Source organism: Streptococcus oralis, from assembly GCF_026782375.1.
In the GTDB taxonomy this organism is placed as follows: Bacteria; Bacillota; Bacilli; order Lactobacillales; family Streptococcaceae; genus Streptococcus; species Streptococcus oralis_CL.
Window position 1 is genome coordinate 459,119 of sequence record NZ_JAKUWJ010000001.1, and the last position, 115,343, is coordinate 574,461.

The 115,343-nt window shown below is 39.5% G+C and carries 113 protein-coding genes and 5 pseudogenes (2 of these 118 running past the window's edge); 59 read left to right on the forward strand and 59 right to left on the reverse strand.

Features of this window, described 5'->3' with window-relative positions:
* The 9 genes from MK409_RS02300 to MK409_RS02335 form a co-directional block, all read right to left on the reverse strand.
* A protein-coding gene (locus tag MK409_RS02300) for an HNH endonuclease signature motif containing protein (RefSeq protein WP_196755703.1) crosses the window boundary here: on the reverse strand, window positions 1-151 show its beginning. Its footprint begins 200 nt before the window's first position; 151 of the gene's 351 nt are visible here — the first part of the coding sequence; the start codon lies at window positions 149-151; its stop codon lies beyond the left edge, outside the window.
* Complete coding sequence (locus MK409_RS02305) at window positions 114-470, reverse strand: RHS repeat-associated core domain-containing protein (RefSeq protein ID WP_268705193.1); 357 nt, start codon at window positions 468-470, stop codon at window positions 114-116. The genes MK409_RS02300 and MK409_RS02305 overlap by 38 nt, the downstream gene beginning before the upstream one ends.
* A 226-nt stretch (window positions 471-696) precedes the next feature.
* A complete protein-coding gene (locus tag MK409_RS02310) occupies window positions 697-1,113 on the reverse strand; it encodes a CTP synthase (protein ID WP_268705194.1) in 417 nt (138 codons plus the stop codon).
* Window positions 1,114-1,585: 472 nt separating this feature from the next.
* The gene (locus MK409_RS02315; protein ID WP_268705195.1) at window positions 1,586-2,227 is read right to left on the reverse strand and encodes an Imm43 family immunity protein; all 642 of its coding nucleotides are present in this window, start codon (window positions 2,225-2,227) and stop codon (window positions 1,586-1,588) included.
* Window positions 2,228-2,269: 42 nt separating this feature from the next.
* A complete protein-coding gene (locus MK409_RS08990; protein WP_419152991.1) occupies window positions 2,270-2,665 on the reverse strand; it encodes an AHH domain-containing protein in 396 nt (131 codons plus the stop codon).
* Between the two features lie 15 nt (window positions 2,666-2,680).
* On the reverse strand, window positions 2,681-3,250 hold the full coding sequence (locus MK409_RS02320; protein ID WP_326845911.1) for an RHS repeat-associated core domain-containing protein: 570 nt from the start codon (window positions 3,248-3,250) through the stop codon (window positions 2,681-2,683).
* Window positions 3,251-3,299: 49 nt separating this feature from the next.
* Window positions 3,300-4,778: a glucose-6-phosphate dehydrogenase gene (gene zwf / locus MK409_RS02325; RefSeq protein ID WP_268705196.1), complete on the reverse strand. Its 1,479-nt coding sequence runs from the start codon at window positions 4,776-4,778 to the stop codon at window positions 3,300-3,302.
* Between the two features lie 149 nt (window positions 4,779-4,927).
* Window positions 4,928-5,668, reverse strand: coding sequence for an amino acid ABC transporter ATP-binding protein (locus tag MK409_RS02330; RefSeq protein WP_001096337.1), 741 nt, complete (start codon window positions 5,666-5,668; stop codon window positions 4,928-4,930).
* Window positions 5,668-7,116, reverse strand: a complete 1,449-nt coding sequence (locus MK409_RS02335) for an amino acid ABC transporter substrate-binding protein/permease (RefSeq protein WP_268705197.1) — start codon at window positions 7,114-7,116, stop codon at window positions 5,668-5,670. Before MK409_RS02335 ends, MK409_RS02330 begins: the two co-directional genes overlap by 1 nt.
* Before the next feature lie 180 nt (window positions 7,117-7,296).
* On the opposite strand from MK409_RS02335, the gene uvrB reads away from it, so the two are divergent.
* From uvrB to MK409_RS02385, 10 genes and pseudogenes are all read left to right on the forward strand, one after another.
* Window positions 7,297-9,285 carry an excinuclease ABC subunit UvrB gene (gene uvrB / locus MK409_RS02340; RefSeq protein WP_268705198.1) on the forward strand — a complete coding sequence of 663 codons (1,989 nt, stop codon included), beginning with the start codon at window positions 7,297-7,299 and terminating at the stop codon, window positions 9,283-9,285.
* 14 nt (window positions 9,286-9,299) lie between these two features.
* Window positions 9,300-9,926 (forward strand): NAD(P)H-dependent oxidoreductase, encoded by a 627-nt coding sequence (locus tag MK409_RS02345; RefSeq protein ID WP_268705199.1) that lies wholly within the window; start codon window positions 9,300-9,302, stop codon window positions 9,924-9,926.
* Window positions 9,927-9,934: 8 nt separating this feature from the next.
* A complete protein-coding gene (locus MK409_RS02350) occupies window positions 9,935-10,498 on the forward strand; it encodes a GNAT family N-acetyltransferase (RefSeq protein ID WP_268705200.1) in 564 nt (187 codons plus the stop codon).
* Window positions 10,464-10,967: pseudogene (locus MK409_RS02355) on the forward strand (GNAT family N-acetyltransferase). Before MK409_RS02350 ends, MK409_RS02355 begins: the two are co-directional and overlap by 35 nt.
* 89 nt (window positions 10,968-11,056) lie before the next feature.
* Entirely contained in the window at window positions 11,057-11,551 is a 495-nt protein-coding gene (locus MK409_RS02360) for a hypothetical protein (protein WP_268705201.1), read from the forward strand.
* 495 nt (window positions 11,552-12,046) lie between these two features.
* The gene (locus tag MK409_RS02365; protein WP_268705202.1) at window positions 12,047-12,376 is read left to right on the forward strand and encodes a hypothetical protein; all 330 of its coding nucleotides are present in this window, start codon (window positions 12,047-12,049) and stop codon (window positions 12,374-12,376) included.
* 205 nt (window positions 12,377-12,581) lie between these two features.
* Window positions 12,582-13,022: a hypothetical protein gene (locus MK409_RS02370; RefSeq protein ID WP_268705203.1), complete on the forward strand. Its 441-nt coding sequence runs from the start codon at window positions 12,582-12,584 to the stop codon at window positions 13,020-13,022.
* A gap of 23 nt (window positions 13,023-13,045) precedes the next feature.
* Window positions 13,046-13,513: an 8-oxo-dGTP diphosphatase gene (locus MK409_RS02375; protein ID WP_268705204.1), complete on the forward strand. Its 468-nt coding sequence runs from the start codon at window positions 13,046-13,048 to the stop codon at window positions 13,511-13,513.
* 205 nt (window positions 13,514-13,718) lie between these two features.
* Window positions 13,719-14,486 carry a class I SAM-dependent methyltransferase gene (locus MK409_RS02380; RefSeq protein ID WP_268705205.1) on the forward strand — a complete coding sequence of 256 codons (768 nt, stop codon included), beginning with the start codon at window positions 13,719-13,721 and terminating at the stop codon, window positions 14,484-14,486.
* A gap of 120 nt (window positions 14,487-14,606) precedes the next feature.
* A pseudogene (locus MK409_RS02385) lies at window positions 14,607-14,759 on the forward strand (NUDIX hydrolase); the annotation flags it as partial.
* Here MK409_RS02385 and MK409_RS02390 read toward each other — a convergent pair.
* Both MK409_RS02390 and MK409_RS02395 read right to left on the reverse strand, forming a co-directional pair.
* Window positions 14,756-15,271, reverse strand: coding sequence for a transcription repressor NadR (locus MK409_RS02390; protein WP_000159157.1), 516 nt, complete (start codon window positions 15,269-15,271; stop codon window positions 14,756-14,758). The pseudogene MK409_RS02385 and the gene MK409_RS02390 overlap by 4 nt on opposite strands.
* A gap of 11 nt (window positions 15,272-15,282) precedes the next feature.
* Entirely contained in the window at window positions 15,283-15,810 is a 528-nt protein-coding gene (locus MK409_RS02395) for an ECF transporter S component (RefSeq protein ID WP_268705206.1), read from the reverse strand.
* Window positions 15,811-15,943: 133 nt separating this feature from the next.
* On the opposite strand from MK409_RS02395, the gene MK409_RS02400 reads away from it, so the two are divergent.
* On the forward strand, window positions 15,944-16,312 hold the full coding sequence (locus MK409_RS02400; protein ID WP_268705207.1) for a hypothetical protein: 369 nt from the start codon (window positions 15,944-15,946) through the stop codon (window positions 16,310-16,312).
* A 39-nt stretch (window positions 16,313-16,351) separates the two neighbouring features.
* Here MK409_RS02400 and MK409_RS02405 read toward each other — a convergent pair whose 3' ends face one another.
* Genes MK409_RS02405 through coaB form a run of 3 tightly spaced genes read right to left on the reverse strand, consistent with a single transcriptional unit; the run spans window position 16,352 to window position 18,151 of the window.
* Window positions 16,352-16,915: an ECF transporter S component gene (locus tag MK409_RS02405; protein ID WP_268705208.1), complete on the reverse strand. Its 564-nt coding sequence runs from the start codon at window positions 16,913-16,915 to the stop codon at window positions 16,352-16,354.
* The gene (coaC, locus tag MK409_RS02410; RefSeq protein WP_268705209.1) at window positions 16,899-17,450 is read right to left on the reverse strand and encodes a phosphopantothenoylcysteine decarboxylase; all 552 of its coding nucleotides are present in this window, start codon (window positions 17,448-17,450) and stop codon (window positions 16,899-16,901) included. The genes MK409_RS02405 and coaC overlap by 17 nt, the downstream gene beginning before the upstream one ends.
* An 11-nt stretch (window positions 17,451-17,461) precedes the next feature.
* On the reverse strand, window positions 17,462-18,151 hold the full coding sequence (coaB, locus tag MK409_RS02415) for a phosphopantothenate--cysteine ligase (protein WP_268705210.1): 690 nt from the start codon (window positions 18,149-18,151) through the stop codon (window positions 17,462-17,464).
* Between the two features lie 230 nt (window positions 18,152-18,381).
* Here coaB and MK409_RS02420 point away from each other — a divergent pair, with 230 nt between their 5' ends.
* The 3 genes from MK409_RS02420 (at window position 18,382) to radC (ending at window position 23,269) form a co-directional block, all read left to right on the forward strand.
* Window positions 18,382-20,052, forward strand: a complete 1,671-nt coding sequence (locus MK409_RS02420; protein ID WP_268705211.1) for a formate--tetrahydrofolate ligase — start codon at window positions 18,382-18,384, stop codon at window positions 20,050-20,052.
* A 202-nt stretch (window positions 20,053-20,254) separates the two neighbouring features.
* Complete coding sequence (pcrA, locus tag MK409_RS02425; RefSeq protein ID WP_268705212.1) at window positions 20,255-22,546, forward strand: DNA helicase PcrA; 2,292 nt, start codon at window positions 20,255-20,257, stop codon at window positions 22,544-22,546.
* 42 nt (window positions 22,547-22,588) lie between these two features.
* Complete coding sequence (radC, locus tag MK409_RS02430; protein ID WP_049537481.1) at window positions 22,589-23,269, forward strand: RadC family protein; 681 nt, start codon at window positions 22,589-22,591, stop codon at window positions 23,267-23,269.
* On the opposite strand, the gene MK409_RS02435 is transcribed toward radC, so the two are convergent.
* The 7 genes from MK409_RS02435 to MK409_RS02465 all read right to left on the reverse strand — a co-directional run bounded on the left by MK409_RS02435 (window position 23,266) and on the right by MK409_RS02465 (window position 28,033).
* Entirely contained in the window at window positions 23,266-23,955 is a 690-nt protein-coding gene (locus tag MK409_RS02435) for a gamma-glutamyl-gamma-aminobutyrate hydrolase family protein (protein ID WP_268705213.1), read from the reverse strand. The two genes, radC and MK409_RS02435, sit on opposite strands and share 4 nt — an antisense overlap.
* Before the next feature lie 15 nt (window positions 23,956-23,970).
* Window positions 23,971-24,612 (reverse strand): redox-sensing transcriptional repressor Rex, encoded by a 642-nt coding sequence (locus tag MK409_RS02440; RefSeq protein ID WP_000660646.1) that lies wholly within the window; start codon window positions 24,610-24,612, stop codon window positions 23,971-23,973.
* A gap of 82 nt (window positions 24,613-24,694) precedes the next feature.
* Window positions 24,695-24,910 carry a DUF4649 family protein gene (locus MK409_RS02445; RefSeq protein ID WP_268705214.1) on the reverse strand — a complete coding sequence of 72 codons (216 nt, stop codon included), beginning with the start codon at window positions 24,908-24,910 and terminating at the stop codon, window positions 24,695-24,697.
* A 6-nt stretch (window positions 24,911-24,916) separates the two neighbouring features.
* Window positions 24,917-25,264, reverse strand: a complete 348-nt coding sequence (locus MK409_RS02450; protein WP_268705215.1) for a DUF1831 domain-containing protein — start codon at window positions 25,262-25,264, stop codon at window positions 24,917-24,919.
* A 4-nt stretch (window positions 25,265-25,268) separates the two neighbouring features.
* A complete protein-coding gene (locus MK409_RS02455) occupies window positions 25,269-26,384 on the reverse strand; it encodes a cysteine desulfurase family protein (RefSeq protein WP_268705216.1) in 1,116 nt (371 codons plus the stop codon).
* A gap of 9 nt (window positions 26,385-26,393) precedes the next feature.
* The gene (locus MK409_RS02460; RefSeq protein ID WP_001283848.1) at window positions 26,394-27,353 is read right to left on the reverse strand and encodes a ribose-phosphate diphosphokinase; all 960 of its coding nucleotides are present in this window, start codon (window positions 27,351-27,353) and stop codon (window positions 26,394-26,396) included.
* A gap of 110 nt (window positions 27,354-27,463) precedes the next feature.
* Complete coding sequence (locus tag MK409_RS02465) at window positions 27,464-28,033, reverse strand: CYTH domain-containing protein (protein ID WP_033629711.1); 570 nt, start codon at window positions 28,031-28,033, stop codon at window positions 27,464-27,466.
* Between the two features lie 128 nt (window positions 28,034-28,161).
* On the opposite strand from MK409_RS02465, the gene MK409_RS02470 reads away from it, so the two are divergent.
* From MK409_RS02470 to MK409_RS02510, 9 genes are all read left to right on the forward strand, one after another.
* Window positions 28,162-28,833 carry a GTP pyrophosphokinase gene (locus MK409_RS02470; protein WP_216732764.1) on the forward strand — a complete coding sequence of 224 codons (672 nt, stop codon included), beginning with the start codon at window positions 28,162-28,164 and terminating at the stop codon, window positions 28,831-28,833.
* Window positions 28,817-29,635, forward strand: a complete 819-nt coding sequence (locus tag MK409_RS02475; protein ID WP_070567449.1) for an NAD kinase — start codon at window positions 28,817-28,819, stop codon at window positions 29,633-29,635. Before MK409_RS02470 ends, MK409_RS02475 begins: the two co-directional genes overlap by 17 nt.
* The gene (locus MK409_RS02480; RefSeq protein ID WP_268705217.1) at window positions 29,632-30,528 is read left to right on the forward strand and encodes an RluA family pseudouridine synthase; all 897 of its coding nucleotides are present in this window, start codon (window positions 29,632-29,634) and stop codon (window positions 30,526-30,528) included. Before MK409_RS02475 ends, MK409_RS02480 begins: the two co-directional genes overlap by 4 nt.
* 43 nt (window positions 30,529-30,571) lie before the next feature.
* A complete protein-coding gene (gene pta / locus MK409_RS02485; RefSeq protein WP_268705218.1) occupies window positions 30,572-31,546 on the forward strand; it encodes a phosphate acetyltransferase in 975 nt (324 codons plus the stop codon).
* Between the two features lie 82 nt (window positions 31,547-31,628).
* A complete protein-coding gene (gene mutY / locus MK409_RS02490) occupies window positions 31,629-32,807 on the forward strand; it encodes an A/G-specific adenine glycosylase (RefSeq protein ID WP_268705219.1) in 1,179 nt (392 codons plus the stop codon).
* Between the two features lie 57 nt (window positions 32,808-32,864).
* Window positions 32,865-33,572 carry a response regulator YycF gene (gene yycF, locus MK409_RS02495; protein ID WP_000722063.1) on the forward strand — a complete coding sequence of 236 codons (708 nt, stop codon included), beginning with the start codon at window positions 32,865-32,867 and terminating at the stop codon, window positions 33,570-33,572.
* Window positions 33,565-34,914: a cell wall metabolism sensor histidine kinase VicK gene (vicK, locus tag MK409_RS02500; protein WP_268705220.1), complete on the forward strand. Its 1,350-nt coding sequence runs from the start codon at window positions 33,565-33,567 to the stop codon at window positions 34,912-34,914. Before yycF ends, vicK begins: the two co-directional genes overlap by 8 nt.
* A 1-nt stretch (window position 34,915) precedes the next feature.
* Window positions 34,916-35,725: an MBL fold metallo-hydrolase gene (locus tag MK409_RS02505; RefSeq protein WP_001289488.1), complete on the forward strand. Its 810-nt coding sequence runs from the start codon at window positions 34,916-34,918 to the stop codon at window positions 35,723-35,725.
* A gap of 84 nt (window positions 35,726-35,809) precedes the next feature.
* A complete protein-coding gene (locus MK409_RS02510) occupies window positions 35,810-36,583 on the forward strand; it encodes a potassium channel family protein (RefSeq protein ID WP_268705221.1) in 774 nt (257 codons plus the stop codon).
* Between the two features lie 37 nt (window positions 36,584-36,620).
* On the opposite strand, the gene MK409_RS02515 is transcribed toward MK409_RS02510, so the two are convergent.
* Window positions 36,621-36,968, reverse strand: coding sequence for a thioredoxin (locus MK409_RS02515; RefSeq protein WP_268705222.1), 348 nt, complete (start codon window positions 36,966-36,968; stop codon window positions 36,621-36,623).
* 111 nt (window positions 36,969-37,079) lie between these two features.
* A complete protein-coding gene (locus MK409_RS02520) occupies window positions 37,080-38,798 on the reverse strand; it encodes a phospho-sugar mutase (protein WP_268705223.1) in 1,719 nt (572 codons plus the stop codon).
* A 385-nt stretch (window positions 38,799-39,183) separates the two neighbouring features.
* Between MK409_RS02520 and MK409_RS02525 the strand changes: the two genes are divergently transcribed.
* From MK409_RS02525 to MK409_RS02575, 11 genes are all read left to right on the forward strand, one after another.
* Window positions 39,184-40,338 (forward strand): DUF4352 domain-containing protein, encoded by a 1,155-nt coding sequence (locus tag MK409_RS02525; protein ID WP_000722101.1) that lies wholly within the window; start codon window positions 39,184-39,186, stop codon window positions 40,336-40,338.
* 77 nt (window positions 40,339-40,415) lie between these two features.
* Complete coding sequence (locus MK409_RS02530) at window positions 40,416-42,317, forward strand: ABC-F family ATP-binding cassette domain-containing protein (RefSeq protein ID WP_268705224.1); 1,902 nt, start codon at window positions 40,416-40,418, stop codon at window positions 42,315-42,317.
* An 86-nt stretch (window positions 42,318-42,403) separates the two neighbouring features.
* Complete coding sequence (gene ligA, locus MK409_RS02535) at window positions 42,404-44,362, forward strand: NAD-dependent DNA ligase LigA (protein ID WP_268705225.1); 1,959 nt, start codon at window positions 42,404-42,406, stop codon at window positions 44,360-44,362.
* A gap of 154 nt (window positions 44,363-44,516) precedes the next feature.
* Window positions 44,517-46,802, forward strand: a complete 2,286-nt coding sequence (gene pulA, locus MK409_RS02540; RefSeq protein WP_268705226.1) for a type I pullulanase — start codon at window positions 44,517-44,519, stop codon at window positions 46,800-46,802.
* Between the two features lie 194 nt (window positions 46,803-46,996).
* Window positions 46,997-48,421 (forward strand): NADP-dependent glyceraldehyde-3-phosphate dehydrogenase, encoded by a 1,425-nt coding sequence (locus MK409_RS02545; protein WP_268705227.1) that lies wholly within the window; start codon window positions 46,997-46,999, stop codon window positions 48,419-48,421.
* 269 nt (window positions 48,422-48,690) lie between these two features.
* The gene (gene glgB, locus MK409_RS02550; protein WP_268705228.1) at window positions 48,691-50,586 is read left to right on the forward strand and encodes a 1,4-alpha-glucan branching protein GlgB; all 1,896 of its coding nucleotides are present in this window, start codon (window positions 48,691-48,693) and stop codon (window positions 50,584-50,586) included.
* A 161-nt stretch (window positions 50,587-50,747) separates the two neighbouring features.
* Window positions 50,748-51,890, forward strand: a complete 1,143-nt coding sequence (locus MK409_RS02555) for a glucose-1-phosphate adenylyltransferase (RefSeq protein WP_000787262.1) — start codon at window positions 50,748-50,750, stop codon at window positions 51,888-51,890.
* The gene (gene glgD, locus MK409_RS02560) at window positions 51,880-53,019 is read left to right on the forward strand and encodes a glucose-1-phosphate adenylyltransferase subunit GlgD (protein ID WP_070535328.1); all 1,140 of its coding nucleotides are present in this window, start codon (window positions 51,880-51,882) and stop codon (window positions 53,017-53,019) included. The genes MK409_RS02555 and glgD overlap by 11 nt, the downstream gene beginning before the upstream one ends.
* Window positions 53,016-54,449 carry a glycogen synthase GlgA gene (gene glgA, locus MK409_RS02565; RefSeq protein ID WP_268705229.1) on the forward strand — a complete coding sequence of 478 codons (1,434 nt, stop codon included), beginning with the start codon at window positions 53,016-53,018 and terminating at the stop codon, window positions 54,447-54,449. The genes glgD and glgA overlap by 4 nt, the downstream gene beginning before the upstream one ends.
* A 61-nt stretch (window positions 54,450-54,510) precedes the next feature.
* Entirely contained in the window at window positions 54,511-55,155 is a 645-nt protein-coding gene (serB, locus tag MK409_RS02570) for a phosphoserine phosphatase SerB (protein ID WP_268705230.1), read from the forward strand.
* Window positions 55,156-55,164: 9 nt separating this feature from the next.
* Window positions 55,165-56,280: a glycerate kinase gene (locus MK409_RS02575; protein ID WP_268705231.1), complete on the forward strand. Its 1,116-nt coding sequence runs from the start codon at window positions 55,165-55,167 to the stop codon at window positions 56,278-56,280.
* Here the strand turns inward: MK409_RS02575 and MK409_RS02580 are convergent.
* Both MK409_RS02580 and MK409_RS02585 read right to left on the reverse strand, forming a co-directional pair.
* Window positions 56,277-56,723 carry a DUF1694 domain-containing protein gene (locus MK409_RS02580; protein ID WP_268705232.1) on the reverse strand — a complete coding sequence of 149 codons (447 nt, stop codon included), beginning with the start codon at window positions 56,721-56,723 and terminating at the stop codon, window positions 56,277-56,279. The genes MK409_RS02575 and MK409_RS02580 overlap by 4 nt on opposite strands.
* A gap of 76 nt (window positions 56,724-56,799) precedes the next feature.
* Entirely contained in the window at window positions 56,800-57,270 is a 471-nt protein-coding gene (locus tag MK409_RS02585; protein ID WP_268705233.1) for a hypothetical protein, read from the reverse strand.
* Between the two features lie 310 nt (window positions 57,271-57,580).
* Here MK409_RS02585 and eno point away from each other — a divergent pair, with 310 nt between their 5' ends.
* From eno to MK409_RS02690, 21 genes and pseudogenes are all read left to right on the forward strand, one after another.
* The gene (gene eno / locus MK409_RS02590) at window positions 57,581-58,885 is read left to right on the forward strand and encodes a surface-displayed alpha-enolase (RefSeq protein WP_000022813.1); all 1,305 of its coding nucleotides are present in this window, start codon (window positions 57,581-57,583) and stop codon (window positions 58,883-58,885) included.
* Between the two features lie 124 nt (window positions 58,886-59,009).
* Window positions 59,010-59,504 (forward strand): YkgJ family cysteine cluster protein, encoded by a 495-nt coding sequence (locus tag MK409_RS02595; RefSeq protein ID WP_000031471.1) that lies wholly within the window; start codon window positions 59,010-59,012, stop codon window positions 59,502-59,504.
* A gap of 202 nt (window positions 59,505-59,706) precedes the next feature.
* Complete coding sequence (locus tag MK409_RS02600) at window positions 59,707-60,543, forward strand: AraC family transcriptional regulator (RefSeq protein ID WP_268705234.1); 837 nt, start codon at window positions 59,707-59,709, stop codon at window positions 60,541-60,543.
* 183 nt (window positions 60,544-60,726) lie between these two features.
* Window positions 60,727-61,641 carry a peptidase gene (locus tag MK409_RS02605; protein ID WP_268705235.1) on the forward strand — a complete coding sequence of 305 codons (915 nt, stop codon included), beginning with the start codon at window positions 60,727-60,729 and terminating at the stop codon, window positions 61,639-61,641.
* Window positions 61,642-61,768: 127 nt separating this feature from the next.
* On the forward strand, window positions 61,769-62,311 hold the full coding sequence (locus MK409_RS02610; RefSeq protein WP_268705236.1) for a ClbS/DfsB family four-helix bundle protein: 543 nt from the start codon (window positions 61,769-61,771) through the stop codon (window positions 62,309-62,311).
* A 284-nt stretch (window positions 62,312-62,595) separates the two neighbouring features.
* Window positions 62,596-62,872: pseudogene (locus tag MK409_RS02615) on the forward strand (hypothetical protein).
* Between the two features lie 23 nt (window positions 62,873-62,895).
* Window positions 62,896-63,327: a hypothetical protein gene (locus MK409_RS02620; RefSeq protein WP_268705237.1), complete on the forward strand. Its 432-nt coding sequence runs from the start codon at window positions 62,896-62,898 to the stop codon at window positions 63,325-63,327.
* A 196-nt stretch (window positions 63,328-63,523) separates the two neighbouring features.
* Window positions 63,524-63,841: an Imm40 family immunity protein gene (gene imm40 / locus MK409_RS02625; RefSeq protein WP_268705238.1), complete on the forward strand. Its 318-nt coding sequence runs from the start codon at window positions 63,524-63,526 to the stop codon at window positions 63,839-63,841.
* Between the two features lie 615 nt (window positions 63,842-64,456).
* The gene (locus tag MK409_RS02630; RefSeq protein WP_268705239.1) at window positions 64,457-65,149 is read left to right on the forward strand and encodes a YjjG family noncanonical pyrimidine nucleotidase; all 693 of its coding nucleotides are present in this window, start codon (window positions 64,457-64,459) and stop codon (window positions 65,147-65,149) included.
* Window positions 65,150-65,172: 23 nt separating this feature from the next.
* Window positions 65,173-65,466, forward strand: a complete 294-nt coding sequence (locus MK409_RS02635; protein WP_268705240.1) for a hypothetical protein — start codon at window positions 65,173-65,175, stop codon at window positions 65,464-65,466.
* A 131-nt stretch (window positions 65,467-65,597) separates the two neighbouring features.
* Entirely contained in the window at window positions 65,598-66,353 is a 756-nt protein-coding gene (locus tag MK409_RS02640) for a DUF4336 domain-containing protein (RefSeq protein WP_096407149.1), read from the forward strand.
* A gap of 11 nt (window positions 66,354-66,364) precedes the next feature.
* Entirely contained in the window at window positions 66,365-67,018 is a 654-nt protein-coding gene (locus MK409_RS02645; protein ID WP_096407152.1) for a uracil-DNA glycosylase, read from the forward strand.
* A 9-nt stretch (window positions 67,019-67,027) separates the two neighbouring features.
* Complete coding sequence (locus tag MK409_RS02650) at window positions 67,028-67,492, forward strand: NUDIX hydrolase (RefSeq protein WP_001135756.1); 465 nt, start codon at window positions 67,028-67,030, stop codon at window positions 67,490-67,492.
* A gap of 12 nt (window positions 67,493-67,504) precedes the next feature.
* Complete coding sequence (locus MK409_RS02655) at window positions 67,505-68,773, forward strand: dihydroorotase (protein ID WP_268705241.1); 1,269 nt, start codon at window positions 67,505-67,507, stop codon at window positions 68,771-68,773.
* 41 nt (window positions 68,774-68,814) lie between these two features.
* A complete protein-coding gene (locus tag MK409_RS02660; protein WP_268705242.1) occupies window positions 68,815-70,155 on the forward strand; it encodes an MATE family efflux transporter in 1,341 nt (446 codons plus the stop codon).
* Window positions 70,156-70,332: 177 nt separating this feature from the next.
* On the forward strand, window positions 70,333-71,301 hold the full coding sequence (locus MK409_RS02665) for a thiamine pyrophosphate-dependent dehydrogenase E1 component subunit alpha (protein ID WP_268705243.1): 969 nt from the start codon (window positions 70,333-70,335) through the stop codon (window positions 71,299-71,301).
* 16 nt (window positions 71,302-71,317) lie between these two features.
* A complete protein-coding gene (locus MK409_RS02670) occupies window positions 71,318-72,310 on the forward strand; it encodes an alpha-ketoacid dehydrogenase subunit beta (protein ID WP_268705244.1) in 993 nt (330 codons plus the stop codon).
* Window positions 72,311-72,528: 218 nt separating this feature from the next.
* Complete coding sequence (locus tag MK409_RS02675; protein WP_251936137.1) at window positions 72,529-73,572, forward strand: dihydrolipoamide acetyltransferase; 1,044 nt, start codon at window positions 72,529-72,531, stop codon at window positions 73,570-73,572.
* Window positions 73,573-73,611: 39 nt separating this feature from the next.
* On the forward strand, window positions 73,612-75,315 hold the full coding sequence (lpdA, locus tag MK409_RS02680; protein WP_268705245.1) for a dihydrolipoyl dehydrogenase: 1,704 nt from the start codon (window positions 73,612-73,614) through the stop codon (window positions 75,313-75,315).
* Window positions 75,316-75,510: 195 nt separating this feature from the next.
* Window positions 75,511-76,500: a lipoate--protein ligase gene (locus MK409_RS02685; protein ID WP_268705246.1), complete on the forward strand. Its 990-nt coding sequence runs from the start codon at window positions 75,511-75,513 to the stop codon at window positions 76,498-76,500.
* A 104-nt stretch (window positions 76,501-76,604) separates the two neighbouring features.
* Complete coding sequence (locus tag MK409_RS02690; RefSeq protein WP_268705247.1) at window positions 76,605-77,246, forward strand: hypothetical protein; 642 nt, start codon at window positions 76,605-76,607, stop codon at window positions 77,244-77,246.
* A gap of 79 nt (window positions 77,247-77,325) precedes the next feature.
* On the opposite strand, the gene xerS is transcribed toward MK409_RS02690, so the two are convergent.
* The 11 genes from xerS to MK409_RS02745 form a co-directional block, all read right to left on the reverse strand.
* Window positions 77,326-78,396, reverse strand: a complete 1,071-nt coding sequence (xerS, locus tag MK409_RS02695; RefSeq protein ID WP_268705248.1) for a tyrosine recombinase XerS — start codon at window positions 78,394-78,396, stop codon at window positions 77,326-77,328.
* Between the two features lie 178 nt (window positions 78,397-78,574).
* The gene (locus MK409_RS02700; RefSeq protein ID WP_000697143.1) at window positions 78,575-79,012 is read right to left on the reverse strand and encodes a MepB family protein; all 438 of its coding nucleotides are present in this window, start codon (window positions 79,010-79,012) and stop codon (window positions 78,575-78,577) included.
* A gap of 65 nt (window positions 79,013-79,077) precedes the next feature.
* A complete protein-coding gene (locus MK409_RS02705) occupies window positions 79,078-79,818 on the reverse strand; it encodes a CPBP family intramembrane glutamic endopeptidase (protein WP_042768105.1) in 741 nt (246 codons plus the stop codon).
* 51 nt (window positions 79,819-79,869) lie between these two features.
* Window positions 79,870-81,420, reverse strand: coding sequence for a ClC family H(+)/Cl(-) exchange transporter (locus tag MK409_RS02710; RefSeq protein WP_000392577.1), 1,551 nt, complete (start codon window positions 81,418-81,420; stop codon window positions 79,870-79,872).
* 12 nt (window positions 81,421-81,432) lie between these two features.
* Window positions 81,433-82,212 carry a ribonuclease HII gene (locus MK409_RS02715; RefSeq protein ID WP_268705249.1) on the reverse strand — a complete coding sequence of 260 codons (780 nt, stop codon included), beginning with the start codon at window positions 82,210-82,212 and terminating at the stop codon, window positions 81,433-81,435.
* The gene (gene ylqF / locus MK409_RS02720) at window positions 82,199-83,050 is read right to left on the reverse strand and encodes a ribosome biogenesis GTPase YlqF (RefSeq protein ID WP_268705250.1); all 852 of its coding nucleotides are present in this window, start codon (window positions 83,048-83,050) and stop codon (window positions 82,199-82,201) included. The genes MK409_RS02715 and ylqF overlap by 14 nt, the downstream gene beginning before the upstream one ends.
* A gap of 204 nt (window positions 83,051-83,254) precedes the next feature.
* The gene (locus tag MK409_RS02725; RefSeq protein WP_268705251.1) at window positions 83,255-84,433 is read right to left on the reverse strand and encodes a hypothetical protein; all 1,179 of its coding nucleotides are present in this window, start codon (window positions 84,431-84,433) and stop codon (window positions 83,255-83,257) included.
* A gap of 123 nt (window positions 84,434-84,556) precedes the next feature.
* A complete protein-coding gene (addA, locus tag MK409_RS02730; protein WP_268705252.1) occupies window positions 84,557-88,210 on the reverse strand; it encodes a helicase-exonuclease AddAB subunit AddA in 3,654 nt (1,217 codons plus the stop codon).
* Window positions 88,207-91,482: an ATP-dependent nuclease subunit B gene (gene rexB, locus MK409_RS02735; RefSeq protein WP_268705253.1), complete on the reverse strand. Its 3,276-nt coding sequence runs from the start codon at window positions 91,480-91,482 to the stop codon at window positions 88,207-88,209. The genes addA and rexB overlap by 4 nt, the downstream gene beginning before the upstream one ends.
* A gap of 131 nt (window positions 91,483-91,613) precedes the next feature.
* A complete protein-coding gene (locus MK409_RS02740) occupies window positions 91,614-92,285 on the reverse strand; it encodes a CPBP family intramembrane glutamic endopeptidase (RefSeq protein WP_268705254.1) in 672 nt (223 codons plus the stop codon).
* 53 nt (window positions 92,286-92,338) lie between these two features.
* Entirely contained in the window at window positions 92,339-92,560 is a 222-nt protein-coding gene (locus MK409_RS02745) for an SP_0924 family bacteriocin-like peptide (protein WP_213988535.1), read from the reverse strand.
* A gap of 276 nt (window positions 92,561-92,836) precedes the next feature.
* Between MK409_RS02745 and MK409_RS02750 the strand changes: the two genes are divergently transcribed.
* The 3 genes from MK409_RS02750 (at window position 92,837) to MK409_RS02760 (ending at window position 95,463) form a co-directional block, all read left to right on the forward strand.
* Window positions 92,837-93,646 (forward strand): Cof-type HAD-IIB family hydrolase, encoded by an 810-nt coding sequence (locus MK409_RS02750; protein WP_268705255.1) that lies wholly within the window; start codon window positions 92,837-92,839, stop codon window positions 93,644-93,646.
* 142 nt (window positions 93,647-93,788) lie between these two features.
* Window positions 93,789-94,697: an ATP-binding cassette domain-containing protein gene (locus MK409_RS02755; RefSeq protein ID WP_268705256.1), complete on the forward strand. Its 909-nt coding sequence runs from the start codon at window positions 93,789-93,791 to the stop codon at window positions 94,695-94,697.
* Window positions 94,698-94,707: 10 nt separating this feature from the next.
* Window positions 94,708-95,463 (forward strand): ABC transporter permease, encoded by a 756-nt coding sequence (locus MK409_RS02760; protein WP_268705257.1) that lies wholly within the window; start codon window positions 94,708-94,710, stop codon window positions 95,461-95,463.
* A gap of 38 nt (window positions 95,464-95,501) precedes the next feature.
* On the opposite strand, the gene MK409_RS02765 is transcribed toward MK409_RS02760, so the two are convergent.
* From MK409_RS02765 to aac(6'), 23 genes and pseudogenes are all read right to left on the reverse strand, one after another.
* The gene (locus tag MK409_RS02765) at window positions 95,502-96,380 is read right to left on the reverse strand and encodes a sensor histidine kinase (protein ID WP_268705258.1); all 879 of its coding nucleotides are present in this window, start codon (window positions 96,378-96,380) and stop codon (window positions 95,502-95,504) included.
* The gene (locus tag MK409_RS02770; protein ID WP_268705259.1) at window positions 96,380-97,078 is read right to left on the reverse strand and encodes a response regulator transcription factor; all 699 of its coding nucleotides are present in this window, start codon (window positions 97,076-97,078) and stop codon (window positions 96,380-96,382) included. Before MK409_RS02770 ends, MK409_RS02765 begins: the two co-directional genes overlap by 1 nt.
* Window positions 97,079-97,184: 106 nt before the next feature.
* Entirely contained in the window at window positions 97,185-97,922 is a 738-nt protein-coding gene (locus MK409_RS02775) for a TraX family protein (RefSeq protein WP_268705260.1), read from the reverse strand.
* A gap of 144 nt (window positions 97,923-98,066) precedes the next feature.
* A complete protein-coding gene (gene aguB, locus MK409_RS02780) occupies window positions 98,067-98,942 on the reverse strand; it encodes an N-carbamoylputrescine amidase (protein WP_268705261.1) in 876 nt (291 codons plus the stop codon).
* Between the two features lie 9 nt (window positions 98,943-98,951).
* A complete protein-coding gene (aguA, locus tag MK409_RS02785; protein ID WP_268705262.1) occupies window positions 98,952-100,037 on the reverse strand; it encodes an agmatine deiminase in 1,086 nt (361 codons plus the stop codon).
* Window positions 100,034-101,161, reverse strand: coding sequence for a carboxynorspermidine decarboxylase (gene nspC / locus MK409_RS02790; RefSeq protein ID WP_268705263.1), 1,128 nt, complete (start codon window positions 101,159-101,161; stop codon window positions 100,034-100,036). Before nspC ends, aguA begins: the two co-directional genes overlap by 4 nt.
* A complete protein-coding gene (locus MK409_RS02795) occupies window positions 101,161-102,420 on the reverse strand; it encodes a saccharopine dehydrogenase family protein (protein ID WP_268705264.1) in 1,260 nt (419 codons plus the stop codon). The genes nspC and MK409_RS02795 overlap by 1 nt, the downstream gene beginning before the upstream one ends.
* Complete coding sequence (gene speE / locus MK409_RS02800; RefSeq protein ID WP_268705265.1) at window positions 102,417-103,277, reverse strand: polyamine aminopropyltransferase; 861 nt, start codon at window positions 103,275-103,277, stop codon at window positions 102,417-102,419. Before speE ends, MK409_RS02795 begins: the two co-directional genes overlap by 4 nt.
* Complete coding sequence (locus MK409_RS02805; RefSeq protein WP_268705266.1) at window positions 103,278-104,738, reverse strand: aminotransferase class I/II-fold pyridoxal phosphate-dependent enzyme; 1,461 nt, start codon at window positions 104,736-104,738, stop codon at window positions 103,278-103,280.
* 641 nt (window positions 104,739-105,379) lie between these two features.
* Window positions 105,380-105,934 carry a hypothetical protein gene (locus tag MK409_RS02810; protein ID WP_268705267.1) on the reverse strand — a complete coding sequence of 185 codons (555 nt, stop codon included), beginning with the start codon at window positions 105,932-105,934 and terminating at the stop codon, window positions 105,380-105,382.
* Between the two features lie 100 nt (window positions 105,935-106,034).
* Entirely contained in the window at window positions 106,035-106,541 is a 507-nt protein-coding gene (locus MK409_RS02815) for a YfbM family protein (RefSeq protein WP_268705268.1), read from the reverse strand.
* 72 nt (window positions 106,542-106,613) lie between these two features.
* Window positions 106,614-106,796, reverse strand: coding sequence for a hypothetical protein (locus MK409_RS02820; protein WP_268705269.1), 183 nt, complete (start codon window positions 106,794-106,796; stop codon window positions 106,614-106,616).
* Window positions 106,797-106,817: 21 nt separating this feature from the next.
* On the reverse strand, window positions 106,818-107,693 hold the full coding sequence (locus MK409_RS02825; protein ID WP_268705270.1) for a DUF4300 family protein: 876 nt from the start codon (window positions 107,691-107,693) through the stop codon (window positions 106,818-106,820).
* 155 nt (window positions 107,694-107,848) lie between these two features.
* A complete protein-coding gene (locus tag MK409_RS02830) occupies window positions 107,849-109,588 on the reverse strand; it encodes a glycoside hydrolase family 13 protein (protein WP_268705271.1) in 1,740 nt (579 codons plus the stop codon).
* 176 nt (window positions 109,589-109,764) lie between these two features.
* On the reverse strand, window positions 109,765-110,256 hold the full coding sequence (locus MK409_RS02835; protein ID WP_268705272.1) for a phosphoribosylanthranilate isomerase: 492 nt from the start codon (window positions 110,254-110,256) through the stop codon (window positions 109,765-109,767).
* 62 nt (window positions 110,257-110,318) lie between these two features.
* Complete coding sequence (locus MK409_RS02840) at window positions 110,319-111,200, reverse strand: diacylglycerol/lipid kinase family protein (protein WP_268705273.1); 882 nt, start codon at window positions 111,198-111,200, stop codon at window positions 110,319-110,321.
* Window positions 111,201-111,340: 140 nt separating this feature from the next.
* Window positions 111,341-111,430 (reverse strand): annotated as a pseudogene (locus MK409_RS02845) (hydrolase); the annotation flags it as partial.
* Window positions 111,431-111,447: 17 nt separating this feature from the next.
* Entirely contained in the window at window positions 111,448-112,065 is a 618-nt protein-coding gene (locus MK409_RS02850; protein WP_268705274.1) for an SAP domain-containing protein, read from the reverse strand.
* Window positions 112,066-112,169: 104 nt separating this feature from the next.
* Entirely contained in the window at window positions 112,170-112,298 is a 129-nt protein-coding gene (locus MK409_RS02855) for an ADP-ribosylglycohydrolase (RefSeq protein WP_268703319.1), read from the reverse strand.
* Window positions 112,299-112,309: 11 nt separating this feature from the next.
* A complete protein-coding gene (locus tag MK409_RS02860; RefSeq protein WP_268703320.1) occupies window positions 112,310-113,116 on the reverse strand; it encodes an alpha/beta fold hydrolase in 807 nt (268 codons plus the stop codon).
* A 153-nt stretch (window positions 113,117-113,269) separates the two neighbouring features.
* A complete protein-coding gene (locus tag MK409_RS02865) occupies window positions 113,270-114,013 on the reverse strand; it encodes a CPBP family intramembrane glutamic endopeptidase (protein WP_268705275.1) in 744 nt (247 codons plus the stop codon).
* Window positions 114,014-114,191: 178 nt separating this feature from the next.
* Window positions 114,192-114,800: pseudogene (locus MK409_RS02870) on the reverse strand (Type 1 glutamine amidotransferase-like domain-containing protein).
* A gap of 57 nt (window positions 114,801-114,857) precedes the next feature.
* Entirely contained in the window at window positions 114,858-115,286 is a 429-nt protein-coding gene (aac(6'), locus tag MK409_RS02875; RefSeq protein ID WP_268705276.1) for an aminoglycoside 6'-N-acetyltransferase, read from the reverse strand.
* 29 nt (window positions 115,287-115,315) lie between these two features.
* On the opposite strand from aac(6'), the gene MK409_RS02880 reads away from it, so the two are divergent.
* Window positions 115,316-115,343, forward strand: the beginning of a protein-coding gene (locus tag MK409_RS02880; protein ID WP_268705277.1) for a hypothetical protein. Its footprint extends 209 nt past the window's final position; 28 of the gene's 237 nt are visible here — the first part of the coding sequence; it begins with the start codon at window positions 115,316-115,318; its stop codon lies beyond the right edge, outside the window.

Sequence of the window (115,343 nt, forward strand, 5' to 3'; positions counted from 1 at the left end):
CCTTCGAAAAACCCTCAACTAATTTTGGATCTTTTGCTACTTCTTTCCAAAAGGCAGCTCGGAAATCATCAAAACTATCAAAAGATTTACCACGTAATTTATCTGCTACAGATTTAGGAAATACACCAGCATTTCCATGTATACCCTTCAACCATTTTTTCCAATTGAATTACCATTTCTGATGCAATTTCTGATGCAATTTCTGGTAAATTTCTAGGACTTAATCCTAAAGGATCAAACCAACTATTTATATTTGGTGAGAATTCATAAAGGTTCTCACCACTTTTCAACTCAATCGGGTCCTGATTTACAAACCGCCCGGCCTCAGACTCATAATACCTGAAGAAGTTGTAATGCAGTCCGGTCTCTTCATCGAAGTATTGGTTTTGCAGTCTGAACGGCTGATGCGCATCCTTGTAAACCCTTTCATTCTTTTTCAGACGACCCAGGCGGTGTATTCGCCGAACCACAAGAGCTTGCTGTCCTTATCGGTCATTTCACGCGGGATGCCGATTGGTCGCAGTGGAAGTAGTGGAAGTAGTGGGTTTGTTGTCGGTTTTCTCCGTCTTCGTTGATGTGGTTTTGATAGGCGAAACCGCGTACGTACCGCACGTACCCTACGTCAAGACTGAAGATTTTGTGCGGGCTACGACTTACTTTACATCGTAATTGGAAGTTTCATTGGCTACAGTTCGATTAGACCTCGATAAAACATTCAAAAAAATCAAAGTGATTTTTATCGAATGCAATTAATAACTTGCCTTCAGGAATTTTTTTCCCTGTCATACCTCCTATACAAATTCCGAGATTCTTAAAAAGGATATATTTTTTTCCTTCGATAAATTCTGAATCGATGGCTTTAAGATCTTCGATTGAATTTTTAAAAATATCAATATCTCCTAATATGGGACTAGAATCTTTTAAGCAATATCCATAAACCAATTTATCGTTTTCATAAACTAACTCACAAGCATTTCTATATTCCACCTTATTATTCATAATATTATCTTCAACCATTCTTACTGGTTTTCCATATTTTTCTTGTATTTCCTCAAGAGAAGTACCAAATACAAAATCACCAATTGATTCAAATGGCTTAATCAAGTAGTTCATATTAACCCTTTCTAATATATTTACATTAATAAAATTAGGAACATTTACCAATAATTCTACGCAATCTTGCTGCCTGTTTCCTAGAAATTAATCCCTGCCGTTTGGTTTCCGAAATCATCCTTCCTACATAATTTTATATACGCCTTTTATTCTATTTAAAAGGAAGTAGTATGATATGAAAACCCTTTCGTGCGCATATTTTTGACGAAATAAGATGAAGGTCACCTGAAAGTTTGTTTTCAGACGACCTCTATGTTAATTGCTAATGAGATTGTTAAAGAACAAATGCTTCGGACGACATCAAAGAAGATAGTGAGATCGTCTGAAAAACAGAAACCGCGTGAGTGCCACATACACCCTACGTCAGGATTGAAGATTTTGTGCGGTCTACGGCTTGCTAAGTAAACTTTGACTAAATTAAAAAACGTGTGCATACCCGAAGATAAACATCCCACCTGTGAAATAAGCTTTGCTATGGTAGCTTTTCTCGTTTGGGCTTAATAAAGTCATTTATACTTAAATTATGGTCATTCATGAATGTATCTAATAAATCATCCAAAGAGACGAATTTGTAACCATCGAGGTTAGCATTTTTTAAAACATTCATGAGATTAGCACTTACTATTAATATATTATGCAATATAGTGTCATTTAACTGAAATAAATCATATTCCATATCAGTGAAATTTATTTTAGAAGGTAAAATGGTTCCCATCTCTCCTATTTGGAAAACAGAAGTTCGGTTATCAAAAAATTGATTGTTTTCGAATGCAACAAGCTTATAAGCTTTTTCTTCAGCTACGCTTTGACTAGAAATTGCAACAATTACAGGAATGGAAATATGAGGAGCAATTCTGTATTTATTGAGTAGACTCCAACATTCTTGTGAAAAAAGATGAGCCGATTCAAAGTAATAATCAAAATTTAATTTTCGTTTTTTCCATAAGTTCAGATATATTTTTTCTTGATTAATTTGAAAAATCTCTTTGCTCATATCTACTGAATGAAATGATTCACTTTTAGGATTCATCATGTCAGTAGAAAATAAACCAAGCATCTTTCCCGGGCAACTTTTACTTTCATAATCTACTAGCATTGCATAAAAATTATCCATAAGAAATGACTCCTTTAAATCTTTATTACATAATAACCAAAATTAATTCATTCTATTTTTCTGGCTACTGCATGTAGTAACCTGCGTGACATTTCCTGCCCAAATCCGCCTTCTTAATTCAATTTGAAGCTTGCGAACAGATTTTTTCTTCTCTTTATCAGACATCTGTGATTGCTCTATGGCATCTAACCGCTGTCTTACCATATCGCTATAATTTGGATGACTAGAACTATGATAGACTCTCATACCTTTTCCTACTCCATCCAAATAAGCAGCTCTTCTGCAAGGAATTAATAAACCATTACTAGCCCGATCCCGATGCCCCTGAAGCCTAATTCTATCTAAGAAATCTTTCTTTTCTGCCCAAATTTCTACAGGAATTAGATGGTGTGCAGAAAGCCTATCTCCCTTTTTCCCTCCAAGGGCTCTATCTAAAATACGACTTGGAGATAATCATAAAGTGTCAACCCATCTTTGGGCATTCGGCGCAAACTGATACAAATTCTTCCCGTCCAGCAACACAATCAGGTCCTGATTCACAAACCGCCCGGCCTCAGTCTCGTAATAGCGCTTCAGGTTGTAATGCAACCCAGTTTCACGGTCGGTATATTGGTTTTGCAGTCTGAACGGCTGATGCGCGTTCTGATAGATACGCCCGTCCTTTTTCAGACGACCCCAAGCGGTATATTCGCAGTACCATAACAGATTGCCGTGGATGTCGGTCATCTCTTTCGGGATGCCGATTTGGTCGTTGTGGAAATAGGCGAGGTATTGCGCTTCGTCTTGATTGTTACGGAAGACTTGGGCTAAGGGTTCGTAGCTGTCTTGGTCGGTGTAGAGATAGGTGTAGCTGCCTTTGTAGGTGTACTCCTGAAGTAATCGCGTTCCGTCCCAGACGAAATGGGTGCGTTTGGGGTCGGTACTCGTCCAAGCTAGTTTGTCTTGGCGTTCTTTGGAAAGCCTTCTGCCGAACGGGTCGTAGGCGTAGGTCCAAATCTCGGTGTTGCCGGCGGGCTTTTTGATCTCGGCTTGGACGAGTTAGTTTTCTATATCGTATTGGTAATAATGGTTTTCACTGTCGGTCAGCTGGCTGTAGATCTGGTTGCCAGGTCCATTTGGCTCCATACTTTTCAAGTAAGTCAAAGCTAGCTTGAGGTCCCATACTTCCGGCTTTATAGTCATGAAGTGGGGCGCCATTTTCAGCCCAGAGCTCTTCGATACGGTCAATCAATTTCCAAGAAGCACTTACCTCATCCCAGTGGCTAAAGTTGGTAGAGTTGTTATTCAAGACATCGTAGATTAATTTCTCGTAAGGATCTGGTGAGGCCCCGGTAGCAGTAGCATCTGTACGATAATCCAGAGAGCTTGGTGCCAGGTTAAATTCTTCACCTACTTGCTTACCATTTAGGCTGAGTGAGAAGCCTTCTGTTGGTTGGATATAGATGGTCAAGATATTTGGTGCCAAAGGCTCACCAAAGATAGAGTCCATTTGCTTAAAGACGATATTGACATGAGTGCCTTTTTCTGTCAGGCGTTTACCAGTACGGAAGAAGAAAGGAACACCACGGAAGCGATCGCTATCTACAAAGAAGGCACCAGATGCGAAAGTTTCTGTTGTGGATTCAGGATCGACATTTGGTTCGCTTCGATAGGAAATGTATTTCATGCCATCGATTTTACCAGAGCGATATTGACCACGAATAAACTGTTCTTTCAATTCTTCCTCAGTTGGATGATAGAGGTTTTTAAAGACTTTTATCTTTTCAGCACGAATCTCATCCTTTGTAAAGCTAGCTGGTTTGTCCATGGCTAGAAGAGAGAGGAGTTGGAGTGTATGGTTTTGCACCATATCACGAAGGGCACCAGATTGATCATAGTAGCCACCACGTTCTTCTACACCCAAGCGCTCTGCAAAGGTAATCTGAACATTATCGATGTGTTCGCGATTCCAAACATTCTCAAAAATCATGTTGGCAAAACGAATAGCAAAGATACTCTGAATCATCTCTTTACCTAGGTAATGGTCGATACGGTAGATTTGCTCCTCATCAAAGGCCGCAAGGAGATCTTCATTGAGTTTGCTAGCTGTTTCGTAGTCTGTACCAAATGGTTTCTCAACGATCAAGCGCTCAAAACCTTTGCCATCGACAATGTTTTCAGATTTGAGGTGTTTGGCAATGGTTCCGAAGAACTGTGGTGCCATGGACAAGAAGAAGAGCTTATTGTGTTCAGCTTGGTATTTTTCGTTGAGCTCAGCTTGTAATTGGCGCAAAGCAATATAATGTTCCGTATCATTCACATCATGGCTTTGATAGTAGAAATGGCTAGCAAATTCCTGAGCTTGCTCGGTACTATCTGCCAAATCAAGGATAGACTCGACAACTACAGATTCAAAATATTCCTTACTCCAAGGTCTACGAGCTGTTCCGATAACAGCAAAATGCTCAGAGAGATTGCCTGATTTATAGAGTCTGAAAAGGGAAGGGTAGAGTTTGCGTTTAGCTAAATCTCCACTCGCACCGAAAATTGTAACAATAACCTTTGATGACATCTAGCTACCTAATTTCTATATTTTTTCCTAGTTGGACTAGGGATGAGATTTCCTCATTATCATAGTTTTTATTTTATCATAATTTTCAAAAAAAACAAAAAATCCAATACGCAATTAAAAAAGTGTAAGGAGAACCTCACACTTTCGTTTTATACGTTTAAGACCTTGTCTAAAAATTCTTTTAGACGAGGGTGTTGCGGATTATCAAAGATTTGATCTGGAGTTCCATCTTCCAGGAATTCACCATCAGCCGTAAAGATAACACGGTTGGCTACCTGACGAGCAAATCCCATCTCATGGGTTACGATAATCATAGTCATGCCTTGTTCCGCCAATTCCTTCATAACATTCAGTACATCTCCAACCATCTCAGGATCCAGAGCGGAAGTTGGCTCATCAAAGAGCATGATATCAGGATTCATGGCAAGTCCACGAGCGATAGCTACACGCTGTTTCTGACCACCTGAAAGGCTATCTGGGTTGGCATTAGCTTTATCTGCTAGTCCAACCTTTTCAAGCAACTCCATCCCCAATTTTTCAGCTTCTTCTTTGGTCATCCGTTTGTGTTCAATAGGAGCAAAAGTGATATTTTCTAGGACGGACATGTGAGGGAAGAGGTTGAAATGTTGGAAGACCATTCCCACGTTTTCACGAACATGGTCGACATTGGTTGATTTTTCAGTCAGATCATAACCATTTACTGTGATGTGGCCACTCGTTACCTCTTCGAGGAGGTTAAGGCTACGGAGGAATGTGGATTTACCAGAACCGGAAGGACCGATGATACAAACAACATCTCCTTCATAAAACTTAGTAGTAATACCTTTTAAAACTTCGTTTTTTCCATAGTACTTATGCAAATCATTTACATCAATTTTTAGTTTTGCCATTAACGAATCCTCTTTTCTAAGCGTTTCGCTAGTCTAGTCAAAAGCGTGATAATTACAAGATAGAAGATAGCAAGGATTGCATACATCTTGAAACTTTGGTAGTTACGGGCGATGATGATCTTACCAGTTTGGAAGAGTTCCACCAAACCGATAGCAGAGACGATGGTTGTATCTTTAAGAGCGATAACGAATTGGTTGACAAAGTTTGGCAACATCAATTTAGTCGCTTGTGGCAAGATTATCTTACGCATGGTTTTTCCATAAGAGATACCAAGACTGCGACTGGCTTCCATTTGCCCAACTGGAACAGCTTGAATCCCACCACGAACGATTTCAGCGATATAAGCTGCCGCATTGAGTGAGAGGGCGATAGTACCAGCTACAAAGTCATTGATTGGACTTTGTTGGCCTGTAATCGACTCGATGAAGTTTGGAATACCCCAGAAGATGAAGGCTGCAAGAATCATCAATGGAATACCTCGGATAACGTCAACGAAAATCTCAGAGATTAGACGAAGAGATTTGTATGGGCTAACACTAAACATACCAAAGATAATACCGATGACAATGGCAATTGCAAATGAAATAAGCGCTAGAGCAAGAGTGATTCCAAGTCCACTAAGAAGTTGTTTGTAGTTGTTTTGAAGCAAGCCCCAGATAGTTGTTTCGTCAACCGTACTTGTAGAGTCAGTTGAAGTTTCGCTAGCTAGATACTTGTCAAGAATCTTTTGGAATTCTCCGTTAGCTTTGAGGTTAGCAAGTCCATTATTGAACATCTGGATCAATTCTGGGTTTGTTCCTTTTTTAACCGCAAAGGCTGTTTCACCGATTGGAGTTCCAGCGATTGGAGTTTTCAATTTTTGACCTTGGCTGATAGAATATTTGAGAACTGGCTCATCATCCATCACGGCATCGATAGCCCCAGTGTTCAAACTGTCATACATAGATGCGCCATCTGCAAAAGTTTTAATCTTGTAACCGTATTTGCTTTGGTTTTCCGTAAGGAATGTTTGAGAAGCCGTCCCGTTTTTAACACCAACGGTTTTATCCTTGAGGTCCTCATAAGAAGCGATAGTGCTTGATTCTTTTACACCGAGAATGGTATTAGCTGTGTAGTAGGAATCTGAGAAGTCAAATGTAGCTTTACGAGCATCCGTAACAGACATTCCAGCGATAATACCATCTGCTTGTCCTGCTTGAACAGCGCTAATAGCTGCGTCAAATCCAGGATTAGTAATTTCAATCTCAAATCCTTGATCCTTGGCAATAGCCTTGATCAAGTCCATATCAATACCAGTGTACTCGTTGCTTGAATCTTGAAATACGAAGGGAGCAAAAGATGAATCACTTGCAATAACATACTTAGATTTAACTGTGTCAGCTTTTACTACTCCTAGTGAGAAAATGGGAAATAAAATTAGCAAAAATGCTAGGATTTTTTTCTTCATTTTTAGTCTCCTTTCCGAATATTTTCCCATTATAACAGAAAATATTTCAGAAGGCAAATTTTAAGACTTTTTATGTAAGAAGATATAACATGGATTTATAACCCTGATAAATTCAGAGATAAAGAATCTAGTGGAATTTATGGTAAAATAGAAGGATAGAAAAATGCAGACGAGGCGATCATGATAAATCGAATTACAGATAATAAATTTAAACTAGTATCAAAATACCAACCTTCAGGAGATCAACCCCAAGCGATTGAACAGTTGGTTGATAATATCGAGGGTGGAGAAAAAGCTCAGATTCTGATGGGGGCGACTGGTACTGGGAAGACCTATACCATGAGTCAGGTCATTTCCAAAGTCAATAAACCAACTCTGGTCATTGCTCATAACAAGACTCTTGCTGGTCAGCTCTATGGAGAATTTAAGGAATTTTTCCCTGAAAATGCAGTCGAGTACTTCGTATCTTACTACGATTATTACCAACCAGAGGCCTATGTCCCTTCTAGCGATACCTACATTGAGAAGGATAGTTCCGTCAATGACGAGATTGATAAGCTTCGCCACTCAGCGACTTCAGCCCTTTTGGAGCGTAATGACGTCATTGTCGTGGCTTCAGTCTCTTGTATCTATGGTTTGGGTTCGCCAAAGGAATATGCTGATAGTGTCGTTAGTCTCCGTCCAGGTCTGGAGATTTCTCGTGACAAACTCTTGAATGACTTGGTGGATATTCAGTTTGAACGCAATGATATTGATTTCCAACGGGGAAGATTTCGCGTTCGAGGGGATGTGGTGGAGATTTTCCCAGCTTCCCGTGATGAACACGCTTTTCGAGTAGAGTTTTTCGGAGACGAAATCGACCGTATCCGTGAAGTTGAGGCTTTGACAGGTCAGGTATTGGGAGAAGTCGATCATTTGGCGATTTTCCCTGCCACTCACTTTGTGACCAATGACGACCACATGGAAGTTGCGATTGCCAAGATTCAGGCAGAATTAGAAGAGCAGTTAGCCATATTTGAGAAGGAAGGCAAACTGCTAGAAGCCCAGCGTTTGAAGCAGCGGACAGAGTATGATATTGAAATGTTGCGTGAGATGGGTTATACCAATGGGGTCGAAAACTATTCTCGTCACATGGATGGTCGTAGCGAAGGAGAGCCTCCTTATACGCTTCTTGATTTCTTCCCAGATGATTTCTTGATCATGATTGATGAAAGTCACATGACCATGGGGCAAATCAAAGGTATGTACAATGGAGACCGTTCGCGTAAGGAAATGCTGGTTAATTATGGTTTCCGTTTGCCGTCTGCCTTAGATAATCGTCCTCTCCGTCGGGAGGAGTTTGAAAGCCATGTACACCAGATTGTTTACGTTTCAGCGACACCAGGTGACTATGAAAATGAACAGACGGAGACAGTGATTGAGCAAATCATTCGTCCGACAGGTCTTTTGGACCCTGAAGTGGAAGTCCGTCCGACTATGGGACAGATTGATGACCTCCTAGGTGAAATCAATGCCCGTGTTGAAAAGAATGAACGGACCTTTATCACCACTTTGACTAAGAAAATGGCTGAAGACTTAACCGACTACTTCAAGGAAATGGGCATCAAGGTTAAGTACATGCACTCGGACATTAAGACCTTGGAGCGGACGGAGATTATCCGTGACCTACGTTTGGGTGTTTTTGATGTTTTGGTCGGAATCAACCTGCTCCGCGAAGGGATTGACGTTCCCGAGGTAAGCTTGGTTGCTATTCTAGATGCTGACAAGGAAGGATTCCTCCGTAACGAGCGTGGACTCATCCAGACCATTGGACGTGCCGCCCGTAACAGTGAAGGTCATGTCATCATGTATGCTGATACCATGACTCAGTCTATGCAACGTGCTATCGATGAAACTGCCCGCCGTCGGAAAATCCAGATGGCCTATAATGAAGAACACGGTATTGTGCCTCAGACAATCAAGAAAGAAATCCGTGACCTGATTGCTGTGACCAAGGCAGTTGCTAAGGAAGAGGACAAGGAAGTCGATATCAATAGCCTCAATAAACAAGAGCGCAAGGAACTCGTCAAAAAACTGGAAAAACAAATGCAAGAAGCTGTCGAAGTGCTTGACTTTGAACTGGCAGCTCAGATTCGTGATATGATGTTGGAAGTCAAGGCGTTGGATTAGATAGGAGAAAACGAATGAAAATTTTAGTCATCAATGGACATCCTGACAAGGGAAGTTTCTGTCAAGAAATTTTTCAAACGATTGTAGAAAATATTGACTCAAATCATCATGAGCTTGAATCTATTAACCTAAATGAGATAGATTTTGATCCTGTATTACGTTATGGTTATCGAAAACGGATGGAAGAGGACCCCTTCATACTTCGATCTCAGGAATTAATTCAGTGGGCAGATCATTTCATTTTTGTTTATCCAATTTGGTGGAGTAGTATGCCTAGTTTATTGAAGGGGTGGATTGATCGTGTTTTCACGCCAGGAATTGCATACTCTGCCAATAATCAAGGAAGTTTTATTTGGAACTACTTAAGAGGTCAGCAGTTTAAAAAGTTACTAAAAGGAAAAACAGCCAGTATTTACGCAACATCAATGGCACCAACATGGTGGTACAAAGTATTTTCAGGTCCTATCAATATCCCAGACAGTTATGGAATATCAGTATTAAAGAATGCTGTCCTGAATCATTGTGGAATCAAAACAAAGAAAGTTTCAATTTTAGGCGAGTTAGGACGTGAGGTAAACACAAGTTCAACAAGACAAAAATATCTGCAAAAAGTTGCTGTGGAAGTCAAGGCGTTGGATTAGGAAAAAGTATGGTTTATTTAAGAAAACTAATTGAAGAAGATTTAGTGTCTTTGTGGGAAATTGCTTATTCACAATCTAATCCAATTTGGAAGCAGTATGATGCTCCCTATTATGACGATTATCAGCATTTTCCTAATTTTCAAGAATTTAAACTACAAAAATCAGAATCTACTCTAAACAACTCAAATCGCCTTGGTATTTTTGTTGATGATAAATTAGTTGGGACTGTTTCGCGCTACTGGGTATGTAAACAAACAAGATGGATGGAATTGGGAATTTGTATTTATGATAACAAATTTTGGAACTCTGGAATTGGAAAAGCTGCTATGCTACAGTGGATAGATCGGACATTTCAGGATTACTTGGAGTTGGAGCATCTTGGTTTGACAACTTGGTCAGGAAATTTTGGTATGATGAAATTGGCTGAGAAATTAAGAATGAAAAAAGAAGCTCATATTCCAAAAGTTCGTTATTATCAAGGTGTTTATTATGATAGTATTAAATACGGCATTTTGAGAGAAGAATGGGAGGAAGCAAATGGTCATCACTGTCAAACAGATGGAAACTCCTGAAGAGATAGAAGGTAAGTCCCTCGTTCATTGGCAGACGTGGAGAGAGGCTTATGATGACCTTTTACCTGCAGAATTTCAGGAGACGATGACATTAGAAAGATGTCGATTCTTTAGTCAAAAATATCCAGAAAATACATTGATCGCGATGGATGGCATGAAGGTAGTTGGTTTTATCAGTTATGGAAACTTTCGTGATGAGACTATTCAAGCTGGCGAAATTATTGCCTTATATGTTTTAAAAGACTATTATGGAAAAGGTATTGCTCAGAAGTTAATGAAGGAAGCTCTGACGACTCTTGAACAGTTCTCTGAAATATTTTTATAGGTATTAAAAGAGAATAAGCGTGCGATTGCATTCTATCAAAAAATGGTTTTTTCTTTTGATAGGCAAGAAAAAATACTTGACCTTGGAAATCCTATCACTGAAATTAGAATGGTACGTAAGAAATCCTCAAAATCTGAGAGTTAAATACTGATAGAATTGCGATTTTGTTTTCAGATTACGCAATGAACAAACAATCATGTTTTAGATTATATTTTAAATAGAGGGAAGTTATTATGAATTTGAAAGAGAAGAAGTCATCGAGCTTAGATTCTGTTCGTTTTTGGTTACAAGGGCATCGATTTGTCAAATTTATGCTTGATATTATCTTTTATATCATCTTGTTCCTAGTTATAGAATTCACAACATCACAGAACAAAAGCCTTCCAGCTGATTTTCGGTACAGAGAGCTTTTATTTCCCTTGCAATTAAATCTTTTTATTTTGGGTAATAGGTTCTATGCTCTCTTTTTGTCAGTGAAAACTGAAAAAGAAAGGACTCTTAAAAGATTTTGTGAACCCTTTATTTATATCAATATCCTTAGCTTCATTTTTCAACTGATTGGTGTGAGAAAAAGAGGAAGAGTCGTTCTGTCACCTTTGTTTTCACTGGAGTCATCCTATATCTGGTTTCCTATTGTCATCTACCTTCTAGTCTTGATGTTAACTTTGGCAATCTTCTTTCTCTCTAAAGGTTCAAAAAAAGGAGTAGATGAAGATGAAGATGAGTAGACAAATGAAGTACAAGACAAAAGAAAAGTCTTCTTGGACTAAGAGGATTTTTCTTTGGATGGAAAGGCACAGAAGGATTGGTCAACTTTTGGATACGAGTGTATTATTTGGATCTATGTTTGTATCATTTCTTGCTGCCTCTTACATCAGTTATCCATTACCGAACATGAACTATCTTTCCCCCTTAAGCTTCAATCTTATCCTTCTGATCTTATCAACCTATTTCCTTGTCTTTCGTTTTAGTAGTGATAAACTTCAGAAATGGCGTTACTTTTCATGGGGATTTATTGGGTTCAATGGTCTTCTTTTTCCCTTTCATCTCTTGGTAGGTCTGAATTGGCTAGGACGTCGTAAGTCAACGAATTTCCCCCCTATAATTTCTATGGATCCGGCCTATGTCTGGGCTCCTATTGTAAGTTATCTCTTTTTCTTTTTCTTGGGGCTGGGCATTCTGCTTTTGATTATACGGATAGAAAAGAGAAGAAGGAGGCGTAAATGGAACGAAAGATTAAGAGAAAAAAGAAGGTCAAACAACAGGACAGAAAAATGAGAAAAATCCATAAAAAGTATTCTTTGGTAGCTCACGTCCAATTGTGGCTGGAAAGACATTCAAAGATTGCTTCTTTTATGGATGGTGGTATAATATTATTATCTATTTTTGGTATCATGTATGTGTTGTTCGGGACGTCACTTATCCCGAAACCATATCAAGAAATGTCCTATGTCTTGCCAATTATTATGAATTTTGTCTTTTTGGTTCACACATTCTATCAAGGTATTTTTAGAGATGGTTTTAGCAACAAGGCTTCAGTACAAGGATTTTAAAAAACTTTTCTATTCATAAACGGACCTATTTTTCTCCTCCACTTACTTGTTGGGGTGAAAGGGAGAAATGTTAAAAAAATTCCTTCCCTATTATCGATCGATTATCGCTACATCTGGCTCCCGATTGCTACCTATCTAATCTTTTTCTTCATTCCAGCGATATTAATGGTCATTTTGAAATATAAGGACAAAAAGAGGAAAAATCATGAAAAAAGAAAATCGAATTAAGTTATTTTCATTTAAAACACTCTATTTGGCTTTGCTGACTTTTGTGATCCTTCATTTGATCTTGTTGGTTTTTGGCCTATCCTTTACGCCAATTTTGTGGAATAGTTGGTTTTTCATTCTTTGTTTGACCTTCTTAATCTATCCATGGAGAATCTTTTATAGAACAAGAGATTTTCAATGGTATCACCTTATTTTTCAAGTATTTAGTGGATTAGTGGCACTTTATCTTTGGTTTGCAGCATTTTTTGCTTTGTCTATTATGTCGGATTTAGTCATCCCTATCAATATAGACTATCATATACAAGATAAAGAAATCATCATTTCTAGAGGTTTTTTGGCTCGTACTACTTATGAACATCACGAGTTGATTAATCCATTCATCATGAAATCTGATATCAAGTTCGAAAAAGGCATATAACAACTTAGAAAGCGAGCAAATCTATGTCCCGTGCGCAAGCAACCATTTTAACCAACATCTGTCTAATCGAAGATCTAGAAAATAAGCGAGTAGTCATGCAATATCGCTCTCCTGAAAACAATCGCTGGTCTGGCTATGCCTTTCCAGGAGGACATGTTGAGAACGGCGAGGCCTTTGCCGAGTCTGTCATTCGTGAGATTTATGAAGAAACAGGTCTAACGATTAAGAATCCACAACTGGTCGGTATTAAAAATTGGCCCTTAGATACAGGTGGGCGCTACATCGTTTTTTGTTATAAGGCGACAGAGTTTACTGGAAGTCTCCAATCCTCAGAGGAAGGAGAAGTATCTTGGGTGCAAAAAGACCAGATTCCAAACTTGGAACTGGCCTATGATATGCTGCCTTTGATGGAAATGATGGAAGCACCTGACAAGTCTGAATTTTTCTACCGACATCGTACAGAGGACGGCTGGGAGAAAGAAATTTTTTAGTTCTATGATTAGTTGGTAGGTGTTATTCTTTAAAGGTAGGTACTGAAATATAGGCTAAGTATGCGGTGTAAGTCAACTGAATACTTCTAAGTTTCTTATTATTCTTTTCTATCTATATTTTGAACAATCTCCACCTTCCATTCTGAAATCGGAGATTGTTTTATTTTATGGTATAATCTTAAAATGTGAAAGGAAGTACCAGAAAATGGATGATAAAGTAATTGAACAATATGCAAAACAAGATAATCTTGATATTAGAGTAAACATACATAAGAAGTATTCAAAAAATAAATTAGGATTTAACAATTGGATATTTTCCAACTACCAAATTACTGATGAAGTAAAAATTCTAGAATTGGGATGTGGTACAGGAGAACTGTGGAAAAGTAACAGTGATTCTATAGATAAAATGAAGCAGTTGGTTATTACAGATTTTTCTAAAGATATGGTGAAAACAACGAAGTCAGTGATTGGAAATCGAGACAATGTCAACTATGAAATAATGGATATTCAAAAGATTTCTTTTGAGAATGAAACGTTTGATATTGTTATTGCTAATATGCTTCTACATCATGTAAATGATATTCATAAAGCGCTCTCTGAGGTGAATAGAGTCTTAAAAACAGGTGGAATTTTTTACTGTGCTACATTTGGTGAAAATGGAGTTGTAGATTATTTGGCAGGCTTATTTAAAGATGAGGTTAATCAAGATTTGGAAAATAAAACTTTTACTTTACAAAATGGCAAAAGTTACCTAAGTAGGTACTTTAACTCTGTCGATATATTGCTCTATGATGATGAGTTACAGGTAACTAGTATAGATGACCTAGTTAAATACATCCAATCCTTTAAAGGAATTTCAGAAATAGGTTCGTTAGAAGAAGAAATAATACGTAAAAGATTGGAAAGTGAGTTTAATAATGGTATGTTGATCATTCCTAAAGAATATGGTATGTTTATCGCTCGAAAGTAAAATTAAGGGAACGAAAGTGTGAAAAATTACGGAGAAGATTTTCAATGTAAAATTAAAGGGATAGTGTTTAGAGCATGTTACAGCTAATTCTCCATATATAAACCTCAAATTTTTAGATTTGGAGAAGTATCTTGGGTACAAAAAGACCAGATTCCTAACTTGGAACTGGCCTATGATATGTTGCCTCTGATGGAAATGATGGAAACACCTGACAAGTCTGAGTTCTTCTATCGCCACCGTGCAGATGATGGCTGGGAGAAAGAAACTTTTTAGTCTTTTACTAAATAACCAAGTTTATCCAAGGCCTCCTCGATATAGTGGAGGTCTTGTTGTGTTTCGGCTTCAACAAGGTGGTAATGGGTGCCATCTGTCAATTCTGAAAGTGGTCTAAAGTCAGAGTTCTCGACTTGTTCTAGAAAATGCTGGACATCTCGACGACAGGTGAGTTTGAGTAGGGTCTCAATTTCTCCATAAACTGGATGGTCAATCAAAGTATTCTGAACACGTCCGCCATTATCTACAATAGCTAGAAGTTCTTGACCGATTTCTTCCATCTCATGTTTGACCTTGAATAGTTTGTGAACGTAAGGACTGGTATTATTTTCTTTATAGATATAGCCACGATTTGTGGATAGGATAGGAGCCCCATCAGCTCGAAGAATGGCTATGTCTTGTACAATGATCTGACGAGTGACATGAAAGTGTTCAGCCAAGGTTTGGCCATTGAGGGCTTTTGGTGCCTCTTTTAAGAGTTTGAGAAGAGCTTGTTTGCGATCCTTTGTCATAGTTTTTCCTTTTAGCGACGTTTTCGAAGCACTTTAAAGACAGCTAGTGCTAATGTATAGTCTACCATACTATGGATAATTGTGCCAAAACCAACTAGGACAAAGAGAACATAAAACATATTTTCAACATTTGTCCCTGAAGTAGCATAAAAGATGATACAAGCTATTACTTCAGCGATAGCATGAACAACACCCAAAACAAAGTTAAAAATCCAAGATGCCTTTGGTTTATCCAAGGTTTCAGGGAATTTCTTTAAGTACAAAGCCCCCAAAGTACCAAAAACAATGTGAGAGAAGGCACGGAGTACAATAACAGGCGGATAGCCAGCCATCAGGAAACCAAGACTAGAAGCAATAATAACAAAAGCTGCCATCAAAGGCGAAAGAAACATGGCGATAAAGATGGGGATATGACTTCCCAAGGTGTAAGAAGCCGGTGGGATAACGATTTTAAAAGGCATAATGATTGGAATCAAAATCGCTATTGCAGTGAGTAGGGCAGTCATAGTCATAAACTGCGTTTTTTTCCGTATATCCATAAGAACCTCCATTTATCTGTATATACACAAGTATATTACAATAAAAAGTCAGCCAAGTCAAGGTCCAATATTGATTTTTAAGACATATTTGGTTAAAATGTGGTAAAGAATTTTTGATTTAGGAGAGAATGTGATGATACTTGTTGTTTACCTAGTTGTGGTAATCGTGATGATGTCAAAGCAGAAAAAAGAAGGGAAAGTTGTCTCAGGTTGGACTCGTTTCATAGTTTATAGTTTATTGGTCCTTTCGTTAATCTCTCTATTAGCAGGTGTTTTGGCTCTTTCACTTGTCTTTAATCCCTTAGTAGGATTTTACTATATGGAAGTTATAGGAATCATGTTAGAAATTGTTCATTTTGTCAATATGATGATTACTTTGGGTTTGATTTTATTGTCGGTAAGTATATACTTGGATAGTCAGAGAAACCAAGAACCAACTCCTCTTTCACATCATGTAGTGAGACTCGGTGTTCACATTCTTTTGATTATTCTCATGCATTAAATATGAAAACTCCACTTTCATTACGAAAGTGGAGTTGTTTTATTTTTTCAAGGTTTGTAAACGTGGGACAATTGCTACTGTTAGAACTGCAGAGATGACAAGCTCAGCAATTGAGTTGGTTGAAATAACGGTTGCTAGGAGTTTTTGGATATTTCCATCGAAGACATTTCCAAAAAGGAAGAAGATTCCCCCAAGTACAAAGACTGTATTTGTAAGTGAACCAAGAGCTCCGGAAATGATGAGACCCGTTCTGTTTTTCAATAGTTTATAAACTAGATAAGGTGTCAGACCAATCAAAACGCGAGGGACAATAGCGATAATCGCAGAATAGATGTTTCCGTTTGGTACAAAAGGTGAGAATAGGTAGCTGGTTGGAAGGATTGTAATCGTGTTAACCGTCAAGCTGAGTAGCCCCATCAAGAAACCGAGTGTAACACCAACTCGTGGGCCGTAAATAATACTTGCAATAATAACAGGAATATGAACGATAGTTGGTTTGATTGGAAATGGGAATAGATTAAATAAGAGTGAGCTCAGAAAGTGAATGACCAACATGGTCGCAAAAAAGATAGCAATCGGAGCAATATTAGAGCGTTTTTTCATTGAGTGTTTCCTTTATTCTTTCTAAAATAATATCCAGGTCTGCCAAAGCTCCCCTTCCGTAGTCACCACATGCAAGTAAGGATTCTTTTGGAGAGATGAGCTTGTAACCATATGTTTCTAAAGTTTTAAGGTTTGTCTGAGTTGCCGGATGGTCATACATCTTTGTATTCATGGCCGGAGCTAAGAGTTTAGGGATGTGTCTTGGTAGGGCAAGAGCGGTACTGGTCACCATATTATCCGCAAAACCGTGCGCAAGTTTGGCAATGGTATTAGCAGTAGCAGGGACAACGATAAAAAGGTCTGTTTCTTTTCCTCTTTCGATATGATTGACTTGATTAGGATAGGGTTCCTGCATGACATCAAGGTGAACTGGATTCTGTGAGAGTACCTGTAGTGTCAAAGGCTGGATAAACTCTCTTGCCGCCTCGGTCATTAAGACAGTGACATCATGGCCTTGTTTTTTCAAGGAACTGACGAGGTCAGCTGTTTTATAGGAGGCTATGGAACCTGTCACTGCGATTAGAATGTTTGCCATGGCTTTCCTTTCTATGAATCGTAAGCATGAATTTTCTCAAGGAGAAGTTCTGCAATTTCTTCTTTGGTTTGAACGGTTTGAAGACGATCTTTCTCAACAAAGATTGCCCGATGCTGATATGCTGAGATTTGAGTCAGGTCATTTGCGATGATTAAGTCAGCCTGGTTCTTGACAAGACTCTGTCTAGCAACTTCAATAAGATGATCCTCAGTAACATCAACCAACAGTTTGAAACCAATCAGATGAATAGAAGGATTCCACTCTTTGACTAGGGAGATAATCTTGGGTGTTTTTTTCAAAAATAAAACCTGCACCTCATCAGTTGAAGAAATCTTAGCTTCTTTATTTTTCTTATCTAATAATTCTTCCAGATTAGAACTCGTCTTAACTTCATCTAGTCCAGTCATATAAACAGGAGTGTAGTCAGAAACTGCCATCGAATGAATCAAGACTTGATACTCCTTGACACGTTCTTGCATCACAACAAGAAGGTCGTTGGTATTGTTAATTTCTCGAATGCTTAGGTTGGGATGAGTTTCTGGCTTCAGAGCTCGTTTTGTCGTTATCAAACAAACTTCATGCCCCGCAGCAAGTAAGGTTTCGGTGATGATTTTCCCCAAGCGACCTGTGGAATGGTTCGTAATAGAGCGGACACTATCGATAGCTTCACTGGTACCGCCCGATGTGACTAAAATTTTCATAGCACTATTGTACACAAAAATAAACAGTAAGTAAAATGAAATCGATAATTTTTTGATAAAAACGAAGATACTTGTATAGTCTAAAGCTATAAAAGCATATAAAATTTTAAAAAGCGCTATTATATCCCATAAAATATTGATATTTACGAACATTAACGAGCCTAATGAGTGTTAAAAATCTCATTTTGTGTTATAATGAGTTATCATATTAGATGTTAGAGGAGTTTGCTATGAAAACAGATATTGAAATCGCACAGAGTATTGAGTTGAAGCCAATCGTGGATGTTGTGGAGAAACTTGGGATTTCTTACGATGATTTGGAGTTGTATGGAAAGTACAAGGCTAAGCTCAGCTTTGATAAAATTCGAGCAGTTGAGAGCAATCCAGTTGGGAAATTGATCTTGGTTACTGCCATCAACCCAACACCTGCTGGTGAAGGGAAGTCAACCATTACTATTGGTCTTGCAGATGCCTTAAACAAAATCGGCAAGAAAACCATGATTGCCATTCGCGAACCGTCACTTGGTCCAGTAATGGGGATTAAAGGTGGTGCTGCTGGTGGTGGTTATGCCCAAGTGTTGCCAATGGAAGACATCAACCTCCACTTTACTGGGGATATGCATGCCATTACAACTGCCAACAACGCCCTTTCTGCTTTAATTGACAATCACTTGCACCAAGGAAATGAGCTGGGAATTGACCAACGTCGTATTATTTGGAAGCGTGTTGTGGACTTGAACGATCGCGCTCTGCGCCATGTGACCGTTGGACTTGGTGGCCCTCTAAATGGTATTCCACGGGAGGATGGTTTTGATATTACAGTTGCTTCTGAAATCATGGCGATTTTGTGCTTGGCGACGGACATTGAGGACTTGAAATGCCGTTTGGCTAATATCGTTATCGGCTATCGCTATGATCGTACACCTGTTTCTGTAGGTGATTTGAAGGTTGAAGGTGCCTTAGCTTTGATCTTGAAGGATGCTATTAAACCGAACTTGGTTCAGACAATTTATGGTACACCTGCCTTTGTACATGGTGGTCCATTTGCCAACATTGCTCATGGATGTAACTCTGTTTTAGCAACAAGCACAGCCCTTCGCTTGGCTGATTATACTGTTACTGAAGCTGGTTTTGGTGCAGACCTTGGCGCTGAGAAATTCCTTGATATCAAGACACCAAACTTGCCAACTTCTCCAGATGCGGTAGTCATCGTTGCAACCCTTCGTGCCCTCAAGATGAATGGTGGTGTGGCTAAAGATGCTTTGACAGAGGAAAATGTTGAGGCAGTTCGTGCAGGTTTTGCTAACTTGAAACGCCACGTTGAGAACATCCGTAAATTTGGAGTGCCTGCAGTCGTCGCTATTAACGAATTTGTTTCTGATACAGAAGCTGAAATCGCAGCCTTGAAAGAACTCTGTGCTTCTATTGATGTGCCAGTTGAGTTGGCTAGTGTCTGGGCCAATGGCGCGGAAGGTGGAGTAGCGCTTTCCGAAACGGTTGTTCAGACTATTGCTGAAAATCCATCCAACTATACTCGCCTTTATGACAACAACCTTTCTGTTCAAGAAAAGATCGAAAAGATTGTTACTGAAATCTATCGCGGTAGCAAAGTCAACTTTGAGAAGAAAGCTCAAACGCAAATTGCCCAAATCGTTCAGAATGGTTGGGACAAATTGCCAATCTGTATGGCGAAAACTCAATACAGTTTCTCAGACAATCCAAATGCACTTGGAGCGCCAGAGAACTTTGAAATTACCATTCGTGAATTGGTACCAAAATTAGGGGCTGGCTTTATCGTTGCCCTTACTGGTGATGTCATGACCATGCCAGGACTTCCAAAACGACCTGCAGCTCTCAATATGGATGTTGAAAGCGACGGAACCGTTCTAGGCTTGTTCTAAGATTTAGATGATATTAAAAGAGTTTGGAAATGCTATCCAAGCTCTTTTTCCTGTCAAAGAATAACCTCAACTTCATTTGAAAAATACATGTATTGTAAGCACTGATGAAAATTTGGCTTATCAAAGTGTTCTCTGTAAAGTTTCTATTTTACCTGATTTCTGATATAATAGAAACATTGACTTCAAGAGTAAGGAAGAGAAGATGAACGTATTATTGAATGGAATGAATGACCGTCAGGCTGAGGCGGTGCAAACGACAGAAGGGCCCTTGTTAATCATGGCGGGGGCTGGTTCTGGGAAGACCCGAGTTTTGACCCATCGTATTGCTTATTTGATTGATGAAAAGATGGTCAATCCTTGGAATATCTTGGCCATTACCTTTACCAACAAGGCTGCGCGTGAGATGAAAGAGCGTGCTTATGGTCTTAATCCAGCTACTCAGGACTGTCTGATTGCGACTTTTCACTCCATGTGTGTTCGTATTCTGCGTCGTGATGCAGATCATATCGGCTACAATCGTAATTTCACTATTGTAGATCCTGGTGAACAACGTACACTTATGAAACGCATTCTCAAGCAGTTAAACTTGGATCCGAAAAAATGGAATGAGCGGACAATCTTGGGAAGCATTTCCAATGCTAAGAATGACCTAATTGATGATGTGGCTTATGCTGCTCAAGCTGGTGATATGTATACGCAAATCGTAGCTCAATGTTATACAGCTTATCAAAAGGAGCTTCGTCAGTCTGAGTCCGTTGACTTTGATGATTTGATTATGCTGACCTTGCGTCTCTTTGATCAAAATCCTGACGTCTTGACTTACTATCAGCAGAAGTTCCAGTACATTCATGTTGATGAGTACCAAGACACCAACCATGCCCAGTATCAATTGGTCAAACTCTTGGCTTCACGCTTTAAAAACATCTGTGTGGTCGGTGATGCGGACCAGTCTATCTACGGTTGGCGTGGGGCTGATATGCAGAATATCTTGGATTTTGAGAAAGATTACCCTAACGCCAAGGTCGTTTTGTTAGAGGAAAATTATCGTTCGACAAAAAACATTCTCCAAGCAGCCAATGACGTCATTAAAAATAATAAAAATCGTCGTCCTAAGAATCTCTGGACTCAGAATGCTGATGGGGATCAGATTATTTACTATCGTGCCAATGACGAACAAGATGAGGCTGTTTTTGTAGCCAAAACCATTGATGAACTTGGTCGTAGCCAAAACTTTCTTCACAAAGACTTTGCAGTTCTTTATCGGACTAATGCGCAATCTCGTACTATTGAGGAGGCCCTGCTTAAGTCCAATATTCCTTATACTATGGTTGGTGGGACCAAGTTCTACAGCCGTAAGGAAATCCGTGACATTATCGCCTACCTCAATCTCATTGCTAATCTGAGTGACAATATCAGTTTTGAGCGCATTATCAACGAGCCGAAACGTGGAATTGGGCCAGGAACCGTTGAGAAAATTCGCGACTTTGCTAACCTACAAGAGCTGTCCATGCTAGATGCTTCAGCCAATATCATGTTATCTGGCATCAAAGGGAAAGCAGCCCAGTCTATCTGGGATTTTGCCAATATGATTTTGGATTTGCGAGAGCAACTGGATCAATTAAGCATTACAGAATTGGTTGAGGCAGTTCTTGAAAAAACAGGTTATGTCGAGATTCTTAATACCCAAGCAACCTTAGAAAGCAAGGCTCGGGTTGAGAATATCGAAGAGTTCCTATCTGTTACAAAGAATTTTGACGACAATCCTGATAGTCAAGAAGAAGAAACAGGTTTGGATAAACTCAGTCGTTTCTTGAATGACTTAGCCTTGATTGCGGATACGGATTCAGGCAGTCAGGAGACATCTGAAGTAACCTTGATGACCTTGCATGCTGCTAAGGGGCTTGAGTTTCCAGTCGTCTTTATCATCGGAATGGAGGAAAATGTCTTTCCTCTTAGTCGAGCAGCTGAGGATCCTGATGAGCTGGAAGAAGAGCGCCGTTTGGCCTATGTCGGTATTACGCGTGCTGAAAAAATCCTCTATCTAACCAATGCCAACTCTCGATTACTGTTTGGGAAGACCAACTATAACCGTCCAACACGTTTCATCAATGAAATCAGTTCGGACTTGCTTGAATATCAAGGCTTGGCTCGACCAGCTAACACCAGTTTCAAGGCTTCTTATAGCAGTGGTGGGATTGCTTTCGGTCAGGGTATGAGCCTAGCTCAGGCCCTTCAAGAACGAAAACGCAAGGCTGCACCAAGCTCTATCCAGTCAAGTAGTCTCCCGTTTGGACAATATACAGCTGGAAATAAAACTGATACGAGCGATACCAACTGGTCTATTGGGGATATTGCCCTTCACAAGAAGTGGGGAGAGGGAACAGTCCTTGAAGTTTCGGGTAGTGGTGCTACGCAGGAACTGAAAATCAATTTCCCAGAAGTAGGGCTGAAAAAACTCCTAGCCAGTGTGGCACCAATTGAGAAAAAAATCTAATTTTCCATCCTTCTCACGAATAATAAAGTGAGGAGGATTTTTATGTACAGCATTTCTTTCCAAGAAGATTCACTTTTGCCTAGAGAAAGACTGGTTAAAGAAGGAGTAGAGGCACTGAGCAATCAAGAATTGCTAGCTATACTACTCAGAACCGGAACGCGTCAGGCAAATGTTTTTGAGATTTCCCAGAAAGTCTTGAACAGTTTGACCAGTCTAACTGATTTGAAAAAAATGACCCTGCAGGAACTGCAGAGTCTGTCTGGTATTGGACGCATTAAAGCTATTGAACTACAAGCAGTGATTGAACTAGGAAATCGTATTCACAAGCATGAAACCCTTGAGATGGAAAGTATTCTCAGCAGTCAAAAGCTAGCTAAAAAAATGCAACAGGAACTTGGTGATAAAAAACAAGAGCACCTAGTGGCGCTCTATCTCAATACTCAAAATCAAATCATTCATCAGCAGACCATCTTTATCGGATCCGCGACACGTAGCATTGCTGAACCGAGGGAAATCCTTCACTATGCCATCAAGCATATGGCGACTTCTGTTATTTTAGTCCACAATCATCCTTCAGGTGCAGTAGCACCTAGCCGAAATGATGACCATGTAACCAAGTTAGTCAAGGAAGCCTGTGAACTAATGGGACTGGTGTTTCTGGATCATCTGATTGTCTCTCACTCTGATTACTTTAGTTACCGTGAAAAGACTGATCTGATTTAAAGTTCATTAACAACATAGTCAAATAGTGTTTTATCCTTGGGGCGATTTTCAAATAGAAATTCTGGATGCCATTGGACACCAAGAAATGGGATGTCATCTATTGTTACGACTGCCTCGATAATCTTATCCTTGGGATCATAGGCCACAACCTTTAAATTTGGAGCCAAATCCTTGATACTCTGATGGTGGAAGGAGTTAATATGAGAGATTTCTCCGTAGATTTCTCTGAGGATGGTATCTGGTTCAGTAAGGAGACGCTGGGTAGTGTACTCAGCGGAACAATCCTGCCAATGATCTTCGATATCTTGATGAAGTGTGCCTCCCATGGCAACATTAAAAAGCTGGGTCCCACGACAAACAGAAAAAATCGGTTTTTTCTGCTGGATAGCTTCTTTGATAAGAGCTAGTTCAAAGATATCCCTTTGTAAATGGTAGTCATCGCTGTCAATTATTTTTGGCTCACCATAGAATTTTGGATCGACATTTTGCCCACCAGTTAGGATGAGTTTATCAATCATGCTAATATAGTGATGTGCCATTTCTTGGTCACCAATCGGAAGGATAATGGGAATTCCGCCAGCGTCCTTGACTCCTTCAACAAAGCCTTTTGCTGCATAGCTCATCATGATGTCATCATCTGGATGAGCTTTTTCATTTCCTGTAATCCCAATAACAGGTTTATTCATAAATGATTTCGCTTTCTAATCCTCTTTCCGCATAAAATAGAGGAGGGTTTGGAGTTCACTTGTCAAATCGACGTACTGAACGACCACATCTTTTGGAAGGTGCAAGTGGACAGGAGAAAAACTGAGAATGCCTTTTACACCAGCATCTACCAAGAGGTTGGCTACTTCTTGGGATTTGACACTTGGAACAGTTAGGATAGCAGTTTTAACGTCTGCGTCCTTAATCTTTTCCTTGATTTGAGATATACCATAGATGGGAATCCCGTCAGCAGTCTCAGTACCGACTTCAGGATGGTCATCCAGGTCAAAGGCCATGATAATCTTCATTTTGTTGCGCTCGTGGAAGCGGTAGTGGAGAAGGGCATGCCCCATATTACCAATCCCAACCAACATAACATTGGTGATGGAGTTATCATTTAGGAGGTCAGCAAAAAACGTCATGAGTTTTTTAACATCATAACCAAATCCACGTCTTCCTAGTTCACCAAAGTAGGAAAAATCACGACGGACGGTCGCCGAATCGATACCGATAGCCTCTGCAATTTGTTTAGAGTTGGCACGTTCGATTTTTTCTGCATGAAATCTCTTGAAAATTCGATAGTAAAGTGAGAGTCTTTTTGCTGTTGCTTTTGGAATAGCAGACTGTTTTTCTTTCACAAAATCACAACCTTTCTATTCTTCTATTTTATAGAATCATTGTGAAAAAATCAACAAAAATAAGAAAAAACTAAGAAAATTCTTAGTTTTTATCTAAAAAATGAACTTGTGATAGAAATCGATAGAGATCTCCGACTAATCCTCGGTAGATCACTTTATCATGAAAGGTTAACGAGGTTACCAGGAATGTATCTGGTAGGGTCACGCATCCTGATAGGGATAACATGAGCTCATCGTAGTCGGTATATTCAAGTATGCGCTCAATTTGGTAACTATCTAAATAGGTGAGACGATACATGAGGTCTTATCTTTCCTCTTTAGTGAAAATCCCACGTTCCACAAGACTATCCATGAGGAAGTAGAATTTTTCTTGGTGGATATGGTGATCATCTGATTTAAAGATATTGACCAAACGAAGACCGGACTTATCAGTAATGTTGAGTTTAACACCTGTAAGGTCTTTATTGATGATGATTTTTAGGTTGAAACCTTCACCACTATTAGGTACTTTCTCAAGTAGACGAGTCAGTTCGTAGTTTCCTACTTTTGTTTCAAAGAAAGTATTGTCTTTCAGTGTGAACTTTTTAACAGTTGGACTAAGTGTGTAGTTGTAGCGACAGTTTTGTAGTTTAATGGTTTTTTCGAATGCCATTAGTTTAATCTCCAATAATATTTTTTAAGGTTTGTGCGAGTTGTTTCAGTTCTTCCTCAGTATTGAGAGGAGAGAGACTGATACGGACAGATTCTTTTAAACGAGGCGAATCGGGTCCATAGAAAGCTTCGAGTACATGACTGGTTTGCACAATACCAGCAGTACAAGCGGAACCAGTTGAAATTGAAATTCCCTCAAGGTCTAACCGAAGTAAAAGCAAATCATTTTTCTGACCAGGAAAACCGATATTTAAAACATAAGGCAGTTGGTTGCGACTTTCATTGAGATAGTAGTCTAAATCGGCAATCTCTTCTAGAAAAACTGTTTTAAGGGAACTTAGTTTTTGGTAATAATCAACTTGATAATCCAGATCTTCTTTGAGAGCAGCAACCATACCTACAATGGCTGCAAGGTTTTCTGTTCCAGCCCGTTTTTTTTGCTCTTGGTCCCCACCGTGAAAGTAGGAATCAAAGTCCATAGATGAAGCGTAGAGGAAACCAACTCCTTTTGGACCATGGAACTTGTGAGCAGAAGCACTGAGGAAATCAATTCCTAATTCCTCAGGATGGATAGGAATTTTCCCGATAGCTTGAACAGCGTCTACATGATAAGCAGCAGGATGGTCTTTTAAAATATGTCCAATCTCAGCAATAGGCAAGAGACTCCCTGTTTCATTATTAGCATACATAGTTGAAACGAGGATGGTATCGTCACGTAAAGCTTCTTGAATCTGTTGGGCAGCGATTTCTTGATTTTCTGGTTGGATGATGGTCGCTTCAAAGCCAAAATGTTGAACCAGATAATCAATGGTCTCAAGGACAGAATGGTGTTCAATAGCTGTTGTGATGATATGTTTGCCACGTTCCTGATGACGGAGACAATAGCCGATAATGGCAGTATTGTTACTTTCTGTACCACCAGACGTGAAAAAGATATGTTGAGGTTTGGTTCCAAGTAAGTGAGCCAAGTCTTGACGAGCTTCACGGAGCAGTTTACCAGCATGGCGACCATGACTATGAATACTTGACGGATTACCATGGGTTTCTTGCATGACCTTGGTCATTTCTGCGATAGCTACAGCTGACATAGGTGTAGTTGCAGCATTGTCCAAATAAATCAAAGAATCACCTTATTTCTTTTTGTTGTAGGCAAAGAGTGGGCTGACTGGTTTTCTTTCGTGAATACGGATGATAGCATCACCGAGCAATTCGCTAGCAGTAATGTAACATACATTTTTAGGAGTTCTTTCTTTTGTTGCTACAGAGTCTGTTACAAGGATTTCTTTAATGTTAGTTGCGTCTAGAAGTTCAGCAGCACCTTCTACAAAGAGGCCGTGACTAGAAACCGCATAGATTTCAGTTGCCCCTTCGCGTTCAACGATTTTTGCTGCTTCAGAGAAAGTACGACCAGTGTTTAGGATATCGTCAATCAGGATGGCTTTCTTACCTTCAACATCCCCAATGATATAGCCCTCACTTCGTTCTGAGTCATCTTGAGCATAGTCAATGATAGCGATTGGAGCATCCAAGTATTCAGCTAAGCTACGAGCACGTTTAACACCAGAGTTCTTTGGACTAACCACAACGACATCAGAACCAAGAAGACCTTTGTCGCAGTAGTGTTTAGCAAATAGAGGAATTGTATAAAGATTGTCCACAGGAATGTCGAAGAAACCTTGTACCTGTACAGCATGGAGATCGAGAGTTAGAACACGGTCAACCCCAGCTTTTACTAACATATTTGAAACCAATTTAGCTGTCAGTGGTTCACGTGAAGAAGCGATACGATCCTGACGCGCATAGCCAAAGTAAGGAAGGACGACGTTGATACTATGAGCACTGGCGCGAACACAGGCATCAACCATAATCAATAATTCCATCAAGTGGTTGCTAACTGGGTAGCTTGTTGATTGAATGATATAGACGTCATACCCACGAACACTCTCTTCGATATTGACTTGGATTTCACCATCAGAAAATTGACGTGAAGATAATTTTCCAAGAGGGACACCAACAGTATCAGCAATCTTTTGAGCGATTTCTGGGTTAGAGTTTAGGGTGAAAAGTTTCATGTTGTTTCTATCTGACATTATAGACCGTCCTCTGTAAACTTTGTGAATCTTCTTTGGAAAAGTTTCTTTTCTTAATGAAGATTCTATTATTTTTATCTTTTCTATTTTACCAAAAAAAGGAGATTATTTCAGCTTTTTTTAATGCTTTTAATAAAACGAATTAATTTTGATGGAGCTTTCTGATAAGTTATCTGATTTTCATCTAAAAATTTCTGAAAATCGGCTTTCCCTTTTTCATGGTCAGTGACTTCAAGCTCCAGTTCATAGTCCGTCTGGTCAAAGTAGTGACTTTTATCTAAGGCCATTAAGCCAATTTCTGTTTTCGTTTCATAACGTAGAGTTGAAAGACAGCCTAGGACAAGCCAGTCATGACTTTCGATACCAATCTTAGCGAGCTTCTCTAGAACGAGCCCTTGAGGTAGTTTTTGTTTTTCTAGGTATGATTCAGCTTCTGGAAGAGTTAGTTTCTGGTTGTATTCCATATTTCCTACAGTTTGAGGTACTTTTAAGGTCAACTCCGCCCAATCTGAAAAGGTGCGAATGCGCATGGCAACCTTCTTTTCACGCAATTGGAAATCTGGCGTGTCAATGTAGTAGTTTTTCTGAAGGACGGGTTGGATATGGGAAAACTGTTTTTTTAGATGATCGTATTCCTCTTTTTTCAGAAGTGTTTTCAATTCTATTTCTAAATGTTTCATTTTTTCAACCTTTTCTATATCTTTGAAAGCGATTTATGGTATAATGGACAATGTATTTATTGTATACGAATGTACTGAAAAAATCAAAGATTTTCGACAGAGCAATCAAACATTACAAGGGAGAAAGTATGACCATAGAATGGGAAGAATTTTTAGATCCTTACATTCAGGCTGTTGGTGAATTGAAGATCAAACTTCGGGGGATTCGCAAACAGTATCGAAAGCAAAACAAGCATTCTCCGATTGAGTTTGTAACGGGTCGTGTCAAACCGATTGAAAGTATTAAAGAAAAAATGGCTCGTCGAGGAATTACTTATGCAAGTCTAGAACATGATCTGCAAGATATTGCTGGTTTACGTGTCATGGTTCAGTTTGTTGATGACGTTAAAGAGGTAGTTGAGATTCTACGTAAACGCCAAGATATGAGAGTCGTTCAGGAACGAGACTATATCACTCATCGTAAGGCTTCAGGTTATCGTTCTTATCACGTGGTTGTCGAGTACACGGTTGATACGATCAACGGAGCTAAGACGATTTTGGCGGAAATTCAAATACGGACGTTAGCCATGAATTTCTGGGCTACGATTGAACACTCACTTAATTATAAATACCAGGGCGATTTTCCAGAAGAAATCAGGAAAAGGCTGGAAATCACAGCCAAAATTGCTCATCAGCTAGATGAAGAAATGGGTAAGATTCGAGATGACATTCAGGAAGCGCAGGCACTCTTTGATCCATTGAGCAGAAAATTAAATGACGGTGTAGGAAATAGTGACGATACAGATGAAGAATACAGGTAAACGAGTTGACCTCATAGCAAATAGAAAACCGCAGAGTCAGAAAGTTTTACATAAACTGAGGGAAAAACTCAAAAAACAGCATTTTATAATTAATGATACAAATCCCGATATCGTTATTTCGATTGGTGGAGATGGGATGCTTTTGTCCGCTTTCCACAAGTATGAGAATCAGTTAGACAAGGTTCGATTTGTAGGTGTTCATACAGGGCATTTGGGATTCTACACAGACTATCGTGATTTTGAGTTGGATCAGTTGGTGACCAATCTCCTACTCGATACTGGTGCCAAAGTTTCTTATCCAGTCTTGAATGTTAAGGTAACGCTTGAAAATGGAGAAGTGAAAATCTTCCGAGCCTTAAATGAAGCGAGTATCCGTCGATCAGACCGCACCATGGTGGCGGATATCATCATTAACCATGTTCCATTCGAGCGCTTTCGTGGAGATGGTGTGACTGTCTCAACGCCGACGGGAAGTACTGCCTACAACAAGTCCTTGGGTGGAGCTGTCTTGCATCCGACCATTGAAGCCTTGCAGTTGACGGAGATAGCGAGTCTTAACAACCGAGTCTATCGCACTCTGGGATCATCAATCATTATTCCCAAAAAGGATAAGATTGAACTCTTACCGACACGCAATGATTACCACACGATATCAGTCGATAACAGCGTCTATTCATTCCGTAATATCGAACGGATTGAGTATCAAATCGACCATCATAAAATTCACTTCGTAGCGACACCAAGCCACACTAGTTTCTGGAATCGTGTCAAAGATGCCTTCATCGGCGAGGTGGATGAATGAGGTTCGAATTTACCACAGATGAGCATGTCAAAGTCAAAACTTTCCTCAAGAAACATGAGGTTTCCAAGGGACTTTTGGCTAAGATTAAGTTTCGAGGTGGGGCTATTCTGGTCAATGACCAACCTCAAAATGCGACTTATCTCTTAGATATTGGAGACAGGGTGACTATTGATATCCCTTCAGAGGAAGGGTTTGAGAGTCTTGAAGCAATTGAGCGTCCACTGGATATTATCTATGAGGATGACCATTTTCTGGTTTTGAATAAGCCTTATGGAGTAGCTTCCATCCCCAGTGTTAATCATTCCAATACAATTGCCAATTTTATCAAGGGCTACTATGTTAAGCAAGAATATGAAAACCAGCAAGTTCACATCGTGACTAGGCTTGATAGAGATACATCTGGTTTGATGCTCTTTGCCAAGCACGGCTACGCTCATGCACGTTTAGACAAGCAACTACAACGAAAGTCTATCGAAAAACGTTACTTTGCTTTAGTTAAAGGAGCTGGTGTCTTGGAGCCAGAGGGGGAGATTATCGCACCAATTGCGCGTGATGTGGACTCTATTATCACAAGACGGGTTGCCAAAGGTGGGAAATACGCTCATACGTCTTACAAAGTTGTAGCGTCCTATGGAAATATTCACCTAGTCGATATTCGCCTGCATACTGGACGAACTCATCAGATCCGAGTGCATTTTTCTCACATCGGTTTTCCCTTGTTGGGAGACGATCTCTATGGAGACAGCCTAGATGATGGGATTCAACGACAGGCCTTGCATTGCCATTTCTTATCATTTTATCATCCCTTCTTGGAGCGTCAGCTAGAGCTGGAAAGCTCCTTGCCGGATGATTTCAGCAATCTTATTACTCAGTTATCAACTAATACTCTTTAAAATCTATTTTGAGTATAATTTAATTTCTTAAAGGAGAAAACTCATGGAAGTTTTTGAAAATCTCAAAGCCAACCTAGTTGGCAAAAATGCTCGTATTGTTCTCCCTGAAGGGGAAGAGCCACGTATTCTTCAAGCGACAAAACGCTTGGTAAAAGAAACAGAAGTAATCCCTGTTTTGCTTGGAAACCCTGAAAAAATTAAAATTTATCTCGAAATCGAAGGGATCATGGATGGTTATGAAGTCATTGACCCTCAACACTATCCTCGATTTGAAGAAATGGTTGCTGCTTTAGTAGAGCGTCGTAAGGGCAAAATGACTGAAGAAGAAGCGCGCAAAGTTTTGGTTGAAGATGTCAACTACTTTGGTGTGATGTTGGTATACTTGGGCTTGGTTGATGGAATGGTATCTGGTGCGATTCATTCAACTGCCTCAACAGTTCGCCCAGCCCTACAAATCATTAAAACTCGTCCAAACGTAACTCGTACTTCAGGTGCCTTCCTCATGGTACGCGGTACGGAACGTTACCTATTTGGAGACTGTGCCATTAACATCAATCCAGATGCAGAAGCCTTGGCTGAAATTGCCATCAACTCAGCAATCACAGCTAAGATGTTTGGTATTGAACCTAAAATTGCTATGCTAAGCTATTCTACTAAAGGTTCAGGCTTTGGTGAAAGTGTCGATAAGGTCGTAGAAGCAACTAAAATTGCTCACGACTTGCGTCCTGACCTTGAGATTGATGGTGAGTTGCAATTTGATGCTGCCTTTGTTCCTGAAACTGCAGCTCTTAAAGCTCCAGGAAGTACGGTAGCTGGTCAAGCGAATGTCTTTATCTTCCCAGGTATCGAAGCCGGAAATATCGGTTACAAGATGGCTGAGCGCCTTGGTGGTTTTGCGGCTGTCGGACCTGTTTTGCAAGGCTTGAACAAACCTGTTAACGACCTTTCTCGTGGATGTAATGCAGATGATGTTTACAAGTTGACCCTTATCACAGCAGCCCAAGCAGTTCATCAATAAGATTTAGTCCTCTTTCCCATGGGAAGAGGCTTTTTAGTACTGAGAAAAGGACAGTTAGAAGCTTCTATGTTATACTAGATATATGTTAGATTTGAAAGAATACGATATCGTCATGTGGCCAGAGGAGAAGATCATTTCTTTCCGTGAGAAACTCCTTAATTGGTATGATGAAAACAAGCGAGAACTACCTTGGCGGAGAAGTAAAAATCCTTATCACATCTGGGTATCTGAAATCATGCTGCAGCAGACCAGGGTGGATACAGTTATTCCATACTACGAACGATTCTTGGACTGGTTTCCAACTATTGAAAGTCTGGCGAATGCCCCTGAAGAGCGTCTGCTGAAGGCTTGGGAGGGTTTGGGCTATTATTCCCGCGTACGCAATATGCAGTCGGCGGCTCAGCAGATTATGACAGACTTTGAAGGCAAATTTCCAAACACTTACGAAGGAATTTCTAGCTTGAAAGGGATTGGCCCCTATACTGCGGGAGCAATTTCCAGTATCGCTTTTAATCTACCCGAGCCAGCAGTTGATGGCAATGTCATGCGAGTTTTATCTCGCTTGTTTGAGGTCAATCATGATATCGGAGTTCCTAGTAATCGAAAGATTTTCCAAGCTATGATGGAAATCTTAATTGATCCGAAACGGCCGGGAGATTTTAATCAAGCTTTGATGGACTTGGGCTCTGATATTGAGTCTCCAGTTAATCCTCGACCTGAAGAAAGCCCTGTTAGAGACTTTAGCGCAGCCTATCAGAAGGGAACCATGGATCGATATCCGATTAAAGAACCTAAGAAAAAGCCTCTTCCAATTTATCTCAAGGCTTTGGTTGTGCGCAATGATAGAGGTCAATATTTACTAGAGAAAAACGAAAGCGAAAAACTGCTAGCTGGATTTTGGCATTTCCCCTTGATTGAAGTCGAAGAATTTTCTAGAGAAGATGATCAGCTAGATCTTTTTTCTCAAGTCAAAGAGGAAAGCAGAGCATTTGGGCCAAGCCCTCAAGAAAACTTTGAGCAAGATTATGATTTAGAAGTGAATTGGTCCCATCAAGTATTTGACCAGGTCAAGCATGTCTTTAGTCATCGTAAATGGCATATTCAAATCCTATCAGGTCAGGTGACAGGATCAAAACAGTTCTCCGACAGAGAAATTCGCTGGCTCTCTCCTCAAGAGTTTGCTGACTACCCCCTCGCTAAACCTCAACAAAAAATTTGGCAGGCTTATAAAACAGCTCTTGGAGATGGGGACTGGAATTAGCCATTTGTGTCTTCTTTCCATTTTTTTGTTATAATAGATAGAGAAAAAGGTGATAAAATGAAAAAAATATTAATTGTAGATGATGAGAAACCAATCTCAGATATTATTAAGTTCAATATGACCAAAGAAGGCTACGAAGTTGTCACAGCCTTCAATGGTCGTGAGGCAATCGAGCTATTTGAAGCAGAGCAACCCGACATTATTATCCTAGACTTGATGTTACCTGAAATTGATGGTTTAGAAGTTGCTAAAGCTATTCGTAAGACTAGTAGTGTTCCTATTATTATGCTCTCAGCTAAGGATAGCGAGTTTGACAAGGTTATCGGTTTGGAACTGGGTGCAGATGATTATGTCACAAAACCCTTCTCAAATCGTGAGTTGCAGGCGCGTGTCAAGGCTTTACTTCGTCGTACAGACCTGGTTTCAGTTGATAGCCAAGAGTCTGATGAGAAAAAATCCCAGCCACTTCAGATTGGTGATTTGGAAATTGTTCCAGACGCTTACGTGGCCAAAAAATACGGTGAGGAATTAGATTTGACCCACCGTGAGTTTGAGCTCTTATATCACTTGGCTTCCCATATTGGACAAGTGATTACGCGTGAACACTTGCTTGAGACTGTTTGGGGTTATGATTATTTTGGTGATGTTCGTACAGTGGACGTGACCATTAGACGTTTGCGTGAAAAAATTGAAGATACTCCAAGCCGTCCAGAGTATATCCTCACCCGTCGTGGTGTTGGCTACTATATGAGAAATAATGATTGAAGATATTAGACAAACTATTCTGACCAGCGATTTTATCTTTATCCTGATTTTACTTGGCTTTATCTTGGTGGTGACCTTGCTCTTGCTGGAGAACCGTCGAGATAATATCCGTCTCAAAGAGATAAATCAAAAGGTTAAGGACTTGATTGCAGGTGATTATTCTCAAGTTTTGGACTTGCAAGGAAGTACAGAAATCACCAATATTAGCAATAACCTCAATGATTTGTCAGAAGTTATTCGTTTGACCCAAGAAAATCTGGAACAAGAGAGTAAAAGACTGCATAGTATTCTTTCTTACATGACAGATGGAGTGCTTGCGACCAATCGCCGTGGTCAGATTACCATGATTAACGACATGGCCAAGAAACAATTAGGTGTGCAGAAAGAGGATGTCCTTAACAAAAGCATTTTAGAATTGCTTAAGATAGAGGATGAGTATGAACTGCGTGACCTGATTACACAGATTCCTGAGTTGATGATTGATTCCCAAGATGTGAATGGTGAATACCTGAGTCTTCGTGTACGTTTCGCTTTGGTTCGTCGTGAGTCAGGTTTCATCTCTGGTTTGGTTGCCGTTTTACATGATACGACCGAGCAGGAGAAGGAAGAACGCGAGCGGAGACTCTTCGTTTCAAACGTGAGTCATGAGTTGAGAACTCCTTTGACCAGTGTTAAATCTTATCTTGAAGCCTTGGACGAGGGAGCCTTGTATGATCCTGTAGCCCCTGATTTTATCAAGGTTTCGCTTGATGAAACTAACCGTATGATGCGGATGGTGACGGATCTCTTGCATCTCTCTCGTATTGATAATGCGACTACTCAGTTGGATGTAGAGTTGATTAACTTTACAGCCTTTATCACCTTTATCCTTAACCGTTTTGACAAGATGAGAGGTCAGGATCAAGAGAAAAAATATGAGCTGGTTCGAGATTACCCAATCAATTCTGTTTGGATCGAGATTGATACCGATAAAATGACCCAGGTGATTGATAATATTCTCAACAATGCTATCAAGTACTCACCAGATGGTGGGAAAATCACTGTCAGCATGAAAACCACTGATGACCAGATGATTTTATCCATCAAAGACCAAGGTCTAGGTATTCCAAAACAAGATTTGCCGAAGATTTTTGACCGTTTTTACCGTGTGGATCGCGCAAGAAGTCGTGCACAAGGTGGAACTGGGTTAGGTCTAGCCATCGCCAAAGAAATCATCAAACAACACAATGGCTTTATTTGGGCCAAAAGTGAATACGGTAAGGGATCAACCTTTACCATCGTGCTCCCTTATGATAAGGATGCAGTGAAAGAAGAAATATGGGAGGACGAAATAGAAGACTAGAATGAGTGAAATAGGCTTTAAATACAGTATTTTAGCATCAGGTTCCAGTGGAAATTCCTTTTATCTGGAAACCCCAAAAAAGAAAATTTTAGTGGATGCAGGCTTGTCGGGTAAGAAAATTACCAGTCTCTTGAGTGAAATCAATCGTAAGCCTGAAGATTTGGATGCGATTTTGATTACGCATGAGCATTCAGACCATATTCATGGAGTCGGTGTCTTGGCTCGCAAATATGGTATGGACCTTTACGCCAATGAAAAAACCTGGCAGGCTATGGAAAATAGCAAGTACCTCGGTAAGGTGGATTCATCGCAGAAACACATTTTTGAAATGGGAAAAACCAAAACTTTTGGCGATATCGACATCGAGAGTTTTGGGGTTAGTCATGATGCGGCAGCGCCTCAGTTTTATCGTTTTATGAAGGATGATAAGAGTTTTGTCATGTTGACTGACACAGGTTATGTTAGTGATCGTATGGCAGGAATTGTTGAGAATGCTGACGGTTATCTCATCGAGTCCAACCACGATGTAGAAATCTTACGAGCGGGATCTTATGCTTGGAGACTCAAACAGCGAATTCTATCAGATCTCGGTCACCTTTCTAACGAAGACGGTGCTGAGGCCATGATTCGTGCCATGGGAAATCGAACAAAGAAAATCTATCTTGGCCACTTGTCCAAAGAGAACAATATCAAGGAGCTGGCTCATATGACCATGGTCAATCAGCTAGCTCAAGCCGATTTGGGAGTCGGAGTTGACTTTAAGGTTTACGACACTTCACCAGATACCGCAACACCATTGACAGATATATAAAAAGAAGGCGAGTGCCTTCTTTTCTTATGTATTTATCAGGGATTTAGTGTGGTATAATGTTTAAAAATATATAGGAGTAATATTTTGAATAAAAAATGGTTATTTAGAGATTACTATGATACAACGATTATCATTCTAGCACTGATATCGGTTGTTCTGGTTTTGTTTGGATTTGCGGAAATGATTGATTTGGACAATCCTCCCTACAGCATCATTGATTTAGTGATTTGGTTTGTTTTTGTGGTAGATTATGGTTGGCGCTTCTTTTCAAGCCAAGGAAAATTGCGATTTATCCTTGAAAATATCTTTGACTTGTTAGCTATCCTTCCTTTAAACGCTATTTTTACAGTATTTCGATTAGGGCGTATCTTCCGCTTAGCAAGACTGACAAAATTACTGAAACTCACTCGTCTTTTAAGAATCGTAGGATTGACTGGCAAGTTGGAAAAGAAGGTTAGCAAACTCTTACGGACAAATGGCTTACTGTATATTTTCTATCTCAATTCTTTTATTGTACTGGTAGGTAGTTCAATTTTATCTGTTGTTGAAGAAAAATCTTTCTCAGATAGTCTTTGGTGGGCGCTTGTAACGGTAACGACTGTTGGTTATGGGGATATTGTTCCTGAATCTATTTTTGGCAAATGGTTAGCTGTTTTACTGATGCTAGTCGGTATTGGAACAATAGGGATGTTAACAAGTGCCTTGACAAACTTTTTTGTAAAGGATAATCCAGATGAGCAGATAAAATTTGATAAACTCCAAGACGAATTAATAACTCAAAGAATATTACTAGAGAAACAATCTGAGAAGATAGAAGAACTGCATAGAATGATACAAGACTTGCTTGAAAAAAAGTAATTTAGACCATAAAAAAACCACTCGACGAGTGGTTTTTTTACAATCCAGCAAAGTCCTTGATTTCTTGTGCGGACATGGAAGAGTCGCAACGGACCTTGATTTGTCCATCTGCAATGTGGACAAAACCTGGCACGGTTGGGATTTCATAACGTGAGCGGAATTCTTGCAATTCATTGAGTTGGCTTGGTTCTTCACTGTTGATGAAGTAGATGTGAGCTTTAGTTTCAGATACGACACCTGCCAATGTGCCAGCAAATTTACGGCAGTAAGGGCAAGTTTTACGACCAATAAAGAAGGTTGCTGTTTCTTTATTATCGAGTGCTTCTTGTGCACGCGCAACTGTAGTGACTTCAAGGTCTTTAATGTTTTCTAAAAATTGTTCCATGAGATTACCTCGCTTTCATTGATAAGTCTAGTATGCCATAAAGTTTCTAAAAATGCTTAGATTTGATACGAAAAAAAGATGAGATTGGTTGGTCTCATCTTTTATAGATTTTTATTTTACAAACGCATTGATTTCTGCTTCGATGTTGGCAATCTTAGCTTGTGAATCTTCATTACTTTCACCCACAACAGCAATGTAGAACTTGATTTTTGGTTCTGTACCTGAAGGGCGAACTGCAATCCATGAACCGTCAGCAAGTGTGTATTTCAAAACATCACTTGGAGGAGTTGTCAAGTTTGTAACAGTACCGTCAGCAGCAGTAGCAGTTTGAGCCTTGAAGTCTTCTACGACAGTGATAGTTGTTGCGTTCCATTCTTTCGGAGCATTGTTACGGAATTTAGCCATAATCGATTTGATTTGTTCTGCACCATCAACACCAGAAAGGGTAACAGAGATAGTCTTTTCAGCGTAGTAGCCGTATTCTTTGTAGATTTCTTCGATACCGTCAGCAAGTGTCAAACCACGTGAACGGTAGTAGGCAGCAAGCTCAGCAACGACAAGAACGGCTTGGATGGCGTCTTTATCACGTACGAATGGTTTAATCAAGTAACCGAAGCTTTCTTCAAATCCCATCATGTAAGTGTGATTGTGTTTTTCTTCGAATTCTTGGATTTTTTCAGCGATAAATTTGAAACCAGTCAAGACGTTGAACATGGTTGCCCCGTAGCTTTCAGCAATCTTCGTTACCAAGTCAGTTGAGACTATAGATTTGCAGAGGGCTGCATTTTCAGGAAGAGTCCCAGCATTTTTGTGGGCTTCCAAGATGTATTTAGCCATGATAGCGCCGATTTGGTTACCTGAAAGGTTGAGGTAGCTACCATCTTTTTGAAGAACTTCAACACCAACACGGTCAGCGTCAGGGTCAGTTGCAACAAGAACATCAGCGCCAACTTGACGACCAAGTTCTTCAGCAAGGGCAAAGGCTGCTTGGCTTTCTGGGTTTGGAGATTTTACAGTTGAGAAGTCTGGGTCTGCAGTTGCTTGTGCTTCAACAACTTGAACAGAGTCAAATCCTGCTTGAGCAAGAGCACGACGAGCCAACATTTCACCCGTACCATGAAGTGGTGTGTAGACAATCTTCATGTCTTTACCGAATTCTTCAATCAAGGTTGGGTTGATGTTTACGTCTTTAACTTCTTTAAGGTATTCTGCATCAACAGCTTCGCCAATGACTTCAATCAAACCAGAAGCTTTTTCAGCTTCGACATCAGCAACTTCGACAGCGAATGGATTTTCGATAGCACGGATGTAAGTTGTCAAAGCATCTGCATCATGTGGAGGCATTTGCCCACCGTCTTCACCATAAACTTTGTAACCGTTAAATGGAGCAGGATTGTGACTGGCAGTAATCATGATACCTGCGAAACAGTTGAGGTGACGAACAGCGAATGAGAGTTCTGGAGTTGGACGGAGGCTTTCAAATACGTAAGATTTGATACCGTGTTTAGCAAGAACTGCTGCAGATTCAAAGGCAAACTCAGGTGAGAAGTGACGGCTATCATAGGCAATCGCCACACCACGTTCTTTTTCATTTCCACCTTTTGACTCAATCAAACGAGCCAAACCCTCAGTTGCTTGGCGAACAACGTAGATGTTGATGCGGTTTGTACCAGCACCGATCAAACCACGCATACCAGCAGTACCAAATTCAAGATTGGTATAAAAGGCATCTTCCTTTGTTTTTTCGTCCATATTTTCCAAATCTTGACGAAGGTAGTCTGGAAGATCAGCAAAATCAAGCCATTTTTGATAGTTTTCTTGGTAAGTCATTGAGCGTCTCCTTTTATTGTAAATTGTTTTAATCGGATTCATTATACCATGATTTAGGATTTTAGTAAAACGTTAGCATAGTCGCTATTACTCGTATCGAGCTTTTTTCATTCCCCTAAAAAGGATAAACAAGAGTTTAAAACCAAACGGTTTCAAATTGAATTCCTAATAAATTTAGAAAAATATATAGAAAAAGTTTTCAAAGAAAAAACGTGACTTCCTATTGATTCTCTAAGATGATGCTTCTATACTTAAAATAATTTTTTGGAAAAATTTAAGCTATTATTCTATAATTTTAAGTTTTTTTTAAAAGGTTCGGTTTCTATTTTGAATTTTATTATCGCTATGGTAGAATATAGTAAATAATAAAAGGAGATATTCTATTATGAAAAAAATTCTTAAGCATTCTGCTTTGCTGGTATCAGCTTTAGCACTTGTTGCTTGTGGATCAACAAAGAAGGCAAGCGACAACGGTACTGCCTCAAACTCCAACTTTGAAGTATCTGTTAAAGATGGTATGTTTGTATTGCCTAAAGATGAAGATTCATCTTCAAGCTACCTTGCTCTTCAAGTAGAAATCAAAAACAACCGTGATAAAAAGTTCAGTTTCACTAGCCGCGATATCACCCTTTACAATGAAAAAGATGAAAAAGTAGAACCAATTCAAATCTATGAAAGCGACAGCAAGACTAAATTCATGTCTTATGGAGATAGCATCTCTAAAGGTAAGAGTGTAGCTGGTTATGTTGTTTATGAAGTAGACAAAGATGCTAAATATGAGCTTCATTTTGCACCTAGCTTCTACGAAGACATCAAAGAAGACTCTAAAAAGAATAACGACGTAGCTATCAAAGTTGATCCAAGCAAATACGAGGATCACATTGATGAAGCTAAAGAAGTAATGAAAAAATATGTCGATGCCGTTTACCTGAATGGAGAAAGCTCTGGTGGCGGAACGAACTTAAGTACATCTGATAACAAGGCTCAAGTCGTATCTCTTGCAGATGATAAAAAATCTTCTGATGGTGATGCTGAATTTACAAACGATGTCAAGGCTGATAGAGAAGAGTTCATCAAGAAATTTGTAGAATCATTCGGAAAAGGTTTCTATAACTACAAACCTTCAGATGCCGAGCTTCGTACATTTGCTGAGGCGTATATCAAAGCAAACTCTAAACGAGCAAAAATTGATTACAAAGTTAAAACATACTTGCCAGACTACGCCGTTATCTATGTAAGACCTGAAACGATTGACTTGGATAACTTGAATGTCTATGAATTGAGCCGTAAATTCTACGACGAAAACAAAGGTAAGTACAGCAACTACTCAGAAGCTATGAAAGCTGGTGAGAAGTACATCTTAGAAAATGCTCCAAGTCAATTTGAATCAACTCCTCTAGATACTAGCAATAGTATGAGAAAAGAGGGCTATGAAATCAAAATGACGAAGAAGGATGGTAAATGGACAATCGATACCTCTTCTAAGAACTATGATTTAAAAGATATGGCTCGCACATTCCGTGGAGGCATTGGATACTAAAATAAAAAGTTCGAGTATAAACTCGAACTTTTTTCATTGCAATTGTCTAAAATTGAAAAAGATAGTAAAATAGAATCATGATTATTTTACAAGCCAATAAAATTGAACGTTCTTTTGCAGGAGAGGTTCTTTTTGATAATATCAATCTGCAAGTTGATGAACGAGACAGAATTGCCCTCGTTGGAAAAAATGGGGCAGGAAAGTCGACTCTGTTGAAGATTTTAGTTGGAGAAGAGGAGCCAACTAGAGGGGAAATCAATAAGAAAAAAGACATCTCTCTTTCCTACCTAGCCCAAGACAGTCGATTTGAGTCTGAGAATACCATTTACGACGAAATGCTCCATGTTTTTGATGATTTACGGCGTACGGAAACACAACTGCGGCAGATGGAGTTGGAGATGGGTGAGAAAACTGGAGCGGAACTAGATAAACTCATGGCAGACTACGACCGTTTGTCTGAGAATTTCCGTCAAGCTGGCGGTTTTACCTACGAAGCAGACATTCGAGCGATTTTAAATGGTTTCAAGTTTGACGAGACTATGTGGCAGATGAAAATTGCTGAGCTTTCAGGTGGTCAAAATACTCGGCTTGCTCTTGCAAAAATGCTCCTTGAAAAGCCAAATCTCTTGGTCTTGGATGAGCCAACCAACCACTTGGATATTGAAACCATTGCCTGGTTGGAGAATTACTTGGTAAATTATAGCGGTGCTCTTATTATTGTCAGTCACGACCGTTATTTCTTGGACAAGGTTGCAACAATTACACTCGATTTGACCAAGCATTCTTTGGATCGCTATGTGGGGAATTACTCTCGTTTTGTTGAACAAAAAGAGCAAAAACTAGCAACTGAGGCAAAAAACTATGAAAAGCAGCAGAAGGAAATCGCTGCTCTGGAAGACTTTGTCAATCGCAATTTAGTACGAGCTTCGACAACCAAACGTGCCCAATCGCGCCGTAAACAACTGGAAAAAATGGAGCGATTGGATAAGCCTGAATCTGGGAAGAAATCAGCCAATATGACCTTCCAGTCTGAAAAAACATCTGGTAATGTCGTCCTGACAGTTGAAAATGCAGCCATTGGTTATGATGGGGAAATTTTGTCAGAACCGATAAATCTTGACCTTCGCAAGATGAATGCTGTTGCTATCGTTGGACCAAACGGTATTGGGAAGTCAACCTTTATCAAGTCAATAGTAGACCAGATTCCTCTTATCAAAGGAGAGAAGCGTTTTGGAGCAAATGTTGAGGTTGGTTATTATGATCAGACTCAAAGCAAGCTAACACCAAGCAATAGTGTCCTAGATGAACTTTTGAATGATTTTAAACTAACACCAGAGGTTGAAATCCGTAATCGCCTAGGTGCCTTCCTCTTCTCTGGTGATGATGTTAAGAAATCAGTTGGCATGCTGTCTGGTGGTGAACGCGCTCGTTTGTTGCTTGCTAAACTGTCTATGGAAAACAATAACTTCTTGATTTTGGACGAGCCAACCAACCACTTGGATATTGATAGTAAGGAAGTGTTAGAAAATGCCCTGATTGATTTTGATGGAACCCTTCTTTTTGTCAGCCACGACCGTTACTTTATCAATCGTGTAGCCACTCATGTACTGGAATTGTCTGAGAGTGGTTCAACCCTCTACATTGGAGATTATGACTACTATGTTGAAAAGAAGGCAGAAGTAGAAGTAAGACAGAATGAGGAACCTTCTACTAGTAATCAAGCAAAAGAAGCAAGTCCTGTTAATGACTACCAAGCTCAGAAAAAAAGTCAGAAAGAAGCCCGCAAGCTCATGCGTCAAATCGAGAACTTGGAGGCAGAAATTGAAGAATTAGAAACCCAAAGTCAAGCCATTTCTGAACAAATGCTAGAAACAAATGATGCCGGAAAACTCATGGAGTTGCAGGCTGAACTGGAAAAAATCAACCATCGTCAGGAAGCGGCTATGCTTGAATGGGAAGAATTATCGGAGCAGGTGTAAGAAATTTTCTTATTTTTTGATAATCTTGTTATTTTTTCAGCCCTTCTCCATTGTGAGGAGGGCTTGGTTTGTGGTAAAATGGTTTTATGAATAAAAGAATGAATGAGTTAGTTGCCTTACTCAACCGCTATGCGAGCGAGTACTATACGAGTGACAATCCTTCGGTTTCAGATAGCGAGTACGATCGCCTCTACCGAGAGTTGGTCGAGTTGGAAGCTGCCTATCCAGATCAAGTTTTAGCAGACAGTCCAACCCATCGTGTTGGTGGTAAGGTTTTAGATGGTTTTGAAAAATACAGTCATCAGTATCCTCTTTATAGTTTGCAGGATGCTTTTTCACGTGAAGAGTTAGAAGCTTTTGATGCGCGTGTGCGAAAGGAATTACCTCATCCCACTTATATCTGTGAGTTGAAAATCGATGGTTTGTCTATCTCTCTTACCTATGAGAAGGGGATTTTGGTCGCTGGGGCGACGCGTGGAGATGGTTCTATTGGTGAGAATATCACTGAAAATCTCAAACGCGTTAAGGATATTCCTTTGACCTTGCCAGAAAAACTAGATATCACAGTTCGTGGGGAGTGTTACATGCCACGCGCTTCCTTTGAAGTGGTCAACCAAGCTCGCCAAGAAAATGGAGAGCCTGAATTTGCTAATCCTCGTAATGCAGCAGCAGGAACCCTCCGTCAGTTGGATACAGCAGTAGTGGCCAAGCGCAATCTTGCGACTTTTCTCTATCAAGAAGCAAGCCCTTCTACTCGTGATAGCCAAGAAAAAGTCTTGAAGCATCTTGAACAACTTGGTTTTGTAGTTAATCCTAAACGAATCTTGGCTGAAAGCATGGATGAGATATGGAATTTTATCCAAGAAGTAGGACAAGAACGGGAACATCTACCTTACGATATTGATGGAGTGGTTATCAAAGTCAATGACCTAGCAGGTCAAGAAGAACTCGGTTTTACAGTTAAAGCGCCTAAGTGGGCAGTGGCCTACAAGTTCCCTGCTGAGGAAAAAGAAGCCAAACTACTCTCAGTTGACTGGACAGTAGGCCGTACTGGGGTTGTCACGCCAACTGCCAATTTGACACCTGTTCAGCTTGCTGGTACTACCGTTAGCCGTGCGACCCTACACAACGTAGACTATATTGCTGAAAAAGATATTCGCAAAGACGATACGGTTATCGTCTATAAGGCTGGGGACATCATCCCTGCTGTCTTACGAGTGGTAGAGTCCAAGCGTGTTTCTGAAGAAAAACTAGATATTCCGACTAACTGTCCGAGCTGTGACAGTCAGTTACTTCATTTTGAAGATGAGGTTGCTCTACGTTGTATCAATCCTCGCTGTCCTGCTCAAATTATGGAAGGCTTGATTCACTTTGCCTCTCGAGATGCCATGAATATTACAGGCCTTGGTCCTTCCATAGTTGAGAAACTCTTTGCTGCTAATCTAGTCAAGGATGTAGCAGATATTTATCGTTTGAAAGAAGACGATTTCCTCCTTTTAGAAGGTTTCAAGGAAAAGTCTGCTTCTAAACTGTATCAGGCCATTCAAGCATCCAAGGAAAACTCTGCTGAAAAGCTTTTATTCGGTTTAGGGATTCGCCATGTCGGAAGTAAGGCTAGTCAGCTTTTGCTCCAACATTTCCACTCTATCGAAAATTTAGTTCAAGCTAATCCAGAAGAAGTGGCAAGTATAGAAAGCTTGGGTAATGTAATTGCCCAAAGCCTTCAGACTTATTTTGCTACAGAAGGATCGAAGATTCTCTTAGACGAGTTGAAAGAAGCTGGAGTCAATCTGGACTACAAAGGGCAGACAGTAGTAGCAGATGCGGCCTTGTCAGGTTTGACAGTTGTATTAACAGGAAAATTGGAACGTCTCACGCGCTCAGAAGCAAAAAGCAAACTCGAAAGTCTGGGAGCTAAGGTAACAGGCAGTGTATCCAAGAAAACAGATCTAGTCGTAGCAGGAGCGGATGCAGGAAGCAAGCTCCAAAAAGCACAAGAACTTGGTATCGAAGTTCGAGATGAAGCTTGGTTGGAAAGTTTGTAAAGAATAGCAGCCAGCTAGGTCTTAGATAGTCAGAAACTACCTCTCCTGAAGTGTTTTTACATAGATTGAGTCTATTGTCAGTCAGAGATTCAATCGCTGAATCTATCAGCATCACATAAAAAATTTAAATTGAAATTAGAAATTAGGAAAAGAAATGTATAGATACCCAGTAGTCATCCATTTTCATCGAAAAAATGGGGATTATGCGACCTGTTCATTTAGTAGAAAACAGGCGGACAATGTTGAAAAATTGTATTATGAGAATGACTTTTTTGGAGCAAAGTTCTCTTTCACAGTTACAAGTCAAGAAAAGTTAGAAAACCTAAACTTCTCAGCTGAGATTGATGGAAAAATTAAGGAATATCCAGTGCGTTATAACTACTATCCGCTTCTGACAGAGGTTTGGATTTTAGAGGGTGACGAGACGGTTTATTATTCTGAAAACCCAGCCATTGCTAGTCCTTACTACAAAGATCAAAATCCATTTGCTTTTGATAAAGCAATCCATAGCGCTAGCTACGATCACCACTGGGGCTACCAAGGAGAACTAGGTTACAGTCTTTCAGATTATCAGACAAGTTTTAAACTTTGGGCTCCTACAGCTACAGCTGTACAGGTGGTTGTCTATGAAAACACCAGCAACGATGCTCCGATTTGGAAAATCTTTAATCTAGAGCGTGGGAATAGCTATTCATATAGTCATAAGTACAATACCATTGGTGTTTGGAGTGTAGACCTGGATGAAAATCTTGCTGGCAAGGCTTATCAGTATCAGATTGAATTCCCTCATCACAAGAGTTTGACAAGAGATCCTTATACAATTGCAACCAGTCCTGACGGAAAACGTTCTGTTATTCTCTCACACAAAGAGAGACAAGTAGATGGATTTGAAGTCAAACATGGGACAGAAGCTCCTTGGCGTTTGGAAAATCCATGTAAAGCCGTTATCTGTGAAATGCATATCCGAGATTTGACCAAATCTCCAACATCTGGAGTGGCAGAGCATCTCCGTGGAACCTTCCTTGGAGCTGCACAGACAGGAACGACTAACCAATTCGGACAAGCAACCGCCTTTGACTATATCAAAGAACTTGGCTGCAACTATGTTCAACTTCAACCAATCTTTGATCGCCATAAGGAGTACGATGAGGAAGGAAACGTAACCTATAACTGGGGCTATGATCCTCAAAACTACAATGCACCAGAACCAAGTTTCTCTAGCAATCCAGATGATCCAGGACAGGTCGTTCGTGATCTAAAAACCATGGTTCAGGCCTATCATGATGCAGGAATTGGTGTCATCATGGACGTGGTTTATAATCACACCTTCTCAACGGTTGATGCGCCTTTCCAGACAACAGTTCCAGATTATTACTACCGCATGAACCGAGATGGAACCTTCCAAAATGGTACAGGAGTAGGAAATGAAACAGCCAGTGAACATGAAATGTTCCGTAAGTACATGATTGATTCTCTCCTATACTGGGTGAAAGAATACAATATTGATGGTTTCCGTTTTGACTTGATGGGTATTCATGATGTTAAAACCATGCAAGCAATTCGTTGGGCTCTAGATGAGGTTGACCCCCGTATTATCACTTATGGAGAAGGCTGGGATATGGGAACAGGTCTTACACCTTATGACAAGGCCAAGAAGGACAATGCCTACCAAATGCCAAATATCGGATTCTTCAACGATGATCAGCGTGATGCGATCAAAGGGGGAGAAGTTTATGGTGCAATCAAGTCAGGATTTGTAAGTGGTGCAGCCACCGAACCTATCGTAGCCAAGGCTATTCTTGGTAGCCGAGAGTTGGGCTCTTATCTGAGTCCAAATCAGGTTCTCAACTATGTTGAAGCCCATGACAATTACAATCTTCATGATTTACTAGCGACTCTTCATCCTGATCAAAGTTCAGACCAGATTATGCGCAAGGTTGAGACAGCGACAGCAATGAACCTGCTCATGCAAGGAATGTCCTTTATGGAAATTGGCCAAGAATTTGGTCGAACCAAGTTAATTCCGACAGGTGAAGATGGACAACTCACTCCCGCAGACCGAGAACGTGCTATGAATAGTTACAACGCTCCTGACAGTGTCAACCAAATAAACTGGGATTTGATCAATGAAAGACAAGAGAGCATTGACTTTGTCCGTCAGATTATTCGACTGAAAACACAGACTAGCGCCTTTTCTTATCCTACATACGAAGAAGTTTACCGTCATGTCTTTGTCCACACGGCTACAGAAAATAGCGGATGGATTGTTTACGAGATTCACGGGGGACCAGAACATCTATTGGTCGTATTTAATGCAAAGGGAACTTCCTTCTACTTTGAAAATGCAGGAAATCTAGAAATGCTTGTGACAAATAGTCGTTCAAAGGAGTCGAATGTAATCGACAATACTAGTGTCGCTGTGCTAAAAGTACTCTCTTAAATACATAAACTAAAAGGGTTAGATTGTCTAATCCTTTTTGTTATGTATAAGTTTTCAATGAAGAGTAGAATTAAGTGTCAAACTATTTGAAGAATCAAGTTTGTGAAAAAAATCTCAAAATTTTCACAAAAAGGGTTGTAATTTTCTGAAAATTTGTTAAAATAAGTTTTAATCATTTTCAGGAGGAAGCGGATTTGACAAACTATCAGAATTTAGTAAACGGAAATTGGAAATCATCAGAGAATGAAATTACAATCTACTCTCCTATTAATCAGGAAAAGCTTGGTACTGTACCGGATATGAGTCAGGAAGAAGTTGATGAAGTGATGAAAGCTGGTCGAGCAGCGCTATCTGCTTGGCGTGATTTGGCACCCGTAGAACGTGCGGCCTATCTGCATAAGACAGCAGATATTTTAGAACGTGACAAGGAAGTAATTGGAACGATACTTGCCAAAGAGGTGGCAAAGGGAATTCAGGCAGCTATAGGAGAAGTAGTCCGTACAGCTGATTTGATTAGATATACTGCTGAAGAAGGACTTCGTATCACTGGGCAAGCCATGGAAGGTGGTGGTTTTGAAGCTGCCAGTAAAAATAAAATGTCCATTGTACGCCGGGAACCCGTTGGTATCGTACTCGCCATTGCTCCATTTAATTATCCTGTAAATTTATCTGCATCAAAGATTGCTCCAGCTTTGATTGCAGGAAATGTCGTTCTGTTTAAGCCACCAACACAAGGGTCTATCTCAGGTCTCTTATTGGCCAAGGCTTTTGATGAAGCAGGTATTCCAGCTGGAGTATTGAATACCATTACTGGACGAGGTTCTGAGATTGGAGATTACATTATTGAGCACAAAGAAGTGAACTTTATCAACTTTACGGGTTCAACACCAATTGGTGAGCGAATCGGTCGCCTGGCTGGTATGCGGCCTATCATGCTTGAACTTGGTGGAAAAGACGCAGCTATTGTATTAGAAGATGCTGATTTGGAACACGCAGCTAAGCAAATCGTAGCTGGTGCCTTTAGTTATTCAGGGCAACGTTGTACAGCTATCAAGCGTGTATTGGTCGTTGATAGTGTAGCAGACAAATTAGCAGATTTACTCCAGACTGAAGTTGCAAAACTAACAGTTGGTAATCCTTTTGACAATGCTGATATCACTCCTGTTATTGATAATGCTTCAGCTGATTTCATCTGGGGATTGATTGAAGATGCTCAGGAAAAAGGAGCCAAAGCGCTTAGCCCAATCAAACGTGAGAATAATCTCATTTGGCCAGGACTTTTTGATTATGTCACAAGAGATATGAAATTAGCCTGGGAAGAACCATTTGGACCCGTTTTACCGATTATTCGTGTCGCAGATGTAGAAGAAGCGATTGCCATCGCAAATCAATCTGAGTTTGGACTTCAGTCATCTGTATTTACAAATGATTTTAAAAAAGCTTTTGAGATTGCTGAAAGACTTGAAGTGGGAACAGTTCACATCAATAATAAAACACAACGAGGACCAGATAACTTCCCATTTCTTGGTGTAAAAGGATCCGGTGCAGGGGTTCAAGGTATCAGATATAGTATAGAAGCCATGACAAATGTTAAATCTATTGTTTTTGATATGAAATAACCTTAAAAGTCAGGACAAAATTCCTGATTTTATTTTCAATATAAATTTACTATAAAAAAGGAATGCGAACAATAGTATATAAATTGAAAAGAATATATGTGAATAAACATTATTTTTTGCCAAATAGATGAAAGTACTTAAAATCTTAAGATAATTTTTTGAAGGCTTTCATAAAAATATAACATTAATTACGGAAATCTCTTGAAAGTTCCCTCAAAAGATAGTATAATAGAAATATAGAAAACGCTTACATAAAGAAAGGGGATTGAATGAACAATTTTGAAGCTTTAAGAACCTTTACAACTGGAGAGAATATCCATCTTCAGCATTATCTCGGAGCACATAGAGAGGAGCTTAACGGAGAATTAGGGTATACATTTAGAGTTTGGGCACCAAATGCTCAAGCAGTTCATTTAGTAGGTGACTTTACTAACTGGATAGAAAATCAAATTCCTATGGTTCGAAATGAATTTGGGGTTTGGGAAGTTTTTACTAGCCTAGCTCAAGAAGGGCAAATCTATAAATACCATATCACTCGTGCAAATGGTCATCAGATTATGAAGGTTGATCCTTTGGCTCTCCGTTTTGAAGCACGCCCAGGTACAGGAGCTATTCTAACAAATATTCCTGAAAAGAAATGGAAGGATGGTCTTTGGTTAGCACGTAGAAAACGGCTAGGTTTTGCGGAACGTCCAGTCAATATCTATGAAGCGCACGCTGGCTCTTGGAAGAGAAATCCAGATGGTAGTCCCTATAGCTTTGCACAACTAAAAGAAGAGTTGATTCCTTATCTTGTTGAGATGAACTATACTCACATTGAGTTCATGCCTTTAATGGCGCATCCGCTTGGTTTGAGTTGGGGATATCAGCTCATGGGGTATTTTGCTCTAGAACATTGCTATGGACGACCTGAAGAATTTCAGGATTTTGTTGAGGAATGCCATTTAAATAACATCGGTGTAATTGTGGACTGGGTTCCAGGTCATTTCACTATCAATGATGATGCTCTTGCTTATTATGATGGAACTCCTACTTTTGAATACCAAGACCACAACAAGGCCCATAACTACGGTTGGGGAGCTCTTAACTTTGACCTTGGGAAGAATGAAGTTCAGTCTTTCTTGATTTCTAGTATCAAACATTGGATTGAGTTTTATCATTTAGATGGTATTCGAGTAGATGCGGTTAGCAACATCCTCTATCTCGACTACGATAATGCCCCATGGACTCCAAATAAAGACGGCGGGAACCTCAACTACGAAGGTTACTATTTCCTTCAACGTTTGAATGATGTGATCAAGACAGAGCACCCAGATGTGATGATGATAGCGGAGGAAAGTTCGTCAGCTACCAAGATTACTGGTTCGAAAGAGTCAGGTGGACTTGGCTTTGACTATAAGTGGAACATGGGCTGGATGAATGATATTCTTCGTTTCTATGAGGAAGATCCTATTTATCGTAAGTATGATTTTAATCTAGTGACTTTCAGCTTTATGTATGTTTTCAAAGAAAACTACCTCTTACCTTTTTCACACGATGAAGTCGTTCACGGCAAGAAGAGTATGATGCACAAGATGTGGGGCGATCGCTACAATCAATTTGCAGGCTTGCGCAATCTTTACACCTATCAAATTTGCCACCCTGGTAAGAAATTGCTCTTTATGGGAAGTGAATACGGTCAATTCTTAGAATGGAAATCTGAAGAGCAATTAGAATGGTCAAACTTAGAAGATTACATGAACTCTAAGATGAAACACTTTACTTCACAGCTTAATCAATTTTACAAAGACCATCGTTGTCTTTGGGAGATTGATACTAGCTATGACGGTATTGAAATCATCGATGCAGATAATAGAGATCAGAGTGTCCTTTCCTTTATTCGTAAGAGTAAAAAAGATGAGATGTTAGTCTGCGTCTTTAATATGGCACCGGTTGAACGTAAAGACTTTACAATCGGACTTCCTGTCGCAGGTGTCTATGAAGAAGTTTGGAATACAGAATTAGAAGAATGGGGAGGAGTGTGGAAAGAACACAATCAAACGGTTCAAACTCAAGAAGGTTTATGGAAGGATTATGAGCAGACCTTGACCTTCACCTTGCCTGCAATGGGAGCAAGTATCTGGAAGATTAAGCGTCGTTTGAAACCGACTAAGCAAAAAGAGTAGAATGCTATTGATTAGGTAATGATGTAAGATGTTACTAGTTGGTTTACTTGGATTGGACTTGAAAGACAAGAAAAATGGACTTCCTATTATTTTTATAAAAAGTTTGACTTCCGACCTTCTTACGATTTTAACGTTCACATGTCTATAAAAAGGAGTAGAAAATGAAGAATGAAATGCTAGCTTTGATCCTTGCGGGTGGGCAAGGAACTCGTCTCGGAAAACTCACTCAAAGCATTGCCAAACCAGCGGTGCAATTCGGTGGGCGCTACCGTATCATTGACTTTGCGCTTTCAAACTGTGCTAACTCTGGGATTCACAATGTCGGTGTTATTACTCAGTACCAGCCTCTCGCCTTGAACAACCATATCGGAAATGGGTCCAGCTGGGGCTTGGATGGTATTAGTTCAGGGGTCTCAATTCTGCAACCTTATTCCGCAAGTGAAGGAAACCGTTGGTTTGAAGGGACCAGTCATGCTATCTACCAAAATATCGACTATATTGATAGTGTTAATCCTGAGTATGTTTTGATTCTTTCTGGTGACCATATCTACAAGATGGATTACGATGATATGCTTCAGTCCCATAAGGATAACAATGCCAGTTTGACAGTAGCTGTCCTAGACGTACCTCTCAAAGAAGCTAGCCGTTTTGGTATCATGAATACAGATGCCAATAACCGTATCGTTGAATTCGAAGAAAAACCTGCGCAACCTAAGTCTACAAAGGCTTCTATGGGGATTTATATCTTTGACTGGAAACGACTTCGCAATATGCTTGTTGCTGCTGAAAAGAGCAATGTGGATATGTCAGACTTTGGGAAGAACGTTATCCCTACCTATCTCGAGTCTGGTGAAAGTGTCTATGCTTATGAATTTAATGGCTACTGGAAAGATGTTGGTACGATTGAGTCACTTTGGGAAGCCAATATGGAGTATATTTCACCAGAAAATGCCTTGGATAGCCGTAATCGCCAGTGGAAAATTTACTCAAGAAACTTGATCTCACCACCCAACTACTTTGGTGCGCATGCACACGTTGAAGATTCATTGGTCGTGGATGGCTGTTTTGTAGATGGAACGGTTAAACGTTCGATTCTATCAACAGAAGCACAAGTACGTGAGGGAGCGGAAGTCGTTGATTCTGTCATCATGAGTGGGGCTATTATTGGCCATGGAGCAAAGATTACTCGTGCTATTATTGGTGAAGGTGCCATTATTGCAGACGGCGTAGAGATTGACGGAACTGACGAAGTACAAGTAGTAGGATACAATGAAGTAGTGGGGGTAGCAACAGATGAAGATTGATAAATATTCAGCCATTTTAGGAAACACAGTTGGTTTTCATGATATGTCAACGTTAACAGAACACCGTCCGGTAGCTAGCTTGCCTTTCGGTGGGAAATACCGTTTGATTGACTTCCCCCTTTCCAGTCTTGCAAATGCAGGTGTTCGTAGTATCTTTGGTATTTTCCAACAAGATAATATCAGTTCTGTATTCGACCATATCCGTTCGGGTCGTGAGTGGGGCTTGTCAACACTTCTAAGTCACTACTATCTAGGAATTTACAATACTCGTGTTGAAAGCAGTACAGTTGGAAAAGAGTATTACCAACAGCTTCTTACCTACTTGAGACGTTCAGGTTCAAACCAGACAGTTTCGATCAACTGCGATGTGCTGGTGAATATTGACTTGAATCAAGTCTTCCACCTACACAATACAACGAAAGGGCCGATCACAGTTGTATATAAAAAACTTCCGAAGAAAGACATTTCAGATGTGAATGCTATCTTGGAAATTGATGAAACTGACCATGTTCGTTCGCACAAACTCTTTGATAACAAATCTACGGATGAGCTCTTCAACATGTCTACAGATATCTTTGTTGTGGATACTCCTTGGTTGATTGAACGACTTGAAGAAGAGGCTCAGAAAGAATATCCTGAAAAGTTGCGTTATGTTCTCCGCGATTTAGCTGCAAAAGAAGGAGCTTTTGCTTACGAATACACAGGCTACTTAGCGAACATTCATTCTGTTCAGTCCTATTATCAAGCAAATATCGATATGCTTGAATCTAAAAAATTCTACTCTCTTTTCTCACCAAATCAAAAGATTTATACCAAAGTTAAGAATGAAGAACCAACCTACTATGCGAATACTTCAAAAGTAAGTAATTCTCAGTTTGCTTCTGGTAGTATCATTGAGGGTGAAGTAGTTCAGTCAGTCCTATCTCGTAACATTTATGTTCACAAAGATAGTGTGGTGAAGGACAGCATTTTATTCCCTCGAGTTGTGATTGGTCAGGGTGCCCAAGTTGAATATGCTATCTTGGACAAGGGTGTTGAAGTTGCGGACGGTGTTGTCATTCGAGGAACAGCAGAACATCCAGTTGTAGTTAAGAAGGGTGAAACAGTAACAGAGGACATTTATTCATGAAAATTTTATTTGTAGCAGCAGAAGGAGCACCCTTTTCAAAAACAGGTGGTTTGGGCGATGTCATTGGCGCACTTCCTAAATCACTTGTAAAAGCGGGGCACGAAGTTGCAGTTTTCTTGCCTTATTATAATATGGTAGAAGCTAAGTTCGGAGACCAGATAGAGGATGTTCTCCACTTTGAAGTTAGTGTAGGGTGGCGTAGACAGTACTGTGGTATTAAGAAAACGGTCTTGAATGGAGTTACCTTCTACTTCATTGATAATCAATATTATTTCTTCCGCGGTCATGTGTACGGTGATTTTGACGATGGTGAACGCTTTGCCTTTTTCCAACTGGCTGCTCTTGAAGCCATGGAACGCATCGGCTTTATCCCTGACCTTCTCCATGTTCATGACTACCACACAGCCATGATTCCCTTCTTGTTGAAGGAGAAGTACCATTGGATTCAAGCATATCAAGGAATCAGAACAGTTTTAACTATTCATAATTTGGAATTTCAAGGTCAATTTTCTGAAGGAATGTTGTGGGATTTGTTCGGTGTTGGCTTTGAACGCTATGCTGATGGCACCCTTCGCTGGAATGATTGCCTTAACTGGATGAAGGCTGGTATCCTATACGCGGATCGTGTCTCAACCGTATCTCCTAGCTATGCACATGAGATTATGACTAGTCAGTTTGGTTGCGGTTTGGACCAGATTCTTCGCATGGAGTCAGGTAAGGTTTCGGGAATTGTTAATGGAATCGATACTGATCTCTATAATCCAGAGACAGATGCTCTTTTAGACTATCATTTTGATAAGGAAGATTTATCTGGAAAAGCTCAAAACAAAGCAAAATTGCAAGAGAGAGTTGGTCTACCTGTGAGAGCAGATGTTCCTCTAGTTGGGATTGTCTCTCGATTGACCCGCCAAAAAGGCTTTGATGTTGTGGTAGAAAGCTTGCATCGTTTCTTGCAAGAGGACGTTCAAATCGTTCTTTTAGGAACAGGGGATCCTGCTTTTGAACATTCCTTCTCATGGTTTGCTCAAGTCTATCCTGACAAGCTATCGGCAAATATCACATTTGACGTCAAACTTGCTCAAGAAATCTACGCAGCTTGTGACCTCTTCCTCATGCCGAGCCGTTTTGAACCATGTGGCTTGTCACAAATGATGGCGATGCGCTACGGAACTCTACCATTGGTTCATGAGGTTGGCGGACTAAGAGATACAGTTCAATCCTTCAATCCGATCGAGGGAACTGGTACTGGATTTAGCTTCGACAATTTAACACCATACTGGCTTAACTGGAGTTTCAAAACAGCCTTGGATGTTTATAAGAACCAGCCAGACGTTTGGAGAAATCTACAAAAACAAGCTATGGAATGTGATTTCTCATGGGATACAGCTTGCAAGTCTTATCTTGATTTGTACCATAGTCTAGTCAACTAATAGATAAAATCGTATGATTCTTTCATACGATTTTTGGGCTGTTTAGAAAAGAGGAGAAGGGATGAGCCAAGTAAAAGGCCTGTGTGTCATGGATGTTGATGGCACCTTGATAGCAGAGGAAGTGATTGATCTTTTAGGAAGAGAAGCAGGTTGCGAAAAAGAAATTTCAGAGATTACGAGAAAGGCAATGCGAGGTGAATTGGACTTTGAAACAAGCTTAAGAGCAAGAGTGGCTTTGTTAAAAGGTCTTCCGATTTCAGTTTTTGATACTGTCTTCAAATCCATTCACCTGTCCAAGAATGCTCAAGAATTTATCTCCATACTTCAAAACAAGGGCATGCTAGTAGGTCTAGTGTCTGGTGGATTTACACCAATAGTTGAGAGATTAGCAAAATCCCTTGGTATCTCCTATTTCTCTGCCAACCAGTTGGAAGTCAAAGACGGCTTTTTAACTGGAAAATTAGTTGGTGAAATTGTGACAGGTCAAGTAAAACAAGCTACTCTTGAGATTTGGAGAAAGGAATTAGGACTTTCCAAAGAAAGAACGATTGCCATCGGTGATGGTGCCAATGACCTCTTGATGTTAAAGTCAGCAGGTCACGGCATAGCCTTTTGTGCCAAGGAGGTCGTAAAAGCAGAGATAGCTTGTCATGTAGATACGAGGGATTTTTTGGAAGTTCTTCCTTTGATTGATTTCTTAGAATGAGAGGAAACTATGAAAATTGTAATTGCACCTGATTCTTTTAAAGAAAGTTTGACAGCAGAAGAGGTCGCTCAAGCTATAAAAAAAGGCTTCAAACAGTCAATATCGGATGTAGAATGTCTGCTCTGTCCTGTTGGTGATGGTGGGGAAGGAACTGTAGATGCTATTCGACATTCTCTTGAACTCGAAGAAAAATGGCAAGAGGTTACGGGACCTTTTGGTCTTAAAGAAGCAATGCGCTACTTTCAAAAAGATCAAATAGCGCTCTTTGAAGTTGCTGACTTGGTTGGTCTTGGAAAGATTCCCCAAGAGAAACGAAAACCTCTTCACATCCAAACCAGAGGTATTGGAGAGTTGATTCACCATCTCATTAATCAAGGGATGAAAGAAATCTATATCGGAGTTGGTGGTACGGCTAGTAATGACGGTGGGATAGGTATTGCTGCTGGTTTAGGTTATCGTTTTTATGATAAGAAGGGAAAAGAATTGCCTGCTTGCGGTCAGACTTTGCTTGAGTTCGAGTCAGTTTCAAATAGCAACTTGTATAGGATTCCTGAAGATGTGAAAATCCGCATTTTAGCAGATGTCGTGAGCCCTTTATGTGGTCATCAAGGAGCGACCTATACATTTGGAAAACAAAAGGGCTTGGATCCTGCTTTGTTTGAGACAGTAGATTTGGCTATACAGCGATTCTATGAAAAATTCTCACCTTCAACCCTTTCTTTGAAGGGAGCAGGAGCTGGCGGTGGCATTGCTGCTGGACTCTGTGCCTTTGCTGAGGCCAGTATTGTATCTGGAATTGACACTTGTTTGAACTTGATAGACTTTGACAAGCGGGTTGAAGATACTGACTTGGTTATCGTTGGAGAAGGCAGACTGGACAGTCAAAGCTTCGCTGGAAAAGCTCCTATCGGTGTAGCAAAAAGAACTCCTAAGGGAGTTCCAGTTATCGCTATTTGTGGTAGTCTTGCTGACGATTTGCCTCCCCTACCATTTGAAAATATAGAAGCAGCATTCTCTATCCTAGAGAAAAGTGAGCCTTTAGAAGACAGTCTGAAAAAAGCAAGCCTCTATTTGGAGCACACAGCAGCTAATATTGGGCGTTTACTAAAGTTGAGGAAGGATTAGCCGAACCACTTTTTCCAGATGGATTTTTTAGAGGCCTCTTCCTTTTTCTCTTCCCATAGGTTTGGAAAAGCCAGTCGAAGATCCTTCTCATCCACTTGAACAGGTTCGTTCGAATGAATAACTAGGCCTAAAGGAGAAGAAGCGTGATCTTCTGATACAATCGTAGCTTGACTATTGGTTTTCTTAGCTTCCTTTAAGTAGAATACTTGTTTGTCAAACTCGATAGTTGGCAAAATCTTCACAAAAAGAGGTTCTGTCTTTTCTTGAAAATGTTCCAAAATTGTTAAAAATCCCTTTTGTAACTGAAGGCTATTGGCTGTCTCAACATCCGCATAGCCTAGAACTCTTTCCTCGAAAGTACCGAGGTAGTGGCGTTGTTCATCTGGGTTTAATTTCGGCCCACCATGAGCTTTTTCTAGTAGTTGTTTTGATAAATCTGTCATAGTTTGATTTTACCATAAATAACGTTGAAGTCCAAAATAAAATCTCCTTCTATACTTAGAAGGAGATCAATACTACTTAATTATTCTTCTTGATATATTCTAATATATCTGAAACTTTTTTATCAAGTTCAGAAAAAATAGTGAAATCTTTAGAAATCAAGTATTTATTAAGTTCTTCTTTGTTTGTACCTGTTTCAGAACTTCCGTCAGTCTTACTAATTAAATAAGAACCATTTGAATACAAAATTATATTCTCGCCAGAGGGAAGTTGTATAGTGTAAGATCCGCCACTGTCTTTTGAAACAAAACTACCATCAGGACCTTGGTATTGATAGGTTTTATCTTGGTCAAGATATACAAGCGAAACTCCATCTTCCTGTAAAATTGTAAAATCTTTGCCATTGGTTCCAATTTTACTACCATCAGTATAAGTAATAGTAGAAGTTCCGTCACTATTTTTTTCAACAATATTGTTACTATTATGTGAGCAAGCTGTTAATAAAAAAACTGCTAAAAACAAAATAGTGAAAATGGATTTATTTTTCATTATTAGTCTCCTTAATTATTTGTCTTATAATATGGTAACAAATTTAAGTCAATTTTTAAAGTGATTTATCGATTTGATATAAAATTGTAAAATATTTTATCACTATGCATTCCTTAAATTGTTACTTATTGACACTATCCACTAATTGAGAGACAAAAAAATTTTTAACTAGAATTAACGGAACGATTTGAAAGCGATTACTTTATAAAGTTAAGGAAAATTTGCACAAAGATAACGTTTTTTCTTGAAAAACGCTTATTTTTAAGGTATCATAGAGGTGTAAAAAATTTAACTCAAAGGAGAGTAAAAAATGTCAATTATTACTGATGTTTACGCTCGCGAAGTCCTAGACTCACGCGGTAACCCAACACTTGAAGTAGAAGTTTATACTGAATCAGGTGCTTTCGGACGTGGTATGGTTCCATCAGGAGCTTCTACTGGTGAACACGAAGCAGTTGAACTTCGCGACGGTGACAAATCTCGTTACGGTGGTCTTGGTACACAAAAAGCTGTTGACAACGTAAACAACATCATCGCTGAAGCAATCATCGGCTACGATGTACGTGACCAACAAGCTATTGACCGTGCTATGATCGCACTTGACGGTACTCCTAACAAAGGTAAATTGGGTGCAAACGCAATTCTTGGTGTGTCTATCGCTGTAGCTCGCGCTGCTGCTGACTACCTTGAAATCCCACTTTACAGCTACCTTGGTGGATTCAACACTAAAGTTCTTCCAACTCCAATGATGAACATCATCAACGGTGGTTCTCACTCTGACGCTCCAATCGCTTTCCAAGAGTTCATGATCTTGCCAGTTGGTGCACCAACATTTAAAGAAGCTCTTCGTTACGGTGCTGAAATCTTCCACGCTCTTAAGAAAATCCTTAAATCACGTGGTTTGGAAACTGCCGTAGGTGACGAAGGTGGATTCGCTCCTCGTTTCGAAGGAACTGAAGATGGTGTTGAAACTATCCTTGCTGCGATTGAAGCTGCTGGTTATGTTCCAGGTAAAGACGTATTTATCGGATTTGACTGTGCATCTTCAGAATTCTACGATAAAGAACGCAAAGTTTACGACTACACTAAATTTGAAGGTGAAGGCGCTGCTGTTCGTACATCTGCAGAACAAATCGACTACCTTGAAGAATTGGTTAACAAATACCCAATCATCACTATCGAAGATGGTATGGATGAAAACGACTGGGATGGATGGAAAGCTCTTACTGAACGTCTTGGTAAGAAAGTTCAACTTGTAGGTGACGACTTCTTCGTAACAAACACTGACTACCTTGCACGTGGTATCCAAGAAGGTGCTGCTAACTCAATCCTTATCAAAGTTAACCAAATCGGTACTCTTACTGAAACTTTTGAAGCTATTGAAATGGCTAAAGAAGCTGGTTACACTGCAGTTGTATCACACCGTTCAGGTGAAACTGAAGATTCAACAATCGCTGACATCGCAGTTGCAACTAACGCAGGACAAATCAAGACTGGTTCACTTTCACGTACAGACCGTATTGCTAAGTACAACCAATTGCTTCGTATCGAAGACCAACTTGGTGAAGTAGCTGAATACCGTGGATTGAAATCATTCTACAACCTTAAAAAATAATCGTTGATTTGACAACGTTTTAAGCCCCTCGGATTTTATCCGAAGGGCTTTTTATGTGCAATACTCAAAAATGAAAAATAACTTATGGTATAATAGACAAAAACACTTGTATTAGAAAGAAACTATGTCTAAAGAAATTGATATTGAGTACTATCACCAACTAGCCTTACAAAAGCAAAAGGAGCACCGAAAAGTCTTAGCCAATCTAAAGAAAAAGCCACCAAAGAATCTAGATAAGATTGCCCAGCAGATTCACGAAGAAGTTTTTGCTGAGATCGATTGCACTGCATGTGCTAACTGTTGTAAGACCTTGGGACCCGACTTTAAAGAAGCCGATATTACTCGTATTGCGAAGTATTTTAAGATGAAATTACCAGCCTTTGAAGCAGAGTTTTTACAAGTTGATGAAGATGGGGACAAGGTTTTCAAATCCATGCCCTGCCCCTTTCTAGGAGGAGATAATCTCTGCTCCATCTATGATGTTCGTCCAAAGGCCTGTCGTGAATTTCCCCATACAGATCGTAAAAAGATCCATCAAATCAACCATTTGACGATTAAGAACACCTTGACCTGTCCTGCAGCCTATCTCTTTGTTGAGAAATTAAAGGATAAGTTATAGAAATTTACACCTTTAAATCTTGTACAAAGATTCTAGGGCGAAAGTATCTGATATCTGTTAGACTATAAATAGAATTGAACACGGTCTAAAAGCTGTTCGAAAAAGAGAAAATTTCTAGAACTAGAAGCTCTAGCGTCAATTTTTCTGTTTTCACTTTGCTTTTAACGACGTTTGTATCTTGTGGAGGTAAGAAGAAACGAATATGATGCATCAATTCAATCAAACCATGGATTATTTGGAGCAGCAGCTGACTGGGGAAGTGGATATGAAAAGATTTCAGCAGCTATCAGGCTATTCTTATCCTCTTTTTAGCAGACTCTTTTCCATCATGGCAGATATGACCTTGGCAGAATATTTACGCAATCGCAGGCTGTCAGAAGCTGTGACAGACTTGCGGGAAACCACTGAGAAAGTCATTGATATAGCACTGAAATATGGCTATGAGTCTGCGGATGCCTTCAGCGCAGCTTTTAAGAAATTCCATGGTGCAACCCCCTCAGAAGTTCGAAATGGAAAACCTTATCGGGTCTTTCCTAGACTTCAATTATCCTTAAAGATTACAGGAGGAAAGAACATGGATATCAAGATTCAAAAGAAAGCCGCTTTTACTGTAGCGGGAGTCCTATTGGAAGCAATTGACAATAGCCAGTGTCCGTCTGCATGGGAGCAGCTCTATGCCAATCACAGTTTTGAAAGCCTAGAAGGTTTTGGGAGTGGCCAATCCTTTGGCGTCTGCTCGGATGTCAAAGAAGGTGAAATCATCAACTATATGGCTGCCTATGATGTGACGGATAAAGCTAAAGCAGAAGAATTGGGTCTGTCAATCAAAGACATCTCTGAAGCCGAATATGCTATCGTACCAGTCAAAGGCCCAATACCAGCAAGCATTCACCATGCTTGGAAATATGTCTTGGAAGTCTTTTTCCCAGAAACAGGCTATCGTCATTCAGGTGCTCCAGATTTTGAAGTCTATTCCGAAGACGACATGTCGTCACCAGACTATCAAATGGAACTCTGGATACCAGTGATCAAGGACTAAATCATTTTCTGATTTTTTATAAAGATGCAAATCTTACTCTGTAGAAAGAACCTCTACAGAGTCTTTTATTGTGGAAATTCATGTCTGTATATCAAACATGCTATATTCTTTGTTTGGAATTTATGGGGCATGCGAATAGTTTTCTCGGTATAATAGTCTCATAGAAGATAAGGAGGCATGAATATGCAGATGTATTTTGGAGATGTGTCACTTTGCTATAGCTATTCATTGGCAATGACACTAGAAACCTATGGTTATGACTTTAAAGCAGACTTTTTAGAGGCAATTATGGTGATGGGAAATGGCGCTAGTATCGTAAAGGAAGATGAGCAGCACCCTCTAGTATTCTTTGATAATGGAATGCCAGATCTTTCCATCTCCCATTCCTTAAAAATACTTGGGTTTGACTATGAGGACTTCTATCTAAAAGATGGCGCGGAAGTAGATTTGGAAGAGATTAAAGGAAAGTTGGAAACATTTCTGTCCAATGGACCTGTCGTACTGGGACCTCTTGATATGGGGCATCTGACCTACAATCCCAATCACACAATCCTTTATGGTGTGGATCACTTTGTAACCGTGTATGCTCTTGATGGTCAGTATCACTATTTGCATGATCCAGCAGGTTTTGCCTGTATGAAGGTTGCTTTTAATGACATTATAGAAGCTTGGAAGGCGGAGACTATTGACTATAAGCGTGGATCTTACTCCATGTGGGGAAATTTTAGGAAGGTAAAGAGTCCTAGTCAGACTGAAATCTATCAGGAAACGGCGAGGATTATGAGGGCCAGATATCTGAATGGCCAAAGTGGTGTATTGAAATACTATGCAAAAGCAGTTGCTGAAAATGGCTTAAATATGGAGCAAAAACAATTGCATCAATATTTCAGCTTTAAACTTGCTGCTGTTCGAAATCTCTATCTCAGTAAATTCTTAAAAGACCATGATCCCGAAGGGGCCAGATTAAAAGAAGAATTGGCTACTCTATTTGGCCAAGCCCATCTTTCATGTTTAAAAGAAGAATACCAAGAACTAGCCCACTTGCTCTATCAGATAGCTGAAGTGGATGACCGCTTTAGAGATTTATATGTAAACTAGTGACTATAAGCATAAAATAACTAGTCAGTAAAAGCAGTTTTTCGTAAAATGAAGAACTGCTTTTTGATTATGGTATAATGAAGTAAGAAAATACCTTAACCTAATTGAAAATGAAGGGAGAACGTCTATGCCTAGACCAAAAACAAAAGAGGAATTAGTGCTAGTCTCTAAGGAAAACTATGAAAAACTTAATCTCCTAATTTCTCAGTTAAGTGAAGAGGAGCTACAGACTCCATTTGATTTTTCAAAAGACCAAAAGAAAAAAGAAGCTCACTGGAAAAGAGATAAAAATCTACGGGATGTTCTGATCCATCTCTATGAATGGCATCAGTTACTTTTGACCTGGGTACATTCCAATCAAAAGGGTCATGAAAGACCTTTTCTCCCTAAACCTTATAATTGGAAAACTTATGGAGAAATGAATGTCGCTTTTTGGAAGAAGCACCAGAGAACGTCCTTAGAAGAAGCGACTAGGCTACTAGAGCAATCGCATAAAGAGGTTTTAGAGTTGATGGAAGGCTTCGGCAATGACGAATTGTTCACAAAAGGTGTCTATAAGTGGACGGGAGGGACAACTCTAGGTTCCTACCTTGTGAGTGCCACTTCCAGTCACTATGATTGGGCTCTGAAAAAGCTCAAAGCTCATCAGAAAAATTGTAAGAATAGCTAGTTGAAGTGCTATTGAAATTCACCAAAGGTTCTTCTAAGCTTCGAATAGCTTCATTCTCGTGATTTTTGAGCTATTCTAGCTTTAGAATCCTTCAAAAATTAAAATTTAAGGCTATCATAGACTTAGAATAGCCCTAAAACATTTATTTTATAGCAATTCTAAGTTTAGAATTGCATTTATATTAAAGGAATCGAACTGTTCGATGCTTAGAATGCCTTCATTCTGAGAAATATTGACTAGAAAATGCTTCGAATGCTTTTTTTCTGATATAGGATGATAGATAGGTGGGTGAGATGATGAACATACAAAAAGAGAAAGTTAGAAAAGAGTTGGTGTCCCTCTGTTTGGGAGAGTTCACAGCCGTCCTATCTATTTATTGTATGGAATACACAGAGTTTCCAAGTGGCTACTATAGCCACACTAATACAGCTTTTTGCCATTATCGAATGGCTAAATTACTACCTCGTACGCCTATCTTATAGTTTGAACCTACTTGTTTTATGGAAACGAATTACTAAGGGAAAACTTGAAAAAAGCAAAATAGCGAGAGAGTTGGGGTAGAGGGAATGAATGGAGGAAATATCTTGGATAATATAATTCTACGGACTGAGCGGTTCGATGAAACAGAAAAATTTTGTGAAATAAGACTGGATTGTGAGACAAAATATCTAACAATTTATCAAGTATGCTACATTTTTGAAGAGAAGATGAGCAAGGTATATATTGCTATGGATGAATATATAAAAAATCCTCATCAAATGAAAGAGATTATTTTTGGAGACGATAGTGAGGGGGGAAGTGGGTATTTTAACTTCTTACTAACTCCCATCAACTTAAAAGAAGAATTAAAAATTGAAGTGGACATGGAAATTGCTGATAATGAAAACAGCTTACATCGTTGCAAATTCTATGTAAATACTCGATTGGAAAATTTAAAGTATTTCAGAAACAATTTAGCTAGAATATTTTCGAAAAACTCTAATAGAGAAATTAAATTGCATCCATATTTGCAGTAGAATTGAAAAATTTATAAGCTTTTAGAGATAAATATTAAAAAAATTATTTAAAAAGAGACATCATATGAAATAGTTTAATTCAAACTTTGGAGATTGTAAATGAGAACTATTATTTTACAAATATATTATAAAAACATTGAACTGATTCGAGATTGTCAACTTATTCTCATTGAAAGCAAAATAGGAGTCCAATCATATGGAACTAGGTAAATTTAATTTTGAAAATAGAGGTCAATCGCTAGCAGAATTGGGTGTTGCAAGTTATGCATACACTTATAAAGATATGTTGGCATATATTGACTGGATAGAGTCGAAAAAGTTTATGATTCTTGGTGGCGATGTCTATGTAGAAGGAGATAGGGGACTTGAGTTGACTTATGATAGCTGGTATTATTCTCCTAGAAATAAAGATAATGATTCACTAGAGTCTATTTCTGTAGCAAAAGATTATATCAACCAGTATATAGATAGTAATGGAAAACATTTTTATTTTACAGTAGTTACTTCAGAATAGATGGAATTGATAGTATAATAGCAAATAGAGGTTATAAATATGTGTAAAACAGGAATGGGATTAGATGCTTCAATAGTGTCCAATAATATTTTAAAAAATAAGGCGAATATAAAATGAATATTCCGAGAGGATTCCATTGATGAACTAGATAATGGATGGCGTTTTTTTCCAAAATAGATACTGCATAGTATCTATCACATTCAGAAAATATGTCAGTATGTGATTAGAGTACAATTGTTGAAATAGAACCTGCAGTATTACCAATTTTTAACATGCCTATTGGAACAGAAATTACACTTATTTACGAAGGTGAGAGGAGATATTTTATAGATACAAATACTGGCGAAAAATTTTTTAATAGAATTGGTATAGATTTAAGGATATTGAAAAATTAATATAAATCTCTCATTGAAAACCTATTTTATTAAAACACTTTATAATAATTAAAATCTTACTTAAGAATGTGATATATTTTAAATAACCTATCCAGCTGTAATAGAACCATAGATAAAACTCTCGAAGAAGGATTTCTGATTTCTTAGAGAGTTTTATGTTTATGTATTTTCATTTATGCTATAATGTTCTTAATGAATTTTCAGAAAGGAAAACACCAAATTGCCTTACAAATTTCTACTTTTTGACCTTGACCACACCTTGCTTGATTTTGATGCTGCTGAGGATGTGGCTCTGACGCAACTTCTAAAGGAAGAAGGAGTTGCGTATATTCAAGCCTATAAAGACTATTACGTCCCTATGAACAAGGCTCTCTGGAAGGACTTGGAGCAAAAGAAAATCAGTAAACAAGAACTGGTTAACACGCGCTTTTCTCGTTTATTTGCTCATTTTGGACTGGAGAAAGACGGTAGGTTACTTGCCCAGCGATACCAATTTTACCTCGCGCAGCAGGGACAAACTCTTTCAGGCGCACATGAACTCTTGGACAGCCTCATCGAGAGAGATTATGAGCTATACGCTGTGACAAATGGCATTACTGCGATTCAGACGGGTCGTTTGGCTCAATCAGGTCTTGCTCCCTATTTCAACCAAGTCTTTATTTCCGAGCAGTTGCAAACGCAAAAACCTGACGCACTGTTCTATGAAAGAATCGGTCAGCAGATTGATGGATTTGATAAAGAAAAGGTCCTGATGATTGGAGATTCCCTAACAGCTGATATTCAAGGTGGCAATAATGCTGGTATCGATACTATCTGGTACAATCCCTATCATCTAGAAAATAAGACGCAAGCACAGCCGACTTACGAAGTCCATTCTTACCAAGACTTGATGGTTTGTTTGGATGCTATCTAGTGCTCTTTCTAAGAGGGGATGATATGGAAACTAAAGTAATTGAAGAGATCGACAACTTACTAAACCTCATTGAGCAGTATCAGCTAAAAGGTGTAGTTGTTCAAATAAATACGTTAAAAGAGTTAAAGTATTTCATAAGCAATCATATAGATTTAAGTACACGTGAGAAGATGAATATTCATCATTCACTCTTTCTTCCTAGGGGTGGCTTATCTGAACTCTACTATATGGACGTTAATCTTGAACGGATGAAGTCGGTAAATAATCAACTTTCCTATGCTGTGGATACAATCGGAAAGTTTTTAATGGCTGATTAATTCTCTCTTTGATGTAAATACTAATGTAAAATAATAGGATCGATAATAGTATATATAAGAACTGTAAAAAGTGGTTTCAATAGCCACTTTTTGCTATAATAGAGGCAGTTAAAATGAAGGAATAGTAAACGATGTCAAAACCAGAACTTTCTCTTTATGAACCATTGTATACACTAAAGGAAGTTGATCAAAATATCTGGATAGCAGATGGTGACTTGATACAAATGGATATGAAGGTCTTCAAACTTCCTTTTCAGACACGTATGACGGTGATAAAGTTAAAGGATGGAAAACTCTGGATTCATTCTCCTATTGCGCCAAATGAGGAGCTCTTTACTGAACTGGACGCTTTGGGCAGAGTCGCTTACCTGATTTCACCAAATAAGATTCACTACGCCTATATTGCAGATTGGAAAAAAAGATATCCTTATGCACAAGCATGGTCTAGTCCAGGAGTTGAAGAGAGAGCGAACAGTCAGAATGTCAAGGTGGTATTCGATGCTCCCTTAACAGATAAGGCTCCTGATCTATGGTCTGATGAGATTGATCAACTTATTTTTAAGGGTAGTTCTGTGATTGAAGAAGTGGTGTTTTTTCATAAATCAACTAAAACACTCATTGTAACGGACCTTATAGAGAATTTTGAATCGGAAAAAATAGCTAGTCCAATCCGCAGAAGATTTTATCGTTTAGCTCGTGTAACAGCCCCTGATGGACAAACTCCTATCGATTATCGGATGACTTTTTTAGGAAGACAAAGGGAAGCAAGAATGTCTTTTTTCCGTATGTTAAACTGGAAACCTGATAAGATTATACTTGCACACGGTCTATGCTTTTTTGAGAATGGTATAGATGAATTAAAACGTGCTTTTAGATGGATACGGTAAAGGAGAGAAAGATGCAACACTCATCTTGGCATGCTTTGATTAAGGAGCAATTACCTGAGGGGTATTTCGGGAAAATCAATCAGTTTATGGAGCAGGTCTATGCGCAAGGAACTGTGTACCCACCTAAGGAAAAAGTTTTTCAGGCTCTCTTGACTACACCGCTTGAAGAGGTTAAGGTGGTGATTCTAGGGCAAGACCCCTATCACGGACCAGGTCAAGCGCAGGGCTTGAGTTTTTCGGTTCCAGATGCTATTCCAGCTCCGCCATCCTTGCAAAATATCTTGAAAGAATTAGCAGATGATATTGGAGTTAAAGCATCCCATGATTTGACAGCTTGGGCTGAGCAAGGAGTTTTACTTCTCAATGCTTGTTTGACCGTTCCTGCTGGTCAGGCAAACGGTCATGCTGGGCAGATTTGGGAGCCTTTTACGGATGCTGTGATTCGGGTGGTCAATAATCTAGACAGGCCTGTAGTTTTTGTACTCTGGGGAGCCTATGCACGCAAGAAGAAATCATTGGTGACAAATCCTAAGCATTTGATTATCGAATCAGCCCATCCAAGTCCTTTATCTGTTTACAGAGGATTTTGGAGTTCCAAACCTTTTTCCAAGGCCAATGCATTCTTAAGAGAGACAGGACAAGAGCCAATCGATTGGCTTAGATAAGGAGAAAATATGCCTCAGTTAGCGACGATTTGCTACATTGATAACGGAAAAGAACTACTCATGCTCCATCGCAATAAAAAGCCCAATGATGTCCATGCTGGCAAATGGATTGGTGTGGGTGGTAAGCTAGAGCGAGGAGAGACGCCTCAGGAATGCGCGGCGCGTGAAATTCTTGAAGAAACAGGGCTCAAAGCCAAGCCGGTTCTAAAAGGTGTTATCACTTTTCCAGAATTCACACCAGATTTAGACTGGTACACCTATGTCTTTAAGGTGACAGAGTTTGAGGGTGACTTGATTGACTGCAATGAAGGAACTTTAGAATGGGTTCCCTATGACGAGGTTTTGAGCAAGCCAACTTGGGAGGGTGATCACACTTTTGTTGAGTGGCTTTTAGAGGATAAACCCTTCTTTTCAGCTAAGTTTGTTTATGATGGGGATAAATTGTTGGATACCCAAGTTGATTTTTATGAATAAAGGAGAAAGCAGATGCTACTAATCAAAAATGGTCGTGTAATGGATCCCAAGTCTGGTTTGGATCAAGTCAGTGATGTTTTGGTTGAAGATGGAAAGATTATCAAAATTGCGCCTGAAATCAAGAAAGAAGGAGCAGAACTGATTGACGCTACTGGTCTTGTGGTAGCGCCTGGACTGGTTGATATCCATGTTCATTTCCGTGAACCGGGTCAGACCCACAAGGAGGACATCCATACTGGGGCACTAGCGGCTGCTGCAGGTGGTTTTACAACGGTTGTCATGATGGCTAATACTAGTCCAACCATTTCGGACGTAGAAACTTTGCAAGAAGTTCTTCAGTCAGCTGCCAAGGAAAAAATCAATGTCAAGACAGTAGCCACCATTACTAAGAACTTTAATGGGCAAGACTTGACAGACTTTAAGGCACTTTTGGAAGCTGGAGCCGTTGGATTTTCAGATGATGGTATTCCACTTGAAAGTAGTAAAGTTGTCAAGAAAGCCATGGAAGAAGCCAAAAAACTCAATACCTTTATCAGTCTTCACGAGGAAGATCCTGGTTTGAATGGAATTCTTGGCTTTAACGAAAACATCGCTAAGGAACATTTCCATATTTGTGGTGCGACAGGGGTGGCAGAATACGCCATGATTGCGCGAGATGTTATGATTGCCTATGCAACCAAGGCTCATGTTCATATTCAGCATTTGTCTAAGGAGGAAAGTGTCAAGGTAGTGGAATTCGCTCAAGGTTTGGGAGCGCAAGTCACAGCAGAAGTAGCGCCACAGCATTTCTCTAAGACAGAAGCGCTCCTTTTGACACAAGGAAGCAATGCCAAAATGAATCCTCCGCTTCGTTTGGAGTCAGATCGTCGTGCCGTGATTGAAGGCCTTAAGTCGGGAGTCATCTCCGTAATCGCGACAGACCACGCGCCTCACCATGCAGACGAGAAGAATGTCGAGGATATCACCAAAGCGCCATCTGGTATGACTGGCTTAGAAACCTCTCTTTCTCTTGGTTTGACTTATTTAGTGGAAGCTGGTGAGCTAAGCTTGATGGAATTGCTAGAAAAAATGACTGTTAATCCAGCTAAATTATATAACTTTGAAGCGGGTTACTTGGCTGAGAATGGTCCAGCTGATATCACTATCTTTGATGACAAGGCTGATCGTACTGTTGGTCCAGACTTTGCTTCAAAATCAGCCAATTCACCATTTATCGGTGAAACTTTAAAAGGGCAGGTCAAATATACCATCTGTAAGGGACAAATTGTCTATCAAAACTAGATGGGACTCTGCTCTTAAAAAGAAAAGAATAGAGAGCACTTATGTACCCAACCCATCAATTTAAAGATAAGTTTGTCTTATTTCTTAAGATATTTTTCCCTATCCTGATTTATCAGTTTGCAAATTATTCTGCCTCTTTTGTTGATACAACCATGACTGGGCAGTACAATACCATGGACTTGGCAGGAGTATCAACTGCAACGAGTCTATGGAATCCTTTCTTTACTTTTTTAACAGGGATTGTTTCGGCCATGGTTCCAATTATAGGCCATCATCTAGGACGAGGCAAAAAGGAAGAAGTAGCATCTGACTTTTACCAATTCATCTACTTGGCTTTCGGACTGTCTTTGGTCTTGCTTGGCATGGTAGTATTCTTAGCGCCACCTGTCTTAAACCATATCGGTCTAGAAGCTCAAGTGGCAGCTGTTTCGGTTTCTTATCTTTGGTACTTGTCTATCGGAATTATTCCCTTGCTGCTTTTCAGTGTTATCCGATCGCTACTTGATTCACTCGGTCTGACCAAGCTATCTATGTACCTTATGCTCTTATTACTACCTTTAAATTGTGGATTTAACTATTTGTTAATTTACGGTGCCTTTGGGTTTCCAGAGTTAGGGGGAGCAGGAGCAGGCTTAGGTACTTCCCTAGCTTATTGGTGCCTCCTTGGAATCTCAGTCATCATTCTTTTAAAGCAGGAAAAGTTAAAAGAGTTTCATTTGGAAAAACCACTTCCGCTTGATCTAGTGAAGATCAAAGAAGGGATTCGTTTGGGCTTACCAATCGGTGGTACTGTATTTGCTGAGGTGATTATTTTTTCAGTCGTTGGTTTGATTATGGCAAAGTTTTCGTCTATGATTATTGCCAGCCACCAGTCAGCCATGAACTTCTCAACTCTCATGTATGCCTTTCCAGTGAGCATTTCTTCTGCTATGGCAATAGTGGTTTCTTATGAGGTTGGGGCAAAGCGTTTTGATGATGCAAAGACCTATATCAAAATTGGTCGTTGGATAGCGTTGATATTTGCAGGTTTTACCTTAAGCTTCCTCTATATCTTGAGAGATGTCGTAGCCAGTTTATATGGAAATAATCCAGACTTCATTAAACTAACATCTACCTTCCTAACTTATAGTCTATTTTTCCAGTTAGCTGACACTGTTGCAGCTCCTTTGCAAGGAATTCTCAGAGGTTACAAGGACACGGTTGTTCCCTTTTATCTTGGAGTAATTGCTTACTGGGCTGTGTCCATTCCATTAGGTTTATTCTTAGACCAAGTAACAACTTTGGGAGCCTATTCTTACTGGATTGGTTTAATAGCGAGTTTAGTCGTTAGTGCTATCCTCTATCAATTGCGCTTGCAAACGATCATGAAAAAAACCAACTAATTTTTGGAAAATAAATTGAAAACAAGTTTGTGAAAAAAATATTCTAATTAAAGAAAACCCTGTTTCGTCGGGGATTTCTTTTTTGTGTTTTGTGAATTTTTCTTAACAAATACTTTGACAGCGTATACTAAAAAAGGTAAAATAGTAAGGTAAGAACAATGTTAGAAAGGCAAGATTATGTCAACTTTAGATAAAAATCTTTTGCTAGAGATGTTCCGTAAGATGGAAGAAATCCGTCGCATGGACTTAAAAATCGCTCAGTTAGTGAAAAAGGGGAAAGTTCCCGGTATGACTCACTTTTCTGTCGGAGAAGAAGCTGCTAACGTCGGAGCGATGCTGGCCCTCAATCCAGATGATCTGATCACCTCTAACCACCGTGGTCATGGTCAAGCTATCGCCAAAGGGATTGACCTCAACGGAATGATGGCTGAAATTCTTGGTAAGTACACCGGTACTTGTAAAGGAAAAGGTGGTTCCATGCATATCGCTGACCTTGATGCTGGTAACCTTGGTGCCAATGGTATCGTAGGTGGTGGTATGGGAATCGCTGTTGGTGCAGCCCTCAGTCAGCAAATGCAACATACTGGAAAAATTGTCGTTTGCTTCTTTGGGGATGGAGCGACTAACGAAGGTGTCTTCCACGAAGCAGTGAACATGGCTTCCATCTGGAACCTTCCAGTGATTTTCTACTGCATTAACAACGGTTATGGGATCTCTGCGGATATCAAGAAAATGACTAACGTGGAACATATCCATCACCGTAGCGCAGCTTATGGAATTCCTGGAATGTTTATTGAAGATGGAAACAACGTCATCGACGTTTATGAAGGATTTAAGAAAGCTGTAGACCATGTTCGTGGTGGCAATGGTCCTGTATTGATTGAAAGTGTCACTTACCGCTGGCTTGGTCACTCATCATCAGACCCTGGTAAATATCGTACTCGCGAAGAAGTGGAATTGTGGAAACAAAAAGACCCAATTGAAAACCTCCGCAATTACCTTATTGAAAATAACATTGCTAGCGCTGAAGAATTGGAAGAAATCCAAGCACAAGTCAAGGAAGCAGTAGAAGCTTCTGTTAAATTTGCTGAGGAAAGCCCATTCCCACCGCTTGAATCCGCATTTGAAGATATTTACGCAGACTAAGGAGAAAGAGATAAAAATGGAAACAAAAACAATGTCCTTCCGTGACACCATTATCCTTGCTATGTCTGAGGAAATGCGTCGCGATGAAAATGTGTTCTTGATGGGAGAAGACGTCGGCGTCTTCGGAGGAGACTTCGGAACTTCTGTTGGAATGCTTGAAGAATTTGGTCCAGAACGTGTCCGTGACTGTCCTATTTCTGAAGCTGCTATCTCTGGTGCAGCAGCAGGAGCAGCCATGACGGGGCTTCGTCCAATAGTCGATATGACATTCATGGACTTCTCCGTTATTGCCATGGACAATATCGTCAACCAAGCTGCTAAAACACGTTATATGTTTGGTGGTAAAGGTCAGGTTCCAATGACTGTCCGTTGTGCAGCTGGTAACGGAGTTGGTTCTGCAGCCCAGCACTCGCAATCTCTAGAGTCTTGGTTTACTCACATTCCTGGACTTAAGGTTGTAGCTCCAGGAACACCTGCGGATATGAAAGGACTTCTCAAGTCTTCTATCCGTGATAATAACCCTGTTATCATTCTTGAATACAAATCGGAATTTAACCAGAAAGGTGAAGTACCAGTAGATCCTGACTATACAATTCCACTTGGTGTTGGTGAAATTAAACGCGAAGGAACAGATGTAACTGTCGTAACATACGGTAAAATGCTTCGTCGTGTTATGCAAGCTGCTGAGGAATTGGCAGAAGAAGGAATTTCGGTTGAAATTGTTGACCCACGAACCCTTGTACCGCTTGATAAGGATATCATTATTAACTCAGTCAAGAAGACTGGTAAGGTTGTTCTGGTCAACGACGCCCACAAAACAAGTGGCTATATCGGAGAGATTTCAGCTATTATTTCTGAATCTGAAGCATTTGATTACTTGGATGCCCCAATCCGTCGTTGTGCAGGAGAAGATGTGCCAATGCCTTACGCACAAAACCTTGAAAATGCGATGATTCCAACAGTTGAAAGCATCAAAGATGCAATCCGTAAAACTCATAACAAACAGTAATACATAACATAAATTATGTAAAATGTATCAATTTAGACGAAGAAACTTTGTATCTAGTGATGCAAAGTTCTCTGCGTCCTTAGTATCTTAGATTAGAGCACGGGCTAAAAGCTCGGAAAAAAGATAAATCACCTTGACTTCATCGAAGTCTGCGTTGATTTCCTATTTTTCGGTCGCTTTTAAACGCCCTTTGCATCATAAATAGAATAGGAGAGGTCATGGCTGATGATAAGCTAAGAGCGACTCCTGCAGCTAGAAAATTAGCGGATGATTTAGGAATTAATCTCTACGATGTTTCTGGCTCAGGCGCAAACGGTCGTGTCCACAAAGAAGACGTGGAAACATTTAAAGACACTAATGTGGTTCGCATTTCGCCACTCGCAAAACGAATTGCCCTTGAACATAACATTGCATGGCAAGAAATCCAAGGAACTGGTCATCGTGGTAAGATTATGAAGAAGGATGTTTTAGCTTTCCTTCCTGAAAATATCGAGAACGAGACAATCAAGTCACCTGCTCAAATCGAGAAAGTTGAAGAAGTTCCAGATAACGTAACACCTTATGGAGAAATCGAGCGTATTCCAATGACACCGATGCGTAAGGTTATCGCTCAACGTATGGTTGAGTCTTACTTGACTGCACCAACCTTTACGCTTAACTACGATGTCGATATGTCTGAAATGCTTGCCCTTCGTAAGAAAGTTCTAGAACCAATCATGGAAGCAACCGGTAAGAAAATTACAGTTACAGACTTGCTTTCACTTGCGGTTGTTAAGACTCTGATGAAACACCCATACATCAACGCTTCGTTAACGGAAGATGGTAAAACCATTATCACTCACAACTACGTCAACCTTGCGATGGCGGTTGGAATGGATAATGGATTGATGACACCAGTTGTTTATAATGCTGAAAAAATGAGCTTGTCTGAGTTGGTTGTTGCCTTCAAAGACGTCATTGGACGTACTTTGGATGGTAAACTAGCTCCAAGTGAATTGCAAAATTCAACCTTCACCATCAGTAACTTGGGAATGTTTGGGGTTCAATCGTTTGGTCCAATCATCAATCAACCAAACTCAGCCATCCTGGGGGTTAGCTCAACAGTTGAGAAACCAGTTGTTGTTAATGGTGAAATCGTGATTCGTCCAATTATGAGTCTTGGTTTAACAATTGACCACCGTGTCGTAGATGGTATGGCTGGTGCTAAGTTTATGAAAGACTTGAAAGCTTTGATTGAAAACCCAATCTCAATGTTGGTTTAAAGAGTTTATTTTTAGAAATATAGATAAAGGAAGTAAGATATGGCCTTAGAAGTAATTATGCCAAAAGCCGGCGTGGATATGACAGAAGGACAAATCGTCCAATGGAATAAAAAAGTCGGAGAATTTGTAAAAGAAGGAGAAATCCTTTTGGAAATCATGACTGACAAAGTCAGCATGGAATTGGAAGCAGAAGAAGACGGTTATTTGATCGCTATCCTAAAAGGTGACGGCGAGACTGTTCCTGTTACTGAAGTTATCGGATATCTTGGTGAGGAAGGTGAAAACATCCCATCAGCTGGAGCAGCTGCACCAGAAGCTAGCCCAGCATCTGCAGCAAATGCTTCAAACGATGATGGTAAGAGCGATGATGCTTACGATATAGTCGTTATTGGTGGTGGACCTGCTGGTTATGTATCTGCCATTAAAGCAGCTCAATTAGGTGGTAAGGTTGCTCTTGTTGAGAAATCTGAACTTGGTGGAACTTGTTTGAACCGCGGATGTATCCCAACGAAGACTTACCTTCACAACGCTGAAATTATCGAGAATATCGGTCATGCTGCTAATCGTGGTATCGTGATTGAAAATCCTAACTTCACTGTTGATATGGACAAACTTTTAGAAACTAAATCTAAAGTTGTTAATACTCTTGTTGGTGGAGTTGCGGGACTTCTTCGTAGTTATGGAGTAGATGTTCATAAAGGAATTGGTACCATCACTAAAGACAAGAATGTCTTAGTTAATGGTTCAGAATTGCTTGAAACCAAGAAAATCATCCTTGCTGGTGGTTCAAAAGTCAGCAAGATCAATGTTCCTGGTATGGAATCTTCACTCGTGATGACAAGTGACGACATTCTTGAAATGAACGAAGTTCCAGAAAGCCTTGTTATCATCGGTGGTGGTGTTGTCGGTATCGAACTTGGTCAAGCCTTCATGACATTTGGTTCAAAAGTAACTGTTATCGAAATGATGGACCGTATCGTTCCAGCTATGGATGCGGAAGTTTCTAAGAACCTTCGGTTGATCCTTGAACGTAAAGGAATGACCATCTTAACAGGTACAAAACTGCAAGAAATCATCGAGGAAAATGGTCAACTTCGTATTAAAGTTGAAGGAAAAGACGATATCATCGCAAGCAAAGCTCTTCTTTCAATCGGTCGTGTTCCAGATCTTGAAGGTATTGGCGATGTTGAGTTTGAATTGGATCGTGGTCGCATCAAGGTCAACGAATACATGGAAACTTCTGTTCCAGGTATCTATGCACCAGGTGATATCAATGGTACCAAGATGTTGGCTCACGCAGCCTTCCGTATGGGTGAAGTTGCCGCTGAAAATGCGCTTAAAGGAAATCACGTCGTAGCAAAACTCAACTTGACTCCTGCAGCCATTTACACTCTTCCTGAAGTAGCAGCAGTCGGTTTGACAGAAGAGCAGGCTCGTGAGAAATACGATGTTGCCATCGGTAAATTCAACTTTGCCGCTAACGGACGCGCTATCGCTTCTGATGCGGCTCAAGGTTTCGTAAAAGTCATTGCAGATAAGAAATACGGAGAAATCCTTGGTGTTCATATCATCGGTCCTGCAGCTGCAGAATTGATCAACGAGGCATCAAGCATTATCGAAATGGAAATCACTGTTGAAGAAATGCTGAAGACCATCCACGGACACCCAACATACTCTGAAGTGATGTACGAAGCATTTGCGGATGTTTTAGGAATGGCTATTCATTCACCTAAGAAAAAATAAATAAGATTTTCAACTAAATTTTCTTAAAGTAGTACGGACGGCAGCGACCTCTATTAGAGTTCCATGCCTAAAAATTGAGCCTCTTGTCTCAATTTTTCCGAGAAATGTAACGTGTTATCGTTACATTTCTTTTTACCACTTTAGAAAATTGGATTGCTATGAACAGAATTTAAAAACTAAATTTTTGGAAATACTATGAAATATATTATCAATCATTCAAACGACACTGCCTTTAATATCGCCTTGGAAGAATATGCCTTTAAACACCTTTTAGATGAGGATCAAATCTTCCTACTTTGGATTAACAAACCTTCTATCATTGTTGGTCGTCACCAGAATACTATCGAAGAAATCAACCGTGACTATGTTCGAGAAAATGGTATTGAGGTAGTCCGCCGTATCAGTGGTGGCGGAGCTGTTTATCACGATCTAAACAACCTCAACTACACCATAATTTCAAAAGAAGATGAAAACAAGGCCTTTGACTTCAAGAGCTTCTCAACTCCAGTTATCAATACCTTGGCTCAACTCGGTGTTAAAGCTGAGTTCACAGGCCGTAATGACCTTGAGATTGACGGTAAGAAATTCTGTGGCAATGCCCAAGCCTATATCAATGGGCGTATCATGCACCATGGTTGCTTGCTCTTTGACGTTGATTTGTCAGTCCTTGCTAACGCCCTCAAGGTTTCAAAAGACAAATTTGAGTCAAAAGGTGTGAAATCCGTCCGTGCTCGTGTAACCAATATTGTCAATGAATTACCAGAAAAAATCACAGTTGAGGAATTCCGTGATTTGCTATTGGAATACATGAAAAAAGAGTACCCAGTGATGACTGAATACGTCTTTTCAGAAGAAGAATTGGCGGAAATCAATCGTATCAAGGATACCAAGTTTGGTACTTGGGACTGGAACTACGGTAAATCACCTGAATTTAACATCCGTCGTGGAACAAAATTCACTAGTGGTAAGGTTGAAGTTTTTGCCAACGTCATTGAATCAAAAATCCAAGACATCAAGATCTATGGTGACTTCTTTGGCATCGAAGATGTTGCAGCTGTAGAAGATATCCTTCGTGGCGTGAAATACGAACGTGAGGATGTTCTTAAAGCTCTAGAAACTATTGATATTACGCGCTACTTTGCTGGTATTAGCCGTGAAGAAATCGCTGAAGCAGTAGTGGGGTAAGGAAAAAGAATCCATTTATGATGGATTCTTTTATTAGGGTTAAACTTAATAATCATGCTGATTAGATTATAATAGTGATGAAAAATGAAAAGGAGTTATTCATTATGATAGAAATTCCAGTAGAAAAACTTAATCTATTTGAACAGTTAGACCGCAATGTTGTTGCTTTTTATAGAAATGCGGAAATTTCTCAAACTGAAAGTTTAAATATAAGCATCACACAAAAACATTATGATAAGAAATACAAAGATCTTCAGCCTTTAGGATACCAAGCTGTTCAAATTCCTTTAGGGATGGCTTTAGATAATGTAATCCAGCAAGCCTATTTCCAAAATCTTATAATTGGAGGACTTCTCCCCGATGAAATCAAAGTAAACAAAGAAGACTTAATGCCTTTGAAAGACATTGTTGATAGTTTTTGTATTATGTATGCTGCAGCAAACAACCGACTTGAAAATAGTAAGGCTTATGAACTTATGAAAAATAAGACAGTGTTCTTTATTGGTAAACTGTTAACTAACGATCTTAAAAGTGGTGACGAAATTTCTTATATGGGAATCGAAAGAGAATCATCTGATGGAACTTCTTATGAAGCAGTAAAATGTTTTCTAACTAAAGAGAGTGCTGAGCAGTACAATGATTCAAAAAAACCTATAAGCTCAGCAAATCTAGCCTATCTGCAAGCCTTTTGGGGTAAACCAGTAATTATAGAGCCACACCGTAACTACTGGATTGAGTTTAAATAACTAAAAAACGAAAGATCAATTCCTTTTATCTTTCGTTTTTTTGCGATAGTTGCTTTACATAATTTATAATATGTAACGATTATAAACTATCTAAAGCATTCTTTTGTTCATCATTGACGATATGGGTATAGAGGTCAGTGACTTGTGTGCTAGCATGTCCTAATTGGTGACTGACCAAAACTTGCGATTTAGTTGCATCATAGAGTCTGGTTGCTAAGGTATGGCGTAGTTTATGGGGTGTTACACGCACTTTGAAATCCTCTGAGTACTTAGCAACCATTTTTTCAACACTAGAAGCATCGATACGATTGGGAACACCTCGGTATAAGGTCAGAAAGAGCGCTGTATCTGTCTTTTCTGTCTTATAGCGTTGATTTCGAATGGCGAGATAATTCTCTAGGTATGGCTTAGCAAAGGTTGCGACATTGACCGAGTCTCGTTTACCACCTTTTCGAGTGACATCGATAACCATCATTTTGAGATTGAGATCTCTTAGATCCAGATTAACAGCTTCAGATAAGCGGACACCTGAGGCCAAGAGAAGGGCAATAATAGCTAAATCACGTTCTTTATTTTTATTGAATGATGATAGAGCTCGGTTGGAGAGCTGTTGCGGGTACTCCTGATCGATGTAAGTTAGAAAACCTTCTGTTTCATCACCTAGAAAGAGTTTTTGCTTGATGTTTTCAGCTCTGGCAGCAAGGGTTTCTTTCTTTTTCTTGGTTGAAACTTTCTTCATTACATTACGATAGAAATAGGGCTCGCCCTGATCATTTTCAACTTCCTCAGTTAGATATTTGTATAGACTGGAAAGTGCTGACAAGGTTCTATTGATGGTTGTCTGTGAAACGCCTTGTTTGGTTGTATTAGCATTCAGCAAAGGTCGTTCTCGTAGATAAAGAATAAAGGATTCCATGTCTTTCTTAGACATGGAATCCAAGACCGATAAAGGAATATCAGCTATTTTATCAGAATTTGAAATCCCAGACTCTAAAACCCAGCTGAAAAATCGGTCATATTCCTTGAGGTATTCATACAAGGTTGTAAAACTGTATGGAACAGCAAGCTTAGATTGGTAGTATTCCAGAACATACCAGGGCATGATTTGTTTTAGTTTGTCGATTCGTTCTAGTAAAATCTCACGTTTCATCTATTTTCTCCATAATTAAGTCTACTAGTAGTATAGCATAGACTTATATATTTTTCAAGAAAATTATAGTTTTTCGGAAAGATGTTATAAGTGTTTGATGGATTCTAGAAAAAACAAAGACCTGGTTCCACAATCATAAGAAACAGGTCTTTTGTGTGTATGTAATCCGGCAATATGTTTATATTTTAATTTCTCTAAAATATTGCAATTGCCATTTTTGTGTTGCTCGAGCTGTTGTATTTAAATTTGAGCACCAAGGAGGATAAAATCGCATAGACATTTTTCCATTGCTATCTTTTGTCGACAGAATGTTTTTACGAATAGCCACCTCGTTTGGAATAATGAATAGTCCCCTCTTATCATTATCAATGATAACGATTATAAGTTCATTTCCTAAGTCCTCATTGGTATAAGGAATGTTCTTGTTGTTTTGGTCTTTTTTCCAAAAAACTGTAAAATATCCTTCTTTTTTTGGTGTTCTTTTTGCCAAGCGGCATCTTTTATACCCTTGCTCTTCCTTTATATTGATAAGAATACCTTCGTATTTTTCATTGTATTTTTCTTCAATGAAATCAAAATCACCATAAAAATTATATAAAACATCGAGTATTTTCATTATGATGTATGTCCCCCTTAGCAAATAACTTTTCCAAAGAATAATACTGTTTCCAACAAAATCAGCTAACAACTATACTCATCTTTTTTATGTATTACCATATAGCAGGATACCAAGATGACGAAGATTTTAATAAGGTAGGTTTCGTATCGTTCAATGTCTATGGTTAGCTGAGACAAGACGTTAATGATCGAATGTGTCATAACGCAAATCCAGAGATTCTTTGTTTTGATATAAAGAGCTGAGAGTATGAAAGAATTCGTTAGCAATCCAAATAAAAACGGTAGAATTTGCAGAGTTGCTAGGGAGCCATCTATGTAAAAGAACAACAGATGCCAAATTGCCCAGCTGAAAAAGGTTAGGATTGTTGAGTAAAAATATGGCAACTTTTCTTGTAAAATTGGTTGAAAGACATATCGCCATCCAATCTCTTCTATACCACCAAAGACAATAAATTTGAAGAATATCAAAAATGGGAGATACCAGCTAAATTCTACTATTTGCCCACCAAACATTAGAAAAGAAAAATCAAGGACAATAAGGAAAAAAGATAATAAATAATGTTTGTAACTGGTATGAATGTTAAAAAAATCGTTAACGATCTTCTTAAAAGGAATATGAAAATAGTGATTTGCAACAATGATTCCCCAAAGTGCTGAAGAAATGCCACCTAGAAAGATTCCTAAAATAGATAATAGATTGGAATGAATAGAAAAATGATTCAAGAGAAAGAAAAGGAGGCAAACTGATGCTATTTGGCTAAATGTGCCTAGCAAATATACTGCAATTGCCTTATTTCTTTTCATAGAGAATCCTTTCAATAATATTTTACGTAAAATAAATTATGTAAAAAGAACTTATAACAACAAATCTTTGACTTTTCCAATTTCACTTTTTGGAATCACTAGGTGAATCATATCACCCAGATACATTCTAGTTGAGCCGTTAACGGTTTGGCTTTTGCCATTATGGACTTGGGTGGTGATGAGTACGTTATGTGGCAAGTTGAGCTCGTGAACCTGTTTTCCTGCTATTTTATCTGATACAGGGATTTCAATGAGGGTGACTTCTCCTTCATCTGTCGCTTCTTCTGGCAGCATTTTTTCGAGCATGGCCTCATAGACTGGAGCACCCTTGAGCAGATCCATAACAATGTAGGCGACTAAGGTCACTAAGCCAAGTGGCATGAGGTTTCGAATGTCCCCTACCATCTCAGTAACAAGTATCATAGCGGTTAAGGGAGCCTTGGAAATTGCCCCAAAGTAGCCACTCATTCCCAGAATGACAAATATAGGGAATTGTTCCTGACTGACAAGCCCAAGATTGACACAAATGACACCAACTAGGGCACCAAGTAAGGAACCGAGCGCCAAAATGGGTAGGAAAATTCCTCCTGGGAGGCCACTTCCATAGCTAATCATGCTCCAAACAAAGCGGATCAAAAAGTAAGCTAATAGAACTTGAAAACTAAAATTTTGCTCAGTCAAGGAAAGAACGACCTGATTTCCACCACCGAGAATTTGTGGCAAGAAAATCCCGACTGGTATGATAAGGATAAAGGCTAGGATTGGATAATAAGCTCTATCTAAATGGATTTTTTGACCAACCCAATCATAAACTCGACCAACATTGAGTACAGCTTTCTCATAGAGAAAACCAGAAAGCCCGAGAAAAACTCCCATAAGGAGGTATATCCAATACTGGTCTAGGGTCATGAGAGGAATGTCGTCTGGCATATCCAGTACGGGTGTTAAGCCAAATATGAGCAGAGAAACAAAGTTTGCTACGAGACTAGCTGCTAGAGTTGATACCCAGAAAAATCGTGAAAAATGGTGATAGACTTCCTCTACAACAAAGAGGAGACCTGCAATTGGTGCATTAAAGGCAGCTGCTAAACCTGCAGCTGCTCCACTGGCAATCAGGGAACGTTCCTCTACTGGACTCGATTTGAGCCATTTGGCAATACCTTTACCACCAACTGCTCCAAGTTGAATACTTGGCCCTTCCCGACCTAGCATAAGGCCACTGGCAATAGCAAGAATACCTAATACATATTTCTTCCAGAGGACACTCCACCAGTTGAGACTCATCAGTCCCTTTAGTTCAGCTTCAACTTGAGGAATTCCTGAACCCTTGATATCTTTTTCTGACCGAGTTAGTTTCGCGCTAAGCCAGCAAACTATTACATAAAATAGGCCAATGATAAAAAGATTGCGCACTAAGTGCGCTTGATCTTGATAGAGTCCTTGTATCAGATGGAAGCCCTTTTCGATTAAGAAACGAAAAGATCCGACGATTAGCCCGACGACGAGACCAACAATGATTCCCCGTCCAACTTGGGATAATATGGTGCTTGAGGCAAAGGCAAATTCTTTCTTGGAACTGAGTGTTTCTGACTGTTCCTCCATAATCATTTCCTCTTACTTGTCTTTCTTAGTTGAAACCAGTGTTTTGACTGGTTCAAAACTGGTCCGATGAATGGGAGTAACTCCTTGTTTATCAAGACCTTCTAAGTGTTTTGCTGTTCCATATCCAGCATTAGCAGCGAAATCATATCCAGGATACTGGTTGTCATAATCCTTCATTAAATTATCCCGTGTCACTTTGGCAACTATGGATGCGGCTGCGATAGAGAGCGAGTTGGCATCTCCCTTGATGATTGCTATTTGGGAAATCGGTAAATCAAGCTGCATGGCATCAATCAAGAGGTGCTCAGGTTGGGGACTGAGCTGAGAGATTGCTTCTATCATAGCAAGCTTGGTTGCTTCATAGATATTGACTTGGTCGATGACCTGATTATCCACGATACCAATGCCGATTGCCAGAGCTTGGTCTTGAACGGCTTGAAAAATTTCCAAATGTTTCTTTTTGGGGATTTTCTTACTATCGTTGAGGCCTCTAATTTTACAATTTTTAGGCAAGATTACCGCTGCAGCGACCACAGGACCAGCCAAAGGACCACGGCCGACCTCGTCAACACCTGCAATTAGAGTCAATCCTTGCTTATAAAGTTCTTTTTCATAAGAAAGCATAGTTTCCAGGCGAAGGTCTTCATCCAGTTCAGCCTGAATGGCTTTTTTTCGCTTGGTGATTTCCTTTTGAACTCCAGTTCGGCTATCTTTTTCCAGTTCAAGAAAAAGGGGATTGTCTAAGTCTTTGACAGTAGCAAGAAGTTCTCTGATTTCTTTAATCGTCGTCATCGATGTCGTCCAATGTATCTAAGGTATAGGTACCGAGCTTTCCATCACGAACTTCCTTCACGAAGAGGCTGTAAAAACGGTCGTAGTCGTCTCGGAAACCGAGAGCACGTGTCATATCCATGATGATAACAGGAGCATCTTCTTCAATTTTCATTTGTTTGAAGCGTTCAGCTAGCTTATCTGGATAATGTTTTTTGAAATAATTGAGACCAAAAATGGTGACTTCATCCATGGGAAGCAACTGGTCTTTAATAGCTCCAGTTAGGGCTAGTTTCAGTGCGACAGCATCATCTTCAAACTTAGGCCAAAGAATCCCTGGTGTGTCTAGGATTTCAAGGTCTTTATTGGTTTTGAGCCATTGTTGCCCCTTGGTAACACCTGGTTTATTGCCGACCACCGCAATCTTTTTCCCAGCCAAACGGTTCATCAGGGTTGATTTGCCAGCATTTGGAATTCCGATAATCATAGTACGCAAGGTTTCAATTTTTATACCGCGTTCTTTTTGGCGCGCAATTTTATCAGCCATAAGCTTTTTGGCTGCATCTGTCACAACTTTTACGGTAACTTGCTCTTTGGAGTTGATTGCCAGAGTTTGAATACCTTGTGATTCAAAGTACTGACGCCATTCTTTTGTCATTGCTGGATCAGCCAGATCAGCCTTATTTAAAATCAAGAGTTTGGGTTTATCACCCACAATCTTGTTTAGCATAGGATTTTGACTAGATAAAGGTAGGCGAGCATCCACCAAAATCGTCACAAAATCAATAAATTTTAAATTCTCCTGAACTTGTCGCCGAGCCTTAGACATGTGGCCCGGAAACCATTGAATAGTAGCCATAATAATTCCCCTTCCGACTAAAAAAAACGTGATAAAAACGTTTTCTTTCTTACCATCTATTCTATCATAAATGAACCCTCTTTGCATAGGCTTTTGTCTACAAAAATGAGTATATATAGTAAAAATGTTTGCATAAATAATGTATTGTTATATCAAAGTACGAGAAAAATACCTATCAAGTCATATTGATGATAGGTGTTTTTCTTATAAGTCTATTCTTGAGAGAAAAGGGCAGACACAATTTGTGACAATCGTTTCACTCCAGAGAATTTGCGCTGGGGATAAATAGTCAGCTCTTAAATATTCTTTTAAAAATTCAGCAGCTTTATCTGGAGCAATCTCAAACTCAAAGGCCTTCATCCTGTAGAAAAAATCGATTAGATGCTCAGTTAAGTAATCTTCTGAAAAGGGCACTTCACCATATTTTCGATACTCCAGCAAGAGTCGAGAGAACCTGGATTTTTCATCTGGTAAATCACGAAAATAAGAATTTATTAGCAAAATTTGTTTTTGCTTTCGTTCAATAGGATCTTGGTTCGCAATTCGTTGCTCTTTTTCAAGCTCTTTTGGGTTTTGTTTTGCTTTGAGAGCTCGTTCTTCTCTATTCTTTCCAAAAAGAATTTTTTCCCATTTTCGTTCTTCTGGTGTGAGAGTTTCTCTAAAGCCAAAGTAATCTTGATAGGCTCGTTCTGCAGGCCCCATAGCAAGAATGAGGTTGTCAGCGTATTTCTTGGCGATTTTATCTCTTTTCTTACGTTCTTTCTCTGCTTGAATCCGTAAATGCTGCTCGTAATCGATTTTCTCCTTGCCTAGTTTGACAAGGTATAGTTGATCATCAGACTTTCCAAGTAGAAAGGGTTTGATACACTTTTCAAGGACTTCTTCCAAACGAGCCTTCTTTTTGGTGTCTGCCTTGGTCCAACTTCCACCTTGAAAGACTTCTAGGAAGAGCTGGTAGTCTTTTTCAGGTGCAAATTGATTTCCAAGATTGGATTTGAAAACACCTTTATCCCAAAACCATTTTAGAAGTCGTTCGTCAAAATCGCTTTTATTGACCTTGATTTTTTCCTTTTTCTTAACTTTTCTAGTCAGATTTTCAAGCTTTCTGAGAAGTTTTTCTTCCTCTTCTAGTTGCTGGTCAAGACTTAATCGATGAAAATGGCGAACACAGTCACTGCCGATAGGAAAGAGACGTTGTCCTGTGACATTGTTAAAGAGTTCGTAAGCATATTTAATGGCATTTCCGCAGATACAATTGCTACGCCCAATGCCATTAAAAATCAAGGAAACTTCATTCCATTCCTTGGTAGCTTGATCCCAAGTATCGGCTTTTGAAGCCTGTAAAACCGCATCGTGCAAGGATTTTCTAACTGGAAGTGTCATGAGGTCTCCTTTCTAATACTCAATGAAAATCAAAGAGCAAACTAGGAAGCTAGCCGTAGGCTGTACTTGAGTACGGCAAGGTGAAGCTGACGTGGTTTGAATTTGATTTTCGAAGAGTATAAATTATACTTTTACAACTTGAACCTCATCTTTTCCGAGTAAAATCAAGTATTTTTCAATGTTTTCTATCGAATAGGCTCGTGATAAGGCTTCTCCATATAGGGCTAACTGACTACGATAGCGGTCTATGAGTTGACTTGGTTGATCGTAACGGTCTGTTTTGTAGTCGAAAAGAACGATACGATTCTTATAAAGAAGATAGCCATCCAAGATTCCACGAACAACAAAGTCTTCCTGACTCTTTTGGTCGCGTTTGAGCATGGAGAAAGGTTGCTCACGATAGAGATAGTCAGTATTAGCGAGAATCTCCTGACCGAGTGGCGTATCAAAGAAAGCTAGGATTTTAGAAAGATTGATCTTGTCTCTAACAGCTGGGCTGGTTTGAACTTGGTGCAGAGTATCTTTCAGGTTATCAAGTGTTGGTTGCTGACTAAGGTCAATTCTCTGCATGAGTTCGTGAGTGGCACTACCAATCTCAGCTCCAGTTACCTTTTCTTTAGTTGAAAAATCTGGTAAATCGAAGCTGATTTGCTTCTCTGTTGATTTGGTTTGGTTAGCAATTTGTACCCCTTCCATATCCATTACTGGTTCGTAGAATTTCTTGATTTGGCTAGGAGTTTGGACGCTAGGAAGTTCAATAGCCGCACGGTGAAGAGTATTATAGACTTCTACTTCTTTTAGCATTTCCAGAGCTTCTTTGATAGTTTCTGACTGGCGATTGTCTGCTTGAGAACTATCATGTAGAGGGCTCTTGTTTTCCAATTCTCCGATAGCTTCTCTGGTCAGCTGGTCTTCACCAAGAAAACGATAGCTAAAGTTGAGATGGTCTCTAGCAAATACTTTAGTGATCGCCCAGATCCAATCTTGGAAATTCTTGGCTTGAAGTCTGGTATGTTTATCGAGTTTTCCGTTTTCAGATCTTGGATACTCCTTGGCTTCTAGCTTTTCACGAGAGCCCTTACCGACAAGATAGAGCTTTTTCTCAGCCCGTGTCATAGCAACATACAGTAGACGCATTTGCTCAGAATAGCTAGCCAATTGCAGTTCTTTCTCATTCTGGATATAAGTTAGGCTAGGAATGGAGAGTTTGATGGTTTTAGGATAGTGTGCTTCCACTGCTCCTGTTTCTACCTTGGCAATGTATTTGACACCAAGTCCATTCTGACGACTGAGAATAACATCAGACATCGAGTCTTGCTTATTGAAGTCCTGATCCATGTTGAGGATGAAGACATAAGGGAACTCCAATCCTTTGCTTTTGTGAATGGTCATGAGTTCTACCGCATCCTTAGGCGGAGCTACTGCTACGCTTGCGAGGTCATGCTGGGCCTCCAAAACCTGATCAATCATTCGAATAAAACGAGACAAGCCCTTGAAATTACTCTTTTCAAACTGGTCTGCTCTCAAAGCTAAAGCATAGAGATTGGCCTGTCTGGCAGGACCGTTAGGCAAGGCCCCGACATAATCATAGTAAAAACGATCGTTGTATATCTTCCAAATCAAGTCATAAAGGGACTGGGTTTTGGCATACAAGCGCCAAGAATCCAAGATATCCATGAATTGATTTAGTTTTTCCTCTAAAGGTTTGTGAATTAACTCTTTCTGATCAGCTGTTTGTTTTTGAGCATGAAGCAGTTTCTCATAAAGATTCTCTTGTACTTTATCAGCTGCTTTTTGAAGGGACAAACGTGCCAGCTCGTCCTCATCGAAGCTAAACATTGGAGACTTCATAAGGGCAACCAAGGCATAGTCTTGCAGGGGATTGTGAATGACACGAAGAGTGTCGAGCATGACTTGCACTTCTAGGGATTGGAGGTAATTATTTTGTTCTCCGTCTGTTTTTACAGGAATTCCATACTCTGAAAGAGCGAGGAGTATCTGGTCATTACGACTGCGACTGGAAGTCAAAAGAGCAATTTCCTTAAAGGCTACACCATTTTCTTGATGGAGCTTTAGGATTTCCTTGATGACTAGGCGCATTTCACCTGTTAGTTTTGTTTCTACTTGGCTCTCTTCGTCCTCTTGCTCACTGTCGTCCTTGTCGTAGAGGAGAAATTCTGCCTTGTTCTCAGGATTGGGCGTCAGTTTGGTATTGACAAAAACAAGCTGGTGCATGCTATCGTAGTTGATTTCACCAACTTCTTGGTCCATAAGGCGTTCAAAGACATGGTTGGTTGCTGACAGCACTTCTGAACTACTGCGGAAATTTTCTTTAAGAAGAATCAACTTGCCTTCTTGAGGATTTTGCGCATAGCGTTGGAATTTCTCATTGAAAATCTGTGGGTCTGCCTGACGGAATCGGTAGATGGACTGCTTGATATCCCCCACCATAAAGCGATTATGGCCATTCGACAGCAGTTCCAGCATTCGTTCTTGAATATGGTTGGTATCTTGATACTCATCGACCATGACTTCATGGAAACGTTCCTGATAAGCCTCACGAACTTGTGGGAAATTCTCTAAAATTTCAATGGTGTAATGACTGATATCAGCAAATTCAAAGGCACTTTCTTGGCGTTTACGTTCACGATAAGCCTCCACAAAATCACTCATAAAGGTTTGGAAGGTTTTAGCTAGATCCCAGGTATCTTCATGATAACGTTCTTGATAGTCGAGAATTGTTATCTGGTCTGCTAGTTGTCCAAGTTTTGCAAACTGGACCTTTCTCTCATCGTTATAGGCATCAGCCAGTGTTTTCAAATCGGCCTTACGACTAGAATTAGCCAGAGCTCGACCATTTTTCTCCTTAGAGATGGTGACAACACGAGCAAGCACTTCTTGATAAGCCTGGCTATCGGACTCTTGATTTAAGGAGCCAATTTGATCCAGAACCTGTTGAACAGCTTCTAAATAGGCAGCTTTTGGAAACTCCTTGGCATCATTATCCAGATGATAACGGAGGAAAGTTTCCAAATCCCAAAGCGCCTGTTTGATTTGCTCAGATAATTTGTCTTTTTCAATTACAAAGTCAGCTTCTTCAAACCCTTTGAGAAAAGACTCGTTCAACCATTTTTGTGGACTGCTGGTGGATTGGAGGAAATCATAGATTTTGTAGACTTGCTGGCGCAGACCTCGTTCATCCTTGCCACGTCCAGCAAAGTTCTTCACCAAACGGCTAAAGTTCTCTTTATTCTCACCTTGGTAATGATCTTCAAAAACCTGATGAAAAGCTTCATTTTTTAAGAGTAACTGTTCACTTTCGTTTTGCAGAATACGGAAGTTCGGTGCAATATCAATCAAATAGCCATGTTTTCCTAGGAATTTTTGTGTGAAAGAGTCCATGGTTCCGATGGCAGCGTTTGGCAGGTCTGCCAATTGACGTCCCAAGTGTTGTTTGAGATCAACATCATTGGTTTCTTGAATTTGTTGGCTGATTTTTTTCTCCAAACGTTCCTTGAGTTCAGTAGCAGCCTTGACGGTAAAGGTCGAGATAAAGAGTTGAGAAATTTCGACACCACGGGCTAATTGGTCCAGAATGCGCTCTGCCATGACAAAGGTTTTCCCTGAACCAGCAGACGCTGAGACCAGAATATTTTGCCCTGCGGTATAAATGGCTTCGATTTGCTCGGCAGTTCTTTTCTGTTCCTTGCTTGAACTCGCTTCTGCTTCTTGTAGTTCTTGAATTTCTTCCTCAGTAAAAAAGGAAATGGGCTTCATTGATTCAACTCCTCTCTCATTTTCTCAAACCAAGCTTGCTTAAGCTTTTCTCCGACCAGTCGTTTGCCATCCGCTAGGTCTAACTTTTCTAGGAAACGTGCTTGACCTAGATGGTAGTTTGCTTCAAAGCCAGTAATAGCCTGATGTTGTTGAACGTATGGGGCAATGCTTCTGCCATTCTCTGTGTATGGATTGATGGCGAACTTACCTTGTAAAATCTTCTCAGCTGCCTTCTTGTAAAGATGGGCATTATAGTCTAGTAAGAGCTGGAATTCCTCGCCTGTCAGCTGATTGGCCTTGTTTTTATTGTAAAATTCGCCTAAATGACTACTTTCTTTCTCTAAAAAGAGGCCTTGATATTTCATAGACTTGCTGGCTTCTACTACCGCTCCTGCCAAACTCTTAACGGTCAAGAGAGATTGGACTGATTCAGCCATTTCCAAGTACATGGCACCGAAAAAGTTCTGCTCCCCTTCTCTTTTTAGGGCAGCAAGATAGGTGGGCAGTTGGGAATTAAGCCCATTAAAGAAATGAGGAAACTGGAACTGAGTAAGACTAGACTTGTAGTCTACCACTCCTAACGCTCCATCAGCTTTCAGGCGGTCAATACGGTCAACCTTGCCTCGCACATGGACACTGCGACCATTATCCAACTGGATAAAGGCCTGATCCTTGCCACCAAATGTTGCCTCCTCTTGGATGGTTTCGACGGCTGGATTATGACGAAGGATGTGGCCCGTAGTTCGCGCGACATCAAGTAGAACTTCCTTGGTAAACAGGGCTTCCAAACTTTCCTGATAAATGGCTTCAAATTCGCGTTCTTGACTGGTTTCTTGGATAGCTTGTTCCAGACGTTTGTCAAACGGATTTTCAGCAGGCAGTTTCAAGGCACGTTCAAAAATACGATGCAAGAAATTCCCGTGACTGCGAGCGTCTGGACGCAGGCGTAATTCTTCCTGCAAACCAAGGACATAACGGAGGAAATAACTGTATTCATTGCGGTAAAACTCCGTCAAACCTGATGTAGATAGATAAAACTCCTTGTCAACTGGATAAAGAGCCTGCAAGGTATCCTTTGCTAATGGCTTGCTGCTTGGACTTGTTGGGAGGGCAGGATTCGCAAGGCCTTTTTGGTCAAGTTTTTTCCCCATGACACGCGCCAAGACCTTGACAAAGGTCAAATCTTGCTCAGTATCATTTGTCCCGCTCTGCTGATGATAGGCAACGAGACTAGACAAGAGACTGTGATAAGAACCCATATCTTCTTTGCTAAGTTTTTTATGGTTCATTCTCTTTTCTCTTCTGCTAAATCCAAAACTCACCAGTTCATGAAGATAGGCAGATTCTTTACTCTCATTTTCATCGAGAAGACTTGGCGCTGACAACACCAACTGTTTACGGGCAGCATTGACTAAAGAAAGCATAGTATAGCGATTTTTCTTGAGGTTTTCACTGCTTGCAATCAGCAATTGTGTTCCCTCTTCTGTCGCTTGGTTTAGACTTTGTCTTTCTTCGTCTGTTAAAAGGCTCGTATTTTGTGCAATTTTTGGTAAATGATCCTGCGTTAGTCCAATGGCATAGACAAAGTCAGCAGTCAGTGGTGCAATCAAATCGTAACTCTGCACCAGAACAGTGTCCACTGTCGCTGGAATAGTGCGATACTGAGATAAAGTCATCCCTGAGTGGAGCAAGGCTAAGAAGTCCTCCAGACTTACTTGTGAAGCATCAAAAACGGTTGCAAATTGTTCTAAAACATGACAGAAGGCTTTCCAAACTTCGGTTTGTCTTTCCTGTTCTAGTGCTTCCATAGTAGCTGTTAAACCATGCATCTGCTTGCTTAAAGCAGTATTTTTTAGAAAAATACTCCACTTTTGCAAGAGATTTTCAGCCTTCTGTTTCCGACTAGTAAATAAGGTTTCAAGAGGCTCCAAAACACGTAATCGAATGGCATTCAAACGCTCTAAATCAAACTTTCCATGGTGGGATTTGGTGAAGGTTTGCTGAAAGGATGGCAAGCCATTGATGCCAAGATAGCGGAGATATTGCTCAAAAGCATCAATATCAGCCTGACTAAGGTCAGTATACAGACCGGTTCTGAGAAGATTAATCAAATCCTCCTGACGAAAACGATAGCGTTTCAAACGTAAAATAGACTCCACATACTGGGCCAAGGGATGATGAGCCATGGATTCGCTTCTACCAAGATAGAATGGAATCTGGTACTGGTCAAAAATGGTCTTTAAGGACAACTGATAAGAAGCCACATCTCCTAACAGAATGCGAAAATGCTTGTAACTCAAGTCTGGATGGTCATGTAATTTTTGACGGATGCTACGGGCTACCAACTCCAACTCTTCCTTTTGTGTCAAGCAAGACCAGATTTGCAGATTTTCACGGTCCTTCTCATCAACATCCAAAATGACTTCTGAAAAGTCATAAGAAGACTCCAGCAAACGAGAGGCCTTGTCAAAACTATCTATCTTCTCATGAGTTTTAGAACGATCCTGAGCAGGGGTTTGGTATTTAGCAGCTAAATGATGGAGAAATTCTACACTGGCTTGGTAGAGATTGCCTTCAGTGAACGGGCTGGTATGGGCCTTCTTACTTGCATATGCACCAATGACAATCTCAACACCTTTACGATGGAGTAGATCCACCACATGCTCTTCTTCGGCGGAAAAACGGGTAAAACCGTCGACAACCAAAGCCAGCCGACTGAAATCACTACTTACCTTGTCATTCTCAATAGCCTCAATCAAATGGGACAACTGACTTCCCTGAGCCAACTGGCTTTGATTGAGATAGGCCGTTACTTTCTCGAAAATTAAGAGTAAATCTACTCTCTTGTCCTCATCGGTCAAACTTTCCAAGTCCAAAAAGCTCATCTGAGCAGTTGTCATCTCATGATAAAGTTCAATCAACTGCTGGATAAATTGAGGGTCTTGTTTAATAGCTCCAAAAACTCGTAACTCTTTGGGATCGAGTTCAGCAAGGCATTTATAAAAGGCCATCCCAAGACCGATATCATCAAGACTGGTCTTTGTAGGCAAGTCATTTAAAACCAGGTAACGAGCCATTTGAGCAAAGCGCGTGACAGTAATCGCGAAAGAAGCCTGCTGGGACAAGCATTCCAGCACAGCACGTTCCTTTTCAAATGAAAGAGAGTTGGGGGCGATGTAGAAGACTCGCTTGCCTGCAGCAACCAGCTCTTCCGCCTCTCTGGTCAAGATTTCTGTCAAAGAAGTCCGAATATCAGTATAAAGTAATTTCATCTCTGCCTCGTTGGAATTTTTCATTACCTTTTATTATACCATTTTTTAATTAAGCAATCCTATAAATAATCGGTTCTTGCTCATCTATTGAAAAGAAAAATGCCGGAAAATTCCGACATTTTTTCAGTAAGCTAACTTCCTGAAAATAGGAGTAACCACAAGTCCCAGAAGGCAGTGATATTGATAAGGATATGAAGTACTATTGGATAGTAGAGATTTTTAGTCATCCGATACAATAGGGCTAAAATAAGACCCCCACTAGCATAAATGAAAAAAGCAAGAGGTGTTAAAGCGAAATTGATATGAATACAACCGAAAATAATAGCAGAAAGCAAGATATCTCCGTACCAAGGTGAGTTTTTGAAAAAGGTTGTCATAAGCACACCGCGATAAATCAATTCCTCAGCAATAGGGCCGATGAAGCAAACTATGAGCAAGAAATAGGGTAATTCCTGTCGCCCTATCATTTCTATCGTTTCATTCAAAGAAATTTGATTCGAGGACGAGGGGATGAAATAAGACAAGAGGAAGTCGGACATATACGAAATGATGTAGCCCAGTAAAAGGTAGATAAAGTACCTCGGCTGCCACTTGAATTGCATAATTTTTCTACCTTCAAAAACTTTTAAATGGAGGACTGCTAAGAAAAGAACTCCACTCTCCATCAAAAGCAGAATCTGAAAAAACTCACGACTTGCTGGTAGATAGGGTTTTGCGAGGTGATTGAAAAGCCTCCAAAACCAAGTTGATTTGTAAAAAATTAAGGACAATGCTAGTAAAATTTGAATACTTCGTTTTTTCATATTGTACCTCAGCTTTTCTCCCCTCGTCTCTTCATATTACTAATAAATTTTACTTAAAATCTCGCAGCACTTCCTTTGCAAAGATGATTGCCTCCTCCAATATATCCTAAATCATAGGTGCCTCTGGGACAAAATCCATGAACCGGCAGAGTTAATACTGGTTCTATTTCCCAATCATATCTACCATTAAGATTTTTACCATAGGGATCTGCTCCACCTTGTATCAACTCTAATTCTTCATTTGTTAGATTTATATTTTTTTTCATTAAAACCATGATGTATTCCCCCATTATTGTTCAGATTAGTTGAGTAATCTGCTACTCATAACTACTTACAAAAAAACTATTATATTTTAAGTTAGTTTTTTATGTTTGTCTAGTTGCAACTTTGACAAGTTTAGTATAGCACATCTTTGCAAAATATCCTCTTCAAATCTTGAATTGTCATCGAAACGTCCTAAACTGCAAAATCAATTAGCTCCTGTCGCTTTGATCATCATCTTCTCCAAAATATGCTATAATAAAAGCAAAACACCTAGAAAAGGAAGTCTTATGATTAAACTACTATCCTTGGATATGGACGGAACCCTCCTTAATGAAGCCAAGGAAATCCCACAAGCCCACATTACTGCTATTCACAAAGCTATTGAAAAAGGCGTCAAACTGGTTCTCTGTACAGGTCGCCCGCTTTTCGGTGTTCTTCCTTATTACAAAAAACTAGGACTTGACCTACAGAACGAGTACGTCATTGTCAATAACGGTTGCTCAACTCACCAGACCAGTGACTGGAGTCTAGTTGACTGGCAAGAACTCAGTCCAGCTGACATTGAATACCTCTATGACCTGGCTGAAAAAAGCGACGTCCAGTTGACTCTTTTTGATGAAGAACATTATTTTGTCCTCGGTGGTAAACCTAATCAAATCGTTCAAAATGATGCTAAACTTGTTTTTTCAGACCTGACTGAAATTTCCCTTGAGGAAGCTACCAGTGGTAAGTACCGTATGTTTCAGGGTATGTTTTTAGGCACCAAAGAGCAAACAGACGATTTTGAGCAACGGTTTGCTGAGGAACTCTGTCAACGATTCAGTGGAGTTCGTTCGCAGCCTGTCATTTATGAAGCAATGCCCCTTGGAACGACCAAGGCTACTGCTCTTTCACGACTAGCTGAGATTTTGAAGATTGATTCCTCAGAAATCATGGCCATGGGCGATGCTAATAACGATATCGAAATGCTCCAGTTTGCAGGGCTTGGTATTGCTATGGGAAATGCTAGTGATCATGTCAAATCTCTTGCTGATGCCGTTACAGCAAGCAACGAAGAAGACGGCGTCGCGCGTGCCATTGAGAAGTATATTTTATAATTGAGAAGCCCAGTTCATATCAACTGGGTTTTGTTTCTTTTAAGAATTACAAAACTTTAGAAACTCTTTAGAATTACTTGATGTTTCTTTGATTTCTATAGCTTATACTAAAGTTAGAAAAATAAATCAAAAGGAGAAAATCATGAAAACAGTACTCGAAATTCATGGACTGACCAAACAATTCGGTCAACAAGCTATTCTTCAAGATCTTAGTCTAACCATAAAAGAGGGAGATATTTATGGTCTAATTGGAAAAAATGGAGCAGGTAAAACTACTCTTATCAAAATAATTACACAACTACTGTTTGCGGATAAAGGAACTATTTCCCTCTTTTCTAGTCAAGAACAAAATGAGTGGACCAAAGCTTTATCTCGAGTAGGTTCAGTTATCGAATCGCCTGTAGCCCATAATCACTTAACAGCATACCAGAATCTGAAATATTATTGTATGATACGTCATATTCCAAATGCTGATAAAATCATTCAAGAAACACTGGATTATGTAGGTTTGTCAGATACAGGTAAAAAAGTCTTCCGTGATTTCTCGCTAGGAATGAAACAAAGACTTGGTATCGCCATTGCCCTTCTATCAAAACCAGACTTCCTTATCTTAGATGAGCCTATTAACGGACTTGACCCAATTGGGATCAAAGAATTTCGTCTGATGATTCAACGACTCAATCAAGAAAAAGGCATAACTATCCTCATTTCTAGCCATATCTTGTCAGAACTCTATCTCTTAGCTAATCGCTTTGGTATTCTGGATCAAGGTAAGATTATCCGTGAAATCAGCAAAGCTGAGTTTGAAACACTAAGTGAGGATTATATTGTGCTTAAAACAAGCGACAAAGAAAGAGCTTGTCAGGTATTGAAAGAACAAATCCAGCTCCAGTTTAAGGTTGTAAACCCTGAAAATGAAATCCATATCTTTGGTAATGAACAAGATGTCAAACAGATTCTTAAGCAACTAACTTTGGCCGATGTTGCTATTGATGAGATTTACTTTGCCCGTCAAAACCTAGAAGAATACTTCACACAATTGGTAGAATAGGAGAAAAATCATGATACATACCATTCAAGCAGATTTTTACCGTCTTTTCCGCTCCAAAGGATTCTGGATTACAGAATTCATTCTCTTTGCACTTATGTTAATGGGTGCTACTATCGGAGCTACAGGACATCTAATGTCAGTAAATACTACACCTGAAACAGAATTTCCTACCAAAGGTTGGGACGGCGTCCAAGCTCTTATCAACGCGTCTAGCAATGGTTCAAACCTCGTTTTTCTCTGCATCGTCCTGGCATGCCTTGTTCTTGGAGTTGATTTAATCGGCAAACTCTATAAAAATAATTTAACAGTGGGTGTTTCTCGTACCGAGTTTTTCCTAGCCAAAACCTTTGTACTTGCTAGTATCGCTCTCTTACAACTCATCACCAGTCTTGTGATTGCCTTTATTCCCGCGACTCTACTAAACGGACTTGGTACAATGCCTGATAGTTTTGTTACTAATCTCTTCTTGACGATTTCCCTTCAATTCCTTTGTCTCCTTGCTTGGCTTTCCATTGTTTCCTTTATTCTCTACCTAACTCATTCTTATCTTGCCGTATTTATTGGTTATCTGATTAGTTCTATCATCCTTTCTACGCCAATGCTTCTTTTCCCAGACATTGAAATTCTACGATATTTAATTCTAGATTTTGCCTATGCTATGACTACTAATAGTCAAGCTATTCTCTATATCATCACGGTTTGCGTAACGGTCATACTTTTCTTCTCTTTCAGTGGACTGATTATTTTCAAGAAGAAAAGCTTATAAAAAAGACCTCCTCTAGGATATAGAGGAGGTTTCTTCTGTTAAAAATAGATAAAGACTGAAAACCATTCTCCATCAGTGGATAGTTTCATATTCGCTCCAAGAAGATGAACTAATTCCTCGGTAATATAGAGACCTAAACCAGAGGATTCTTCTGTGTCTGATAGATTTTCAGAATAAAAACGATTACTGAGATTGTCTATATTCTTGATAGGTTTTTTGACTAGATTATCAATTTCCAAAATAAGCCTATTTTCTTCCTTTTTCAAAGAAAGTCGAGCTTGTTCCTTACCGTGCTTGAGAACATTTCCAAGGAGGTTTTGTATAATTCGATCCAGCAAGTCTTCATCAGTCGTCGTTTTCAATCCTGGTTCAACGTTAAAATCAAGAACAATCTGTGAAGATTGAAAAACGTCGTAATAAGCTAAAGTCTTCTTCGTTATAAAGGTTGATAAATCAAGCTCTTCCAGTTTCGGTTTGACTGCTCCTTCCATCAAATGACGGTATTCAAGAAGAGCTTCCAACCGTTTGGAAACCAAATCCTGATGATGAGCTATTTTATTTAAGGTTTCTGAACTATTATCGGAGTGTTTTATTAGTTGCTGAGTATATCCTGAAGCGATTGTCAAAGGTGTACGAATATCATGAGCAATGTTACTGATTGCCATATCGAGGGTGCGTTTTTCACGCTTCATGATGAGCTGATTTTGCTCCACTTCCTGAAATAGATTCTCAATTTGGTTGTGTAGATGCAAAATGGTCCTTGAAAAGAAGTTTACCCCGATTCTTTTCATGCTACCCGAGCGAATCTTCTCTTCGATTTGTCTGCTTAAATCTCTAATTGCTATATGATAGCGAATCAAAGAAATCGCCAAAATAATGTTAGAAAGGAGTAATATTGATACCAAAATGTAATTCATTATTTATCTCCTTTTAATCGAACACCAACTCCCCAAATGGTTTCGATGTACTCATGATTTGGATCCAGTTGATGCAGTTTTTTACGGAGATTGCTTAGATGGGTGTTGAGCGTATTGTCTCCAGGCAGGTAACTTTCTTCCCAAATCAACTCATAGAGTTCTTCCTTGGTGAAGATTTTTTTAGGATGATGGAGCAACATTTGGAGAATTTGACACTCTTTCTTTGCAAGGCGAATGGTTTCAGTTGTGCTACTTATTTCAAAACTATCCGCATCGAACTGGATATTTTTAAAGTTTTGTAGGAGGTTTTCAGTTTTTCTGCTGTTTTCTGACTGATGTTCACCGTTTTGGCGTAACTGTACAGTGACTCTGGCAAAGACTTCGTTCAAATCAAAGGGTTTTACTATGTAATCATTGGCACCGTCTAATAGATATTGGCTGATAAGCTTTTTATCACTCAAAGCAGTGAGCATGATAACTGGAGTCTGACTAGTTTGTCGAATGGCTTGCAAGACTTGGTCGCCATTTTTCCCTGGAAGCATGATATCTAGCAGTACGAGATCAATGCCACCTCTATCAAATTGCATGATACCTTCCGTACCAGAAAAGGCTTGGATCACCTCGTGTTCTTCAGTAAGAAGGGTTTTTAAAATTTCCTGAATTTCATTATTATCTTCAATTACAAGTATGTTCGCCATAAACCTCGTCCTTTCTAAAACTATTATAACATGTTTTGTTAGGAATTCCGGATACAGAAAAGCTCCTCTCACATTTTACGCAAGAAGGAGCTAATGAATATTGAAACTATTTAGCCAAATAAGCAATCAAGGTTATAATCCATAGATGAGCTGGGTAGAAAATATAAAAGAAATATTTACTCCAACTGGTTTCTTGTCCTCGCTGTCCATTATACAAAGCCAAAAAAGGAAATACGGTGATAAAGAGCCAGTCAGAATTGTAAAGCATCATTTCCAGTGTTTGGTGCCAAGTGTCGTAAATTTGGATGGAAGTCACTAACAAGAAGGCCCAAAGAAAGGCATATAGGAGATTTCGCAATCCCTTGCGATTTCGACAAGAGTAACTAATCAAGAGAAATGGTAGCATGGTGATACCACCCTCGGTAAAAAGACAACCGAAAATTAAGAGTCCAGCAAGTCCAATCCGACGCCACAACTTCTCTTTTTGTTCCATCTCTTTTTGAGGAAAACCAATCCAAAGCATGGTGACACCGATTGCCAAAGTCAAGAAAATGTTATTATTTACCATTACCCCTTTAGCTGCAAATAGGGCATTGAGTAGGCTATTTCCAGCAAACATGACAAGAGCCCAAGACCAAAGTCGGATGAGGTAGTTTTTCAGATTTCGAGTATGGATGAAGCCTTCCATAGCCATATAGGCAAACCAAACTCCAACACAACGGGTCATAGCGTGAAGAATACCTTCCCACAGAGGAGAAACAATTCCGGTGATATGAGGAATATGGTCTAGAACCATTACTGCCGCCATCAGATACTTCAACTGCGTCGCATTCAATTTATTCATAATAAACCTCTTTCTTTTTAATCTACATAGAGTATAGCATACATTTCTACGTATAATCGTACACCCATCTTACATTTAAAAAGCCTATCTTACATTTTTGTAAGACAGGCGTGAATATCAAAAGTTTATTATGAAAGTTACCTTCTAGTCCGTAATTCGTTGGTACATTTCGGGTCTTCTATCTCGAAATAGTCCCCAGTTGAGGCGCTCGCTTGCTCCCTTATCAAGGTCATAGGTGGCTAACAGAACAGCTTCACCTTGTCTTTCAGCTCTCTCTAGAATAGCTCCTGTTTCATCCGTCATAAAGGACGAACCGTAGAAGTCAAGACTGGAACTCTGTCCACCATTTTCCTCACTAGGAGTGACTTCTTCCAAACCATAACGATTGGCTGCAATGACTGGGACAATATTTGCTGCTGCGTGCCCTTGCATGGTACGTTGCCAGTGACCACAACTGTCTGTATCCAAAATTGGTTCTGAACCAATGGCTGTAGGATAAAAGAGCAATTCAGCACCATTCAGAGCAAGACAGCGCGCTGTTTCAGGGAACCATTGATCCCAACAGATGCCAATCCCAATCTTAGCGTAGCGAGTATCCCAGACCTTGAAACCAGTGTTACCAGGCGTAAAGTAAAACTTTTCTTGATAATAATGGTCATCTGGTATGTGGGTCTTCCGATAAACGCCCAGCACTTCTCCATCAGCATCAATGACGGCGATAGAGTTATACAAGACATTGCCATCTTTTTCATAGAAACTGATTGGTAGAACAACTTTTAGTTCCTTAGCAATCACCCTAAAATGCTGAATAGCTGTATTTTCTGTCACCGACTGGGCAAACTGATAGTAGTCATACTGGCGTTCCTGACAGAAATAGGGACGTTCAAACAACTCGGGCAAGAGAATAATTTGTGCGCCTTGTTCAGCAGCCTGACGTACTAAACGCTCTGCGGTTTGAATATTTGTTGCCACATCCTTAGCGCATTGCATCTGAATGGCTGCAACTCTTACATTTCTCATCTTTTTCTCCTATTCTGGGATTTGTTGGGTGATACAGTGGATGTTGCCACCACCTAAGAGAATATCTCTGGCTGGTATTCCGACAACTTTACGGTCTGGGAAACACTTGCTGAGAATATCTAAAGCCACTTGGTCGTTTACATCCTCAAACTGTGGAACTAAGACAGCCTTGTTGGCAATATAAAAATTGACATAGGAAGCCGCAAGACGCTCGCCCTCATAACGCTCCTCTTCCCCATCTTCATAGGTATAACCTGGTAAATCCTCCTTAGTGACAACCTGACGAATAGCTGGGATAGGAAGCTTATGAATAGTGAAGGGACGACCTTTTGCATCCGTCTCCTTCTCTAAAAGAGCAAGGTCAGCTGCAGACATACCATACTGGGGATCGTTTTGGTCGTCTGTCCAAGCTAAAACAAGCTCTGCAGGACCAACAAAGGCAGCAACATTGTCAACGTGTTCATTGGTTTCGTCCTGATAAATACCATAAGGAAGCCAAATAACTTTTTCAGCTCCAAGGCTCTCTAATAAGGTATTCTCGATTTCCTCTTTAGTCAAGTGGGGATTGCGACCAGCGCTTAGTAGGCAACTTTCAGTCACGAGAATGGTTCCTTGACCGTCGCTGTGTATCGCTCCGCCTTCCAGTACAAAAGGTTTAGCCTCGTAAACAGGTATTTCCAAGGCTTCAGCAAAATTACTGGCTACTTGATCATCATCTTCATAGTCTTGGTAGAGACCATCTACAGCTCCACCCCAAGCATTGAAAGACCAATCCACAGCTAATTTCTGGCCTTCATCATTTACAAGAATAGTCGGACCTGTATCACGCGCCCAGGCATCATTGGTGGGAATGTCTAAATAAACGACCTTGTCTCCAAGATAGGATTGTGCTTCAGATAGATAGTCCTGCTCCACCAAAAGGTAAACAGTTTCCCCTTGAGCAATCGTTTTGATAATCTGGCTAAAGGCTGCTTTAGCGGCTTTGCCTTGAAAGGGCCAAGAGCCTGGTCGAGTAGGCCATATCATGAGAGTCCCATGATGAGGTTCATACTCTGCAGGCATACGATAGCCTAATTTCTTTGGACTGTCCATCATGATAATCTCTCCTTAAAGTCTCGGTAGCCAAATGCTTTGACTAGACTGCACTCACCCTCTTTATCCATGAGATACAAACTTGGAAGTCCAATCCCGTTAAAGGTATTATTTTTGACAAATGAGTAAATAGCCATATCTTCAAAATAGAGGCGATCGCCGATTTCAATCGGTTTCTCAAAGCTGTAATCCCCAATGATATCCCCTGTTAGGCAAGTATTTGAAGAGAGTCTATAAGTATAAGGTTTTTCTTGCGCTTCAAAACCATCTCTCAATGGGGGACGATAGGGCATTTCAAGTACATCTGGCATATGGCAGGTCGCGGAGGCATCTAAAACCAAGATATCCATACCGTTTTCTACAATATCCAATACTTCAGTTGCTAGATAACCAGCATTGAGCGCAATAGCTTCACCCGGCTCGATATAGACCTCAAGATTGTAAGTTTCTCGGATACGCTTGATTTCTGAAATCAGCAAATCCACATCGTAACCTTCTCTTGTGATGTGGTGTCCGCCCCCCATATTGAGCCATTTGACTTGATGTAAGTACGAACCAAATTGCGCTTCTACTGCTTTCAAAGTTGTCTCTAAATCATCTGAACCTTGCTCGCAAAGGGTATGAAAATGAAGACCATCCACTAAATCCAACAAATCACTAGGGATTTTATCAAGTGTCACACCAAAACGAGAGCCAGGAGCACAAGGGTCATAAAGCGCGTGGTCACCCTGCGTTGAACATTGAGGGTTGAGACGTAGACCTACACTAATACCAGCCTCACGACAACGAGGCCCATGTTTACGCAATTGTCTCTCAGAGTTAAAAACGATATGGTCTGTTATCTCAAGCAATTCCTCCAAGTCCGCATCCTTGAAAGCTGGCGCAAAGACATGGACTTCCCCCGGAAATTCTTCTCTAGCCAGCTTAGCTTCATAGAGACCACTTGCAGTTGTACCAGATAGGTACTGGCTAATCAAGGGATAGGTTTTGTAGAGGGAATATGCCTTCTGGGCAAGCAAAACCTTGCAACCTGCTTCTTCTTGTACATATTGTAAAATGCGACAGTTGGATTCTAACTTTGCTAAGTCAATGACGTAAGCTGGTGTTGGTACATGTTCTAGCTTCATTAGTCCACCATTTGTGGATTTTCTACCACAACCCATGGCAATCCGTACTCATTCAAAGCTTCCATGAATGGATCTGGATCTAATTCTTCAAGGTTATAAACTCCAGGTTGTTTCCAAGTACCGTTCATAACCAATTTTGTCCCAATCATAGCTGGAACTCCTGTTGTGTAAGAAATAGCTTGTGAACCAACTTCTGCGTAACATTCCTGATGGTCGCAGACATTGTAGATGTAGATGGTCTTTTCAATACCGTCTTTGACACCTGTAAAGATACAGCCGATATTGGTTTTACCAACTGTACGAGGCCCAAGGCTAGCTGGATCTGGAAGCAAGGCTTTCAAAAATTGGATTGGCACAATTTCTTGACCGTTAAAGTTAATGGTATCCGTACGAAGGAGCCCTACATTTTCCAAGCATTTCATGTGCGTTAGATAAGATTGTCCAAAAGTCATAAAGAAACGAATCCGTTTAACTTCTGGAATGTTCTTAGCCAATGATTCGATTTCTTCATGGTGGAGGAGATACATGTCTTTTTGTCCAACTTGAGGGAAATCATACTCTCGCTTGATAGACATAGCTTCGACTTCGACCCATTTTCCATCTTCCCAGTAAGAACCTGGCGCAGAAACCTCGCGGAGATTGATTTCTGGATTAAAATTCGTCGCAAATGGATAACCGTGGTCACCACCATTACAGTCTAGAATATCGATATAATGGATTTCGTCAAAGTAATGTTTGAGTGCATAAGCTGAAAAGACGCTGGTTACCCCTGGGTCAAAACCAGAACCAAGCAAGGCAGTCAGACCTGCTTCCTTGAATTTTTCTTGATAAGCCCATTGCCATGAGTAGTCAAAGTAAGCTGTAAAACCAAGTTCCTTACAACGTTTCTCATAAATAGCACGCCATTCAGGGTCTTCTGTGTCCTCAGCCTCGTAGTTGGCAGTATCAATATAGTGAACACCTGTTGCCAAACAAGCATCCATAATGGTCAAATCTTGGTATGGTAAAGCTACGTTCAAAACAGCTTCTGGCTTGTAGCTTTCAATCAAAGCAATCACTTCTTCAACCTTGTCAGCATCAAGAGCAGCTGTCTCAATCTTTGTACTTGTTTTACCTTCTAATTTAGCCTTCAAGTCATCACATTTTGACTTTGTACGGCTAGCAATCATAATTTCTTTAAAAGTTTCACTATCTTGGCAAATCTTTGAAATAGCAACTTGGGCAACGCCCCCACATCCAATAACTAGTAAACGACTCATTTTTTTCCTTCCTCTTCTTCTAAAATGTCCTCAACATACTTGGGCAACATAAAGGCTCCCACATGTAAGTTTGCAGTGTAATATTCCGTAAATAACTGGCGTTTTTTCCAGCCTTCCTTGTCAAAATCTTTGACAGGGTGATATTTTTTCGATGCAAATCCAAACAACCAATAGCCAGCAGGACTAGTTGGGATATGTGCCTGATAAACCCGGCTGATTGGAAAGGCTTGATTGACCTTGCGGTGCATACTTCGGCAAGCTGACTCATCTTCGTCAAAGAAAGGACTACCATGCTGGTAGATCATGATGCCGTCCTCTTTCAAGGCTCTGTAACTGTTTCCGTAAAATTCCTTGGTAAAGAGCCCTTCCGTATGTCCAAATGGATCTGTCGCATCGTTGATGATGATGTCGTAATCCTCTTCACAGTTTCGTAAAAATCGTAGTCCATTTTGGTAGTAAATGGTAACACGGGGATCATCTAGCCCTGCAGCAAAGTCTGGGAAATACTCACGACAGACCTCAACCAACATCTCATCTGGTTCCACAATATCGATTTGCTCCAGTTCAGGATAGAGGGTTAATACTTGAGCAACACCACCGTCACCACCCCCAATAACCAAGACTTTCTTTGGATTCGGGTGGACAGCCATGGGAACGTGAACAGTCATTTCATTGTAAACAAAATCATCCGCATCTGAAAACAAGACATGCCCATTTAAAATCAGTATTTTTCCAAAAGCTGGCGTATCCAAGACTTCGATATGCTGCCATTCACTTTTACCAGCGTATAGTTGCTTGGCTGTTCTCAGGGACAATTTGACATCTGGAGTATGAACTTCAGAAAACCATAAATCCATCTAGTTCTCCTTTCTCTTAATGACGTTAATGTGATTGACCTCAGGATCTTCCGTCCCTTGGAGGGAACAACCACGTTCCTTGGCAAATTGGATATAGTCTACAATTTCTCGTGTAATTCGTTCACCAGGAGCCAAGATAGGAATCCCTGGAGGATAGCACATGACAAATTCCCCACAGACTTGTCCAATAGATTCGTCCAGGGTTAAACTTCTTCTATTTGAGTAAAAGGCTTCCTGAGGAGACAGCACTAACTCGGGCTGGATATATTCCCCAGCAATCAAATCTTTTCCATCTCTTGAGTAGAGTCTCTTGATATCAGCCAAAGCACCAACCAAGCGCTCGATATCTTGGATACGGTCACCAATCGAAATATAGGCCAAGATATTGCCGATATCACCAAACTCGATCTGAATGTCATATTCATCCCGTAAGAGGTCATAAACCTCGATACCGGTTAAGCCAATACCCTGAGTGTAGACTGACAACTTAGTAACGTCAAAATCACAAACGGAAACACCGTCTATTAACTCTTTAGAGTAAGCATAGTAGCCACCGATAGCATTGATTTCACGACGAGCATACTCGGAAAGCTCAATGACTTTCTCAAACGACTCTTTACCACGAAGGGCTAAGTTTCGACGCGAAATATCTAGACTAGCCATCAACAAGTAAGAGGCAGATGTAGACTGGGTCAGGTTGATAATCTGACGAACGTACTCAGGATTCATCTGATTACCAACCAAAAGAAGGGAACTTTGAGTCAGGCTACCACCAGACTTATGCATAGATACAGCTGACATATCTGCTCCTGCATCCATAGCGGATAAAGGAAGTTTATCTGTAAAGTGCAGATGAGCACCGTGAGCCTCGTCTACTAAGACTTTCATTCCAGCGGCGTGAGCCATCTCTGTTAATCCCTTAAGATCTGAACAAATTCCATAGTAAGTAGGATTGTTAATCAAAATGGCCTTGGCATCTGGATGCTCCTTAATTGCCTGCGCAACACGGTCATTTTCAAGTCCTAAAGCGATGCCGATTTTAGGATCTACACTCATCTCGATATAGATGGGAATGGCGCCACATAGAACCAGCGCATTGATAGCAGATTTGTGGACATTACGTGGCAGAATAATCTTATCTCCTGCCTTGCAGGTGGAAAGAATCATGGTTTGAACAGATGAAGTTGTTCCCCCAATCATGAGAAAGGCATGGGCTGCTCCAAAAGCATCCGCAGCTAATTCCTCCGCATCCCGAATAATCGAAATAGGATGGCCGAGATTATCCAAGGGTTTCATCGAATTGACATCAATGCCAACACATTTTTCTCCCAACAATTCAACAAGTTCTGGATTTCCCCGTCCGCGTTTGTGACCTGGTACATCAAAGGGAACAATCCGTTTCTTTCTTAGCTTTATCAGACCTTCATAAATAGGGGCCTGATTTTGATCTAACTTTTTCAAGACATACTCCTTTACCGTATTTTTAGCTCCTCAAAATGATGAGGGCGACCAAAGTTTGACTTATGAAAAAAGAGCAGGTTTTCACCTGCTCTGCAATCTTCTGACGTGTTTATTTTGGTTTCTGTTGAGTATGTCTGTTCCCGATGTTTCCTAACTCTCTAGTAGCAAATATTACGTACTTTATTGATCGTTTCACAAGATGACGTGTGCTTTCACCACACTAAAATTTATGAATTAGGACAGGCGTCCTAACATCAACTTATAAAAGTAGGCTTTTAACCCTATCAATAATGTGGCTTTTCAACCACGCTTCGGCATTCAACCCTGCCTGTCCGTAGGCATTTTTTACTCGGGTTTATATTTGCTAGAAAACATCATCTCATTTTCTAAGCCTTATAACTATATCATGTTTACAAGAGCTTGTAAAGTGTTTTGTGAAAGTTTTTTAAAGAATTTCATTTTTTGTTCGCAAAATGGTATTTAACGATAAAAGAAAATCGTTTTAAAATGTTATAGGTATAAGAAAAATGAACTACAACCATTACATTTAGACTGTCGGTCTTACTAATCCGATTTTCATCTTAATAAGCTATAAATTGCTATAAATAAGGTTTTCGGTTCCGCTTCATAAAAACCTCAGTTTAGGAAGTAGAAATCAATTGCTTTAATTCTACTCCTGAAAGATGTCCTTGATTGTAAAGTACTTTAAGTAAGTCCTCATCTACTGTAATTGAATAATAGTCCGCCACAAACTCACGAAATCGCTCAAAACTTTCAAAGAAATAGGATAATAACCATTCACCACCGTCCTGATCTTGGTAGGTATTTTGATGCTCTTGACCGTCATACCAGATAAAGAAGGTTGTTTCATCTTTTTGCTCTTCTGAATAAATGCTTTGATACTTTTCATCCAGTCCTTTATAAAATCCGTCTATGACGTCTTGATTCCACTCGTCCGCAGCAAACTGACTTAAATTGCTTTCATGATCAAAGCCTTTTACAAAAATCATTTTATCAGTAAATATCACATCTAGAGAATCACCAGAACCGTTGTCAATAAGGTAACGGATTCCATAGCTTTCCTCACTCTTAACTATCAATCGAAGCCAGTTCTTGTCTGGATCTGTTTGATACTCATCAATGACGAGCAAAGCGTCTAAGCGAGTCTTTACCTTGTCCCATTCAATTTTTCCCATCTCTTAAAATCTCCATGTTAAATATTTATAATTTATTAAGATCACAAGTTCTATAATCAATTTCTATGTATTTCAACAGACTAAATGATAGTAAAATTACTTAGCAAATAGTCACTAAGACATTCCCCCTGAGAGTTAAGATTTTCTTATAAAAGTCCTTCATTTTTACAAAGCAGGTTAAAATGAAAGACTTGATTTCTTCCTCATCCTCAAGATAATCCCAAATATCAGGATACAAGTCGGCTTTCTTGCATGCTTCCATGCTAAAGTCCGCCAAGGCTCTGTGCATGTCAAAACTTTCTAGAGCTTCTACGATCTCGGCTATCTTGTTTTTTTCAGTATAGGCTATGTACTCAGACACTTCTTCTAAAGGAGTCACTCCTAAAACCGCTTCTCTCAAGGGATTGTCATCCAAAAATTCTGAACTACTAAATCCTGTCAAGACAAAGACCAAGGCATCCCACATTTTGTCAATATCTATCAACATCTCATTTTCATTAGTAGAATCCTCTACTAAGTCAAACAATTCCTCTTCCTGACGAGAATCTGGCACTATTTGGCTTAATTCATTATCAGATAGATATTGATAATTAGCAATCATTCCCATAATGTTTCCTCCAATTAGTTAATCCCCTTTCTTGAAAAAAGCAAGATATCTACTGTTTTTGGACTCTCCTCCTTATTTCTCATTCTCATCTTCCGTCACTTCCCAGACTTCTGACTGGTATCCCTCACCATCTATATCATAGCGCTGCATGTAGCCAATAAATCTTTCCTTTTTATTTGCCATACGAGGCTTGAGAATGTTTACAGCCCAGAATCCGATAATAATGACAACTAAAAGCGCTACTACTGTCTCCATACTGCTTCTCCCTTGCCTACCTTAATATCCTTCAACCCACTTATCATTATCCATAATAAATGGCTTAGCTAGTCCTTCACCTATGTAATCCGCATATTTGGTGGATAGATACTTGTAACAGTCTTCCTTGCTCGCAAACTTAATAGCTTGATAAGGCTCTTCAAAAGTCAGTTTTTCTACAAATAAGAAACCATCATCAGCTGGCACTAAAATACCAACGTGTCCAACAAAAAGGAACTCTCCATCCAAATTATCGTGCAACACAACAGACAACATCCGAGCTTTATCATTGAATTGAAACTGGGAGAAGAATTTCTCCATCTTCTGCGCGTGAACTTTTACATCCGTAGTCGCTTCCGTCTTCACCCTAGAAAATAGAATATCAAACTCTTCCTTGTCTTTCGCATCAAACACCTTTCCCTTATCGATAGCATCATTATCCACAAAAAGTAGCTGATCATTCTTTTCAAGTTTTGGGATTGTGACTGAATTTTTTAAGAGCGCATAGCTATTGATACGGCAGTTGGTCCCGACAAAGTCACCCTTTTTTTGATTCCAGAGATTACTGATTTTCTCTACATCATACTCTGTCTTTGTAAAGGAAGTAAAATCACCACTTAAGCCAGTGGAGCCGACAGTCGCATTATAGTCTGTAACAAGACTAAAAAATGCGTCAACACTATTTGGATCCAAGTGCGCTGATAAGAAAGATTTGACCTCTTCGATGCTGACCTGATTGTTCAGATTGGTATATGAAGCCGTCCAAGGAACTTTATCTGAACTGGCCTGTGTCTGATTTGTAGCGTCAGTCCTAGTATTATTTTGCTGACAAGCAGCAAATCCAAGTAATAAGGGTAAACACAGTCCCAAGGCTGCTACTTTTCTCGTTCGTTTCATGAAATTCTCCTTCTAGACTACAAGTCTCTTTTTCATTTTAAACACCATTCGCTAATCATGCAGCTAGTAATCGTTGACTTAGCTATATTATACTACATAAGTCAAAAAAAGACTGCACGAATCACCCATTCATTACAGTCTTTTTAATCCTATTTTTATTGAATGACGAAACCTTTAGGCAAAATCACCAGTTGCTGGTCCAATTCTTGGCAATGACTGGCTAGCGCTACAGAATCACGGTCTACAAGATAGTTTTCACTTGATTGGTTAAAAATAGCTTGGACTTTGTGTCCATCATAATTCCATGCTAAAGATACCACATCTGACTTGATTTCTTTCAGTCTATAGGTCCCATGCTGGATTATATATGCGACACTCTTGCGAAGCAGAATCAATTCCTTTATGAAATGAAGCATCTCATTACTGTCGGATACACGTTCCCAAGGCATGACACGACGACAATCTGGGTCTGGTCCTCCGTCTAATTCTAACTCAGTTCCATAGTAGAAACACGGTGTCCCCCTTTGTAAAAAGAGGCAGGCAAGGGCAGACTTAACAAGTTGGCTATCTCCCTTGGCAGTAGCTAAAATGCGCTCCGTATCGTGCGAATCCAAGAGATTGAACATCACTTCCGAAATTTGCTGTCTATAGTACATAGACTGGCTATTGATCTCATCGATAAATTGATGGGACTTCTTAACCCCACGCAAGAAATAATCCTTGATACTGTCAGAGAGTGGATAGTTCATGACTGCGTGAAATTCATCGCCATTTAGCCAAGGCTGTGAAGTATGCCAGACTTCTCCAAGAATATAAAGGTCAGGCTTTTTAGCCAAGACAGCCTTCCGGAAATCTCGCCAAAATTGGTGATCGACTTCATTAGCCACATCTAAACGCCAAGCATCGATATCAAACTCTTCAATCCAGTAGGTCGCAACGCTTAGTAAATAGTCCCTTACTTGAGGATTTGCCGTATTGAGCTTGGGCATATAGCTGGCAAAGGCAAAGGTATGATAAGGGAGCTTTCTTGGATTCCCCAGCTTATCCTTGGTCACTGGGAACTCTTGAACATGGAACCAGTCTTTGTAAACAGAATCTTCACCATGCTTGAGGACATCCTGCCATTGTGGAGACTGATCCCCAATGTGATTGAAAACAGCGTCAAGCATGATTTTCATCCCTCTCTGATGGGCCTCCTCCACCAGTTTACGAAAAGTTCCCTTATCACCAAAATGACGGTCAATTTCGAAATAATCCGTCGTATTGTACTTGTGATTGCTTGGAGATTCAAAGATAGGACAGAGATAAAGTCCTGTAATCCCTAAGTCTTGCAAGTAATCCAGATGGTCAATAATACCTTGTAAATCACCGCCAAAGAAATCGCTCGTCTTTGGTTTGATAGAGAAATCCCAAGCTAGCGCACCTTCAGGTGAAATCTCAGGATTGCCATTAGCAAAACGTTCTGGGAAAATCTGATACCAAACTGTATTTGCCACCCAGTCAGGAACATGGCAAGCATCAATTTCATGGATATAAGGAATTTTAAAACCATTTCCTTCGTAATGAAGATTTTCTAGCGTATTTTCAACACATCCTTTATCGCCATATAAGATACTCTGACCTTGCTTATCCTTGAGTTCAAAGAGATACTGGAGTCGCGCATAGCCGACCGTAACCTCCACTTGCCAGTAATCAAACAAAGCATCGGAGGTAACTTTGGTCATCTTCTTGATTGCTTCATAACGATCCTCTATAAAGATAAACGGATCTCCATAATGTAAGTTCATGCTTTCAATATCATCTTTCTTGGTCCGAATACGAATGTGCATTGTCTTGTCTTTATAAAGATAAGCATACTCCGACTCTGGTCTGTGGTAAATGGCTGTTAATTCCATTGTTCTGTCTCCTAGTTTACTTTTATTCATCTCATTGCGCAAACGTTTTCATTATTGTGATTCTAGTATACTACTTTCGTATTTTATTTGCAAGGTTTGTTCGTAGTTTCGGGCGGTTTGGTTCTATAAATAAAAAAGCAGCCAGTCTTACAACTAGCTACTTTTCAAATGATGATTTACAAATGTCTTTCCAGCCACACAATTTTTTTAAAATCCTTATTGTTATTGTGTTCATTTCGATAGGAATCTTGGGAAGAAGCCTTGTAAATACTTAAATACTGTTCTAGGTTTGGAACACGAAATGTGATGTTTTCAAGATGAATCAGCTCTATATCCGATTCCGATACCCCTGCAAAATCAGGTAAAGAATCGATACTTCCAAACTCAACACTCAGACCATCCTTTTGGAATTCATGCTCATGAATATCTATCAAGGTATAGCCTAAGCGATTCATCACTTCCATTATCTTGTCCCAGTCATAAATCCGGAGATGATCAGGTGCTTCCCAACCTCTAGGGTCGCCAGGCACATGAATGTCAATGTCAGATGGCCCCCATTCTTCATTTGATCGGTATTCAAACCCCAAAGACCCCATGAGCGTGGGAGTGATTCCGACTTGGTTTAAATGAGAACAAATTGTTCGAAATTCATCAAATAGAGAATCCATTCCTCCTCCAATCGTTGATATAAAATCGATTTCGTTGTGAAAGAAAAACTAATTTTTACCTTCTACTCTTTCGGTTTCGAAAATACTTCTACTCGCTGAGCTAGGACTTTGATTTCTACAGGTAGGTTATCGGATTTATCTCCGTCAACATCTGACTCCAATTCACTATCTGAAGAGATCTTAATATTACGCGCTCTGATATACTCAATATTATCATTGCCGACAACATCTCCTTTTAGTAAGTCAGGAATGACGGATAATTTTGAGAATATAGAAGCATCTTTTAGAATCAAAATATTGGCATAGCCATCTTTGTCTTCTTCAAAGATTTTCTTATCAGCGAAGTAATTTGTCAAGAGAACCAAAACATGACTAGCTTCACCAACATAATTTCCATTTTCTGTCTCAATCTTAATGTTAAAGACCTGATCCGTCATGACAGACTTCATTGTATTTACAGCATAGGCAAGGATACCAAATTTTGTCTTGTCCTCGATTTCAACATTGTGAATCGCCTCAGGCAGAGAACCGATACTAAAGATATAACCAAAATAGTTATCATTCGCTTTACCAATATCAATCTTGTTGGTTAAGTTAAAATCGAGTTCATCTATCGCGCCATCGATGTCTTGATTGATTTCCAAAAGTTTCGTAATGAGGTTACCAGTACCGCCAGGGATAATCCCTAACTTAGGAATGTAGTCTCTCTCAGCAATACCTGAAATAACTTCATTGACAGTCCCGTCTCCACCAAAAACAACCACTGCATCGTACTCCTCACGAGACGCTTCCTCAGCAAAGTGTGTTGCGTCTAAGGCTTTTTCGGTAATTTTGGTTTCCACCTGCTCAAAATAATCTTTGGCTTTACTCTCCAGCTTTTCTTTATAATCCAAAGCCTTCTCCCCACCAGAGGTAGGGTTGATAATTAACATTGCTTTTTTCATTGATAGTACTCCTTAATTTTTAAATAGAAATGTTAGTGTAACTACATCAGTCATTACATATAATGCTATTATATAATGAAATCTCAAAAAATAGTAATCAGACGTACCGGAGATTAATATAATTTTATTCTATTTTCCCATCACCTAATTACATCCTTTAAGGATTCATCCAAATCAGAATAAGCTTTATCCTTTATCCAATAAGGAATACCATAAGCTGCCTCTGCCACCAAGTGAGATGGCGTTTCTACTTACAATAGTCTTTTATTCTATCAGCATATTCGGTCAAAAGATTCTTTGAATAAATTTTTTCATTTTTTGAATTTTTAACTTCTTTCCAAAGAATAGAAGCAACTTTTAACTTGTTTGAGTAGTTACGACTATTTTCATCAGCACAGAAGTCCTTTAAAAATTGGTTCCATTGACAAACCGAATGGTCATACTTAGCATAATCTGAATTTCCATCATAAACTTTTAGCATATCTTGGATTGTAAAACTAAAATCATTTTCTCTTTTTACTTTTCTCCAAGCTGTAGCCATATCGGCAGTAAACTTAAAGGGTGAAACATCTGTTAAAGTTGAGAAATATTCTCTAAAGTGTGCATTAAAGGAGAATCCACATTCAAGTAAGGGCGTGTCCAAGGTAACGACTTCTACTTGTTTCTTCTTACTTTTTATTGATGATTTTTTAATCAAATTCCCCTTGAAGTACTGCTCAATAATATCATTGAGTTCCTGTTTTGTACCTCTATATTCAAGTCCTAATGACCTGCATATCTGTGAAAGTTCATCACGATACCAGTAATATTTATTAAATTCATCAAAGGATGAGATTTTATCAAACTCAGGTCTGCTCTCTATCAATATAACACCTCCTTAAAAACAGTTTAGGTTGTCATCTCAAAATAATGGAGTTTTAGTTTCTTTATTTTGAGGATTAGCTACGTTTCACTAACAAACTCACACACTCAGCGGTTCGGACTTACCGTATCATCCGTGAAAAAACAATCCTCACAAAATAAAGGAAAATCCTTCGTTTTGATATTATTACATTCGTAAACTGAACCTACAATATCTCCAACTATTGCTCCTAGCATGGTATTCCTCCTTATGGCATATCAGATTCGTTACACATTTCTAATGAGTCACTCTTTAAAAATGGCACCACCAAATCAATCCACTCATAAGGCAGGTAAGCTGATAAATAGCCGTGGTTATAGCCCTTTGCTTCATACAAAATTGTATTTGAATGTAGCTGATGAAATAATTTCGCTGATTCTTTCACACAGTTCAATTCTTTTTCACCATAGATATACAGAACCTGAGCCTTGCTAGCAGAAATCATATCTTTCAGCTTGTAACATCCCATATAGTTTTTGTAAATGGTCACCAATGTTTTGATAGGCGTCCTTGGCAAATCCTCCAAATAATAAGCTTTTATTTCCTCTGGAAAAGCCAGTTTAGGATAGAGTTTGTTCATCATGCTGAACTGAAGTTTGCAAGAGAATTTATTGAACATCAGTTTACCAAATAGAGACACTAGAAAGATGCTGATTTTAGCTAACCTTGGTTGAGGAATACAGAGGCTTCCATCTATGATGGCCTTCTCAGCAATTTCACTGTCTAAAGACAAAAGTTCCATGGCAATTTGACCACCAAGTGAAACACCACCGATTGCAAACAATTTCCCACCACAGTTTGCTTTGATATAGTCTAGAATCTCCAAAGCAGAATCTTCAGTAGAAACATAATCAAGTTGATATTCTTCGCCGTGGCCATTCAAGGTGGGTAGAATGACACGATACTTCTCTGACAAGATCCGTGCTTGACGAAGATAATTCCACCAAGAACTGCCACCACCATGTATCAGTAAAATAGGAGGCAAATTCTTATCACCAAATTCATGGAATTTCATGTTTAAACTCCTTACTGTAGGACTTTCACTAGATAAATACTTGTTAAATCAGTTTGAACAAGCAGTGATACCACATCGAATTGAAATTCACTAACATTGATCATCTAAATACATCAATCATTACTTTCGATAATAGTTATACTGATCAAAAATTTAAAATATTTTTTCCTTACTAATTCTGTTACTTGCCAATATAGTATAGATTAAATAAACAATAAAAATGATAATAAAAATAAAATTAATTTTTAACACAAAATAGAGATTTAACAAATTTGCGAACGCATGAAATAATATACAGTATCCCACAGATTTGGTTTGGCGGTAAAGAAGTCCTAAAACAAAACTTAAAAATAATGTATATATAAAAAATAAAATAAAAGGAAATCCTTGATGACTTTCTCCAACTATAAACCATAAAGGCAGATGCCATATTCCCCAAATTGATCCTACAATCAAATTAGATTGCCAATAAGTATATTTTTTATCAAGTAACGGTTGTAATATTCCTCTCCATCCTAATTCTTCATGTCCACCACCAAAAAAAATTAGTTGTATAAAGAATAATGGCATCAGATAAATTGATACTCCGTTTAATTCTAAGGAAGATACAGAAAATAGTATCAAAATTGCTAACATATGATAAATGAAATAAATACTACTATTTTCTATCTTATTAAATAAAAAATGTTTAAATTTTATATTATTACTTTTTAAATAAAATCCACTTGCAATAGCTGGTCCAAGTGCACCAACTATATGTAATATTCTACCTATAATCGTTTCCAATCCCAAAATATAAGATTGAGTAAAGATGGCAAGAAGCCCCCAAGCTATATAAGTAATTCCAAATGTACAATAAAGATAATTTTTTAAATTCTTTTTGTCAATTTCTGTCATTTTTTTCTTCCTAATCTTGATTATTTTATGAATAATATTTTTACTGCTTCTTAGTTGCTATCGATTATAACTACCTATATTCTATCATAAAAACACAAAAAAGCCTTACAATCAAGGCTTTTCACTATTCATTTCGTCAATACTTTAGTTTCGTAGATTCAGATTCGCATGATTAAAACTAGTCAATTTTCTCTATGATGTTTCCAAGTTTATCCAATACAAGACATGAATGATCATTTAGTGGAATTATGGGAACATTAACGAGTTCCTCAGCTATATCCTTATTTGCTTTATCATTCCAGGAATCATAATGGACACTAATTAAAAACTGACTAAAGACTCCTAATCCATTTTTTATCTTTATCTGATGATCTGAATTATCATTAGGTGAGACATAGACTTTTTCTCCTAATAATAGGGCTCCTGAAGAAAATCCTATAACTTTTGCCCCTTTATTAAGCATATGATCGATATAATTTTTGAACTCCTGATTGACATAAGTAGCTATATATTTTTCCATATTTCCTCCACCGATGATGATTAGATCAGCGTCTAAATAGCTATCAAAATCAATCTGCTCAGTGTCCAAAAGTAAGTAATCAGTATTTAGATTAGGAAATTGACTTTGGAAAACTTCCGTGTACTTCTTCATATAGGGTTGCTAATTATCTCGAAAAACTGTAAAAATAACAATTCTTTCAATCTTCCTTGATAATACAATTTTATCAACAATACTATATTTCGTTATTGGGGGATTCCCACCCATCAAAAAAATTTGTTCTTTCAAGTTAACACACTTTCTAAAGATACATAAAGTTTAAACAAGTTTATTCACGTTTCTAAATTATAGTTTCTTCTTAAAATGAATAATTCTATTTGCCTCCTGAAATCCAATATTGAGATGAAATCTTATAGAATCCGTATTCGTTAAAGTACAGTCACTTGCAAATTCCTTACATCCTTTATTTTTCGCCCATTCCTCACATTTTGTACAGAGATTTTTAGCAATATCCTTTAAACGATATTCCTCGTCGACAATAATCCCTTCTAAGAATCCAACAGGACTATATTTACAACCTTCAACATAATCAAATCTGAGTGAACATAGTGCTAGACCTACAATTGTGTCACCTTCAACTTCAGTAAAGATTGTAGTATTTTTGCCATTCGTATATTTTTTTACTTCATCAATAGCTTCTTTATTGGTCAATTGGGGCCATAATTGTTTTATTAGTTTAGCCGTTTTTATAGAATCTTTTGTTATTCCATCCATATTGATGTTCCTCCGAAAATTACAAGCAAATGTTTCGAATCATGCTGTTACTTTGTT

Bases quoted from the DNA above. Each gene is read 5' to 3' on its own strand.
- MK409_RS02750 (WP_268705255.1), top strand. From the start codon at position 92,837: ATGATTAAACTACTATCCTTGGATATGGACGGAACCCTCCTTAATGAA.
- coaC (WP_268705209.1), bottom strand. From the start codon at position 17,450: ATGGCAAACATTCTAATCGCAGTGACAGGTTCCATAGCCTCCTATAAA.
- MK409_RS02315 (WP_268705195.1), bottom strand. From the start codon at position 2,227: ATGGATAATTTTTATGCAATGCTAGTAGATTATGAAAGTAAAAGTTGC.
- MK409_RS02375 (WP_268705204.1), top strand. From the start codon at position 13,046: ATGTCCCGTGCGCAAGCAACCATTTTAACCAACATCTGTCTAATCGAA.
- MK409_RS02725 (WP_268705251.1), bottom strand. From the start codon at position 84,433: ATGACACTTCCAGTTAGAAAATCCTTGCACGATGCGGTTTTACAGGCT.
- MK409_RS02585 (WP_268705233.1), bottom strand. From the start codon at position 57,270: ATGAAAAATAAATCCATTTTCACTATTTTGTTTTTAGCAGTTTTTTTA.
- MK409_RS02705 (WP_042768105.1), bottom strand. From the start codon at position 79,818: ATGAAAAGAAATAAGGCAATTGCAGTATATTTGCTAGGCACATTTAGC.
- MK409_RS02395 (WP_268705206.1), bottom strand. From the start codon at position 15,810: ATGGATATACGGAAAAAAACGCAGTTTATGACTATGACTGCCCTACTC.
- MK409_RS02505 (WP_001289488.1), top strand. From the start codon at position 34,916: ATGAGTGAAATAGGCTTTAAATACAGTATTTTAGCATCAGGTTCCAGT.
- MK409_RS02855 (WP_268703319.1), bottom strand. From the start codon at position 112,298: ATGCTAGGAGCAATAGTTGGAGATATTGTAGGTTCAGTTTACGAATGT.
- MK409_RS02460 (WP_001283848.1), bottom strand. From the start codon at position 27,353: ATGTCAGATAGAAACAACATGAAACTTTTCACCCTAAACTCTAACCCA.
- mutY (WP_268705219.1), top strand. From the start codon at position 31,629: ATGTTAGATTTGAAAGAATACGATATCGTCATGTGGCCAGAGGAGAAG.
- MK409_RS02650 (WP_001135756.1), top strand. From the start codon at position 67,028: ATGCCTCAGTTAGCGACGATTTGCTACATTGATAACGGAAAAGAACTA.
- MK409_RS02825 (WP_268705270.1), bottom strand. From the start codon at position 107,693: ATGAAACGAACGAGAAAAGTAGCAGCCTTGGGACTGTGTTTACCCTTA.
- MK409_RS02740 (WP_268705254.1), bottom strand. From the start codon at position 92,285: ATGAAAAAACGAAGTATTCAAATTTTACTAGCATTGTCCTTAATTTTT.
- MK409_RS02350 (WP_268705200.1), top strand. From the start codon at position 9,935: ATGGTTTATTTAAGAAAACTAATTGAAGAAGATTTAGTGTCTTTGTGG.
- aguA (WP_268705262.1), bottom strand. From the start codon at position 100,037: ATGATGGACAGTCCAAAGAAATTAGGCTATCGTATGCCTGCAGAGTAT.
- MK409_RS02470 (WP_216732764.1), top strand. From the start codon at position 28,162: ATGACCATAGAATGGGAAGAATTTTTAGATCCTTACATTCAGGCTGTT.
- ylqF (WP_268705250.1), bottom strand. From the start codon at position 83,050: ATGGCTACTATTCAATGGTTTCCGGGCCACATGTCTAAGGCTCGGCGA.
- MK409_RS02755 (WP_268705256.1), top strand. From the start codon at position 93,789: ATGAAAACAGTACTCGAAATTCATGGACTGACCAAACAATTCGGTCAA.
- aguB (WP_268705261.1), bottom strand. From the start codon at position 98,942: ATGAGAAATGTAAGAGTTGCAGCCATTCAGATGCAATGCGCTAAGGAT.
- MK409_RS02655 (WP_268705241.1), top strand. From the start codon at position 67,505: ATGCTACTAATCAAAAATGGTCGTGTAATGGATCCCAAGTCTGGTTTG.
- MK409_RS02600 (WP_268705234.1), top strand. From the start codon at position 59,707: ATGATGCATCAATTCAATCAAACCATGGATTATTTGGAGCAGCAGCTG.
- xerS (WP_268705248.1), bottom strand. From the start codon at position 78,396: ATGAAACGTGAGATTTTACTAGAACGAATCGACAAACTAAAACAAATC.
- MK409_RS02400 (WP_268705207.1), top strand. From the start codon at position 15,944: ATGATACTTGTTGTTTACCTAGTTGTGGTAATCGTGATGATGTCAAAG.
- MK409_RS02665 (WP_268705243.1), top strand. From the start codon at position 70,333: ATGTCAACTTTAGATAAAAATCTTTTGCTAGAGATGTTCCGTAAGATG.
- MK409_RS02660 (WP_268705242.1), top strand. From the start codon at position 68,815: ATGTACCCAACCCATCAATTTAAAGATAAGTTTGTCTTATTTCTTAAG.
- MK409_RS02515 (WP_268705222.1), bottom strand. From the start codon at position 36,968: ATGGAACAATTTTTAGAAAACATTAAAGACCTTGAAGTCACTACAGTT.
- pcrA (WP_268705212.1), top strand. From the start codon at position 20,255: ATGAACGTATTATTGAATGGAATGAATGACCGTCAGGCTGAGGCGGTG.
- rexB (WP_268705253.1), bottom strand. From the start codon at position 91,482: ATGAAATTACTTTATACTGATATTCGGACTTCTTTGACAGAAATCTTG.
- MK409_RS02525 (WP_000722101.1), top strand. From the start codon at position 39,184: ATGAAAAAAATTCTTAAGCATTCTGCTTTGCTGGTATCAGCTTTAGCA.
- MK409_RS02700 (WP_000697143.1), bottom strand. From the start codon at position 79,012: ATGAAAATACTCGATGTTTTATATAATTTTTATGGTGATTTTGATTTC.
- MK409_RS02380 (WP_268705205.1), top strand. From the start codon at position 13,719: ATGGATGATAAAGTAATTGAACAATATGCAAAACAAGATAATCTTGAT.
- vicK (WP_268705220.1), top strand. From the start codon at position 33,565: ATGATTGAAGATATTAGACAAACTATTCTGACCAGCGATTTTATCTTT.
- MK409_RS02645 (WP_096407152.1), top strand. From the start codon at position 66,365: ATGCAACACTCATCTTGGCATGCTTTGATTAAGGAGCAATTACCTGAG.
- MK409_RS02435 (WP_268705213.1), bottom strand. From the start codon at position 23,955: ATGAATAAACCTGTTATTGGGATTACAGGAAATGAAAAAGCTCATCCA.
- MK409_RS02360 (WP_268705201.1), top strand. From the start codon at position 11,057: ATGAATTTGAAAGAGAAGAAGTCATCGAGCTTAGATTCTGTTCGTTTT.
- nspC (WP_268705263.1), bottom strand. From the start codon at position 101,161: ATGAAGCTAGAACATGTACCAACACCAGCTTACGTCATTGACTTAGCA.
- MK409_RS02635 (WP_268705240.1), top strand. From the start codon at position 65,173: ATGGAAACTAAAGTAATTGAAGAGATCGACAACTTACTAAACCTCATT.
- MK409_RS02765 (WP_268705258.1), bottom strand. From the start codon at position 96,380: ATGAATTACATTTTGGTATCAATATTACTCCTTTCTAACATTATTTTG.
- MK409_RS02345 (WP_268705199.1), top strand. From the start codon at position 9,300: ATGAAAATTTTAGTCATCAATGGACATCCTGACAAGGGAAGTTTCTGT.
- MK409_RS02815 (WP_268705268.1), bottom strand. From the start codon at position 106,541: ATGGGAATGATTGCTAATTATCAATATCTATCTGATAATGAATTAAGC.
- uvrB (WP_268705198.1), top strand. From the start codon at position 7,297: ATGATAAATCGAATTACAGATAATAAATTTAAACTAGTATCAAAATAC.
- MK409_RS02450 (WP_268705215.1), bottom strand. From the start codon at position 25,264: ATGGCATTCGAAAAAACCATTAAACTACAAAACTGTCGCTACAACTAC.
- MK409_RS02330 (WP_001096337.1), bottom strand. From the start codon at position 5,668: ATGGCAAAACTAAAAATTGATGTAAATGATTTGCATAAGTACTATGGA.
- MK409_RS02405 (WP_268705208.1), bottom strand. From the start codon at position 16,915: ATGAAAAAACGCTCTAATATTGCTCCGATTGCTATCTTTTTTGCGACC.
- MK409_RS02605 (WP_268705235.1), top strand. From the start codon at position 60,727: ATGCAGATGTATTTTGGAGATGTGTCACTTTGCTATAGCTATTCATTG.
- ligA (WP_268705225.1), top strand. From the start codon at position 42,404: ATGAATAAAAGAATGAATGAGTTAGTTGCCTTACTCAACCGCTATGCG.
- MK409_RS02335 (WP_268705197.1), bottom strand. From the start codon at position 7,116: ATGAAGAAAAAAATCCTAGCATTTTTGCTAATTTTATTTCCCATTTTC.
- glgD (WP_070535328.1), top strand. From the start codon at position 51,880: ATGAAGATTGATAAATATTCAGCCATTTTAGGAAACACAGTTGGTTTT.
- MK409_RS02810 (WP_268705267.1), bottom strand. From the start codon at position 105,934: ATGGGAAAAATTGAATGGGACAAGGTAAAGACTCGCTTAGACGCTTTG.
- glgB (WP_268705228.1), top strand. From the start codon at position 48,691: ATGAACAATTTTGAAGCTTTAAGAACCTTTACAACTGGAGAGAATATC.
- speE (WP_268705265.1), bottom strand. From the start codon at position 103,277: ATGGATTTATGGTTTTCTGAAGTTCATACTCCAGATGTCAAATTGTCC.
- MK409_RS02595 (WP_000031471.1), top strand. From the start codon at position 59,010: ATGTCTAAAGAAATTGATATTGAGTACTATCACCAACTAGCCTTACAA.
- MK409_RS02370 (WP_268705203.1), top strand. From the start codon at position 12,582: ATGAAAAAAGAAAATCGAATTAAGTTATTTTCATTTAAAACACTCTAT.
- MK409_RS02575 (WP_268705231.1), top strand. From the start codon at position 55,165: ATGAAAATTGTAATTGCACCTGATTCTTTTAAAGAAAGTTTGACAGCA.
- zwf (WP_268705196.1), bottom strand. From the start codon at position 4,778: ATGTCATCAAAGGTTATTGTTACAATTTTCGGTGCGAGTGGAGATTTA.
- MK409_RS02745 (WP_213988535.1), bottom strand. From the start codon at position 92,560: ATGGTTTTAATGAAAAAAAATATAAATCTAACAAATGAAGAATTAGAG.
- MK409_RS02580 (WP_268705232.1), bottom strand. From the start codon at position 56,723: ATGACAGATTTATCAAAACAACTACTAGAAAAAGCTCATGGTGGGCCG.
- MK409_RS02795 (WP_268705264.1), bottom strand. From the start codon at position 102,420: ATGAGTCGTTTACTAGTTATTGGATGTGGGGGCGTTGCCCAAGTTGCT.
- MK409_RS02840 (WP_268705273.1), bottom strand. From the start codon at position 111,200: ATGAAAAAAGCAATGTTAATTATCAACCCTACCTCTGGTGGGGAGAAG.
- MK409_RS02710 (WP_000392577.1), bottom strand. From the start codon at position 81,420: ATGGAGGAACAGTCAGAAACACTCAGTTCCAAGAAAGAATTTGCCTTT.
- MK409_RS02480 (WP_268705217.1), top strand. From the start codon at position 29,632: ATGAGGTTCGAATTTACCACAGATGAGCATGTCAAAGTCAAAACTTTC.
- pta (WP_268705218.1), top strand. From the start codon at position 30,572: ATGGAAGTTTTTGAAAATCTCAAAGCCAACCTAGTTGGCAAAAATGCT.
- imm40 (WP_268705238.1), top strand. From the start codon at position 63,524: ATGGAACTAGGTAAATTTAATTTTGAAAATAGAGGTCAATCGCTAGCA.
- pulA (WP_268705226.1), top strand. From the start codon at position 44,517: ATGTATAGATACCCAGTAGTCATCCATTTTCATCGAAAAAATGGGGAT.
- MK409_RS02865 (WP_268705275.1), bottom strand. From the start codon at position 114,013: ATGACAGAAATTGACAAAAAGAATTTAAAAAATTATCTTTATTGTACA.
- lpdA (WP_268705245.1), top strand. From the start codon at position 73,612: ATGGCCTTAGAAGTAATTATGCCAAAAGCCGGCGTGGATATGACAGAA.
- MK409_RS02715 (WP_268705249.1), bottom strand. From the start codon at position 82,212: ATGACGACGATTAAAGAAATCAGAGAACTTCTTGCTACTGTCAAAGAC.
- MK409_RS02675 (WP_251936137.1), top strand. From the start codon at position 72,529: ATGGCTGATGATAAGCTAAGAGCGACTCCTGCAGCTAGAAAATTAGCG.
- MK409_RS02465 (WP_033629711.1), bottom strand. From the start codon at position 28,033: ATGAAACATTTAGAAATAGAATTGAAAACACTTCTGAAAAAAGAGGAA.
- eno (WP_000022813.1), top strand. From the start codon at position 57,581: ATGTCAATTATTACTGATGTTTACGCTCGCGAAGTCCTAGACTCACGC.
- MK409_RS02420 (WP_268705211.1), top strand. From the start codon at position 18,382: ATGAAAACAGATATTGAAATCGCACAGAGTATTGAGTTGAAGCCAATC.
- yycF (WP_000722063.1), top strand. From the start codon at position 32,865: ATGAAAAAAATATTAATTGTAGATGATGAGAAACCAATCTCAGATATT.
- serB (WP_268705230.1), top strand. From the start codon at position 54,511: ATGAGCCAAGTAAAAGGCCTGTGTGTCATGGATGTTGATGGCACCTTG.
- MK409_RS02775 (WP_268705260.1), bottom strand. From the start codon at position 97,922: ATGAATAAATTGAATGCGACGCAGTTGAAGTATCTGATGGCGGCAGTA.
- MK409_RS02690 (WP_268705247.1), top strand. From the start codon at position 76,605: ATGATAGAAATTCCAGTAGAAAAACTTAATCTATTTGAACAGTTAGAC.
- addA (WP_268705252.1), bottom strand. From the start codon at position 88,210: ATGAAGCCCATTTCCTTTTTTACTGAGGAAGAAATTCAAGAACTACAA.
- MK409_RS02830 (WP_268705271.1), bottom strand. From the start codon at position 109,588: ATGGAATTAACAGCCATTTACCACAGACCAGAGTCGGAGTATGCTTAT.
- glgA (WP_268705229.1), top strand. From the start codon at position 53,016: ATGAAAATTTTATTTGTAGCAGCAGAAGGAGCACCCTTTTCAAAAACA.
- MK409_RS02770 (WP_268705259.1), bottom strand. From the start codon at position 97,078: ATGGCGAACATACTTGTAATTGAAGATAATAATGAAATTCAGGAAATT.
- MK409_RS02670 (WP_268705244.1), top strand. From the start codon at position 71,318: ATGGAAACAAAAACAATGTCCTTCCGTGACACCATTATCCTTGCTATG.
- MK409_RS02390 (WP_000159157.1), bottom strand. From the start codon at position 15,271: ATGACAAAGGATCGCAAACAAGCTCTTCTCAAACTCTTAAAAGAGGCA.
- MK409_RS02365 (WP_268705202.1), top strand. From the start codon at position 12,047: ATGGAACGAAAGATTAAGAGAAAAAAGAAGGTCAAACAACAGGACAGA.
- MK409_RS02835 (WP_268705272.1), bottom strand. From the start codon at position 110,256: ATGGATTCTCTATTTGATGAATTTCGAACAATTTGTTCTCATTTAAAC.
- MK409_RS02860 (WP_268703320.1), bottom strand. From the start codon at position 113,116: ATGAAATTCCATGAATTTGGTGATAAGAATTTGCCTCCTATTTTACTG.
- MK409_RS02820 (WP_268705269.1), bottom strand. From the start codon at position 106,796: ATGGAGACAGTAGTAGCGCTTTTAGTTGTCATTATTATCGGATTCTGG.
- MK409_RS02640 (WP_096407149.1), top strand. From the start codon at position 65,598: ATGTCAAAACCAGAACTTTCTCTTTATGAACCATTGTATACACTAAAG.
- radC (WP_049537481.1), top strand. From the start codon at position 22,589: ATGTACAGCATTTCTTTCCAAGAAGATTCACTTTTGCCTAGAGAAAGA.
- MK409_RS02760 (WP_268705257.1), top strand. From the start codon at position 94,708: ATGATACATACCATTCAAGCAGATTTTTACCGTCTTTTCCGCTCCAAA.
- MK409_RS02555 (WP_000787262.1), top strand. From the start codon at position 50,748: ATGAAGAATGAAATGCTAGCTTTGATCCTTGCGGGTGGGCAAGGAACT.
- coaB (WP_268705210.1), bottom strand. From the start codon at position 18,151: ATGAAAATTTTAGTCACATCGGGCGGTACCAGTGAAGCTATCGATAGT.
- MK409_RS02445 (WP_268705214.1), bottom strand. From the start codon at position 24,910: ATGTATCGTCTCACCTATTTAGATAGTTACCAAATTGAGCGCATACTT.
- MK409_RS02310 (WP_268705194.1), bottom strand. From the start codon at position 1,113: ATGAACTACTTGATTAAGCCATTTGAATCAATTGGTGATTTTGTATTT.
- MK409_RS02685 (WP_268705246.1), top strand. From the start codon at position 75,511: ATGAAATATATTATCAATCATTCAAACGACACTGCCTTTAATATCGCC.
- MK409_RS02520 (WP_268705223.1), bottom strand. From the start codon at position 38,798: ATGACTTACCAAGAAAACTATCAAAAATGGCTTGATTTTGCTGATCTT.
- MK409_RS02530 (WP_268705224.1), top strand. From the start codon at position 40,416: ATGATTATTTTACAAGCCAATAAAATTGAACGTTCTTTTGCAGGAGAG.
- MK409_RS02475 (WP_070567449.1), top strand. From the start codon at position 28,817: ATGAAGAATACAGGTAAACGAGTTGACCTCATAGCAAATAGAAAACCG.
- MK409_RS02610 (WP_268705236.1), top strand. From the start codon at position 61,769: ATGCCTAGACCAAAAACAAAAGAGGAATTAGTGCTAGTCTCTAAGGAA.